This is a genomic window from Roseibium limicola, assembly GCF_017313085.1.
Taxonomy (GTDB): domain Bacteria; phylum Pseudomonadota; class Alphaproteobacteria; order Rhizobiales; family Stappiaceae; genus Roseibium; species Roseibium limicola.
The window spans coordinates 285,775-376,916 of record NZ_JAFLNF010000005.1 but is presented as its reverse complement, the minus strand read 5'-3'; the positions used below and the strand labels follow the sequence as shown (position 1 = coordinate 376,916).

The 91,142-nt window shown below is 59.8% G+C and carries 76 protein-coding genes (1 of these 76 running past the window's edge); 34 read left to right on the top strand and 42 right to left on the bottom strand.

The annotated features are described in order from the left end of the window. Positions 1–191: hypothetical protein (locus J0X15_RS13735; protein WP_206941844.1), on the top strand; the 191-nt coding region annotated here is incomplete at its 5' end. A 17-nt stretch (positions 192–208) separates the two neighbouring features. On the opposite strand, the gene J0X15_RS13730 is transcribed toward J0X15_RS13735, so the two are convergent. Beyond that, positions 209–2,254, bottom strand: coding sequence for a L,D-transpeptidase family protein (locus J0X15_RS13730; protein WP_206941756.1), 2,046 nt, complete (start codon positions 2,252–2,254; stop codon positions 209–211). A 566-nt stretch (positions 2,255–2,820) separates the two neighbouring features. Beyond that, on the bottom strand, positions 2,821–3,363 hold the full coding sequence (locus J0X15_RS13725; protein ID WP_206941754.1) for a single-stranded DNA-binding protein: 543 nt from the start codon (positions 3,361–3,363) through the stop codon (positions 2,821–2,823). A gap of 711 nt (positions 3,364–4,074) precedes the next feature. Here J0X15_RS13725 and uvrA point away from each other — a divergent pair. The 3 genes from uvrA (at position 4,075) to J0X15_RS13710 (ending at position 8,898) form a co-directional block, all read left to right on the top strand. Beyond that, positions 4,075–7,041 carry an excinuclease ABC subunit UvrA gene (uvrA, locus tag J0X15_RS13720; protein ID WP_206941752.1) on the top strand — a complete coding sequence of 989 codons (2,967 nt, stop codon included), beginning with the start codon at positions 4,075–4,077 and terminating at the stop codon, positions 7,039–7,041. 232 nt (positions 7,042–7,273) lie between these two features. Further along, positions 7,274–7,423, top strand: a complete 150-nt coding sequence (locus J0X15_RS13715; RefSeq protein ID WP_206941743.1) for a DUF1127 domain-containing protein — start codon at positions 7,274–7,276, stop codon at positions 7,421–7,423. Between the two features lie 1,325 nt (positions 7,424–8,748). After that, positions 8,749–8,898 (top strand): DUF1127 domain-containing protein, encoded by a 150-nt coding sequence (locus J0X15_RS13710; protein ID WP_206941741.1) that lies wholly within the window; start codon positions 8,749–8,751, stop codon positions 8,896–8,898. 241 nt (positions 8,899–9,139) lie between these two features. On the opposite strand, the gene J0X15_RS13705 is transcribed toward J0X15_RS13710, so the two are convergent. After that, entirely contained in the window at positions 9,140–9,856 is a 717-nt protein-coding gene (locus tag J0X15_RS13705) for a hypothetical protein (RefSeq protein WP_209015331.1), read from the bottom strand. 252 nt (positions 9,857–10,108) lie between these two features. On the opposite strand from J0X15_RS13705, the gene trmFO reads away from it, so the two are divergent. Then, on the top strand, positions 10,109–11,536 hold the full coding sequence (gene trmFO, locus J0X15_RS13700; protein WP_206941739.1) for a methylenetetrahydrofolate--tRNA-(uracil(54)-C(5))-methyltransferase (FADH(2)-oxidizing) TrmFO: 1,428 nt from the start codon (positions 10,109–10,111) through the stop codon (positions 11,534–11,536). A gap of 972 nt (positions 11,537–12,508) precedes the next feature. Here the strand turns inward: trmFO and J0X15_RS13695 are convergent. The 5 genes from J0X15_RS13695 to yajC all read right to left on the bottom strand — a co-directional run bounded on the left by J0X15_RS13695 (position 12,509) and on the right by yajC (position 16,937). Further along, positions 12,509–13,360: a phytoene/squalene synthase family protein gene (locus J0X15_RS13695; protein WP_206941737.1), complete on the bottom strand. Its 852-nt coding sequence runs from the start codon at positions 13,358–13,360 to the stop codon at positions 12,509–12,511. Between the two features lie 33 nt (positions 13,361–13,393). After that, positions 13,394–13,798, bottom strand: a complete 405-nt coding sequence (locus tag J0X15_RS13690) for an Mth938-like domain-containing protein (protein WP_206941735.1) — start codon at positions 13,796–13,798, stop codon at positions 13,394–13,396. Between the two features lie 129 nt (positions 13,799–13,927). After that, positions 13,928–14,890: a protein translocase subunit SecF gene (secF, locus tag J0X15_RS20215; RefSeq protein ID WP_206941733.1), complete on the bottom strand. Its 963-nt coding sequence runs from the start codon at positions 14,888–14,890 to the stop codon at positions 13,928–13,930. A gap of 17 nt (positions 14,891–14,907) precedes the next feature. Beyond that, a complete protein-coding gene (secD, locus tag J0X15_RS20210; RefSeq protein WP_206941731.1) occupies positions 14,908–16,518 on the bottom strand; it encodes a protein translocase subunit SecD in 1,611 nt (536 codons plus the stop codon). 83 nt (positions 16,519–16,601) lie between these two features. After that, a complete protein-coding gene (gene yajC, locus J0X15_RS13675) occupies positions 16,602–16,937 on the bottom strand; it encodes a preprotein translocase subunit YajC (protein ID WP_206941729.1) in 336 nt (111 codons plus the stop codon). Between the two features lie 294 nt (positions 16,938–17,231). On the opposite strand from yajC, the gene J0X15_RS13670 reads away from it, so the two are divergent. Further along, the gene (locus tag J0X15_RS13670; RefSeq protein WP_206941727.1) at positions 17,232–18,104 is read left to right on the top strand and encodes an ATP-binding protein; all 873 of its coding nucleotides are present in this window, start codon (positions 17,232–17,234) and stop codon (positions 18,102–18,104) included. A gap of 977 nt (positions 18,105–19,081) precedes the next feature. Here the strand turns inward: J0X15_RS13670 and J0X15_RS13665 are convergent. The 11 genes from J0X15_RS13665 to nagZ form a co-directional block, all read right to left on the bottom strand. Further along, positions 19,082–20,674, bottom strand: a complete 1,593-nt coding sequence (locus tag J0X15_RS13665; RefSeq protein WP_206941725.1) for a peptidoglycan DD-metalloendopeptidase family protein — start codon at positions 20,672–20,674, stop codon at positions 19,082–19,084. Positions 20,675–21,029: 355 nt separating this feature from the next. Then, positions 21,030–21,782 (bottom strand): protein-L-isoaspartate O-methyltransferase family protein, encoded by a 753-nt coding sequence (locus tag J0X15_RS13660; protein WP_206941723.1) that lies wholly within the window; start codon positions 21,780–21,782, stop codon positions 21,030–21,032. 20 nt (positions 21,783–21,802) lie between these two features. After that, a complete protein-coding gene (gene surE, locus J0X15_RS13655; RefSeq protein ID WP_206941720.1) occupies positions 21,803–22,564 on the bottom strand; it encodes a 5'/3'-nucleotidase SurE in 762 nt (253 codons plus the stop codon). Positions 22,565–22,566: 2 nt separating this feature from the next. Continuing rightward, complete coding sequence (gene serS / locus J0X15_RS13650; RefSeq protein WP_206941718.1) at positions 22,567–23,841, bottom strand: serine--tRNA ligase; 1,275 nt, start codon at positions 23,839–23,841, stop codon at positions 22,567–22,569. 78 nt (positions 23,842–23,919) lie between these two features. Continuing rightward, positions 23,920–24,714 (bottom strand): twin-arginine translocase subunit TatC, encoded by a 795-nt coding sequence (gene tatC, locus J0X15_RS13645; RefSeq protein ID WP_206941717.1) that lies wholly within the window; start codon positions 24,712–24,714, stop codon positions 23,920–23,922. Beyond that, positions 24,711–25,196: a Sec-independent protein translocase protein TatB gene (gene tatB / locus J0X15_RS13640; protein WP_206941715.1), complete on the bottom strand. Its 486-nt coding sequence runs from the start codon at positions 25,194–25,196 to the stop codon at positions 24,711–24,713. The genes tatC and tatB overlap by 4 nt, the downstream gene beginning before the upstream one ends. 227 nt (positions 25,197–25,423) lie before the next feature. Next, a complete protein-coding gene (locus tag J0X15_RS13635) occupies positions 25,424–25,654 on the bottom strand; it encodes a twin-arginine translocase TatA/TatE family subunit (protein ID WP_206941713.1) in 231 nt (76 codons plus the stop codon). A gap of 139 nt (positions 25,655–25,793) precedes the next feature. Beyond that, positions 25,794–26,885, bottom strand: coding sequence for an ABC transporter ATP-binding protein (locus J0X15_RS13630; RefSeq protein ID WP_206941711.1), 1,092 nt, complete (start codon positions 26,883–26,885; stop codon positions 25,794–25,796). A gap of 38 nt (positions 26,886–26,923) precedes the next feature. Then, positions 26,924–27,565, bottom strand: a complete 642-nt coding sequence (gene scpB, locus J0X15_RS13625) for an SMC-Scp complex subunit ScpB (protein ID WP_206941842.1) — start codon at positions 27,563–27,565, stop codon at positions 26,924–26,926. Between the two features lie 125 nt (positions 27,566–27,690). Continuing rightward, positions 27,691–28,488: a segregation and condensation protein A gene (locus J0X15_RS13620; protein ID WP_206941709.1), complete on the bottom strand. Its 798-nt coding sequence runs from the start codon at positions 28,486–28,488 to the stop codon at positions 27,691–27,693. Between the two features lie 75 nt (positions 28,489–28,563). Further along, entirely contained in the window at positions 28,564–29,571 is a 1,008-nt protein-coding gene (gene nagZ, locus J0X15_RS13615) for a beta-N-acetylhexosaminidase (protein ID WP_206941707.1), read from the bottom strand. Positions 29,572–29,722: 151 nt separating this feature from the next. Here nagZ and J0X15_RS13610 point away from each other — a divergent pair, with 151 nt between their 5' ends. Continuing rightward, the gene (locus J0X15_RS13610; RefSeq protein ID WP_206941705.1) at positions 29,723–30,730 is read left to right on the top strand and encodes an alpha/beta hydrolase; all 1,008 of its coding nucleotides are present in this window, start codon (positions 29,723–29,725) and stop codon (positions 30,728–30,730) included. A gap of 89 nt (positions 30,731–30,819) precedes the next feature. Continuing rightward, the gene (locus tag J0X15_RS13605; protein WP_206941703.1) at positions 30,820–31,065 is read left to right on the top strand and encodes a hypothetical protein; all 246 of its coding nucleotides are present in this window, start codon (positions 30,820–30,822) and stop codon (positions 31,063–31,065) included. Between the two features lie 205 nt (positions 31,066–31,270). Here the strand turns inward: J0X15_RS13605 and J0X15_RS13600 are convergent, their stop codons facing one another. The 3 genes from J0X15_RS13600 to J0X15_RS13590 all read right to left on the bottom strand — a co-directional run bounded on the left by J0X15_RS13600 (position 31,271) and on the right by J0X15_RS13590 (position 36,931). Continuing rightward, positions 31,271–33,772 carry an SPOR domain-containing protein gene (locus tag J0X15_RS13600; RefSeq protein WP_206941701.1) on the bottom strand — a complete coding sequence of 834 codons (2,502 nt, stop codon included), beginning with the start codon at positions 33,770–33,772 and terminating at the stop codon, positions 31,271–31,273. A 70-nt stretch (positions 33,773–33,842) separates the two neighbouring features. After that, complete coding sequence (argS, locus tag J0X15_RS13595) at positions 33,843–35,612, bottom strand: arginine--tRNA ligase (protein WP_206941699.1); 1,770 nt, start codon at positions 35,610–35,612, stop codon at positions 33,843–33,845. A 98-nt stretch (positions 35,613–35,710) separates the two neighbouring features. Next, complete coding sequence (locus J0X15_RS13590; RefSeq protein WP_206941836.1) at positions 35,711–36,931, bottom strand: deoxyguanosinetriphosphate triphosphohydrolase; 1,221 nt, start codon at positions 36,929–36,931, stop codon at positions 35,711–35,713. Between the two features lie 273 nt (positions 36,932–37,204). Between J0X15_RS13590 and erpA the strand changes: the two genes are divergently transcribed. Together erpA and xth are read left to right on the top strand one after the other, a co-directional pair. Further along, positions 37,205–37,546, top strand: coding sequence for an iron-sulfur cluster insertion protein ErpA (erpA, locus tag J0X15_RS13585; protein ID WP_206941698.1), 342 nt, complete (start codon positions 37,205–37,207; stop codon positions 37,544–37,546). A gap of 215 nt (positions 37,547–37,761) precedes the next feature. Continuing rightward, entirely contained in the window at positions 37,762–38,544 is a 783-nt protein-coding gene (gene xth / locus J0X15_RS13580; RefSeq protein ID WP_206941696.1) for an exodeoxyribonuclease III, read from the top strand. Between the two features lie 67 nt (positions 38,545–38,611). On the opposite strand, the gene J0X15_RS13575 is transcribed toward xth, so the two are convergent. Next, complete coding sequence (locus tag J0X15_RS13575) at positions 38,612–39,478, bottom strand: tetratricopeptide repeat protein (RefSeq protein WP_206941694.1); 867 nt, start codon at positions 39,476–39,478, stop codon at positions 38,612–38,614. A 1,002-nt stretch (positions 39,479–40,480) separates the two neighbouring features. Between J0X15_RS13575 and parE the strand changes: the two genes are divergently transcribed. The 3 genes from parE (at position 40,481) to J0X15_RS13560 (ending at position 46,114) form a co-directional block, all read left to right on the top strand. After that, a complete protein-coding gene (parE, locus tag J0X15_RS13570; RefSeq protein WP_206941692.1) occupies positions 40,481–42,625 on the top strand; it encodes a DNA topoisomerase IV subunit B in 2,145 nt (714 codons plus the stop codon). Between the two features lie 445 nt (positions 42,626–43,070). After that, positions 43,071–44,663 carry a DEAD/DEAH box helicase gene (locus tag J0X15_RS13565; protein ID WP_206941690.1) on the top strand — a complete coding sequence of 531 codons (1,593 nt, stop codon included), beginning with the start codon at positions 43,071–43,073 and terminating at the stop codon, positions 44,661–44,663. 392 nt (positions 44,664–45,055) lie between these two features. Beyond that, positions 45,056–46,114, top strand: a complete 1,059-nt coding sequence (locus J0X15_RS13560) for a GGDEF domain-containing protein (protein WP_206941688.1) — start codon at positions 45,056–45,058, stop codon at positions 46,112–46,114. A 93-nt stretch (positions 46,115–46,207) separates the two neighbouring features. On the opposite strand, the gene tenA is transcribed toward J0X15_RS13560, so the two are convergent. The 8 genes from tenA to J0X15_RS13520 all read right to left on the bottom strand — a co-directional run bounded on the left by tenA (position 46,208) and on the right by J0X15_RS13520 (position 54,294). After that, on the bottom strand, positions 46,208–46,876 hold the full coding sequence (gene tenA, locus J0X15_RS13555; RefSeq protein ID WP_206941677.1) for a thiaminase II: 669 nt from the start codon (positions 46,874–46,876) through the stop codon (positions 46,208–46,210). Between the two features lie 5 nt (positions 46,877–46,881). Continuing rightward, positions 46,882–47,265: a Fe-S cluster assembly scaffold SufA gene (gene sufA / locus J0X15_RS13550; protein ID WP_206941669.1), complete on the bottom strand. Its 384-nt coding sequence runs from the start codon at positions 47,263–47,265 to the stop codon at positions 46,882–46,884. A 113-nt stretch (positions 47,266–47,378) separates the two neighbouring features. Next, on the bottom strand, positions 47,379–47,777 hold the full coding sequence (locus J0X15_RS13545; RefSeq protein ID WP_206941668.1) for an SUF system Fe-S cluster assembly protein: 399 nt from the start codon (positions 47,775–47,777) through the stop codon (positions 47,379–47,381). Positions 47,778–47,839: 62 nt separating this feature from the next. Continuing rightward, on the bottom strand, positions 47,840–49,087 hold the full coding sequence (locus tag J0X15_RS13540; RefSeq protein WP_209015330.1) for a cysteine desulfurase: 1,248 nt from the start codon (positions 49,085–49,087) through the stop codon (positions 47,840–47,842). Between the two features lie 219 nt (positions 49,088–49,306). After that, positions 49,307–50,626 (bottom strand): Fe-S cluster assembly protein SufD, encoded by a 1,320-nt coding sequence (gene sufD / locus J0X15_RS13535; protein WP_206941665.1) that lies wholly within the window; start codon positions 50,624–50,626, stop codon positions 49,307–49,309. 19 nt (positions 50,627–50,645) lie between these two features. After that, positions 50,646–51,398, bottom strand: a complete 753-nt coding sequence (sufC, locus tag J0X15_RS13530) for a Fe-S cluster assembly ATPase SufC (RefSeq protein ID WP_206941663.1) — start codon at positions 51,396–51,398, stop codon at positions 50,646–50,648. 84 nt (positions 51,399–51,482) lie between these two features. Further along, a complete protein-coding gene (sufB, locus tag J0X15_RS13525) occupies positions 51,483–52,955 on the bottom strand; it encodes a Fe-S cluster assembly protein SufB (protein ID WP_206941661.1) in 1,473 nt (490 codons plus the stop codon). A 172-nt stretch (positions 52,956–53,127) separates the two neighbouring features. Next, positions 53,128–54,294: a cysteine desulfurase family protein gene (locus J0X15_RS13520; RefSeq protein ID WP_209015329.1), complete on the bottom strand. Its 1,167-nt coding sequence runs from the start codon at positions 54,292–54,294 to the stop codon at positions 53,128–53,130. A gap of 287 nt (positions 54,295–54,581) precedes the next feature. On the opposite strand from J0X15_RS13520, the gene J0X15_RS13515 reads away from it, so the two are divergent. Then, entirely contained in the window at positions 54,582–55,250 is a 669-nt protein-coding gene (locus tag J0X15_RS13515) for an alpha/beta hydrolase (protein ID WP_206941659.1), read from the top strand. A gap of 112 nt (positions 55,251–55,362) precedes the next feature. Beyond that, positions 55,363–55,845: a GNAT family N-acetyltransferase gene (locus tag J0X15_RS13510; protein ID WP_206941658.1), complete on the top strand. Its 483-nt coding sequence runs from the start codon at positions 55,363–55,365 to the stop codon at positions 55,843–55,845. Positions 55,846–55,900: 55 nt separating this feature from the next. Here the strand turns inward: J0X15_RS13510 and J0X15_RS13505 are convergent, their stop codons facing one another. Both J0X15_RS13505 and J0X15_RS13500 read right to left on the bottom strand, forming a co-directional pair. Beyond that, a complete protein-coding gene (locus J0X15_RS13505; RefSeq protein WP_206941657.1) occupies positions 55,901–56,287 on the bottom strand; it encodes an NADH:ubiquinone oxidoreductase subunit NDUFA12 in 387 nt (128 codons plus the stop codon). Positions 56,288–56,461: 174 nt separating this feature from the next. Beyond that, positions 56,462–57,157: a response regulator gene (locus J0X15_RS13500; protein WP_206941656.1), complete on the bottom strand. Its 696-nt coding sequence runs from the start codon at positions 57,155–57,157 to the stop codon at positions 56,462–56,464. Positions 57,158–57,953: 796 nt separating this feature from the next. Here J0X15_RS13500 and J0X15_RS13495 point away from each other — a divergent pair. Then, complete coding sequence (locus J0X15_RS13495) at positions 57,954–61,643, top strand: vitamin B12-dependent ribonucleotide reductase (protein WP_206941655.1); 3,690 nt, start codon at positions 57,954–57,956, stop codon at positions 61,641–61,643. 143 nt (positions 61,644–61,786) lie between these two features. After that, complete coding sequence (locus J0X15_RS13490) at positions 61,787–62,680, top strand: sterol desaturase family protein (protein ID WP_206941654.1); 894 nt, start codon at positions 61,787–61,789, stop codon at positions 62,678–62,680. Here the strand turns inward: J0X15_RS13490 and J0X15_RS13485 are convergent. After that, a complete protein-coding gene (locus J0X15_RS13485; RefSeq protein WP_206941652.1) occupies positions 62,643–63,086 on the bottom strand; it encodes a thiol-disulfide oxidoreductase DCC family protein in 444 nt (147 codons plus the stop codon). The genes J0X15_RS13490 and J0X15_RS13485 overlap by 38 nt on opposite strands. Before the next feature lie 221 nt (positions 63,087–63,307). On the opposite strand from J0X15_RS13485, the gene J0X15_RS13480 reads away from it, so the two are divergent. The 4 genes from J0X15_RS13480 (at position 63,308) to J0X15_RS13465 (ending at position 69,800) form a co-directional block, all read left to right on the top strand. Beyond that, a complete protein-coding gene (locus J0X15_RS13480; RefSeq protein ID WP_206941650.1) occupies positions 63,308–64,423 on the top strand; it encodes a metallophosphoesterase family protein in 1,116 nt (371 codons plus the stop codon). Then, positions 64,420–67,101, top strand: a complete 2,682-nt coding sequence (locus J0X15_RS13475; protein ID WP_206941648.1) for an AAA family ATPase — start codon at positions 64,420–64,422, stop codon at positions 67,099–67,101. Before J0X15_RS13480 ends, J0X15_RS13475 begins: the two co-directional genes overlap by 4 nt. 74 nt (positions 67,102–67,175) lie before the next feature. After that, complete coding sequence (gene dgoD, locus J0X15_RS13470; RefSeq protein WP_206941646.1) at positions 67,176–68,324, top strand: galactonate dehydratase; 1,149 nt, start codon at positions 67,176–67,178, stop codon at positions 68,322–68,324. Positions 68,325–68,564: 240 nt separating this feature from the next. After that, positions 68,565–69,800: a GAF domain-containing sensor histidine kinase gene (locus J0X15_RS13465; protein WP_206941645.1), complete on the top strand. Its 1,236-nt coding sequence runs from the start codon at positions 68,565–68,567 to the stop codon at positions 69,798–69,800. Between the two features lie 11 nt (positions 69,801–69,811). On the opposite strand, the gene J0X15_RS13460 is transcribed toward J0X15_RS13465, so the two are convergent. Further along, positions 69,812–70,777 (bottom strand): AraC family transcriptional regulator, encoded by a 966-nt coding sequence (locus J0X15_RS13460; RefSeq protein ID WP_206941643.1) that lies wholly within the window; start codon positions 70,775–70,777, stop codon positions 69,812–69,814. A 95-nt stretch (positions 70,778–70,872) separates the two neighbouring features. Here J0X15_RS13460 and J0X15_RS13455 point away from each other — a divergent pair, with 95 nt between their 5' ends. Further along, complete coding sequence (locus tag J0X15_RS13455; protein ID WP_206941641.1) at positions 70,873–71,625, top strand: SDR family oxidoreductase; 753 nt, start codon at positions 70,873–70,875, stop codon at positions 71,623–71,625. A gap of 83 nt (positions 71,626–71,708) precedes the next feature. Here J0X15_RS13455 and J0X15_RS13450 read toward each other — a convergent pair whose 3' ends face one another. The 3 genes from J0X15_RS13450 to J0X15_RS13440 all read right to left on the bottom strand — a co-directional run bounded on the left by J0X15_RS13450 (position 71,709) and on the right by J0X15_RS13440 (position 74,804). Beyond that, positions 71,709–72,071, bottom strand: a complete 363-nt coding sequence (locus J0X15_RS13450; RefSeq protein ID WP_206941639.1) for a cupin domain-containing protein — start codon at positions 72,069–72,071, stop codon at positions 71,709–71,711. Between the two features lie 126 nt (positions 72,072–72,197). Further along, a complete protein-coding gene (locus tag J0X15_RS13445) occupies positions 72,198–73,691 on the bottom strand; it encodes an aldehyde dehydrogenase family protein (RefSeq protein WP_206941637.1) in 1,494 nt (497 codons plus the stop codon). A 6-nt stretch (positions 73,692–73,697) separates the two neighbouring features. Further along, positions 73,698–74,804, bottom strand: a complete 1,107-nt coding sequence (locus tag J0X15_RS13440; RefSeq protein WP_206941635.1) for a mandelate racemase/muconate lactonizing enzyme family protein — start codon at positions 74,802–74,804, stop codon at positions 73,698–73,700. A 163-nt stretch (positions 74,805–74,967) separates the two neighbouring features. Here J0X15_RS13440 and pdxR point away from each other — a divergent pair, with 163 nt between their 5' ends. From pdxR to J0X15_RS13395, 9 genes are all read left to right on the top strand, one after another. After that, complete coding sequence (pdxR, locus tag J0X15_RS13435; RefSeq protein ID WP_206941633.1) at positions 74,968–76,485, top strand: MocR-like pyridoxine biosynthesis transcription factor PdxR; 1,518 nt, start codon at positions 74,968–74,970, stop codon at positions 76,483–76,485. 221 nt (positions 76,486–76,706) lie between these two features. Then, the gene (locus J0X15_RS13430) at positions 76,707–77,783 is read left to right on the top strand and encodes an extracellular solute-binding protein (RefSeq protein ID WP_206941630.1); all 1,077 of its coding nucleotides are present in this window, start codon (positions 76,707–76,709) and stop codon (positions 77,781–77,783) included. Positions 77,784–77,966: 183 nt separating this feature from the next. Next, complete coding sequence (locus J0X15_RS13425) at positions 77,967–79,088, top strand: ABC transporter ATP-binding protein (RefSeq protein ID WP_206941628.1); 1,122 nt, start codon at positions 77,967–77,969, stop codon at positions 79,086–79,088. Beyond that, positions 79,088–79,957 carry an ABC transporter permease gene (locus J0X15_RS13420; protein WP_206941626.1) on the top strand — a complete coding sequence of 290 codons (870 nt, stop codon included), beginning with the start codon at positions 79,088–79,090 and terminating at the stop codon, positions 79,955–79,957. The genes J0X15_RS13425 and J0X15_RS13420 overlap by 1 nt, the downstream gene beginning before the upstream one ends. Before the next feature lie 11 nt (positions 79,958–79,968). Next, complete coding sequence (locus J0X15_RS13415; protein ID WP_206941624.1) at positions 79,969–80,829, top strand: ABC transporter permease; 861 nt, start codon at positions 79,969–79,971, stop codon at positions 80,827–80,829. A gap of 7 nt (positions 80,830–80,836) precedes the next feature. Continuing rightward, entirely contained in the window at positions 80,837–82,459 is a 1,623-nt protein-coding gene (locus J0X15_RS13410) for a GMC family oxidoreductase (protein WP_206941621.1), read from the top strand. A gap of 14 nt (positions 82,460–82,473) precedes the next feature. Further along, positions 82,474–83,772, top strand: a complete 1,299-nt coding sequence (locus J0X15_RS13405; RefSeq protein WP_206941619.1) for an NAD(P)/FAD-dependent oxidoreductase — start codon at positions 82,474–82,476, stop codon at positions 83,770–83,772. 208 nt (positions 83,773–83,980) lie between these two features. Then, the gene (gene denD, locus J0X15_RS13400; protein ID WP_206941616.1) at positions 83,981–84,967 is read left to right on the top strand and encodes a D-erythronate dehydrogenase; all 987 of its coding nucleotides are present in this window, start codon (positions 83,981–83,983) and stop codon (positions 84,965–84,967) included. Continuing rightward, complete coding sequence (locus tag J0X15_RS13395; protein WP_206941614.1) at positions 84,964–85,740, top strand: SDR family oxidoreductase; 777 nt, start codon at positions 84,964–84,966, stop codon at positions 85,738–85,740. The genes denD and J0X15_RS13395 overlap by 4 nt, the downstream gene beginning before the upstream one ends. A 22-nt stretch (positions 85,741–85,762) precedes the next feature. Here J0X15_RS13395 and J0X15_RS13390 read toward each other — a convergent pair whose 3' ends face one another. Continuing rightward, positions 85,763–86,758: a class 1 fructose-bisphosphatase gene (locus J0X15_RS13390; RefSeq protein WP_206941612.1), complete on the bottom strand. Its 996-nt coding sequence runs from the start codon at positions 86,756–86,758 to the stop codon at positions 85,763–85,765. Between the two features lie 571 nt (positions 86,759–87,329). On the opposite strand from J0X15_RS13390, the gene J0X15_RS13385 reads away from it, so the two are divergent. After that, complete coding sequence (locus J0X15_RS13385; protein WP_206941610.1) at positions 87,330–87,755, top strand: septal ring lytic transglycosylase RlpA family protein; 426 nt, start codon at positions 87,330–87,332, stop codon at positions 87,753–87,755. A 26-nt stretch (positions 87,756–87,781) separates the two neighbouring features. On the opposite strand, the gene J0X15_RS13380 is transcribed toward J0X15_RS13385, so the two are convergent. From J0X15_RS13380 to J0X15_RS13370, 3 genes are read right to left on the bottom strand one after another with little or no spacing between them, the layout of a single operon-like run. After that, positions 87,782–88,204: a DUF6691 family protein gene (locus J0X15_RS13380; protein ID WP_206941608.1), complete on the bottom strand. Its 423-nt coding sequence runs from the start codon at positions 88,202–88,204 to the stop codon at positions 87,782–87,784. A 2-nt stretch (positions 88,205–88,206) separates the two neighbouring features. After that, entirely contained in the window at positions 88,207–88,638 is a 432-nt protein-coding gene (locus tag J0X15_RS13375) for a YeeE/YedE family protein (RefSeq protein WP_206941607.1), read from the bottom strand. Between the two features lies 1 nt (position 88,639). Then, complete coding sequence (locus tag J0X15_RS13370) at positions 88,640–88,963, bottom strand: ArsR/SmtB family transcription factor (RefSeq protein WP_231710408.1); 324 nt, start codon at positions 88,961–88,963, stop codon at positions 88,640–88,642. A 428-nt stretch (positions 88,964–89,391) separates the two neighbouring features. Here J0X15_RS13370 and J0X15_RS13365 point away from each other — a divergent pair, with 428 nt between their 5' ends. Next, positions 89,392–90,684 (top strand): MFS transporter, encoded by a 1,293-nt coding sequence (locus J0X15_RS13365; protein WP_206941606.1) that lies wholly within the window; start codon positions 89,392–89,394, stop codon positions 90,682–90,684. A gap of 152 nt (positions 90,685–90,836) precedes the next feature. Next, positions 90,837–91,142 carry the 5' portion of a BKACE family enzyme gene (locus J0X15_RS13360; protein ID WP_209015327.1) on the top strand. The gene runs 528 nt beyond the window's last position, so only the first 306 of its 834 coding nucleotides appear in the window; the start codon lies at positions 90,837–90,839; its stop codon lies beyond the right edge, outside the window.

Genomic DNA, 91,142 nt, shown 5'->3' with positions numbered 1-91,142 from the left:
ATCACCGCGTCGATCTTGCGCAACAAGTGATCTCTGGGGACAAGCTGATCGAGCGTCACAATCTCGAGCGCTGTCTGGGAAGGGCCGGGCTGCTTCAACATCAAAACAGTGAATCAAAAAAAAACCGGCAAACGCCAGAGGTTTGTCAGCAGTCTGAGGCCGCCCGGGTGGGCGGCCTTGATGTGGTTTGACAGCGATTGCGGACGGATCAGCCGCGGACGTCGTCAGTCGCCTTGATGGCTTCCGACAGTTTCAGATCACGGTCGTAAACGTCGTTGAAGAAGTCGACCTTGCCGTTGTCATCCGGCCATGCGGTGAAATAGGACACGTAAACCGGGATATTGCCGGCAACCTTGTCCTGATGGTTCTGCCCCTGGGCAACCTGACCGGAGACATACTCCCGGCTCTTGCCAAGAACAGCAGCTGCCATGGCGCGCGGATCCTGCAGACGGACACACCCGTGGCTGAGGGCGCGGGCATCGCGCTTGAACAGCGACTTGGACGGCGTATCGTGCATGTAGATGTGGTGCTTGTTGGGGAACAGGATCTTCAGCTCGCCAAGCGCATTTTGCGGACCAGGATACTGCCGTACGTTGATCGACTGCTTCTTGGAAGCCACCGCATACCAGTCAACCGAGGCCGACGAAACCTTGCGACCGCCGACAGTGGAGACTTCATATCCGGCGCGGTCGAGATAGCTCGGGTCGTTGGCCAGCTTGGGCAGCATTTCATTGACGATGATCGAATAGGGAACGCCCCAGTAGGGATTGTATTCCACCACTTCGATGGTGTCGTAAAAGAAGTTGGTCTGATTGGACTTCTTGCCAACAACCACCCGCATGGAGAGCGGCGTGGTGCCCGGCTCGTAATAGGTGGCGGTAAAGGCCGGCTGGTTGATGAAGACCCGGCGATCGCCGAGCGCCTCCGGCAGCCAGCGCAGGCGTTCCATGGCCAGTTCGACCTTGGAAATCTTGGCCGCATTGGTCTCGCCGACCATGGCGCGGATGGTGTTCTTGCCAATCACGCCATCGGCGGAAAGGCTGTTTTCCTTCTGGAAGCCTTTGACCAGAGCCACCAGCTCGGGCGTATAAAGTTCATCCCCCTGATAGGCGAGGATCGCGTCCGCGTGCTTGTCCAGCAGCTCCGGCGAGCCATCCTTGCGCACAGCGGCCAGAATATTCTTCAGCTCCGGGCTCGACATGCCGGGCCTGAGGAAGGTGTTCGGGGCGATGACGATCTGATCTTCTGCGGCATCCTGTGCCCGCAAGCGCGCCAGTTCGGCGGCCAAGGCCTGGAACTGGGCGTTGTCAGGCTGGTGTGACACCAGCTGGGCCAGCACGTTGTCCGCCCCCGCCAGGCCGTTCAGCGCAGCGACCAGGTCAATTTCGTGACGCGGCAGATCGTGGTAGCCGGAGATCCGGTCCGCAGCAACGCGGCCACGCTCGGCATCCAGCACATAGGTCAGGACAGCGGCGCTGAGTGACATTTCAAAGGTCATCAGGGCGTTGGCCCTGGCAGCGTCATCCAATCCGACGAGAAGCGGTTTCTCGACCTGATAATCCTGCGGATCGAGGCCATAGGCGTCAGCCTGGGCCAGACCGCCCATCACCGCATCAGCACGGGAATTGACCGCGCCCTCGTCGATCCAGACGAAGTTCGGATGCTCGCGGTAGAAACCGATGAGGCCTTCACCGACTTCCTTCAGGGCGCGGATCTGCACGCCCTCCAGAGCAGAGCGTGCCTTGTCGAACTCAGACAGCTGAACCGTCACCGGATCGACGGACGGCGCCTGATTGACGGCAGGGGCTGCGCCATCCGCCGCAGCGGAAGGATCCTCGGCGGAAGTGGGGGCAGAATTCGCGGTCGCGTCGGAGATCACCGTCTCGTCAACAGCCGGCTTGTCGATTGCTGCGGTCGTCAGCTTGGACAGGCTGGAAAGATCAATGGCCACCGGACGGTCCGGCTTGTAGGTGAAATATTTCGGTGCGGAGACATGTACGGTGCGCACTTTTTCGCGCAGTTTTGTGGTCTCTTGCTCTCTCAGCTGCTTTTCGCGCAGGCGATTTCCGTCCGGGTTGAACAGGCGCTGGAGAAAGCCCTGGGCATTTGCAGTGTCAGGCATTGCTGTGACGACCGGCAGAGCCAGACTGAGCGCAAGCACGCTGCAGGCCAGGCGCCGGGTCACGTATCGGGCTGAGGGACCACCTGAAAACGGGGTATCCAAATGCGGGAAACCCTTGGGAAGACGTACCATCTTGTCGAACCTGCTTGTCATAATATGTTGTCTATGCGCCCCAAATGTGCGCCGCTTTGCCGGACCATCTGACTTCAAAACGTCTGAAAGCCGAGATCCGTTGCAGCAGAAATTCACCTAGCCCTGGGGCCGATGATACCGTTGATCCGATGCCGACACCAGATGGCTCAACACAACTTCACCAGCAACGCAGCCAGAGCCCCCCAGAGCCAGCCCGCGCCAAGACCTCGGCAGACCATTTGCTCTCCTGATTCGCCCCCGGCTCACAAGCAGAAGCTTCAGAAAAGCCAGCAAATCTGCCGCAAGGTTGTATTGAAGCGACACCTTTGAAGCGTGAGCAGGATCATCGGCGATCCGTCCCAGCGTTTGGTTAACCGACGGAAAGGCCACTCTCACAATCGTGTGACATTGTCTCGCCTGATGCTCTACAGGGTTCTGAAAACGCTAAAGGCCGCCAGCAGGCACTGTGACAACGCAAAGGAATGGCTGAAAATTTCAGTAAAAAGGCCGGGGATGGCATCCCTCCCCGGCCTGTTCATTCTCCATCAAACTGTATCAGCTGTGACCTAGAACGGAATTTCGTCGTCCATCGGGCCTGCGCCGCCGCCGCCGAAGCCGCCACCAGCACCGCCGCCACCGGATCCGCCACCAAAGCCACCAGAACCGCCTGCCCCGCCGTAACCACCACCACCACCGGACCCGCCGCCGAAGTCACCGCCGGCCCCGCCGCCACTTTCGCCGCCAGCACCGCCTTCGCCGCGACCATCCAGCATGGTCAGCGTGGAGTTGAAGCCCTGCAGAACGATCTCGGTGGAATAACGGTCCTGGCCGGACTGATCCTGCCACTTGCGGGTCTGCAGCTGACCTTCAAGATAAACCTTGGAGCCCTTGCGCAGATAGCTTTCGGCGACCTTGCAGAGGCCTTCGTTGAAGATCACCACCCGGTGCCATTCGGTCCGCTCGCGGCGCTCGCCTGACCCGCGGTCGCGCCAGGTTTCCGAGGTGGCGATGCGCAGATTGGCGATCGGGCGCCCGTCCTGCGTGCGGCGAATTTCCGGATCCGCACCGAGGTTGCCCACCAGAATAACCTTGTTGACGCTGCCCGCCATGCCCAAAACTCCTGTTTTTCGATCTACTTTCGCTGCAAGGGCCTTATTTCCCCGCCTCACCCCTGCCTGCCTCCGCCTACCGCGAAACGACCGGGACGACCCGGACAGCAAGACCCCGCCGCATTCGCAGCCAGATCGTTGTCCTTGCCTGTCTTGCCCGCGAGCCTACAGCCTGACGCAAGCTTATGCCGTGCCTTTTTGGTGACGGACGGCAAATTTCCACAAGGCTCTGGCTTTCATAAGGCTCCGGGCATCGGATCACCAGCGGGACAGTCCCGCCATGAAATCGGAAACGCAGAAGCTTTTGCCTTGCCATTGCACTAATGTTCACTTTATGTTCCATAGAAAATCATGTGTCAACAGCCTCCGCTGCCAGTGACATGCATGGCGACATGCGAGCTGAAGGGTGACGGAGAGAGCAGGAGAAGCCCCCGGTGCAAGCGCAAGATTTCAGAGCCCATGAGGCCTTCCTGAAGTTCGTTCCGCACCAGATGAGAAATATTTCCGCTCTCATGTCAGGGCAAAAGCTGGCAGTGGAGGCGGAAATTGCTATATGCGATCAAGATCAATTCGCGCAAGACGCACGCATGCAGACCTGAAATTCCGGCAGCCACCGATGTGCCAGGCCCTTCCGCCTGCACCGCGCCGCCCAAGCGACCACGCAGGCAGAAGGCAGCCCGGCTGTCTTCTTGCTGCCAAGGATGAGACCGAATGACCAAGGATACCGCCCGCACCTCAGGTGCCGCGCTCACGCGCCCAGATGCCACCAAGGTCCTCAGCGTGCGGGGTGCGCGTGAGCATAACCTGAAGAATGTGGATATCGATCTTCCGCGCAACAGCCTGATCGTCATGACCGGTCTGTCGGGGTCGGGCAAATCCTCTCTCGCCTTCGACACGATCTACGCCGAAGGCCAGCGCCGCTATGTGGAGAGCCTGTCCTCCTACGCTCGCCAGTTTCTCGACATGATGCAGAAGCCGGACGTCGACCAGATCGATGGCCTGTCGCCCGCCATTTCCATCGAGCAGAAAACCACCTCGAAGAACCCGCGCTCCACCGTCGGCACGGTGACCGAGATCTACGATTACATGCGTCTGCTGTTTGCTCGCGTCGGGGTTCCGCATTCGCCGGCCACCGGCCTGCCGATCGAGAGCCAGACGATCTCCCAGATGGTCGACCGGATCCTGGAGCAGGAAGAAGGCACCCGGCTCTACCTGATGGCGCCGATCGTACGTGGCCGCAAGGGCGAGTACCGCAAGGAACTGGCCGAGCTGATGAAGAAGGGTTTTCAGCGGGTCAAGATCAATGGCGAGTTCCATGAAATTGCCGAAGCACCGGCGCTGGACAAGAAGTACAAGCACGACATTGACGTGGTCGTGGACAGAATAGTCGTGCGCGATGATATCGCGGGACGTCTGGCGGATTCCCTCGAGACCGCACTGGGGCTGGCTGACGGCATTGCTGTTGCCGAACTGGCCGACAAGCCGCTGCCGGACGCCCGTGACGGCGCCGTTCTGCAGAACCGCAACGAAACTCACGAACGGCTGGTGTTCTCGGAAAAATTCGCCTGCCCGGTGTCCGGATTCACCATTCCGGAAATCGAGCCGCGGCTGTTTTCATTCAACAATCCCTTCGGCGCCTGCCCAACCTGTGACGGACTGGGCAGCACCCTGGCCTTCGAGGCGGATCTCGTCGTGCCCGACACGTCCTTGTCGTTGCGCGAAGGCGCCATTCTGCCGTGGGCGAAGACCGGCTCGACCTCACCTTATTACGCGCAGACGCTGGAAGCACTCGCCGACCACCTCGACATTTCCATGGCAGCTCCCTGGAAGGATCTGCCGGTTGAGGCGCATCAGGCCATTCTGCATGGCACCGGCAAGGAGAAGGTCACCTTCACCTATGACGATGGCGCGCGCAGCTACAAGAGCGAGAAGCCCTTCGAAGGTATCATCGGCAACATCGAACGGCGCTGGCGCGAAACGGAAAGCAACTGGGTACGCGAGGAGCTCTCGCGCTATCAGGCCAACCACCCCTGCCCGGCCTGCAACGGTTTTCGCCTGAAGCCGGAAGCCCTGGCGGTGAAGATCAAGGGGCTGCACATCGGTGAAGTCACCGGTTTCGCCATCCGCGACGCGGGTCAGTGGTTCGAGACGATTGACGACGGCTTCACTGCAAAGCAACGCGAGATCGCGGAGCGAATCCTAAAGGAAATCCGCGAGCGCCTGCGGTTTCTGAATGATGTTGGCCTGGAATATCTTTCCATGTCGCGCGCATCCGGCACCTTGTCGGGCGGCGAAAGCCAGCGCATTCGTCTTGCCTCGCAGATCGGATCGGGCCTCACCGGCGTGCTCTATGTGCTCGACGAGCCATCCATCGGACTGCACCAGCGCGACAACGCCCGGCTTCTCGACACGTTGAAGCATCTGCGTGACCTCGGCAACACCGTCATTGTTGTCGAGCATGACGAAGACGCCGTTCTTTCCGCCGATCATGTGGTGGATGTGGGGCCCGGTGCCGGCATCCACGGCGGCCAGATCATCGCCAGCGGCACGCCAGCGGAAGTAATGGCGCATCCAAACTCGCTGACGGGACAATATCTGACCGGCGCCTTGCAGATCCCCAGCCCGCCAGAGCGCCGCAAGATCAAGAAGACCCGCAAGGTCACGGTCAAGGGTGCGCGCGGCAACAATCTGAAGAACATCGATGTGGATGTGCCCCTCGGCACGTTCACCTGCATCAGCGGCGTTTCCGGCGGCGGCAAGTCGACCTTCATGATCGATACCCTGTTCAAGGCCGCAGCCCGAAAGCTGAACGGTGCGCGCGCCACACCGGCGCCGCATGACAGGATCGAAGGGCTGGAACACCTGGACAAGGTGATCGACATCGACCAGTCGCCGATCGGGCGGACGCCGCGCTCCAATCCGGCCACCTATACGGGCGCCTTCACCTATATTCGCGACTGGTACTCCGGCCTGCCGGAATCGAAAGTCCGCGGTTACGCTCCGGGCCGCTTTTCCTTCAACGTCAAAGGGGGCCGCTGCGAAGCCTGTCAGGGCGACGGCGTCATCAAGATCGAGATGCACTTCCTGCCCGACGTCTACGTCGCTTGTGATGTCTGCAAGGGCAAGCGCTACAACCGGGAAACCCTGGAAGTCTTGTTCAAGGGCAAGTCCATCGCCGACGTGCTGGACATGACAGTGGAAGAAGCCGCCGGATTCTTTTCTGCCGTTCCCTCGATTCGCGACAAGATGGAAACCCTGGCCCGCGTTGGTCTTGGCTACATCAAGGTCGGCCAACAGGCAACGACACTGTCGGGCGGGGAAGCGCAACGGGTGAAGCTTGCCAAGGAGCTGGCACGCCGCTCAACCGGGCGGACGCTCTATATTCTGGATGAACCGACCACCGGCCTGCATTTCCACGATGTTGCGAAGCTGCTGGAGGTGCTGCATGAGTTGGTGGACCAGGGCAACTCGGTGCTGGTGATCGAGCACAATCTGGAAGTCATCAAGACGGCGGATTGGGTCATCGACTTCGGACCAGAGGGCGGCGACGGCGGCGGATCGATTGTTGCCACCGGGCGTCCAGAGGACATCGCCGAGGTCGAATCCAGCTACACAGGGCAGTTTCTGGCGGAGCTTTTGTCGCGCAGACCCATGCGCAAGACCGACGCAGCAGAATAATTGTGCAATGCAACGGAGAGGGTTTTCGTTGAATTCCCCTCCGCTTTCATCAGATTCCGCAGCGTCCGACTGACTTTTCATTCCTCGAAAATGGTGCGTTGCGTTATACGCATGACTGACATGCGGAATTCGCGCTTCTATTATTTCGAACGCCAAATTATATAGTTCTCAACACAGCGATGACGCGGCGCAATAAACAAATGCTGCAGCGCGTCACAGAAGGATTGAGACAATGATTGGCAACGTAGCACGCAAGTACAGCAACTGGGTTCAGTACCGTCGCACGGTAGATGAGCTCTCCCGTCTGTCGCAGCGTGAACTGAGCGATCTGGGCATCAACCGTGGCGACATCCGCTCGGTGGCCCGTCAGGCTCTGGTCTAATCACTAGAAATCGCGTCCCCACGAGCTACCTCCTCCCAGGCTCCAGGGACGTGCGACACGGCGAAGCATCCTCCTCCCAGCTTCGCCTAAGTCAAAAGGTCGCCTGTCACACCCTCCTCCCAGTGACAGGCGACATTTGAAATTCAGATCGCGTCCTCAGGAGCTACCTCCTCCCAGGCTCCAGGGGCGTGCGACACGGTGAGACACCCTCCTCCCAGTCTCACCATCGTCAAAAGAGTCGCCTGCTACTACCTCCTCCCAGTGGCAGGCGACATTTTGAAATTCGGATCGCGTCCTCAGGAGCTACCTCCTCCCAGGCTCCAGGGACGTGCGGCAAGGTGAGACACCTCCTCCCAGTCTCACCATCGTCAAAAACGTCGCCTGCCACTACCTCCTCCCAGTGGCAGGCGTTCGTTTTTTCAGAGCCCGGTTTTGACCCGCTCCGACAAGCCCCGAACACATCCAGCTTCCAGTTCTCCTTCCTCCGGCCGTCTTCGCCTTCCGGATTTTTGTGTTTTCTGTAGCTGAAGAAGATCACTGCCTTCACGCGGCATCCATGCCGTTCCCTCGCCGCCTCGACAGCCCCGCGTCTGCCGAAGCGCAACGGCGTGGCTCCTCGGGACAAGCCCGAGGATGACGGAGAGGTGTTTGGGGGCCGGGATTTCTGGGACTGGCGTCAGATTTCTGACCGTTCGATTCCCAGATCTTCGACGCGCGACCCATCTCCCCGCGTCATGCCATGGCTCGACCATGGCATCCATGCCGTTCCCTTGCCGCCTCGACAGCCCCGCGTTTGCCGAAGCGCAACGGCGTGGATCCTCGGGTCAAGCCCGAGGATGACGGAGAGGTGATTGGGAGCCGGGATTTCTGGGACTGGCGTCAGATTTCTGACCGTTCGCTTCTCAGTTCTTCGACGCGCGACCCATCTCCCCGCGTCATGCCGTGGCTCGACCATGGCATCCATGCCGTTCCCTTGCCGCCCTCGACAGTCCCGCGTCTGCCGAAGCGCAACGGCCTGGATCCTCGGGACAAGCCCGAGGAGGACGGAGAGGTGTTGGGGAGTGGTGTTGGGGTGACCGCCCCCGGGACAATTGACCATCAATTGTGCACCGCAATGTCCTCAATTCGGATTCATCGGACCGTTTCGCTCTTATTGGCTGTTTTGTGTGCGCAAGGCCTGCATTTTATGCAGAGCTGCACTGCAAAAAGCCCTCTTTTAAATCACCGGCCACGGGCCTATTTCAGGTCTATCGAATTTGGCGCTGCCGGCGCGGTTAAGCCCCCCGCAACGCCACAGACACACACACTTTTGGAAAGACAAGATCATGCTCGACACATTCGTGCGCAAGTACCAGACCTGGAAGCGTTACCGGACGACTTACGATGAGCTGTCCCAGCTTTCGAACCGCGAACTGCAGGACCTCGGCATCAACCGTGGCGAACTTTCCTACTTCGCGCGTTCCGCAACCCGCTAAGGCGGCTTGACTTCAGGACCACGGCGGATCCGCTGCCGCGTCCTCACCTGATCCTCTGAGGCAATCAGAGGAAAACAAGACACTCCGGGTCGCAGCAAACGCCCAGGTGTCTTCGGGAAGTACCCGCACCCTCCCACGGGGATCTTCCCATCCGCTTTAAGCGGAACCCTTAAAACGCCTGCCGGCTCCTCCCCCGGCGGGCGTTTTGTTGTTTGAGGCTCATTTTCAAGATAAATTCAGTTCAGGATGACACGGGCTTGCTCGCCATCCACTCTGTCAGAGGCTGAACGACAGGCGGCTTGCCGTTGGATTCAGGCCAGGAATCAATCGCGAAGACTTTTTTGCTCTCGACCTCGCGAATCGTTGCCGTGGCATGGGGATAGCGACCATCGAGGAAGAAGCCACGCGCGACAGGTGACGACACCTTGTGGTGTTTCAGATAGCCGTGCTTCTCAGCCACCAGCAGCAGACTGTTGGTGTTGGTTGATTCGTCGAGGCAATCCATTTGCCCACGTTTTCCGGCGTTCTGCATGTCCAGGCCGCCAATGTCATCAGCCGACCCGACCAACGGCGCCACGCGCTTTTCCTGCCAGGCAACCGCCTTGGCGACAGCCTTCCGCTCGGCTTGCGGCGAGCGGCGGCCCTGGGCGAGAATCGCCTTGAGGCGGTTCAAGTCACGCCGGGAGAAATCCACCGGGGTGCGATAGGCACAGCCGAATCCGTGGCAGACATAGACCCGGTTGCCCTTCGGCGCAGAGCGGTTGTCATTGTACCAGGAGAAGGCATCATTGTCGGCTTGGGCGGCACATCCGGCCAGTGTCCCGAGGAGCGCCACAACGGTTGCCATCTTGCCGAGACGGCGGCTGCCTCCGGTTTCAGACCGATGCCGAGAATTCTCAACGCTCAAACGCAATTGCCCCCCGGCCCCTGACAACGTCAGTCCATCTGAGTTACCCATGCAGCCCCCTGAACACATTCAACTTTTCATTTCCACAAGCTGCCAAGCTTCTCTTAACGCGCTGTCGCTGGCAAGCCCTGCCGTGGGCCAGGCCGCACGGACCATTGCGTGTTTTCACCGGACACGGTATCAGAAGCGCCAATGCATGTGCCCGGCGTGACACGGTAATCGACACGACGCGACAAGGCACGCGAGCCCCGCGACCGGACGATTTGTCCAGGGCGCCGCACCCAAACCCCGGACTGGACCAACATGACTGAGAAACACTCCCCCATCCATGTGATCGGTGGCGGCCTTGCCGGATCTGAAGCCGCCTGGCAGATCGCCCGTCGTGGTATTCCCGTCGTGCTGCATGAAATGCGCCCGGTGCGCAAGACCGACGCGCACCAGAGCGACGGCCTGGCCGAGCTGGTGTGCTCCAATTCGTTCCGCTCCGACGACAGCGAGAACAACGCAGTCGGCCTGTTGCATCATGAATTGCGACAGGCGGGCTCGCTTATCCTGTCCTGTGGTGATGCCAATCAGGTACCGGCGGGCAGCGCGCTTGCGGTGGACCGGGACGGATTCTCCCAGTCGGTCACAAAGGCGTTGGAAGAACATCCGCTGATCACCATCAACCGCGAAGAGATCGCCGGTCTGCCACCTGCAGACTGGGACAGCGTCATCGTCGCAACCGGGCCTCTGACATCGCCGGCGCTGTCTGCTGCCGTGCTGGAAAAATGTGGTGAGGAAGCGCTGGCCTTCTTCGATGCCATCGCGCCGATCGTGCATTTCGACAGTGTCGACCTGGACAAGGCCTGGTTCCAGTCGCGCTACGACAAGGTCGGCCCCGGCGGCGACGGCAAGGACTATCTCAACTGCCCGATGACCAAGGAGCAGTATGACGCCTTTATCGACGCGCTGATTGCCGGTGACACCACCGACTTCAAGGAGTGGGAAGCCAACACACCCTATTTCGATGGCTGTCTGCCGATTGAAGTGATGGCGGCACGCGGTCGCGAAACCCTGCGCCATGGCCCGATGAAGCCGATGGGACTGACCAACGCCCACCAGCCGGACATCAAGGCCTATGCGGTGGTGCAGCTGCGTCAGGACAACGCGCTTGGCACGCTGTACAACATGGTCGGGTTTCAGACGAAGCTGAAGTACGGCGCCCAGGGCGACATCTTCAAGATGATCCCTGGGCTGGAGAACGCCCAGTTCGCGCGCCTCGGCGGCCTGCACCGCAACACCTTCCTGAACTCTCCGAAAGTGCTGGACGGTACGCTGCGGCTGAAGGCTGAACCGCGCCTGCGGTTTGCCGGCCAGATCACCGGCTGCGAGGGCTATGTGGAATCCGCCAGCGTCGGCTGCATGACCGGCATTTTTGCCGCTCAGGAACGTCTCGGTCAGCCGATCACGGTGCCACCGGCGACCACTGCCATGGGCGCGCTGATCGGCCATATCACCGGCGGTCACATCAGCCGTGAGAACGAAGGCGGCGCACGGTCGTTCCAGCCGATGAATGTCAACTTCGGCCTGTTCCCCGACGTGGAGACGCCGAAGGTCGATGCCGAGGGCAATCGCATCAAGGGCAAGGACAAGACTCGCGCCAAGAAGCAGGCCTTCACCAGCCGCGCCAAGGCAGATTTCGCAGGCTGGATCACCGATCTGCAGCCCCAGGACATCGCAGCGGAGTAATTCCGTCGGCGCCAACATCAACTGAACCGAGCTGCTTTCAGCGTCATCCCATGGGCCGACCATGGGATCCATTCCGATCCCGCGCCCCACGGTCAGCCCCTCGGTGTCCCGAGGCGTCACGGCATGGATTACCGGGTCAAGCCCGGTAATGACGGAAGGGGGAGAGGTCCGTCAGCGGGAACCACACCTCCGTCATCCTCGGCCTTGTGCCGAGGATCCAGTCCTTCCCCATCGGCCAGACGGCAACCCAGCAGCGCTGCAAAAGTCTGGATCCCCGCCTGCGCGGGGATGACGGGCATTGAGGTCCTCTCTCCACGTCCCACAACCGGCATCATCCCATAGCTTGACCAATGGGATCCATGCCGATCCCGCGCCCCACGGCCAGCCCTTCGTTGACCCGAGACGTCACGGCATGGATTACCGGATCAAGTCCGGTAATGACGCGGAGGGAGGGGAGATGCCGCGGGAGATACACCTCCGTCATCCTCGGCCTTGTGCCGAGGATCCAGTCCTTCCCCATTGTCCTGACGGCAACCGACCAGCGCCGCAAAAGTCTGGATCCCCGCCTGCGCGGGGATGACGGGCGTTGAGGTCCTCTCTCCACGTCCCACAACCGCCGTCATCCCATGGCGCGACCATGGGATCCATGCCGCACCCGTGCTCCACGGTCAGCCCCTCGGTGTCCCGAGGCGTCACGGCATGGATTGCCGGATCACGTCCGGCAATGACGGGGAGAGAGGGAGAGGCCGCGAGAGACACACTGCCGTCATCCTCGGCCTTGTGCCGAGGATCCAGTCCTTCCCCATTGTCCTGACGACAACCGACCAGCGCCGCAAAAGTCTGGATCCCCGCCTGCGCGAGGATGACGGGCGTTGAGGTCCTCTCTCCACGTCCCACAACCGGCATGGATTACCGGGTCAAGCCCGGTAATGACGCGGAGGGTGAGAGGTCCGTCAGCGGGAAAAAGTAGCATCAAATCCCGGCGCCGGGTTTACGGCTGGCGCGCCAGAGCGTCCATTGGCGATGCAGCCGGGAGAGCTCAATAGGGGTCTGCAGCGGATCGTGGCCGGGCTTTTCCATGCGCTTGAGGAAAGGCTCAACCAGGGCCACCGGCAGGAAGGCGGGCTTCAACCGGGTGGGCAGATCGCTTGCGCCTTCCCGCACCCGCTTGAGATGATGGCGCGTGTGTTCGCGCAACTCAGTCAGGGCCGCCGCCAGTTGGGGCGTCGTCTCACCCTTGAAGACAGGTGCCGTATCGACGCCATGACGCTCAAGAAGATCTTTTGGCAGGAACATCTGGCCGCGTGCCGCGTGCCAGGGCAATGCCCGCATCAAGCCGCACAAGCCATAGGCAACGCCGGCGTGACCGGCGATTTCAGCGGTGTCCGGCTCATCGCCGTTGTTCAGCACCAGACAGGCAAGCTGAATGAGCGCGGAGGCGGTCTCCCCGCAATAGCCTTCCAGATCATTCAGGCTCGGCATCGGATCATTGTAGAGATCGAACACCCTTGCATCGACCATCGCCGTCAGCGCGAACCTGGGAAGTTTGTAGGTCGCAGCCGTCTGCAGCAGCGCATTGGCCACCGGATTGGCCTGAACTTCGCCATGCTCCGTTCCCTCCAGAAGATCGCGCCACCATTGCAGACGCACCTCACCAGGCAAAGGCTCGGAGACAAGCTCGCGAATGCGTCCGATTTCCAGATTGAAGGCATAGAGCGCCATCAGCCCGGCGCGTGGCTCTTCCCTGGCGAAAAGACTTGCGAGAAACCGGTCGCGATCACTGGCGTAGACCAGATCGGCGGCATGGGTAAAATCAGAACTCATGACAGTGCATATGGGGCAAATGGGCCAAAGTTTCTAGCGCTCATAGTCAACCGCCAGCAAGGCCGTGGCGACTGCCCGCTCCTCGGCCAGCATGACGTTGAAGGTGCGGATGGCAGCCCCTGTCGACATGCTGTCGGAAATGATACCCACCTCGCGGAACGCGGCTTTCAGCTCAGCCGGGATGGGACGAAGATCAACCCCGGTGCCGATCAACAGCACTTCGATGTCAGAAAACTCTTCCAGAACCTTTTCAAACGCCGCCAGGGACAAATCCGCATAGGTTTTCGGCTCCCAGCCATAGACACCTGACGGCACACACAAGATCGAGCCCTGGTGAGACATGCCAGCAAAGCGAAACCCGCCATTGCCATAGGCGTCCACTGGTGTGCGGCTGGGAAAATGTGCGTCGCGGATCTGAACCATCGGCGTCTCGGTCATCCTCGGATCAAGGGCTGAGACAAGTGCCCCAGGCAGGGCAGCACTGTCTCTTGATATGGCATGGGGCCAGAGCGGCGCATTACCCCTCCGACCCCATGAAGATTTTAGCAGCGTCAACGACACAAGTCGTCAGGCGGTGGCGCCTTTCGGCGATTTGCCGTTTTCCTTGTCGTCTTCGTCACTGTCAGCGGATTTTCCGTCGCCGCGCAGATTGAAGAGGATCAGGAAAGGTGCTGCCAGGAAGATTGACGAATAGGTACCGATCACCACACCGAAGATCATCGCCAGGGTGAACGACCGGATCACCTCGCCGCCGAAGATCCACAGCGCGATCAGTGCCAGAAGGGTCGTCAAGGAGGTGAGTGTCGTGCGCGACAGGGTCTCGTTGATCGACAGATCGAGCAGATCCGTCAAAGACATCTTCTTGTATTTGCGCAAGTTCTCACGGATGCGGTCATAGACCACCACCGTATCATTGAGCGAATAGCCGATGATCGTCAGCACCGCCGCGATGGAAGACAGCGAGAAGTCGAGCTGCAGGATGACGAAGAGACCAATCGTCACGATCACATCATTGGCGGTGGTCAGGATGGCGCCGAGGGCAAACTGCCACTCGAAGCGGATCCAGATGTAGATCAGGATCGCCAGAAGCGAAGCAGCCACCGCAATGGAGCCGGCACGTGCCAGTTCCTGCGAAACGCTGGGGCCGACCACTTCCACACGCCGGAAGTCGACGTTCTGCTCGGCGAACAGATCCCGCACGTTGGCGACAACAGCCTGCTGGGCGAGTTCACCACCCGGCTGCTCTTCCACCCGCACCAGAACCTCATCGGCATTGCCGAACTGCTGGACCTGGATATCGCCCAGATTGAGCTCTCCCATCGACGAGCGGATACCGGCGATGTCTGCCGGACCGTCGGTCTTCATCTCGATGATTGTCCCACCCTTGAAGTCGATCCCGAGGTTCAGCCCGATGGTCGCAAACAGGGAAATGGAGATGATCGCCACAAGGATGGACAGCGGAAAGCTGAACTTGCGGAACCACATGAAGCGGTACTTGGTGTTATCCGGAACAAGTCGGAGCAATGCCATATTTCTCTTCTCCCGGATCAAATTGGCAGTTTCGACGGCCGACGACGACGCACCCAGAGGGCGATCAGCAGACGACTGAAGGTGAAGGCGGAGAACACGGTGGTGAAGATCCCGATGGCCAGCGTCACGGCAAAGCCCTTGACCGGGCCGGAGCCAAGCTGGAACAGGATCACCGCCGCAATCAGCGTGGTGATGTTGGCATCAAGGATGGTTCCAAGTGCCCGGCTGTAGCCGGCATCGATTGCAGACACAGCAGATCGCCCTGCCCGGTTTTCTTCCCGGATGCGCTCATAGATCAGCACGTTGGCATCCACCGCCATACCGATGGTCAGGACGATACCTGCGACCCCCGGCAATGTCAGTGTGGCCCCGAGCACGGTCAGCGCGCCGAAGATCAGGAAGATATTGGCAAACAACGCGATATTGGCGATGACACCAAAGCGGCCATAAGCAGCAATCATGAAGGTGACAACGGCAGCCAGTGCGATGATTGACGCCAGCTTGCCGGCCTCGATGCTGTCGGCACCAAGTCCCGGACCGATGGACCGTTCCTCGATGACCGTCAACTTGGCCGGAAGCGCACCCGCGCGCAGCAGCACGGCGAGATCATTGGCACCATCGACGGTGAAGCTGCCGGAAATCTGGCCAGAGCCGCCGGTGATCGGTTCACGAATGACCGGAGCGGAAATGACTTCCTCATCCAGAACGATGGCAAACGGCTTGCCGACGTTCTGCTGGGTCACAAGACCGAACTTGCGCGCCCCGGATGTGTTGAAGCGGAAATTGACCACCGGCTCGTTGCTGTTCTGGTCAAAGCTGACCTGCGCATCAACAAGGTCCTCACCCGACAGCAGAGGCCTTTCCTCAACCAGATAGGGAATGGGCGGATCGTCGACCGAGTAGAGCACCATGGTGCCGACGGGCGGACGTGCCTGAAGCGCCTGCTGGCCGGACATGGAGGTATCGACCATATGGAAGGTCAGCTGGGCAGTCTGCCCGACGAGGGCCTTCAGACGCTCGGGATCACTCTCGCCCGGGGCTTCCACCAGAATGCGATCGGTGCCCTGACGCTGGATGTTCGGCTCGGTTGTGCCGATTTCATCAACACGACGGCGGATCACCTCGATGGACTGCTGCACGATAGAGGCCATGCGCTGATCCAGGCCATCGGACGTGTAGCTGAAGCGCACCAGACCATCGTCTGAAACGTTCAGCTCGAATTCATTGACCTGCTGGCCGCCGAAAACGCTGTTGACCAACGGGTTCACCAGATCAGCCAGACGCTCGCGCGCCTCATCAATGCGGTCGGTATCACGGACGCGGACCTGGGCCGCCTGCCCCTGAATGCCAAGACCGGTATAGCCGATGCGAGGCTGCTCACGCAGAGCGCCACGGATATCGCCGACCAGGGTCTTCAACCGCTTCTGGATGTAGTCTTCCCGGTCGACCTCATACAGGAGGTACGCCCCGCCCTGAAGGTCGAGACCCAGGACCATCTGACTTTTTGGCAGAAAGTCCGGCCAGGACTCGAGTGTCTTGGAAGAGAGGAAATTCGGAAGAGTGGTGACGATGCCGGCAAGAACCGTGAGCAGAACCACGGCAATCTTCCAGCGGGCAAAATACAGCATGTTTCGTGCGCCTGTGCTGGGCGGCCGGGCCCCAAACTTGCGTCAGGCCCGGCCAGGAAGCGGTATGCGGAAACGCGAAGGAGTTACGCGCCGTCCTTGGCAGGCTCGGACTTTGCACGAACGTCCTGAACCATGGCGCGAACGATACGGACCTTCACGCCTTCTGCCAGCTCAACCTGGATCTCGCTGTCGTCTACCACCTTGGCAACCTTGCCGATCAGCCCACCGGACGTGACGATCGTGTCGCCGCGACGCAGGTTGGAGACCAATTCCTGGTGCTGCTTCACACGCTGGCGCTGCGGGCGGATGATCAGGAAGTACATGATCGCGAAGATCAGCACGAACGGCAGCAGGGACATCAGGAAGTCTGGGCCCATGGATGGGACGCCGGACTGGGCATATGCCGGTGTGATAAACATTCAAAACTCCTAGAAGTCGCGGGTCTGTCCGTTGCCGAAACTGCCCTACGTCTTAGTGTGATTGGCGAAAATCGCCAGATTCCAAGTGGCCGGACTATACCGACGGCGCACTGGTTTTCAAGGCTCGGCTGCGCATCCAGCGTACCGAAAAGGACATAACCGCCGTTTTCCCGATTTTACGCCCGTGCTAGTGGCTGACCTCAAGAGAAAAGTCCACCGCATCCGGTTGCACCTTAATCCGCGACCGAGCATGACGGTTGACCTTGCAGATAGGTCCAGGGAGCTCGACAAGCAATGTCAAAAAAGACGGAAATCGCCAATCTGAACGCAAAATTCGACCAGTTGCTCGAACTGGTCGCCCGTGCCGTGCCCAAGACGCCATCCCGACCCGATCTTTCAGCCGCCGATGCCTTCGTCTGGCTGCCCAATCCGGGTGAGCTGCAGCCAGTGGCCAAGGTCAATCGCGTCGACATCACATTGCTGTGCGCCGTCTCGCGGGTGCGCGACCTGCTGGTCGACAACACGCTACGCTTTGCCCGCGGTCTGCCGGCCAACAACGCACTTTTGTGGGGCGCTCGCGGCATGGGCAAATCGTCGCTGGTCAAGGCCGCCCATGCCAAGGTCAATGCGGATGAGGCCAACGGCAGTCTGAAGCTGGTCGAGATCCACCGCGAAGACATCGAAAGCCTTCCCGCACTGATGGCTCAGATCCGCGATCAGGATGAGCACTTTATCGTCTTTTGCGACGACCTGAGCTTTGACAATGACGACACATCCTACAAGTCGCTGAAGGCTGTGCTGGAAGGCGGCATTGAAGGTCGGCCGGAGAATGTCATCTTCTACGCCACCTCCAACCGCCGCCATCTTATCCCGCGCGACATGATCGAGAACGAAAGCTCAACTGCGATCAACCCGGCAGAAGCGGTGGAGGAGAAAGTCTCGCTGTCGGACCGCTTCGGCTTGTGGCTCGGCTTCCACAAGTGCAGCCAGGATGATTATCTGGAGATGGTCAACGGCTACGCCACCCATTACGGCATCAAGGTCGAAGAGGAAAAGCTGCGTGCTGACGCCCTGGAGTGGGCCACCACCCGCGGCAGCCGCTCCGGCCGCGTCGCCTATCAGTTCATCCAGGACCTCGCCGGCCGCCTTGGCCAACGCCTGGACTGACGTCCCCCGCCTTACCTCCGAAATTCCTCGGGCCTGACCCGAGGATCCATGCCGTTGCATCCCCGCTCGCTCAAGACTCTCGTGGCGCCAAGGGAACGGCATGGATGCCATGGTCAAGCCATGGCATGACGCAAGTGTCGGCAGCACAAACCACAAAACGCCACGCCTCACCCTGCGGTCCCGGCCTTGAGCCGGGACCTGGGCACCGGATTTGGAGATCCCGGCTCAGGGCCGGGACAGCGGAGTGTGTGGAGCAGTCTGAGCAAGTGCTCTCCTCCCCACAGCCGTCATTCTCAGGCCTGACCCGAGGATCCGTGCCGTTGCGTCCCCGCTCGCTCAACACTCTCGTGGCGCCAAGGGAACGGCATGGATGCCATGGTCAAGCCATGGCATGACGCAAGTGTCGGGAGCACAAACCACAAACCACAAAACGCCACGCCTCCCCCTGCTGTCCCGGCCTTGAGCCGGGACCTGGGCACCGGATTTGGAGATCCCGGCTCAAGGCCGGGACAGCGGAGTGTGTGGAGCAGTCTGAGCAAGTGCTCTCCTCCCCACAGCCGTCATTCTCGGGCCTGACCCGAGGATCCATGCCGTTGCATCCCCGCTCGCTCAAGACTCTCGTGGCGCCAAGGGAACGGCATGGATGCCATGGTCAAGCCTTGGCATGACGCAAGTGTCGGGAGCACAAACCACAAAACGCCACGCCTCACCCTGCTGTCCCGGCCTTGAGCCGGGACCTGGGCACCGGATTTGGAGATCCCGGCTCAGGGCCGGGACAGCGGAGTGTGTGGAGCGATCTGAGCAAGTGCTCTCCTTCCCACAGCCGTCATTCTCGGGCCTGACCCGAGGATCCATGCCGTTGCGTCCCCGCTCGCTCAACACTCTCGTGGTGCCGAGGAAACGGCATGACGCGAGGCAATAAACAAAAAAGGCCCCGGAAACCGGGACCTTTGATGAAACAGCGGTGCGCCAAGGAATTAGCCTTTGGGCAGGTAAAGCGTCGGGTCGACAGGCTTGTTGCCACGGCGCAGCTCGAAGTGGACCTGCGGCTGACTGACAGAGCCGGTGGCTCCGGCTTCGCCGACTGTCTCACCGCGACGGACCTTGTCACCGCGCTTCACCTTAAGCTTGGAATTGTGGGCATAGGCCGAAACCCAACCATTTTCATGACGCAAGAGCACCAGGTTGCCATAGCCCTTCAACTCGTTGCCGGAATAGATCACCGTACCGTCTTCTGCAGCGGTCACCGGCGTTCCTTCAGGAACCGAGAGATTGATGCCATCGTTGCGCGTGCCGCCCGGCTTCATGCCGAATCCGGAAATCACCCGGCCACGAACCGGCCAGCGGAAGCCCTGCCCCCCCGAAGGAGGTGCGGCCTGTGCCGCAGGCTCCGAGCGATCCACGCTGGCGATTTCCTGGCGTTCGACCGGTTGGCTTGGCTGAGCAGCCACAACAGGTTCTGAACGGGACGGCGCAGCAGCCGGTGGCGTCGAGGTCGGACGGTCAGATCCGGAGTGAGCTGTCGAGCCAACGGAGCGGGTTGCCGTGTAGGTGCTTGGCTTGCGCTCAGGCGTGACTGCGACCTGGATTGGCGATGCGTCAGTTGCCGTCACCTGGCCACCGACGGCAGCAGATGAGATTTCGGCAAAGCTCGGTTGATTCCTCGGCTTGCGCCGCGGTGCGGTTGCCATGCCGAAATCGGATCCGGAGCGCGCGCTCGTGCCAGTGCTGGTGGCACGCGACGGATTGATCGAGCCGGTGACGATATCGTCACTGCTGTTGGCGCTCGGGAGAGCCTGCGGGGCAGACGCCACACCATTGGGCGAGCCTCCGTAGACATAAATCGGGATGATCAGGTTCTGACCAGGACGGACCTGGCTCGGATCTTCAATGCCATTGGTTGCGATGATGGCTTGTTCCGGCACGCCGTAACGACGGGAGAGGCCGGCCAAAGTATCGCCATTGCGCAGAGGCACACGGGTTCCGCCAGCCGCAGTCCACCCCTTCCAGTTTTTCCCTTGAGAACGGGCAGAAGGCTGCGAACGGGTCGGGGCCGGCATCTCGATGCGGCCTGGTTCTGGCGCAGGAGAGGTGTTGACGCGGGCCGTCCGCACTGGAGGCGTCCGCACCGAAGCATCCGGAACGCGCGCGGCAGGAACACGCGATGGCGCGGCGAGCGGCCTGGAAGTCACTTGCTGGAAGGAAGGCTGGCGAACCTGCTGAGCACCGACATTGGCACCCGGGCCATTGTTGGGGATCGAGGCAGTCGTCAGCGGAGCCGGCGAGCGCGTGACCGGAGACCGGGAAACGGTAGACCGAGGCGCAGACGACTGAGGCGGAAGTCCCGCCACGGTGCCGCCGGAGCCATTGATAATATCATTGTAGGAGGGCTGGCTTCCCCCGCCAGAAAGAATCTGGCGCTGGTTGTTGGTGCTGCCGGTATAAATCGGCTGCGCCTCACCAAAACGCTCCACGGCACCGCTGCAGCCTGCAAGGGCTCCTGCTGCCAAAGAAATCAGAGCGACCCGAGAAATCAGGTCACTGCGGAGTACCCGCAACCGCTTGCTCATCGCTCTACTCGAACCAATATACTGTTGATCATTATGGTTAAGAATAGGGGCAGCAAGGTTTATAAAAGGCTAAGAGAACTGAGGTTCCCCCGATCGCGGCCCGTGAACCGAACAAGTTGTGCGACAGATGAGTTTTGGCGTTGTGAACGCTAATGAGGTTGAAGCATCGCCCTTTCCGGATTGAAACGCCGAAAATGCAAGCATCCACAAGGCTTGATAAAAAATCACCACAGGTGAAATCCGGGATTGCTGTGGGCTCGGAAAGTTGTTGCCTTGCGTATTCATACGGAGGCTGAGAGCGGCTTGCAGATACTGCCCACCCCGGTCAGTCCGAACCGTCGCAGCGCTGATCCTCTTAGAGAAACTCCGCGCGCCCCCTGATCAGGGAAATGCTGCGGATCCGGTCAAGAACTTCAATCAGATCTGATTCGGACTGGTCCACCGGGGCGCGGAAACGCGTCAGCTCCTGCAGACTGGAGGTTTGCCCCACGGGCATCAACAAGATGCCCCCAGGCTTGAGCAGAGCTCGCAAGGTCTTCGGGATTTCCGGCCAGGCGCCGTTGACGATGATGCGGTCGTATTTGACGCCGGCGCCAACAGGGACCGGACGGTCCCCCTCGCCCACCTTCGGCCAGCCTTCATCATCCGGCGCGGCAAGACCATCGCCATGATACAGCGTGAGGTTGGTCAGCTTGAGGGCTGCGAGGCGTTGCCCCGCCAGATCCATCAGACCGCTGAAGCGCTCGATGGAGTGAACTTCGCCAGCCAGATGCGACAGAACGGCCGTCTGATAGCCGGAGCCCGTGCCGATTTCGAGCACCCGATGACCGGACTGCACATCAAGCGCCTGAGCCCGCCGTGCAACATCGGATGGAGCAATGGCGCTCTGACCGCATTCGATGGGAACGGCAGCATCCTGATAGGCGAGACGGTGGTAGATGGCCGCGAGAAACAGCCGACGCGGAACCCGCTCAATGGCGCCAAGCACCTGCCGGTCACCAATGCCTCGACTGCGCAATCCCAGAACAAAGGAGGCCCGTGTTTCCCTCTCTTCCAGGACGATGGCCTGCGTTTTGTCGGAATAACTGTCCGAGCCATCTTCGTTCATGCGAGCCCTGCCAATCCTCGTCAGACCGTCAGCGCTCCATTCAGCTTGCCGACAAGGTCATGCGCCGTCAGGTCAATTCTAAGCGGTGTGACCGATACATAGCCATCGTAAACCGCATGCAGATCGGAATTGTCCAACACAGATGGGGCACGATCCTGGAAACCGAGCCAGAAATACGGATAGCCGCGTCCATCCTTGCGCTCGTCGATCTTCAGACCACTCTGCTCATGGTGCCCCTGAACGGTCACGCGTACGCCCTTCACCTTTTCGGCCGGACACGCCGGGAAGTTGATGTTCAGCAGGGCATGACGCGGCAGATCGAATGACAAAAGCTGCTTGAACAGATCCGGCCCGAGCGTCTCCGCAGTGGAATAGTCCGGCTCGCGGCTGATGTCCCAGTCATAGGCCTGGGAAACGGCGAAGGAGCGAATACCGAGAATCGCCCCCTCCATCGCTCCTGCGACAGTGCCGGAATAGGTCACGTCTTCGCCGAGGTTCTGCCCCCGATTGATGCCCGAAAGCACCAGATCCGGCAATCCAGGCAGAACCTTGCGCACGCCCATGATCACGCAATCCGTCGGCGTTCCGCGCAGGGCAAAACGCTGCTCGGCGACCTGCCGCAGACGCAAGGGATCGGACAGGGTGAGCGAATGCGCCACACCGCTCTGGTCCGTCTCCGGCGCCACCACCCACACATCATCGGACAGAGTGCGGGCGATCCGCTCCAGAACATCAAGGCCCTCGGAGTGGATGCCGTCGTCGTTGGTGATCAGGATACGCATGGTCAGCCGATGACCTCCAGGCCGTTCATGTAGGGACGCAGAACATCTGGCACGGTGATGGTGCCATCGGCGTTCTGATAGGTTTCCAGAACCGCGATCAGCGCCCGGCCAACCGCAACGCCGGAGCCGTTCAACGTGTGAACATGGCCGAGCTGTTTCTCGCCAGCGATCCGATAGCGGGCATTCATCCGGCGCGCCTGGAAGTCGCCACAGACCGAGCAGGAGGAAATCTCACGGTACATGTTCTGACCCGGCAACCAGACCTCGATGTCGTATGTCTTGCGTGCGCCAAAGCCCATATCGCCGGTGCACAGCGTGACCACACGGTAATGCAGACCGAGCTTCTTCAGGACAGCTTCCGCACAGCCGAGCATCCGCTCCAGCTCGTCCAGCGACGTTTCCGGCGTCGTCACGGAGACCATTTCGCATTTGCCGAACTGGTGCTGACGCAGCATGCCACGCGTATCACGCCCGGCAGACCCGGCTTCCGAGCGGAAGCAATAGGTGAGCGCAGAGACGCGCAATGGCAGGTCTTCTTCTGCAAGGATCTCACCGGCCACCAGATTGGTCAGAGGCACTTCTGCCGTCGGGATCAGATAATGCCCGCTGTCGGCCTTGAAGAGGTCTTCCTCGAACTTCGGCAGCTGACTGGTGCCGTAAAGCGCCGTGTTGTTCACCAGCAGCGGCGGCGACACTTCCATGTAGCCGTGTTCCTGGGTGTGGGTATCGATCATGAACTGACCGATGGCACGCTCCAGACGGGCAAGCTGACCTTTCAGGATGACAAAACGCGACCCGGACATTTTGGCCGCCGTACCGAAGTCCATGCCGCCCTGGGCTTCTCCCAGCTCGAAATGCTCTTTCGGCTCGAAATCCAGAACCGGCTTTTCGCCGACAACCCGAAGCTCGACGTTGTCAGCTTCGTCCTCGCCATCCGGCACATCATCGTACGGAAGATTGGGGATGACCGAAAGTGCAGCCTCGACGGCCAGGGTGAGCTCGCGCTCCTTTTCCTCGCCGGTCTGGATGAAGGACTTGATGCCGGCGACTTCCTGCATCAGCGCCTGGGCCTTGTCTTCATCCTTGGCGGCCTTGGCCTTGCCAATTTCCTTGGACGCGGCGTTGCGGCGTTCCTGGGCTTCCTGAAGCTTGGTGATATGGGAGCGGCGGGCCTCGTCCAGCTCAATCAACCTGGCGGACGACGCCTCATACCCACGCCGTTTCAGGCCTGCGTCAAAGGCCTCTGCGTTTTCCCTGATCCATTTGATATCGAACATGACGCTTCCCGAGCAACGCTTGAAGTGATGGCTGGTCAAGCGTTGCGTATACGGGCGAACATTCTGGATACTAGGCGGTCAGTCCTCTTCGGCTTCCCGCTTGGCGTCCCGTTCGGCCCGCTGACGCTCGATCAGCCGGACAGAAATGATGGAGACTTCGTAGAGAAGGAGGGTCGGCAGCGCAAGACCGATCTGAGAGATCGGATCCGGCGGCGTCAGAATCGCCGCAGCTGCAAAGGCTGCAACGATCGCATATTTGCGTTTTTCCTTCAGGCCCTTGCTGTCCACCAGCCCGGCGCGACCCAACAGGGTCAGCACCACCGGCAACTGGAAAACCAGACCGAAGGCGAAGATCAACACCATGATCAGGCCGAGATATTCGCTGACCTTGGCCAGATGCTCAATCGCGACCTTACCGGAGCCACCGCTCTGCTCCATCGACAGGAAGAAGCCCATGGCCATCGGCATGATCAGGAAATAGACCAGACACGCCCCAATGGCGAACAGCACCGGTGTTGCGATCAGGAACGGCATGAAGGCCGAGCGTTCGTTCTTGTAGAGACCGGGCGCCACGAACATGTAGATCTGTCCGGCGACCACCGGGAATGCCAGGAACAATGCGCCGAACAGCGCCAGCTTCAACTGAGTGAAGAACCACTCCTGCGGCGCGGTGAAGATCATCTTCACGGCTTCAGGATGCGGTGCCGCCCGCAGATAGGGCACAGTCAGAATGTTGTAGATATCGGATGCGAAATAGAAGCAGACGATGAACATGAGGCCGACGGCGATGACCGATTTCAACAATCGGGAGCGCAGCTCGATCAAATGCTCGATCAGCGGCGCCTTTGAGCCGTCGATATCTTCCTGACTCATGACTTTTTGTCTTCCACTGCGGGCTCAGATGTCTTGGGAGAGGTCGCCGACGCAGATGGGGCCGGAGACGAGATCTTTTCGGCGGGTTTCGCTGGAGATGCACCGGATGTCGGCGCATTGGGATCGGGCACCGGCGCCGTGCTGTCGGCGGATTTGGCAGCTGGTGGCGGCGTGGATGCAGCCGCAGCCTTGTTACCAACCGTTGCCACCGCCTTGTCGTCCTCGATGGACTTCTTCAGGTCTTTCAACGGATTGAAGTTTGCCGCAGCCTCGACCTCAGCCTTCATGTCGGAGATATCGGCCTGCTTTTCAGCTTCACGAATCGCGTCATTGAAAGTGGATTGGAACTCGCGCGACAGCCGACGTGCCTTGCCCAGGGTCTGGCCAATGGTACGCAGCATGCGGGGGAGATCCTTGGGGCCGACGACAATGATCATCACACAGACGATGACCATGATTTCGGTCCAACCGATATCGAACATCTAGGGGGTCCAGACTGCTAAGCACACGCGCAGCGGGGGGTGGTGGTTCCTCCGCCCGGCGCAATCCCGATCCTGATCCGTTCCAGACACTGCCCTCGCGGCCTCCCTTGCCGGGAGACCCAAGCCGGGCGCTGTGCCCGACAAACGAGATGCGGCGATGACCGAACGGCGCTTGCCTGGGAGACCGGGTTCAACCACCCGGACCTCCCGAACTCACCAAGGAAGCCTCAGCTTGCCTTGGACTTGTCTTCTGCCTTTTCGGCAGCGACCGGTTCACCGGCTTGATGATCGATGGTCTTCGGGGACTCCGAGGTATCGGCGTCGTCTTCCGCCATTCCCTTCTTGAAGCTCTTGATTCCCTTGGCCACGTCTCCCATCAACTCAGAGATCTTGCCGCGACCAAACAGCAGAACAACGACCACCGCGATGATCAGGATCTGCCAAATACTAATTCCCATTACGCCAAACTCCTACTCCGGAAGGCTTTTCGAGCCCTTGACTGGCACTATTACAAAAAAGGACCTCCAGTCGCAACAAGAAGGCCGACAATTGGCATAAATGATGAATGCCGGATCCGAACGGGCTCCCGGCCCCGTGTTATTCGACAAACACCAGCGTTTCTCTTGGGTGGGCCTGCAGGCAAACACGCTGGCCGAGCTCCAGTCCGCTGCCCGGTTCCAGCCGCGCCTGTAACAATTCGTCTATGCCGTCCACGGAAACCGTGACGATATCCATCTCGCCAACGAATCGCTTGGCAACAACGTGGGCTGCGGCACCTTCCTCGCCAGTTCCGGCCAGAAGCCGAAGGCCGAGTGGCCGAACCGCTACCCTGACATGGGTTCCGGCGGGCACGGATGAAAGACCTGCGCCAAAGAATTCCGGAACCGGCAGAAAGCCGACAGGCGTTTCGACGCCATTTTCACGCACGATACCCGGCACTTCGTTCAGCTCCGAGAAGAAGCGTGCCGTGGCCAGATCGACGGGCGCGCGATAGAGATCAGACGGCGCGCCATATTGGACCAGCCGACCTTCACGCATCAGCGCGATCTTGTCGCCCATGCGCATGGCTTCTTCCGGATCATGGGTAACGACGATGCAGGAAGCCTGACTGTCGCGCAGAATCGCCAGGGTTTCCTCACGGACCGTGTCGCGCAAGCGCTTGTCGAGCCCGGAAAACGGCTCATCCATCAGCAGGATACCAGGTCGCGGTGCCAAGGCCCGCGCCAGTGCGACCCGCTGCTGCTCGCCCCCGGACAAGGCGTGCGGATAATCGCCGGCGTGAGACATCAGTCCGACGCGTTGCAGCGCTGCATGGGCCCGTTCCAGAGCTTCCAGCTTGGCCAGATGCTTCAGACCGAAGAGGACGTTCTTCAGGATGGTCATGTGTGGGAACAGCGCGTAATCCTGGAACATCAGTCCGACGCCACGCTTTTCCGGCGGAACAAACAGTCCCTCGCCGGCCATCAGCTCACCGTTGATGCGCACTTCGCCCTTGGACTGGCGCTCCACCCCGGCCGCGACACGCATCAGCGTGGTCTTGCCACAGCCCGAATGGCCCAGAAGACACAGCACCTCGCCCGGCGCAACCGACAGGGAGACGCTCTGCAGCGAAGCCGTTTCGCCGTATTGATGGCATATGTCGAGGAGTTCCAGCCCGACCCTGTCGGTTTGCCCGGTCTTGCTGGCCATGACGACCGTCTCACGCGATTGCGCAGTCACTGATACATTCACCCTTCACTCTCCGGGTCAAAACCGGAGTGGTCATCATAGTCGGCCGGATCGAACAGCATGCCCTCCTCCAGAGGATCTTCTTCCTCCCTGAGGTCGGCGCTGTCCTCCGGCATCGGCACAAAGAAGTCGGCCGGAATGGCGCTGTCCAGCAGACCGGCCCCCTTGAGCTCTTCCAGACCGGGAAGGTCCTTGACGGTTTCCAGGCCGAACTGCTCCAGAAACGCCCCAGTCGTGCCATAGGTCACCGGGCGGCCCGGTGTTCGCCGCCGGCCGCGCATACGCACCCAACCAGTTTCCAGCAGTACATCCAATGTGCCTTTGGAGGTTGAAACGCCGCGAATTTCCTCGATCTCTGCTCGTGTCACCGGCTGGTGATACGCAATGATCGCCAGCGTTTCCAGCGCCGCGCGGGAGAGCTTGCGCTGTTCTGAACGGTTTCTGTGCATGAGGAAGCTCAGATCTTCCGCTGTTCTGAACGCCCATTTGTCTGCGACCCTGAGCAGATTGACGCCACGGGTACGGTAAAACCTTTGAAGTTCCGACAAGGCGCCGGGTACATCGGCGCGCGATGGCAGGCGCTCGCGCAGCTCTTCGACTGAAAGCGGCTCGGCCGAGGCAAACAGCAGCGCCTCAACCATGCGGATCAGATCAAGATCGGGCGCAGCCGACGACTTGTGACCCGCATGCTCATCCGGACCGGAGCCTGTCTGTCCAGTATCTGTTTGTCTGGGATCGGGCCCCAGGAGATCGCCTTCCATCGGGCTCATGCTCCACTCGGGCGGGATCGAATGTAAACCGGGGCGAATGGCGCGCTCTGGCGCAGCTCGATCTGCCCTTCACGAACCATCTCCAGGCTGGCCGTAAAGGTGCTGGCGATCACCGTGGCCCGATCCTCATCGTCGTAGAGATAATCCGTCAGAAAATCGTTGATCGGCGCCCACTCGGCGATCCGCCCGACAAGCCGGGTGAGAATTTCGCGTGCCTCGGCCAGAGACCAGACGTTGCGCCGCAGAACCCGCACGGAGGTGACTGAGCGGCGCTGACGTTGTGTGGCATAGCTCGACAGCAGTTCATAGACCGAGGCCGACCAGATGCTCTTGTGCTCGACAGAGGCGTTTTCCGGTGCGCCGCGTGCAAAGACATCGCGGCCCAGCAGCGTTCCCTCAAACAGATCCGCCGCCGCCTTACGCATGGCTTCCAGACGGCGCAGGCGGAAGGCCAGCGCTGCGGCCAGTTCCTCTCCAGTCGGCTCGTCCTCGTCCTTTTGTTCGGGCAGCAGCAGACGCGACTTCAGATAGGCAAGCCAGGCGGCCATCACCAGATAATCGGCGGCCAGCTCCAGCCGCATCCGGCGAGCTTCGGTGACGAATTCCAGATATTGCTCGACCAGCGCCAGAATTGAAATCCGGGCCAGATCGACCTTCTGATTGCGCGCCAGAGTGAGCAGCAGATCGAGCGGACCTTCAAAGCCGTCCACATCGACGTGAAGTTGCGGATCGCTGGTGGCCCGGTCCTCTTCAAAGGCCGTGCTGAGCAGGTCTTGCCCATCCTGTTTCGCCATTTGCTATCCCCTCGCGACGCCCCGCTTGCGTTTCGACGCCCGCGAACCAACCGCATTTGCCCCTCAAGCCGACACTCAGTCGCCCATCAACTGGCGGAACCGCGCCTGTGTCGCCTCAAGATCGACCTCTTGTGCATCCGGCAAGCGGCCCAAAGCTTCGCGGCAGCGGCGGTCGGATATGCCGCTCAGTTCCGGCGCGGCGTCGGCCACCATCCGCATCTGATCCATTTCTCCGTTGCAGTGAAGCACAATATCGCAGCCAGCCGCAAAGGAATGCGAGGCTCTTTCCCGCATATCCCCACCCAGGGCTTCCATGGAAATATCATCGGTCATCAGGCATCCGGAGAAACCGAAGCGGCCGCGAATGACATTTTCGATGATCTCCCGGCTCTGGGTGGCCGGGTTGTGGGGATCCAGCTTGGGGAACCGAATGTGGGCGGTCATCGCCAGCGGATAGGAACTCAGAGCCTCGAACGGGGCAAAATCCACGCCGATCAACTCGTCCAGCTCGGCCTCGACACAGGGCAGCTCCAGATGACTGTCCACAGTTGCCCGACCGTGGCCGGGCAGATGCTTGAGCACCGGCAACACACCGCCTGCCAGCAGCCCTTCGCAGGTTTCCTTGCCCAGAACCGCGACCATCTCCGGCTCGACGCCATAGGCCCGATCGCCGATCGCATCCACAGTCTTGTCGGTCAGCACATCGAGAAGCGGCAGGCAATTGACGGTGATGCCCATACTGCGCAGCTGGTGGCCGATCAGACTGGCGCCAAGATAGGCCGCCTCACGCCCGCGCTGCGGATCGACCTTGTAGAGATCACCATAGCGCTTCTGAGGCGGAAACGACGCCCAATGCGGCGGACGCAGGCGCTGCACCCGCCCCCCTTCCTGATCGATCAGAACCGGAGCATCCGCGCGGCCGACGGCCTCGCGAAAGCTTGCCACCAGGGCAGTCAGCTGCTCCGGGTCGCCGCAATTCCGGCGAAACAGGATCAGCCCCCAGGGCTGCTGCTCTGAATAGAAGGAGATTTCCTCTCCACTCAACGCCTGGCCGGCGCATCCGCTAATAAAGGCTTTGATCATGGATTTGGCATATCCGCCAAGCCCTTTGCGGTCAAGCAGTCCGGCAATCCTGCGGCACAAGATCGCCAGCCTCTTGCGCTTGCCCCCTCGCCTGGGCCATTCAAGAGGTTCATGATTTTACCGCGCGCTGTTCCCACCTCAGGAGATTTTCTTGCTCGCCCGTCACGACATTCCCCAAGGCACCCTGCACCGGCTGACCGTCGAATCCGCAATCCTGCACGACAACATGCTGGGCGACCCGGCCAACCGCACCGTCATGGTCTATGTGCCGCATGGCCATTCCGGACAGGACCTGCCGCTTATCGTCGACCTGGTGGGCTATACCGCTGGTGGTCCGGCACACACCAACTGGAAGAACTTCGGTGAGAACGTACCCGAGCGGGTGGACCGGCTCATACACGACGGCGAGATGCTGCCTGCCGTCGTCGCGTTTCCCGACTGCTTCACCCGACTGGGCGGCAACCAGTATATCGACAGCAAGGCAATGGGCCCCTGGGCAACGTTCCTGACGACTGAAATGCTGGCGACGGTGGAAGGCAAGTTCGGCTGTGGCGGCTTCGGCAAACGCGGCCTCTTCGGCAAGTCCTCCGGCGGCTATGGCTCCATCGTCCATGCCATGCTGCATGCGAATGTGTGGTCGGCGGCCGCCTGCCTTTCCGGCGACATGGCCTTTGAACTTTGCTACCTGCCAGAGATGCCGAGCGCCCTCAGGGCGGTCCAGCGCAAGGGTTCCATCGAAGCCTTCGTCACGGATTTCGAGACCGGCCCCAAATTTTCCGGCGCGGCCTTCCATGACCTGATGACCTTCGCCATGGCCGCCACCTATGATCCGGCACCCGAGGCTTTCTGCGGCATCCGCCTGCCGGTCGATCCGGAAACCTGCGAAGTCAACGCGGAACTGTGGGCCAATTGGCTGAAGTGGGATCCGGTGGTGATGGCGGATGATCACACAGATGCATTGAAAAGCCTGAAAGGCCTGTGGCTGGAGTGCGGCAACGTCGATCAGTACAACCTCGTCTACGGCGCCCGCCGCCTGCACCGCAAGCTGGAAGCCGCCGGTGTCGCCCATGTCTACGAAGAGTTCGACGACAATCACTCCTCCGTCGACTACCGCATGGACCTCAGCCTGCCCTATCTGGCAAAAGTCCTGAGCGTGTAACGCTGACCTCTCCGCCGTCATCCTCGGCCGCGTGCCGAGGATCCAATCACGTCAGGTGCAAAGTCTGGATGCTCGGGACAGGCCCGAGCATGACGAAGGTCGGTGTGGGGAGAGAAGCCGAAGGGCACCGCGCAACAGACGCCATCCCGGCCAAATACCTCTCCCCTTCCACCGCCAAAACGACCAAGCACCACCCCATCCACCGTCATCCCGGCCAAGCACAGCGCAGAGCCGGGATCAGTGAGCCTAGAGGCTTGCGAAGGTATGCCGGTCGGGCACGTGGCTCACCGGTCCCGGATCTGCGCGTACCGCTTGTCCGAGATGACGATCAGTGAACTGATGGGGTTCCAAAGCATCCGCCCCCATTCTCCAGTCATCCTCGGCCGCGTGCCGAGGATCCAATCACGTCAGGCGCAAACTCTGGATGCTCGGGACAGGTCCGAGCATGACGAAGGTCGGTGTGGAGAAAACAAAAAACTCCGGCCCACGAGAGACCGGAGTTTTTTTGATCTAGGCCCTTAAGTCAGAAGACGAATGGCCTCAGTTGCGGCGCACGAAGCAGTCGCCACCGGCGGCCTGCAGGCTTTCGCAGAGCGAAATTGCCTCGGCACGTGAAGCGGATGGAATGCGCGCCCGGTAGAAGGTGCCACGGCCGTCGATTTCGGCTGGAACAATCGCAGCCTGTCGGTTGCCAAGGACCTGCGGATAGCGACGTTGAAGATCCGCATAGGTCTGAAGAGCTGCTTCCGACGAGCGTTGCGACGTGACCTGAACCACGTAGGTGCCTGCCGGGATTGATCCGGATGCCGACACCTGAGGTGTGCTGGCAACAGGTGTTGCCGGAGCTGCAGGTGCTGAAGGCTGATCGCCGCCCAGAACCAGAGGACCGGAAACGGGTGATGCGGATTGTTGCGGGGTTGCCCGAGCCACCCGCACCGGCACCGCCGGCTTCGGAGTAGGAACCATACGCGGCGCATTTGCCGCATCTTCAGCTGAAACCGGCGTTTCACTGGCCGCAGTTTCACCAGGGACGCCATCGCCGGTCTGGGTATCGGTTTCCGAAGCCGCTGCTGTTTCAGGCGCAGGATTTACAGGCTGGAAGGTCGGCGGTGTGCCGACTGTCGCTGCAGGCTGGGTGGTCGCATCCGGGGTCTGTGTCTGATTAGACCCGGGAGATGGCGCGATTACCCGCGTTGCCTGACCATTGCCTGCCTCGGAGACGATTGTGCCATCCGGGCGAACCACCAACGTGCGGACCCTTTTCGGACCACCGGGAACCAGCGGATCCGTGGTCACCACAGTATCAGGCGCAGGCCGCAGATCAGCCGGCTCCGTCTTCTCCGGAAGGATCAAACGTTCACGGCTTGTATCCGTATTGCCTTCAACTCGGTCGTAAATCAGTTTTGAGCCGGAATTGTCATCGCCTTCGGCAGCAGGCTCTGGCATCACTTTCAGTGGGCCCTGAAGCCCTGCAATCACCGGCGGCGGGCCGCTGGGGGCCTGAATGCCACTGTTGCCTGCCAGCAGCGCATAGCCGACACCACCGACAAAAACCACACCCAGAACGGCAGCGGCTGTCATCAACCCCTTGTTGCGGCCTTTTTTGGGCGCACGGGGCTCGACGTCCGCTTCAGCCTGCGAGTGCGGCGGCAGAACGCCAGAACGCCCGATTGTCGGGTCACTTTCCTGCATGGCCTGAGCCACGGCTTCCAGATCATAGCCACCGGCGGGCGGAGGCGCTTCTTCCTCTTCGCCACGGGCCGGAATGCGCGAGGCGGCCGCCGGCCAAGCCATGTCGTCTATATCGTCAGACCTGGCTGCATCATGGCTCTGTACGGAACCATCAGAAATCAACGGATCATAATCGTCGGACGGCACAGGACCCGCACGGGTCAGCGTGTCGGCGTCGCCACCCTCATAGTCTGTGTCTGCAACAGGCTGCTCATCCGGCAGCGGTTGGCGATCAAAAGCCGAACGCTTCTCGCGCGACAGATTCGTCTGCAATTGTCCCAGCTCGGCGAAAAGATCATCGAAGCCATTGCCAATGCCTTCCGGGGTCTGATCGGTTGCAGCTGTCTGCGCCGGTGCATCACTGCGCATCTGCCCGCCCAGTTGACCGGAATTCGTCGGCTGTTGCCATTCGGGTGTTGGTCTCGGCTCAGGCGCGCGCTCCGAGACAGGCTCGGGGCTGATCTCAGAACCTGTCTCCGGGGCGAAAATATCATCGACCTCGTCGGTCTGCCCCTCGTCCGTGCCGTAATCATACTCGGCAGCTGCTTCAGGCGCTGTGGCAGCCGCAAGTTCCCCAGCATAGAGGCCGCGACGGTATTCCTGTTCGGATTCGCCTGGCGTTTCCAGGCTGGAGGAAACCGTCTGGTCTGAATAGAAATCGTCAGTGGCAGCCGGGGGCTGAACCGGAATGAAGCTTTCACGCGGTTCAAGATCGGAATTGTAGCGGTCGCCGGGCTCCTGACGCCGATTGGCATCGAACGACGTGCGGAAAGCCCCGATCAACTCGTCTTCAAGGTCGGCCTCGGGCAACGCCTCGACTGAGCCATTGCCCGGCGCACCGGACAGCAGATCGTCCTCAGTCAATTTGAGATCCAGATAACCTGGCGCTTCATCCCGCAGCTCAGGCTGCTCTGCCGGAGCCTCTGCAAAACCGGTCACCTCAGGCTGCGGTGCGCGACCATGGTCAGCGGGTTCAACAGGCGCGCCACGACTTGGCACCACGCCGCCGAGATCGCCATGGCCATAAGAATCGGAGCTGGCTCCTGCAGTTGACACAGGTGCCCCCGCCTCCGGCGCAGGCCGGTCGACGTGCGGCGCAGGTCTGCCACCGATGTCCGAAAAATCATCCAGGCCAGCAAAATAGTCGGTCGAGCCAACGCGATCGCTCGCAGTAGACCCTGCCGGCTTGTTGCGGTTGACGATCCGCGCCAGTTCTACAAGCGGATCATCTCCAGCGGAGGTATCTTCGCGATTTGATGCCGTCTGTTCCGATGTGGCATCAGACGAAGTGTAGTCATTATCTCGTGCCATAGGCTTTTTGCTATCCGGCCATAGTCATCGCCCACCAAATCCTTATCAGACGTGGCGGACGCTTGCGTGCTTAGCGCATCTCTTCTGGCGCATCGACGCCAAGAATCGTCAATCCCGATGCAATCACCTTTGATACTGCACGTATCAAAGCAAGCCGCGCCAGAGTTAATTTTGGATTGTCAGCGTGAATAAAGCGTAAATGCGGCATTTCCTTGCCACGGTTCCAGTGTCCGTGCAGAGAGCTGGCCAGATCATGCAGGTAAAACGCCACCCGGTGAGGCTCATGTGTCTCGGCCGCAGCTTCGACAATCTTGGGCCAGACGGCCATCTTCGCCATCAACTCAAGTTCACCACTGTCATCGAGCAAGGATAGATCGGCGCTTCTCAAGGCTTCATCCGACAAGTCGAGATCTGGCAACTCTTCAGCCGCCTGACGCATGACCGAATGGCAGCGGGCATTGCCGTACTGCACATAAAACACCGGATTGTCCTTGGACTGCTCGGTGACTTTCTGGAAGTCGAAGTCGAGCGGCGCGTCGTTCTTGCGGAACAACATCATAAAGCGCACCGGATCCCGGCCAACCTCATCGACAACTTCGCGCAGGGTGATGAAATCACCGGAACGCTTCGACATTTTCACCGGTTCGCCTGCCCGGTACAGCTTCACCAGCTGACACAGGCGCACGATGACTTCCGACTTGCCGCCGGAAACCGCCTTGCCCACGGCCTGCAGACGCTTGACGTAGCCGCCATGATCGGCGCCCAGCACGTAAATCATCTCATCAAAGCCGCGCAGGAACTTGTCGCGGAAATAGGCCACATCAGCGGCGAAATAGGTGTAGGAGCCGTCGGACTTCTTCAGCGCCCGGTCGGTGTCGTCCCCATAGTCGGACGCGCGGAACAGTGTCTGCTCACGATCCTCCCAATCGTCCGGCAGCTGACCCTTTGGCGGCGGCAGCGTTCCTTCATAGATCAGGCCATCGCCGCGCAGGGCGTCCAGCATTTCATCGATCTTCGATGCCTGGTTATCCGTATGATCATGCAGCGTCTTTTCGGAGAAAAAGACGTCGTGCTTGACGTTGAGCTGTGCCAGATCCTCGCGGATCATATCCATCATGGCAGCGATGGTGGCGGGCTTGACGACGGCGATCCAGGCGGCCTCGTCCATTGCCTTCAGCGCGTCACCGTGCTCAGCAGCTAGCTTCTTGCCGATCGGCACAAGATAGTCGCCCGGATACAGTCCGGCCGGGATCTCGCCAATATCATCGCCCAGTGCCTCGCGGTAGCGCAGGAAAGCCGACTGGGCCAGCGTGTCGATCTGCGAGCCGGCATCGTTGATATAATACTCGCGCACCACCTCATAACCGGCATAGGCCAAAAGGTTCGCCAACGCATCGCCGACTACCGCACCACGGGTATGGCCAACGTGCATCGGGCCCGTCGGGTTGGCGGAAACATATTCCACATTGACCTTCTTGCCAGCACCCAGATTGGCGCGACCGAAGTCAGCCCCCTTAGCGACAACGTCAGCCAGAATGGCCTGCCAAACAGATGGTGCCAAACGCAGGTTGATGAAGCCGGGACCTGCGATGGAGACGTCGATGATGTCCGCATCCTGCGACAGCTTTGCTGAAAGCTGCTCGGCCAGATCACGCGGCTTCATGCCCACCTGCTTGGACAGAACCATGGCAGCATTGGTGGCCAGATCGCCATGCGCGGGATCGCGCGGGCTTTCAACGGTCACGCGGGACAGATCCGGGGCGGAGCCATCGGATGTTTTCAAGGCTAGCTGACCAAGGGCGACACGCACCCGCTCAGAGAATTCGGCGAAGATATTCATATCCATCCAACCGGCTGAAAGTCGTTTATCTTAAGGAAACTCCGTGGATGGCAGCACAGGCCGCCAGTCTCGAACACAGAGTAAAATCGAGGTGGGGCCTAACCCAATTCCGGGGTGTCGTCAAACAGTCGTCGGTGTTCGTCAATGGCGAAACGGTCTGTCATCCCGGCGATATAGTCACAGACCCGGCGTGCCAGGGCCGCTTCGCTGCATCCCTCCAGTCCCTTGTCCCACGGCTTGGGCATGTCTTGCGGACGCTGCATGAAGCCGGCAAACAGGTCCCGCACGACCCGGGCTACCTGACGGCGCACCGCCAGCACATCTTCATGACGGTAGACCCGGGCAAACAGGAATTTCTTCACCTGGCGCTCTGCAACGGCCATTTCCGGGGAAAAGTCCACCAGACAGCGGTCGGCGCGACGCACGTCGTCAATCGACTGCGGATCGACCTCCTTCAGACGCTTGAGCGCTTCGGTGATTACATCTTCGACCATGCGGGTGATCGAGCGGCGAACGATCTCGTGAATACGCCGGCTTTCCTCGAGCCCCGGATACCTGGCATCGACCTCTGCCAAGATATCGGCCAGATACGGAACTTCGCGCATGTCCTCGATAGCAAACAGTCCGGCGCGCAGGCCGTCATCAAGATCATGAGCATCATAGGCAATGTCGTCGGCAATTGCCGCTGCCTGCGCCTCGGCACTGGGCCAGGTGGCAAGCTCCAGATCGTGGCTTTCCTGATATCTGCGGATCGCATAGGGCAGCTTGGACCCGGCGAACTTGCCCAGCGGATTGCCCTGCGCATCCACCAAAGGGCCGTTGTGCTTGACCAGGCCCTCGAGGGTTTCCCAGGCCAGGTTCAACCCGTCGAACTCGGCGTAGCGCTGTTCCAGCGAGGTGACGACGCGCAGCGACTGGGCATTGTGGTCAAAGCCCTCGAAGGCTGCCATGCACTCATGCAGGACATCCTCTCCCTCGTGCCCGAAGGGCGTGTGACCAAGATCATGAGCCAGCGCCAGACATTCGGCCAGATCCTCATCCAGACGCAGGGCGCGCGCCAGAGAGCGGGCAATCTGGGAGACCTCGATCGTGTGGGTCAGACGGGTGCGGAAATGATCGCCTTCATGATAGACGAAAACCTGGGTCTTGTGCTTCAGGCGACGAAACGCCGATGAGTGGATGATGCGGTCGCGGTCGCGCTGAAACGGCGTACGAGTCGGGCTGGACGCTTCGGGATAAAGGCGTCCCCGGCTTTCAAAGGGTTTCTGCGCGAATGGTGCCCGTTCCTGAGCGCCATATCCAACGTCCTTCAAAGTCATAGTCAAACCACTCAATTCCTGATGTCGAAATCCCGGAGAGGATCTCGTTGTTCCGGGCAGCCCCACGCCAGAAAAGTGGAGTTCCCCCTTCCCCGTTGCGGGAAAATCTCGCCTCACGCAGTCCCGCCACATTGACGAGCGCGTCAACAGTTCATACCTACTATCAAGACGACCTTGCGCAGGCAGGTCCCTGACCGGACCGCTCGGTTCCCTTGAGAGCCGCTTTTTAACAAAAGTAGCGCAAGTCCTGATCTCAAGCAGAACGGCTGCACCATGAGCGAAATACTTGAACATCCGGTAACAGTCACAGATCGTGCTGCCAAGCGGATTGCGAAAATTCTGACAACCGAAGCGCAGGGAACCATGCTGCGGGTCTCCGTCGAAGGCGGCGGCTGTTCCGGTCTGCAGTATAAATATGATCTCGTGACCACGCGCGAATCCGACGATCTCGCGCTGGAGAAAAACGGCGTGACTGTGCTGGTTGACGCGGTTTCACTTCAGTATATGGGCGGATCGGAGATCGATTTCACCGATGACCTGATGGGCCAGTCGTTTCAGATCAACAATCCGCACGCGGTCGCCGGCTGCGGCTGCGGCACCAGCTTCACCATCTGATTTAACTGTTGGTCTCAGCTCTCTGATCGGCGCCAAGCCTCCTCCTTGCGCCCGTTGGCAAGCCGCGACCTGAGACGACCGGCTGCACTTGCTGTCCCCAAAGAATCGCTCCGGGCTGTCCCGCCAAAAAGGACAGGCCCGTATGAGGCTGGTATGACTGGGGACCGCTTGCCACTGGCAAGTGCAGTCTTAACCGTACTTCGGAAAGTCATCAGATGAAGATCGCGACCTGGAACATCAACGGCGTAAAAGCCCGAATCGACACGGTTCTGGCATGGCTGGACGAAGCCAAGCCTGACGTCGCCTGTTTCCAGGAGATCAAATCTGTCGACGAAAATTTCCCGCGCCAGCCCTTCGAGGACCTGGGCTACAATCTCGAAACCCACGGCCAGAAGGGTTTCAACGGCGTCGCGCTGCTTTCCAAAACACCGATGGAAGACGTGATGCGCGGCTTGCCGGGCGACGAAACCGACGAGCAGGCGCGCTATATCGAGGCGCTGGTTTCGACCGGCACCGGGGTTGTGCGTATCGGCAACCTCTATCTGCCCAACGGCAATCCGCTTGGAACCGAAAAATTTCCCTACAAGCTGGCGTGGATGGAGCGGTTGATTGCTCATGCCCGGAAGCGGCTTGAAGAGGAAATCCCGTTTCTACTTCTCGGCGACTACAACGTCATCCCCGACAGGATCGACGCGGCCAAACCGGACGCCTGGGTGGATGATGCGCTGTTTCAACCAGAAAGCCGCCAGAACTTCCGCACCCTGCTGAACCTGGGAATGACCGAGGCCCTGCGCTCTTGCAATGAAGCTCCGGAAACCTACACCTTCTGGGACTATCAGGCCGGCGCCTGGCAGAAGAACAACGGCATTCGCATTGATCACATCCTGATGTCGCCGCAGGCCACCGACAAGTTCAACGGATGTGGCATCGACAAGCATGTACGCGGTTGGGAAAAACCTTCTGATCACGTGCCGGTGTGGATCGACTTCGCAGCCTGAGGGTGCGTCACGTCTCATATTCAGATTGAATCTGATCGAGCAGCCAAGCTTGAGCGCCGGCTGCAGCTTACTCGTTGGCGGCTGTCGTGGCAGCTTGCGCGCTGATCGGCGCTTCCAGATCCGGGCGGTTACGCCGGATCCATGTGTCGGTGAGTGATTTTGCCTGACGACGAATGTCTTCGCTGGCACGGGCAAAATAAGCCTCATGCAAGGCATCGATCCAGCCATCCGGGCCGCCATGGGTCTGGCGTTGCGCAATTGACATCCACATCAGCCCGCGCGCTCTGCGGCGATCCGACTGGGCCATCTCGTAAAGTGTCTCACCGAGCCGGGCCTGGGCACCAATGTGGCCCTTGATGGCGGCCAGATTGAACCAGCGCACCGCGTCGAGATTGCGGTGATTCTGATACATCAGCCCCAGCTCATATTGAGCCTGGGAATCACCGAAGTTGAAGGCGGCGTAGCGGAAGGATTTCTCTGCACTCTGAGCATTCTTCGGCAGCACGCCATCAATGCCGCGCATGAAGAACTTGCCGAGCGCGACATAGGCACTGGACACGTAAGGCACCGAAGGCGAATCCATCCGATCGACATCGTGCTGGCGGATCACCTGAGAATAATACTGGAACGCCTTGCTGTCGTCTTCCTGAACGCCGTCGCCGGTCTCATACATCTTGCCGAGCTTCCAGGCCGCACGGGGCTCACCGTTCTCGGCTGCATACTGCAGAGAGCTCAGAGCCCCGGCCTTGTCGCCGGAGTAATATTGACGCGCGCCATTGCGCAGCGCCTGCAACGGACTGACATCGGTTTTACCGGCCTGGTGTTCAGGAATAATAGGCACAGTTGGCCGCGGCTCGCCATCGAAGGCGTAGGCCGGGGAAAGCAGGGCGAGAAGAACCCCTGAAACTGATACCGCATTCCGCATGGCGGACATGATGTCCAACTCTCTCACTCGTTCCGAAAGACCGAAGCCGGCCTCCGCACAATCTGTCGCCTGGCATCAAGGTTTTCGCCTGATCAAACGCCCAGCCTGCCGATCGAAGGCAAACCCCTTCGACACCAGCTGCTTCAGCGCGTTCCACCCTTGGCATATCCTTACCAATACAGAAGCATTGGGACAGGAATTGGGCTCAACCTTGCCGTTTTCACGTTCCCGCGAGATCTCTTAACAAGTTCTCAGATGGGACCTATGTCTTGCGACAGTCCACAAGTGATGATCAAACATGGCCGAAGCGCGGCAGCAATTGGGAATGATCAGGCGCACCCAATCTCAGCAGACCAGTGTTGCTCTTGCGCCACATTTTACCCCCTCCCCCTTGCAACGACCGCACGGCAGATCATGTGCGAGCTCTTCGCGCGCGCCGTTACTCCCTTCGACCGATGCCAAGACCCTGATTGGATTTGGCAGGGGATCCGTCCCATGGAAGCACAAGACACTTGAAATTCCGTTGCTTGGTCATCTCCCACGCAACAGCGCAAAGGACTGACGCCTGTGGACGCCTGTGTCGGAAAAGCCGGAATTTTGGGGACTTGCCTGGGGATATGTCGATATGTTCTACTTTTGTTCCAAGACAGAGGCATGAGATTCGGTAAATCCTTCTTGGCCGGTAAGTTGATCGCTGCTGTCCTCGGGTTTTCAGTCTTCATCGCGGGCTTGCATCGCATGGCAGACCTCGCCTCTTTCGGAATGCGCCGGAAGGTCACTGGTAGAGACAGCTTGCGACCTGTATGAAATGTGCCTGTCAGCCGGGCGCGTCGCGACTGAACGATGTGACGCTTGGATCCGAGCTTTGGGAGGCCACGTTTTTTTGGCGCCCAGCTTGGACGCCGTGATGAATTGGGTCGGACCCAAGGCCCCGAATACGTGACTGACCTCTTATATGTGTTGTAGCCGCTTGAGCCGTTGCAGTGCCCACCTCGTGGACGTGAGTTGAGAATGAGCGCCAAGAACGACCTTTTTGCAGGAAATGCCGCCAAGGCGGACACAGACGAGCCCCAAGCCGCGGCGCCGAAGACATCGGCTGCCCCAAAGGCCGTCCCGTCTCCTGACAAGAGTCCGTCTGCAACGGCAGCTCCTGCAGCGGCTGAGGCTGAGGCTGCCGCAACGCCTCGCGCTGCAACGACTACACCAGAGCCCCCCGCGTCCGATTCCGGTGATTATTCCGCCGCTGACATTGAGGTTCTGGAAGGGCTGGAGCCCGTCCGGCGGCGCCCGGGCATGTACATCGGTGGCACGGATTCCAAAGCGTTGCACCATCTGTTTGCCGAAGTCATCGACAACTGTATGGATGAAGCGGTGGCCGGCCACGCCACCTGGATCGACGTGGCGGTGGAAGCCGACGGCTATCTGAGCGTGACCGATAACGGCCGTGGCATTCCGGTCGATCCGCACCCGAAGTTCAAGGACAGGTCGGCCCTCGAAGTGATCATGACAACGCTTCATGCGGGCGGAAAGTTCGACAGCAAGGTCTATGAAACCTCCGGCGGTCTGCATGGTGTCGGCATTTCCGTGGTCAATGCCCTGTCGGAAGATCTGGTCGTCGAGGTTGCCCGGTCGCGTAAACTCTATCGTCAGCGTTTCCAGCGCGGCTTGCCTGACGGAGGGCTGGAGCTGGTCGGAGACACCCAGAACCGGCGCGGCACCCAAGTTCGCTTCAAGCCGGATCATCAGATTTTCGGAAAGGCATCGCGGTTCGAGCCGGCACGCCTCATGAAAATGGCCCGGTCCAAGGCCTATCTTTTCGGCGGCGTGGAGATCCGCTGGCATTGCGCTCCTGAGCTGATCGTCGACAAGGACGAGACACCGCCTGAAGCCGTGTTCCATTTTCCCGGAGGGCTGAAGGACTTTCTGGAAGAAAGCCTGAAGTCAGAGCGCCGGGTGGTGCCGGATCTGTTTGCCGGTCGCACAACCAAGACCGGCGGCCACGGCGCGGTGGAATGGGCCGTCAGCTGGTTCGCCGGAGACGGTTTCGTCAATTCCTATTGTAATACGGTTCCCACCCCGGAGGGCGGAACCCATGAGGCCGGACTGCGCTATGCACTGCTGCGCGGGCTGAAGGCCTATGGCGAACTGACCAGCAACAAGAAGGCCAGCCTGATCACCGGTGACGACGTGATGACCTCCGCCGGGGGCATGTTGTCGGTGTTCATTCGCGAGCCCGAGTTCGTCGGCCAGACCAAGGACCGGCTCGCCAGCAATGAGGCGACACGCATAGCCGAAAATGCGGTCCGAGATGCCTTCGACCATTGGCTGACCGCCTCGCCCAACCAGGCCAACAAGCTGCTGGAATGGGTTATAGACCGGGCCGAGGACCGCCTGCGCCGCCGTCAGGAAAAGGACGTGATGCGCAAGACGGCCGTGCGCAAGCTGCGTCTGCCGGGCAAGCTGGCGGATTGTTCGGCCAATCAGGCGGAGGGCACCGAGCTGTTCATCGTGGAGGGTGATTCGGCTGGTGGCTCTGCAAAGCAGGCGCGCAACCGTAAAAATCAGGCCATTCTTCCTCTGCGCGGCAAGATCCTCAATGTCGCCAACGCGGGCCGGGACAAGCTGGTGGCAAACCAGCAGCTTACGGATCTTGTGCAGGCGCTCGGCTGTGCCAGCCGCTCCGCCTACAAGGACGAGGAGTTGCGGTACGAGAAAGTCATCATCATGACCGATGCGGACGTCGACGGCGCCCACATCGCCTCCCTGCTAATCACTTTTTTCTACCGCGAGATGCCGAATCTCATTCGCAACGGTCACCTGTATTTGGCCGTACCGCCACTCTACCGCATCAGCCAGGGCGGCACGACCGTCTACGCGCGCACCGATGCCCACAAAGACGAGTTGCTGAAGACTGTCTTCAAGTCGAAAGGCAAGATCGACATCGGCCGCTTCAAAGGCCTGGGTGAGATGATGCCGGCCCAGCTGAAGGAAACCACCATGGATCCTTCCAAGCGCACGCTCCTGCAGGTGTCCATCGACGAAACACCGGAAGCCGGAACAAGCAGCGCGGTGGAACAGCTGATGGGCAACAAGCCCGAAGCCCGTTTCCGCTTCATACAGAAAAGCGCAGAGTTCGCGGAAGACCTGGACATCTGACACACAGTCTTCGTGGCCGATCATGCCCCTGCTTGCGGCTGCTCTGCGGGGCCTGACTCGCTCCCTCATTGAAGATGCAGGGTGAGGTTTCAGTCAAAGAGACAGCTTGCCGGTACGGGCTATCTATTTCAGGAGCAGATCGACATCTGGTACGGCCAGACCGAAGGGCAACACAGCTTCAGCAGCAGCAGTCGCAACGTTGTTTGCAAGTGGTCACGACCAAAACGTCTTGCGCTGACCAAGAGAATTGCATGTCACTCGCATAAGCTATTAACTCAATTCGGTTTCTTTCCTGCTGCCAGACAGAATTTCCCTGTTTTTCTGGAAGCTTGTGATTGACACTAGGCCGCATCGCTGTAGGGTGTGCGCCAAATCGCCAAGGTTATTTATACCTCTCGCGACCTCACCCTTTTCATAAACAGAGAAAATCTGGTCCCCACGCTCCATGTCATTTAATACGCTCGGCCTTAGCGAGAAAGTACTCACCGCAGTAGAGTCTGCCGGTTACACGGAACCGACTGCCATTCAGGCAGGTGCAATTCCCTACGTACTGGAACGTCGAGACGTCTTGGGCATCGCACAAACCGGGACCGGCAAGACGGCCAGCTTTACGCTGCCGATGCTCACTCTGCTGGAAAAGGGGCGCGCCCGTTCGCGGATGCCGCGCACGCTGATCCTTGAGCCAACCCGCGAACTCGCGGCACAGGTGCAGGAAAACTTCGAGAAGTACGGCATCAACCACAAGCTCAACGTTGCTCTGCTGATCGGTGGCGTCTCCTTCGGTGAGCAGGACAAGAAAATCGACCGCGGCGCGGACGTGCTGATCGCAACGCCGGGGCGTCTTCTCGACCACGTTGAGCGCGGCAAGCTGCTGCTCCAGGGCGTCGAAGTTCTGGTTATCGATGAAGCCGACCGTATGCTGGACATGGGCTTCATCCCGGACATCGAACGGATCTGCAAACTGATCCCCTTCACCCGCCAGACCCTGTTCTTCTCGGCGACCATGCCGCCGGAGATCCAGCGCCTGACGGAAACCTTCCTGCAAAACCCGGCGAAGGTCGAAGTGGCACGCACCTCTTCCACGGCGGAAAACGTCTCGCAGCGCCTCAAGGGCACCGAACGCGAGGACGCTGACAAGCGCGCCGCGCTGCGCGATCTTTTGGAAGATGCAACCGACCTGAAGAACGCCATCGTCTTCTGCAACCGCAAGCGCGATATCGCCGTGGTTTTCCGCTCACTGGAAAAGCATGGCTACAATGTCGGCGCCCTGCACGGCGACATGGACCAGCGCACCCGCATGACGATGCTGGACAGCTTCCGCAAGGGGAATATCACCCTGCTGGTTGCCAGTGACGTCGCCGCGCGCGGACTGGACATTCCGGATGTGAGCCACGTCTTCAACTACGACGTCCCGAGCCACGCTGAAGATTACGTCCACCGCATTGGCCGGACAGGTCGTGCCGGACGCTCTGGTGCCGCCTTCACGCTGGTCACCGACAACGACGAGAAGTACCTGAAAGCCATCGAAGACCTGATTGAGCAATCAATCGAATGGCTTGGTGATCCGGTCGACTTCTCCGCAGCAGCCGAAGAACGCAAGGCGCGCCGTCGCCGTGGCGGAAAGCCATCGACACGGTCCGCAAGGACCAAGGATACGTCGGATGCGAAAGCGGCCCCTCAGGATGCCGCAACGGAGCCCCCTGCTGATCCCGCCGAGCAGCAGGCGCCGCTGCCTGCCATTACTGAAGCCAAGGAGGCTCCTGTGGCTGCGGCCACTTCTGAGCCTGCCGAAACACCTGCAACACCGGATGTTGCAGCAGTTCAGGAAGAGGCGCCGCGTCGCAACTCACGTCGCCGCAACTCACCGCGGTCGGCAGCAGCCAACTCAAATGGGGCAACGCCGGCTCCCGCCTCTGCCAAACCTGAGCAGAAGCAGTCCCGCCGCGGCAAGAACCAGACACAGGAACCGGCGTTTGGCCATGGCGGTCATATCCCAGCCTTCCTGCTTCGCGAGCCCCGCCCCAAAAAGGCCTCCTGACAGTCAGGTGACTTGACCAACTGCGACAGACTCGACTTTCAAAGCCCCGCCCTCGAGCGGGGCTTTTTTGTTCGTGAGCATCAGGCAATTACTATGCAAACTCTTCCGTTAAGCGCATTATCATGCATAATTTCCCATATCACAAATTTCACGGCATACCTTCCCTAGAGGCAATTACACAGTCTTGAGATAGTTCAACAGAGCCCGAAACAACCATTTCTTGCAGTTCGTATATCGTTGCTACCCTGCAGGGTTGTCATCTAATCAAATATCACGAGGTTTCTGCTTCAGCTGGCCAATATTTAACGACACCTTAAGGCTTGCTGGCGCATTTTTTGACTTGAGATTCCTGAATAGGCTGATGATATTTTTAAGCGATTGGGTGGGGACCTATGACCGATTTGGATGCGCATAAGCGCACAGTGATTTACGGAGACAGCGCGCTTTCGTATATTAAGCGATACACGCTGCCTGCCTTACCTCGTGCCTATGAGTTTTGGTACACATACTCCGCTGGCTACAATTACGGCCTGAACAGAGCCATCAATCAGACTCTGAAGGAAAACGGCAAACTGACCAACGACGACATGGAAGGCCTCTACGGGAAATTTCTCTCTCCGTCGCGCCTCGATGATCGGTTGAACGATGTCGGTGGCCAGGTATCCAATGAGGTCGAAACTCTGGTCGACTCCATCCGCCACAACGTGGATGCCACGACCGACTACGGCGCGTCGCTGAAAGAAGGCGCCATCGAGCTGCAGTCTCTGAAGGATGCAGACAAGCTGAAGACTTTCGTCTCTCGCATGATGGATTCCACTCAGACTGCGCTGAAATCCAATCAAGCGCTTGAAGCCCAATTGCTGGAATCCAAGCGCCAGATCGAAACTCTGCAGGCGAACCTGGAAGCAATTCGTTATGAATCACTGACCGATGAGCTGACCACCCTCGGCAACCGCAAGCATTTCGACGGAACCCTGGAAAAGGCTGTCACGTCGGCCAAAGAAAGCGGAATGGATTTCACCCTTCTGCTGACCGACATCGATCACTTCAAGAAATTCAACGATACCTTCGGCCATCAGACTGGCGATCAGGTGCTGCGGCTTGTTGCCCTGGCCGTGAAGCAGAACTGCAAAGGCCAGGACACGGCCTGCCGTTATGGCGGCGAGGAGTTCGCTGTCATTCTGCCGCATGCCAAATTGCCGGAAGCCATGCAGGTTGGCGAGAAGATCTGTAACGCAGTGCGCTCCAAGGAGCTCGTCAAGCGCTCAACAGGCGAGAACCTGGGCCGCGTGACCATCTCCATCGGCATTGCCACCTTCCAGGCTGGCGATACCAGTGAGACGATCATTTCACGTGCCGACAAGGCGCTCTATGCGGCGAAGGGTGCCGGCCGGAACCGTGTCTGTACGGAAGATGATCTGAAAAACGGGCCGCGTGAAGCTGTCGCGTAGGAATGTCTTGCGTCACATCATCCAAATAAACAAAAGGCGCCTCAAACCGGGCGCCTTTTGTTTGCCATCTCTATCCCTGAGACCCAAAGATTTCTAATCCGCAGCGTTAAGGCCCATCTGCCAGAAATCCGCCTCCAGCCGGGTGGCTTGGCTGAAGATCCGGCGGACGTTGGAATAGCGGGCTTCTGTCAGATAGACGTCTGCCGTGCGGTTCATCCAGTCGGCAAAATCCGACGCTGCTTCCGCATACTCATCGCTGGCGTACTCACCAAACCAGCGTTGATAGGCAGCCGCCATCGGACCGTGTGGCGTGGCTGCCCGGTTCTGCTGGCCGATCTCGCCATAGCCCAGGATACAAGGCGCCAGCGCGACCTGAAGATCGAGCAAATCACCCCGCAGTCCGCTTTCCAGAACGAACCGCGTGTAGGCCAACGTTTCGGAGGCCTCAGGCATATGCTCCAGCTCATCTTTTGTGATGCCCCAGGTGGCACAGAGCTCGACGTGGAGGTCCATTTCCACATCCATGATGGTCTTCAGTCCTGCCAGCGCCTGACGCATGTCAGCAAGGCCCGGTGCCTTGTAGACCGCGAGCGCATAGGCACGGGAAAAATGAATGAGAAACAGGTAATCCTGTTGCAGGTAGGTACGGAACGCTGGCTGCGGCAGAGTGCCATCCGCCATTGAAGTGACGAAGGCGTGGCGGGTATAGGCATTCCATTCAGAGGAACAGTCCGTCTTCAGACGGTCAAACAGCCCTGCCATGCGTTTCAGGATCCGGGCGCAAAATTGGCCAAGTCGGCCGCCTGCAGCGAAACGGATTCACCGCAGCCACAAGCAGAGACCTCATTCGGGTTCTTGAAGATGAAGCCGGAGCGGAACTTGGTCACCTCAAAGTCCATTTCGGTGCCGAGCAGAAACAGAACTGCTGATGGATCGATAAAAAGCTTGGCGCCCTTGTCTTCGATCACATCGTCGCCGGACTGGGCTTCAGACACCATATCCATGGTGTATTCCATGCCGGCACAGCCGCCTTTTTTAATGCCGACGCGCAGGCCAACAGCGTTCTTGTCGGAATTCTCGATAAGCTCCTGAACCCGCTCAGCTGCGGCGTCTGTCAGGGACATGACCTGAAATTTGCGTGCTGCTGCCATAACTTCCTCAATCCGACGTTGCGGGACTCAGACGTCCCTTGTCTGTCTTCAATATAAGGATCCGTCAGGGGAGTTAAAACCCCTGCCCGGTCAAACCTACGGTGCGTCGGAACTCAATACCAGTTGAGCGCGACCTTGGCCTCGTCCGACATGCGCTCCGGCGTCCACGGCGGATCGAAGACCATGTCGACATTCACCGACAGGATTCCTCCGACGGTTTCAACAGCGGTTTGAACCCAGCCTGGCATTTCTCCGGCCACCGGACAGCCCGGTGCGGTCAGGGTCATGTCGATGTTGATCGAGCGGTCATCCTCGATGTCGACCTTGTAGATCAAGCCGAGCTCGTAGATGTCGCAGGGGATTTCCGGATCGTAGACCGTCTTGAGCGCGGTAATGATGTCCGTCGTCAGACGTTCCAGCTCATCCATCGGAATGGCAGAGGGAGCGGCCACTTCGGCCCGCAATTCTTCGCCAGCCGCATTATGGTCGATGGTGGTGATCTCGTCGCTCATAGTCTTACTGTGTCCCGCAGGCGGCCTGAGGCCGTCCGATGATTTCTATCTGCATCAGCAGTTCAGGCAAAGAATGCCTGGGCTTTGACCAGCGCTGTGTAGAGGGCGTCGACCTCCGCGCGGGTGTTGTACATGCCGAAGCTTGCCCGACATGTAGAGGTTACACCGTATTTTGCCAAGAGCGGCTGCGCACAATGGGTTCCTGCGCGCACAGCAACCCCGGACCGATCGATGATGGTCGACACGTCGTGGGCATGGGCGCCCTTGATTTCAAAGGACACGATGGCTCCTTTGCCTGGCGCATTGCCAAAGATCCGCAGGGAGCTGATTTCCGACAGACGCTCGTGCGCATAGGATAGCAGATCCGCCTCATGAGCGGCGATCTTATCGCGGCCGATGCTCTCCATGTAGTCAAGAGCGGCCCCTAGGCCGATGGCCTGAACGATTGGCGGGGTGCCGGCCTCGAAGCGATGTGGCGGCTCGGCGTAAGTGATGACGTCTTCGGTCACTTCGCCGATCATTTCGCCACCACCCATGAACGGACGCATGGCTTTCAGCCGCTCGGGCTTGCCCCAGAGAACGCCGATGCCTGAAGGTCCGTAGACCTTGTGCCCGGTGAAGCAGTAGAAGTCGCAGCCGATGTCCTGGACGTCGACCGGCATGTGAACGGCCGCCTGGCTGCCGTCAACCAGAACCGGAATGCCGCGCTCATGAGCAATGCGGCAGACTTCCTTGACCGGCACCACTGTGCCCAGAACGTTCGACATCTGGGTGATCGCAACAAGCTTGGTGCGCTCTGTCAGGGTTTCTGTAAAGGCATCAAGATCAAACGATCCATCTTCCTTGACATAAAGCCACTTCAAGACGGCGCCCTTGCGCTCGCGGTGGAAGTGCCAGGGAACGATGTTGGAATGGTGCTCCATAATGGAGAGGACAATCTCATCCCCCTCCTGGAAGTAATCCTCGCCCAGACCGTAGGAGACGAGGTTGATCGCCTCGGTGGTGGATCGGGTGAAGATCACTTCGTCTACGGATCCGGCGTTGAGGAAGTTGCGAACCTTTTCTCGTGCGCCCTCATAGGCATCGGTCGCGGCATTGGAGAGAAAGTGCAGCCCGCGGTGAACGTTGGCATACTCATGCGAATAGGAGTGGGTGATGGCATCAATCACCGCCTGCGGCTTCTGAGCCGATGCGCCATTGTCGAGATAGACAAGCGGCTTGCCATAGACCTCGCGCGACAGGATCGGAAAATCCTTGCGGATCGCCTCAACATCATAAGGCTTGTCGAGTTCTGACATTGCGAGCGTCATGCCGCCGGCTCCCATTCAAATATAACGAATATTATAGGTTGCGCTCCCAGCCTGGGAGCGCAAGGCCATTCTGGCATTCTGGTCCCGGCGCAAGGCCGGGGCAGCAATCATCCTTCTCCCGCAGTCATCCTCGGGCTTGCCCCGAGGATCCAGCAGCTTCCGAGGCAGAGACTGGATGCCCGGGACGCGCCCGGGCATGACGGCGGAGCAAAGAGTGTCTTACTTGCCGGCGAGCCAGTCGCGAACGCGCTGTTCCAGGAAGTCCGTCACATACTCTTCCTCAAACTCCTCGATCGCCTCGGAGAGGAATGCAAGGACGAGAAGCGTACGGGCTTCAGCTTCCGGAATGCCGCGGGCACGCAGGTAGAACAGCAGGTCTTCATCAATCTGACCGCTTGTCGCGCCATGGGCACACAGAACGTCATCGGCGAAGATCTCCAGCTCCGGCTTGTTCGCCATCTCTGGGCCTTCGGAAAGGAGCAGAGCCTGGGTCATCATTTCGCCGTCGGACTTCTGGGCATGCTGAGCAACGTTGATCCGGCCCTGATACACGCCACGCGCCTCGTCATCGAGCACCGTCTTGAAGTACTCGCGAGAGTTACAATGCGGGACCGCGTGATCGATGATCAGCGTCTGATCGGCGAGGCAACGATCACGGGCCATGGACACGCCATAGAGCTTGGCTTCGGAGTTCTCGCCTTCAAAGGCAACGAACTGCTGGTTCCGGGCAAAAGCCGGACCGGCCATGAAACCGAGGATCTTGAAGATCGCATCGGCACCGATGGTGGCCAGCGTGGTCAGCAGGCGCGCGCCTTCGGTTGCACCAACCACCAGACGGGTGGTGGCGAACTCGGCGTTGTCGGCGATCTTGTAGTCGAAGACCACGTTGGTTTCGCCCGTGCCCGTTGTGCCGGCAAAGCTTTCAAGCATTTTCAGCTTGGCGCCCTTGGCCACATTGATCCGGTTGCGGGTGACGATAGCCCCCTCAGCCGTCGACACATGAACCAGCTCAACCGGACGCGAGACGTCCGCGCCTTCCTTGACGGTGATCACGACACCGCCCTGAACGAAGGCCGTGTTAAGCGCCAGAACGCCGTCGGTGCCGGCGCTCGGCGGTGTCGCCAGGAGGTCCGCCGCCGTATCCTGATCCAGTGCCGCGGCGAAATCGGTGACGGTGACGCCTTCAGCTGCCAAAGCCTCCAAATCAGAGACCTCAGCGAGGTACGTGCCATTGGCCACGACAATCCGGAAGCGTTCGAGTTCGCCATAAGCGTTCTCGGCATCTGCAAGAGCCTTGGCCTCTGCAGCTGACGCCTTGGGAGCGAGCGGCGCGGCCGACTTCATGTAGGCGCGCAAGTCGGTGTATTTGTATTCTTCCACACGGCGGTGCGGCAGACCCTTGGTCTTGATCTGCTCGGCAGCGGCCACGCGCAGGTCGGAGACCGCGGTGGAGCCGGAGAGATCACCCTTGGCCGTATCAAAACGGGCCAGAAGGTCGCTTTCCGCCTGGGTGTGGCTGATCTGTGTTGGGGCAGTCATGGTGTGATCCACCTCCTGATCAAGCAGCTTCAATGTAGTCGGCGTAGCCGTTCTTTTCCAGCTCGAGAGCCAGTTCCTTGCCGCCGGTCTTGACGATACGGCCCTTGGAGAGAACGTGAACGACGTCCGGAATGATGTGGTCGAGAAGACGCTGGTAGTGGGTGATCACCACCATGGCGCGCTCTGGTGAGCGCAACTTGTTGACGCCCTCCGAAACAATGCGCAGGGCATCAATGTCGAGACCGGAGTCTGTTTCATCGAGAACGCAAAGGCTCGGTTCCAGTAGGGACATCTGCAGGATTTCCGCGCGCTTCTTTTCGCCACCGGAGAAACCGACGTTGAGCGGACGCTTCAGCATGTCCATGGAGACGTTCAGGTCCTTGGACTTTTCCTTGACCAGCTTCATGAAGTCCGGAATGGACAGCTGAGCCTGGCCCTTGGCCTTGCGCTGAGCGTTCATGGCCGTCTTCAGGAATTCCATCGTCGCAACACCCGGAATTTCGATCGGATACTGGAACGCCAGGAAAACGCCAGCGGCGGCACGCTCATCCGGCTCCAGCTCGAGAAGGTTCTCGCCGTGGAAGATGATCTCGCCTTCGGTGACTTCATAGTCGGACTTGCCTGCCAGAATGTAGGACAGGGTCGACTTGCCGGAGCCGTTCGGGCCCATAATGGCGTGCACTTCGCCAGCGTTCACCTTCAGGTCAACGCCACGCAGGATTTCAGTGCCGTCTTCGGCGATACGGGCATGCAGGTTCTTGATCTCAAGCATTGAGATATTCCTCGTGTCAGTCGGGCGCACAGCTGTAAAAGCCTGCGGACCCCAATCAATTCAAAACTTGGTCCAACGCGGGGCTTAGCCCACAGAGCCTTCGAGCGAGATGGAGATCAGCTTTTGGGCTTCGACGGCGAATTCCATCGGCAGCTGCTGAATCACGTCCTTGACGAAGCCGTTGACAATCAGCGCAACCGCGCCTTCCTCGTCGAGACCGCGCTGCAGGCAGTAGAACATCTGGTCATCGGAGATCTTCGAGGTGGTGGCCTCGTGTTCAAACACCGCCGAGGCGTTCTTGCTCTCGATGTAAGGTACCGTATGCGCGCCGCAATCCTGACCAATCAGCAACGAGTCACACTGGGTGAAGTTGCGGGCATTGGACGCCTTGCGGTGAGCGGAGACCAGACCACGGTAGGTGTTGGACGACTTGCCGGCGGAAATGCCCTTGGAGATGATGCGGCTGGACGTGTTCTTGCCCAGGTGGATCATCTTGGTGCCGCTGTCGATCTGCTGGTAGCCGTTGGAAACGGCGATGGAGTAGAACTCACCGACCGAGTTGTCGCCACGCAGGATGCAGGAGGGGTACTTCCAGGTGATCGCGGACCCGGTCTCGACCTGGGTCCAGGAGATCTTGGAGTTCTTGCCGCGACAGTCGCCACGCTTGGTGACGAAGTTGTAGATCCCACCCTTGCCTTCGGAGTCACCCGGGAACCAGTTCTGAACGGTGGAGTACTTGATCTCCGCGTCATCCAGAGCCACCAGCTCCACGACAGCCGCATGCAGCTGGTTCTCATCGCGCTGGGGAGCGGTACAGCCCTCCAGATAGGACACGTAAGAGCCCTTCTCGGCGATGATCAGCGTGCGTTCGAACTGCCCGGTGTTCTGCTCGTTGATGCGGAAGTAGGTCGACAGTTCCATCGGGCAGCGAACGCCTTCGGGAATGTAGACAAACGACCCATCGGAGAAGACTGCGGAGTTCAGCGTGGCATAATAGTTGTCGGTGACCGGAACGACAGAGCCGAGGTACTTCTTGACCAGCTCCGGATGTTCCTTGATGGCTTCGGAAATCGAGCAGAAGATCACACCTGCGGCCGCCAGTTCCTTCTTGAAGGTCGTGACCACGGAGACGCTGTCGAACACTGCATCGACGGCAATCCGATTCTTCGGCTCGACGCCGGCCAGGATTTCCTGCTCGCGCAGTGGAATACCGAGCTTTTCGTAGGTCGCAAGCAGCTCGGGATCGACTTCATCCAGACTCTTGGGGCCTTCTACGGACTTCGGTGAGGCCCAGTAGTAGAGTTCGTCGAAATCAATCTTCGGGTAGCTCACACGAGCCCAATCCGGCTCTTCCATCGTGTTGAAGCGGCGCAGCGCATCAAGGCGCCATTCCGTCATCCACTCCGGCTCGCCCTTTTTGGCAGAGAGAAAACGTACTGTCTCCTCACTCAGCCCTTTCGCGCCTCGTTCCGACTCGATGTCGGTGACGAAGCCATACTTATACTGGTCAACATCGATCGCTTTGACCTGATCGATCGTCTCCTGCACAGCTGGCATTTTACTACTCCGTCCTGCAGGGCAATGACACCCTGCCCTTGGTCAAACTTCGCGGAGATTTCTCTGCCGCATAAGATTTGGCGAGGTCTCCCTAGGAGAACACCCTGCCGCGTACATCTGGCGGAGCCCCATTCCGCCGAATTTCAGATCCGGTCCCTACGAACCGGTTGTGTCATGCCGCCTTGCGGCGCGCCTCCGGGTTCAGCCGGTCGACAATACCGGGCCAGACATCGAGAAAGCGCTCGATATCCGACTCAGACGTCGACCACCCCATGGAAACACGCAGTGCACAGCGTGCCAGATCTTCCTCGACCCCCATGGCCGTCAGCACATGCGAGACGGATACCTTGCCCGAGGAACAGGCCGATCCCGATGACAGGCAGAGATTGGCCAGATCAAAAGCGATCAGCGCGGTCTCCGCCTTGACGCCGGAAACGGCGAAACAGCTTGTGTTGGCCAGACGCGGCGCATTTTCGGAAAACAACACCACGCCCGGACATGCAGCCCGGACACCGGCCTCCAGCCGGTCACGCAAGCCCTGAAGCCGTACCACGTCCGCAGTTTCGGCAAGCGCCTCTTCGGCTGCAACGCCAAACCCGACCGCACCAGCGACATTCTCCGTGCCGGCACGTCGCCAGTTTTCCTGGCCTCCGCCCGTCATCAGAGCCGATGGCACGCGCGCCGTGGAGCGTACGACCACTGCGCCCATGCCCTGCGGGCCGCCGAATTTATGCGCAGACAGGGTCACCACATCCGCCTGCCATGCGTCCATATCAATCGGCATGCGGCCAGCAGCCTGGACAGCGTCCACATGCAAGAAGGCACCAGATTCGCGAACGAGTGCACCGATTTCGGCCAATGGCTGGATCACACCCGTCTCATTGTTGGCTGCCATCACAGACACCAGCGTCGGCGTGGTGTCTTTCAGCTTGTCAGCCAGTACCGACAGATCGACGATTCCATCGCCATCCACCGGCAAAACGTCCTGGGCAGAGGCCCGGAAGCGCCCGCCGGCGATAACGGACGGATGCTCTGTTGCGCCCCGCAGCAGCCGATCAAGATACTTTGGCTCGCCCTGATCGACCCACACAGGGCTCAAGGCTGTCATATTGGCTTCCGTGCCGCCCGAGACAAGGGTAACAGCGCGGGTTTTGGCGCCGCACAGACGAGCAATGGATTCGCGCGCCTGTTCAAGGCGGCCGCGAGCCTTGCGACCGGCGCTGTGAACGGAAGATGCATTGCCGACATCAGCCCAAACCGCGCCCATAGCCTCTCTGGCGCTGGCACGCAGGGGCGCGCCGGCATTATGATCCAGATAGACAAGGGGGTTCTTTGCCATCATGCGATGCCCATATAAGTCATTCTAGGTCCATGAAAGTCGCTAATCACGGGTCGCCTTCACGGAATGCTTGAATTTTTCCGTAAGGATGACGTAAACGTGCCGCAACTCGGATCGGTTATACGACCCTTGTGTTGGACACGCCGACTTTCGAATAATTCTAAACAAGGCTTTTAGAAACTCGGAACCTATGAGTCAAGTTTGGACTACACAGGTTCTGATATCGAAATCCCCAGAAAGATGGTCCCCGACGGGACCCCACAACGACAAGAAGGACTGAGCGCCAAATGCCTGAGGTGATCTTTAACGGCCCGGCCGGCCGCCTGGAAGGCCGTTTTCATCCCGCCAAGAAGCGCAACGCCCCGATCGCATTGGTGCTGCATCTGCATCCGCAGTTCGGCGGCACCATGAACAACCAGATCGTCTACCAGACATATTACATGTTTGCGCAGCGCGGTTTTGCGGTCCTGCGCTTCAATTTCCGCGGTGTCGGTCGCTCCCAGGGCACCTTCGATCACGGCCAGGGTGAACTGTCCGATGCAGCCGCAGCGCTTGACTGGGTGCAGACTGTCCATCCGGACGCGCGCGCCTGCTGGATCGCCGGCTTTTCTTTCGGCGCCTGGATCGGCATGCAGCTGCTTATGCGGCGCCCGGAAGTGGAAGGCTTCATTTCCGTCGCCCCACCAGCCAACCTGAATGATTTCTCCTTCCTTGCTCCCTGCCCGTCTTCCGGCCTGATCATTCACGGCGAAGACGACAAGGTTGTGCCACAGAAAGACGTCCAGACGCTGGTCGACAAGCTGAAGACCCAGAAGGGCATCGTGATCAACCATCAGGAGATCCCGGGTGCCAACCACTTCTTCGAGAAGCACGTCGACGACCTGATGGGTCGTTGCGGTGATTATCTCGACGAACGTCTCGGCATCACCCCGGCGGATTACATTCCGATCGATTGATTTGCTGAGATAATCCAAGACACCCAAAAGCCCGCCCTCACCCGGCGGGCTTTTATTTTGTCCAGCAGGATGTCAAACCAGACTGAAAGCGACAAAAAACCTGGAAACCGCAATGGCCACTGCTTTCGATCAGCTTACCCTCTCGCTTGCCGGTCCCGAGGATGGCCCAGCCCTACAGCAACTCTATCGCCATCTGATCGCCAACGATCTCGAGATCGACGGCGCGGCAGCCGAGGCCGCGTATCTGCGGATGATCGGTCATCCGGGCCTGTCGGTCTTTCTCGGATCTTTGCATGGCACGCCGGTGACCACCTGTACGTTGGTGATCATTCCCAACCTGTCCCGTGCGGCAGCGCCTTATGCATTAATTGAAAACGTCGTCACTGACGCGGCCCACCGCAGCCGGGGTTATGGCGCGCAGCTGGTGCAGGCAGCAATTGCGCTGGCCTGGAAAACCGGTTGCTACAAGATCATGTTACTGTCGGGAAACGGAAATGCCGCTGGCCACAGGTTTTATGAACGCCTGGGGTTTCGGACGACCAAGGTGGGCTTCGAGCTACGCGCAGAGGGCGTTCCCTCCCGCCACCCTGGCTAAAACACAAAAAAGCCCGCAACTTGCGGACTTTTATTCATTTGATTTATTAAATCAGTTACTGACCCGGCGTCCAGGCGTCATAGTCGCCTGTCACTTCCGGGCGTCTTTCTGGCGTCAGAATCGAGCCATGCGGACGATAGGCGCCCGGTGTCCCGGTCTGGTTGGCGATGTGGGCCTTCTGCCAATGTTTCGGATAGTAGGTCTCGTCAACCGGCGGTGTGTCCACCCGGCGGTGCATCCATCCATGCCAACCGGGAGGGATCGCAGAGGCTTCAGCGGGACCATTGTAGATCACCCACCGCTTCTTGCCGTTGCGCTCACGGTAATAGGCGTTGCCAAACTCGTCTTCGCCAACAAACTCACCCTTGCGCCAGGTGAAGAAGCGCGTGCCGATGGTGCGGCCATGCCACCAGGTGAAAATTTCGAGCAGAAACTTTTTCATCGTCCCGACACGTCCTTCGAGAAAATCCAGTCTTGATGCAAGCATTTCGCACTCTGTGGTGAGCGCGTCAAGCCGATGAGCGGATTTAGCCCGGTCGTGACACGGGTCTCATTCGGCAATCGACACGCGCCTCACACGGCGTTGGCAGGAACCTGACCTGCCGACCCTCATATGCTATCCGAGACCGCCTTCGGCGCGTAACGGCGCGGCAAAGCCGCGGCCGCCGCCTCCAGCCCCGGCAACCTTCTTTTGCTCAAGACCAGCTGGTGCGGAAGCCGGTACGCCAGGCAGCGAGAATTCTTTTTCCACCGCACCACGGACCTTGACCAACTTCTGCACTGTCCGGTCATGAACCATCTGGGCCTGGTCGAGGGAACGGCTGCGCTCCTTCTGCTCGTCCAGAACGCGGTTGATACCGCGGATGTTGTAGAAGCCGGAATGCTCCAGAATCATCGGACGCTCATCCGCCATCAGCCAGCGCAACCGGTTGAAGAGCGTTGACGGCGCCACCGGCTTGACCAGAAGATGATGTGCGCCTGCGCGCAGGGCCCGGTCGACCAGAGCCCGCGTTCCATGGGCGGTGACAAACAGCAGCGGGACGTAGCACAAGGGCTCCATATGCCGGTGCCTGATGAGCCGTAGCAGCTGGTAGCCGGAGGTCGGTGCCATGCGCCAGTCGGTGAGAATCAGATTGGGCGGCTCCGCCAGCATACCGCTGAGGGCTTCATCGACCGAATCGAACACCCTGACGCGTGCAACCCTGAAGCTCATGAGAATCGAGCGAAGGATCGACTGCATCGGTTTGCTGTCGTCAACGACGACGACATCCAAGTCTTCCATGGCCAGACCGTAGGCAGCGTGATTTTTCATCTTTGGCGGCTTCCTTAGCTCAACTTGAGCCAAACCCTTGCACGGGCACTTTAAAACCGGTTGAAACGACTTCCCGAGATTAGCTTCAAATTTTAACGATCCCCGTGCGCTGCGCATTTCAGCGCCTACTTTTTCGGCGTGAACTTCTTTTCACACACAAAATATAGTCGTCAGGTCCAATCGGATTCTTGAGAAACTGAGCCGGGAAACTCCGGGAAAGGCATGATCTTGCGGAATTTCCGGTTCGTAACGCCCAAAGCACCCGCTACTGGCAGCCACAATATTTAGCGTTCTGCCCATAGTTTGGACACTAGAACTGGCGGCAGAATGCTTGACGTTAAGATCTTGTTTACCCTATTTTCCCAACATATCGATGTAGCCAGTATCGGAAGCCGGCAAGCTGCGGACTTCCCCCTTCAGTACAAGTTCCTTGCGTAGCGGACCCTGATTGCCGGAGCGGCACCGGGAGAGTGATCCCACGCGCAGAGTGTGTTTGTATCGTGCTGAAGACCCCCATCACCAAGGACGACAGCAAAGCAGGGACCCGGGACTTAACGGGTCGAAAACTTGTTGATGGAAACTATATATAGTAGCCAGACACCGTCGGCATACTAGATAAAGAAATTCAGAACTCCGCGGCGGAACCGCTGCGAAGTGACACAGACCAGCGAGCGGAAGCGATTGGCAGCCGGACGGGCCCGCAGCCCACGTGCCAGACTTCAGATATTCGAGACGGCCATCTTACAACGCATTCTACCATGCGAGCGGCCAGGACGAGCACTTAAGGGGATTTGGAATGCGTATTGAGCGGCGCTACACGAAAGAGGGACAGTCTCCCTACGCTGGTGTGGACTTCCGGACCGCGACAAGCGAGATCCGCAATCCGGATGGATCGATCGTTTTCCGGTTGGAGAACATTCAGGTTCCCACTCAGTTTTCGCAGGTTGCCGCCGACATTCTGGCGCAGAAATATTTCCGCAAGGCCGGTGTTCCTGCCAAGCTGAAGCCCGTTGAAGAGAACACCGTTCCCTCCTGGCTGTGGCGGCATGAGCCCGATGATGCAGCCCTTGCCGAGGTGGCTGAAGATGCACGCTTCGGCTCCGAGATCGATGGGCGCCAGGTCTTTGATCGTCTGGCCGGGACCTGGACGTACTGGGGCTGGAAAGGCGGTTATTTCGACCGTGAGGAAGACGCGCAGGCGTTCTACGATGAGCTGCGTTTCATGCTGGCGACCCAGAAGGTGGCGCCGAACTCTCCGCAGTGGTTCAACACCGGCCTGCATTGGGCCTATGGCATCGACGGCCCGAGCCAGGGTCACCATTATGTCGACTTCCAGACAGGCGAACTGACCAAATCCGCTACCGCTTATGAGCACCCGCAGCCACATGCCTGCTTCATTCAGTCTGTTCAGGACGACCTCGTCAATGATGGCGGCATCATGGACCTCTGGGTGCGTGAGGCACGCCTGTTCAAATACGGGTCGGGAACCGGCTCCAACTTCTCCCGCGTTCGCGGCGAAGGTGAACGCCTGTCGGGCGGCGGCAAGTCCTCCGGTCTGATGAGCTTCCTGAAGATCGGCGACCGGGCAGCAGGCGCGATCAAGTCCGGCGGCACCACCCGGCGTGCAGCCAAGATGGTTGTGGTCGACGTCGACCACCCGGACATCGAGGGTTACATCAACTGGAAGGTCAAGGAGGAGCAGAAAGTCGCTGCCCTGGTGACCGGCTCGAAGATCTGCCAGAAGCACCTGAACGCCATCATGAAGGCCTGCGTCAACTGCGAGGCAGACAATGGCGAGTGCTTTGATGCGACAAAGAACCCTGTACTGAAGCGCGAAATCCGCGCTGCCAAGAAGATGATGGTGCCGGAGAACTACATCCAGCGCGTCATCCAGTTTGCGCGGCAGGGATTCACCAAGATCGAATTCCCGACCTACAACACCGACTGGGACTCTGAGGCCTACCTGACCGTCTCCGGCCAGAACTCCAACAACTCGGTGCGTGTCACCGATGGCTTCTTGCAGTCGGTTCAAAGCGACGGCGACTGGGATCTGATCGGCCGCCGCACCGGCGATGTGATCAAGACCGTCAAGGCCAAGGAGTTGTGGGAGCAGATCGGCTATGCCGCCTGGGCCTCCGCCGATCCGGGACTGCAGTATCACACCACCATCAACGACTGGCACACCTGCCCGGCGTCCGGTGAGATCCGCGCCTCCAACCCGTGCTCTGAGTACATGTTCCTGGACGACACCGCCTGTAACCTGGCGTCGATGAACCTGATGCAGTTCCGCCGTGAGGACCGCTCCTTCGACGTCGAGGCTTACGAGCATGCGGTGCGGCTGTGGACCATGGTGCTGGAAATCTCCGTGCTGATGGCGCAGTTCCCATCGAAGGAGATCGCCGAGCTTTCCTACAAGTTCCGCACGCTGGGCTTGGGCTATGCCAACATCGGCGGCCTGCTGATGACCTCCGGTATCTCCTATGACAGCGACGAGGGCCGTGCCCTGTGTGGTGCCCTGAGTGCCGTCATGACCGGCGTTTCCTATGCCACATCGGCCGAGATGGCCGGTGAACTGGGCGCTTTCCCCGGCTACGAGGAGAACGCCGAGCACATGCTGCGGGTAATCCGCAACCACCGTCGCGCCGCACATGGCGAGGCCGGAGGATATGAGGCGCTGAGCACCACGCCAGTGCCGCTCGACCACGCGTCGTGTCCCGACAAGACGCTGGTTGAGCATGCCAAGCAGGCCTGGGACAAGGCGCTGGAGCTGGGTAAAACCCACGGATTCCGCAACGCTCAGGTTTCCGTGATCGCGCCGACCGGCACCATTGGCTTGGTGATGGATTGCGACACCACCGGGATTGAACCGGACTTTGCCCTGGTGAAGTTCAAGAAGCTGGCCGGCGGCGGTTACTTCAAGATCATCAACCGCGCCGTGCCGGAAGCCCTGCGGGGGATTGGCTATTCTGAAAGCCAGATCGCCGAGATCGAAGCCTACGCGGTTGGTCACGGTTCCATCGATCAGGCACCGGCCATCAACACCGGCGCCCTGAAGGCCAAAGGCTTCAGCGATGAAAGCCTGACGAAGCTGAAGGACGGCATGAAATCGGCCTTCGACATCAAGTTTGTCTTCAATCGCTGGACGTTGGGCGATGCCCAGATGAAGGCACTCGGCGTTTCCGACGAGCAGATGGAAAACGTTGATTTCGAACTGCTGTCGTTCCTCGGCTTTTCCAAATCCGAGATCGAAGCAGCCAACACCCATGTCTGTGGCGCCATGACCCTTGAAGGTGCGCCGTTCCTGAAGCAGGAACATTATTCGATCTTCGATTGCGCCAACCCGTGCGGTCGCATCGGCAAGCGTTATCTCTCGGTGGAAAGCCATATCCGCATGATGGCAGCGGCCCAGCCGTTCATCTCCGGCGCGATCTCCAAGACGATCAACATGCCAAATGATGCCACGGTGGAAGACTGCGAGGCTGCCTACATGCTGTCGTGGAAGCTGGCGCTGAAGGCAAACGCGCTGTACCGCGATGGCTCGAAGCTGTCCCAGCCGCTTAACTCTCAACTCCTCGCCGATGAGGACGAGGATGAAGAGGATGCGGTCGAGGCACTGGTTGCCAAGCCAATGGCCGCACGCGCCGAGGTGGTGGCCGAACGCATTGTTGAGCGGATTGTCGAGCGCGCCGTGCGCTCCCAGGAAAAGCTGCCGACCCGCCGCAAGGGCTACACCCAGAAGGCCAAGATCGGCGGTCACACCATCTTTCTGCGCACCGGCGAATATGATGACGGACGCCTTGGCGAGATCTTCCTCGACATGAACAAGGAAGGCTCTGCCCTGCGTGCCTTCATCAACAACTTCGCCATCTCCGTCTCGCTTGGCCTGCAATACGGCGTGCCGCTGGAGGAATATGTCGACGCCTTCACCTTCACCAAGTTCGAGCCGGCTGGCATGGTTCAGGGCAATGACGCAATCAAGAATGCCACGTCGATCCTCGACTATGTGTTCCGGGAGCTGGCGGTGTCCTACCTCGGCCGGCACGAGCTGGCGCATGTTCCGCCGGAACGTTTCGGTTCCAGTGGTCCGGCCTCGGCGGCAGGCTCCGACAATGGCGGCAAGGACAGCGGTGTTGTCTCCCACGGGTTGGTTCGCGGCCAGACCGAGCGTTTTCGTCTGGTTTCCGATGCCCAACCTGCAGGTCACGTAAGCGAGGCTATCGCAGGCCAGACGTCGGCCAGCCCGGCAGCTCAGGTCTCTGCGGTTGCAACGGCCTTTGCCCGCGGGGCAGAAGTGCCGGCGCAGCAGATGGAAACAGCCCCTGCCCCCAGCACCCAGCCGTCGACCTCCACCGGTCAGCAAATCGCCCAGGCCCGGATGAAGGGCTATGAAGGTGAAAGCTGCCCGGAATGCGCCAACTTCACCATGGTGCGCAACGGCACCTGCCTGAAATGCGACACCTGCGGCTCCACCAGCGGCTGCAGCTAAGGCAGCTGTGAATTTGTCCATCGCAACCCCAGGCACGCATATGCGTGATCTGGGACCGGTGGAGCAGAAGCACCGTTTGTGTCGTGTTGCAGGGTCAGGGGCCAAAGTTACCGCTGATGGACGCAAACCAGGTTGTGACCACCATGCCCTCTCTCGTCCCCCTTGGTCTGTTGGACCATGAACCGGCAATCCGTCTCAGCACCTTTGTCAGCGTGTTGCTGGTGATGGCACTTTGGGAAGTCGTTGCACCACGGCGGCGGCAGGAGATCCCGCGGCTGGTTCGGTGGTCGAACAATCTGGCTCTGGTGGCGCTGGATACGCTGCTGGTGCGGTTGATCTTTCCGCTGGCTGCCGTCGGACTGGCGTTGATGGCCAAGGATGGCGGCTGGGGACTGTTCAATCTCTTGCAGGCGCCGGGATGGCTTGCAGTTGTCATCAGCCTGGCTGTGCTGGATTTCGCCATCTACCTGCAGCATGTGCTGTTTCACTCAGTGCCAGTTCTCTGGCGCTTGCACCGGGTGCATCACGCGGATCTTGAGCTCGACGTGACGACCGGCCTGCGGTTTCATCCCGCAGAGATATTGCTGTCCATGGGGATCAAGTTCGCGGTGGTGGCAGTGCTTGGGCCTCCGGCGGTCGCCGTGATGTTTTTTGAAGTGCTGCTGAATGCCAGCGCGATGTTCAACCATTCCAACATCAAGATCCCGAAGCGGATTGACGAGGTTTTGCGCTGGATTATGGTCACACCGGACATGCACCGGGTGCATCACTCGATCGACCGGCGTGAGACCGACAGCAATTACGGCTTCAACCTGCCGTGGTGGGACTGGCTCCTGGGGACTTATGTGGCTCAGCCCGCGAAAGGCCATGAGGGCATGACCCTCGGCTTTGAACAGTTCCGCACGCGGGGCGACCTGCGGCTCGACCGGATGCTGATGCAGCCTTTTCGCGGCCCTGCCTGCGGTGCAGATAGGCAAGAGGAAAGCGCGCCCTCACATTTCAGAGATCAAGAAAACGAGCCCGCTGATCCGGCGTAGGGATGAAACATTCTGACTTGTGGCCGAACCAGCGATAGCGGTTGCGCGCGACCAAATCGTAGACGGCATTTCGCAGTACGCTCGGGATCCCCATTAGAAGTCTCAGCCAGCTGACAGGCGCTTTCAGATGGGCCGCCACAGCCAGCGCTGCCTCAGACCTGGTGAAAGCCTGATTGTTCTCGATGAGCAGAAACGTTCTCTCCAGATCTTCGCAAGTAAAGCCAAACCGCCCGGCCAACTGCCGCCCACCAACCGAGCAACTGGAGGCGAAACGGATCTCGTGATGCCGCTCATGGCGCAGGATAAAGCCCACCCAAGCACCGCACAGAACACATTCCGCATCGAAAATCAGAACCGGATTTCGGCTTGCCGGTATTTCAGTTTTTGTCGCTTGGGTTTGTGGCATATGAGTTTCCGACACGGGGATCCTTCAGTCTTGCGATTTTTCTACGTCACGCTTCAAGGCCTTGCCCTAAAGCTCGTGCCTTCATCAGAACTTTCAAGTGCATCCCCGTCGAGAGCAGCGTGATGAGGAGACGCGGCTGGGGAGAGCGGGACCGCTGCTGTTTACAAGGCGGCTTTGCGAAGGCACCGTAAGGTCTTAGAATTTCAGGAAAGACTTTTAAAATGCGCTTCGTGCATGCGGCAGATTTTCACCTCGGCAAACCCTTTGGCAGATTTGACGAGGACACCCGTGCCGATCTGAGGGCGGCCCGGTTGGAGGCTCTGCGTGCAACGGGCGAGTTTGCCGTCGCCCAACAGGCGGAGTTCATTGTGATTGCCGGCGACACCTTCGACGCCGAAGCTCCTCCTCCCAAACTGGTGAAACGGGCACTGGATGCCATGGCCGCCGTCCCAGACATGCGCTGGGTCCTGATGCCGGGCAATCACGACAACCTGGGCGCTGTCGACCTGTGGGAACGCATCGCGCGCGACAAGCCGGACAACGTCATCCTTGCGACCTCAGCCGAAGTGATCGAGATCGGCAACGCAGTGGCGATCCTCCCTGCCCCGCCGGCGGTCAGAAGTCCGGGGTTTGATCTGACGGAATGGATGGAAACGGCCGAGACCGGCGACCGCATCCGAATTGGCCTGGCCCATGGCGGTGTCACCGATTTCGGATCAGAAGACGGCGGTCTGGCGACCATCCCCCCGAACCGAGCGGAAGTTTCGAATCTCGACTATCTGGCGCTGGGAGACTGGCACGGCCAGATGTCCATCGGCCCGCGTGCCTGGTATGCAGGCGCACCGGAGGCCGACGGCTTCAAGGCACATGCCGCCGCTGGTGTTCTGCTGGTGGAGATCGATGCCCGCGGCGGCGCACCGCGCATCACCCAGGTGCCGCTTGGCAAATACCAGTGGCATATCATCGAGACCAATTTCTTCGCCGGCAATGATCCTGTCGCGATCCTCGAGGAGGTTCTACCAAAAACGGCCAGAGAAACAGCCCTGGTACGGTTCACGGCGACCGGGCGACTGGGCCTTTCGGAACGCGCAGACCTGCAAAACGCCTGCGAGAAAATCGCGGACGATTTTCATTTTTTCAACGCCGATCTGATGCCGCTGGGGATCGAGCAGAATATCGATGATCTGGATTTGATTGCCGAAAGTGGGGCGCTGCGGGTCGCGGCAGAGAGCCTTTTTGCCGAAACCTCGATTGAAGGCCGCACGCAAGACGATGCCCGCACCGCACAGAAAGCTCTGGCGCATCTCTTCCACCTGGCCCGTGAGGTCGCGTCATGAAGCTGCGTAAGCTGACACTGCACAATGTCCGCAGGTTTACCGGACGCACTGCCGCTCTCGGGCCTTTCGGCGACGGCCTGACGACCATCACGGCCGAGAATGAAAGCGGCAAAAGCACGTTTTTTGACGCTCTCCACGCCCTGTTCTTTCATGATTATGGCTCGGGCAAAAAAGAACTGAAGGACCTGCAGCCCTATGCGGGGGGCGCGATGCGGATCGCGGCGGAGGTCGAGATCGAAGGTGAAGCCTATCGGATCGAAAAGGTGTTCAACCTGAAGAAAGCCGGTTCCTCGGCGACGATCACGTCTCTGGCTACCGGCACGATCCTGAAACAGGCAGATGATGCGGAACAGTGGATCCAGCAGACGATCCTGAACACCAACAAGGGACCAGCCGGACTGCTCTGGGTACGTCAGGGAACAACCGGCCTCGACAACGACCCGAAGGCCGGAGCGAAAGCCGAAGCCGAGGGCATCGAGGCACGCCGCGATATCATGTCGAGCATTCGCGGCCAGATCGATGCGGTGACCGGTGGCCGCCGAATGGACAAGATCGTTCAGCACTGCAAGCAGGAACTCGATCTCATCAGCACCAAACAGGACAAGCCGAAGGCCGGCAGCCAGTGGAAGGCTGCGGAGGACCATGCCGAGAGCCTGCGAGACCTCCAGCAAGTCCTGACAACCACTGTCGCCACTTTGCGCCGACACCTGGACGACAAGAAACGTGCTTCGAGGCGGCTGCGCGAGCTGAATGATCCTGAGCTGAGACAGGAGCGGGCTGACGCAGTGACGCAGACCGAGGCCAAACGTTCAGAAGCGCGCGAACATGACAAACATGTCCAAAGCGCCAAGAAGGACCTGCAGATCCTGACGATCGAGCAGGCCGAGTTTGAGCGTGAGATCGAGCAGATCCACCAGGCGCAAAAACAGCGCGCCAACCTGGCTGACGCCATTAAAGCCAAGCATGCGCAGGTCGAGATCGCCACCCAGGAAAAGGCAAAGGCGGGCGAAGCCCTGAAGTCCGCTCAGGCAAAAATCGCTCAGATGGAGGTGGAGCGGCGCGATCTGAAAGGCGCCCGCGAGCTTGCCAAACGCGCAGAAGGGGAAGCAGCGGGGCGCCTGCAACTATTCGCCCACTGGGAACGCAAACAGCAACTCCGGGAACCAACGGAGCAGCTGGACGCGGCTTCAAGCGTCCTGAAGGGCATCGCGATCACGCCAGAAGATGTTGAGCGTCTCGCCAAGCTGGAGACCCGCCGTGATATCGCCATCGAAAAGCGCAAGTTTCATTTTTCGAGCTTTGTGTTGCACGCCGATCAATCGAAAGCGCTGATTGACGGCAAGGAGGTTCCCAACGGCGAGCAGCAGACCCTGGACCGAGCCATGGATGTGGCGTTGCCTGGGTTTGGCTCGATCTCTCTGCGCCCGGCGGAAGGGGCAGGCCTTGCCCTTGAGAGCCCCGCAGAGCTGCAGGAGGAGCTCAATGACAGCCTCAAAGCACTTGGGGTTTCCAGCATGGAAGCCGCCAGGCAGGTGCATGAGGCCCGCAAGAGAGCCCTGCAAGCACAGCAGATCGCCCAGGCACAAGTGCGGGCCCTGGCGCCAGATGGGCTGCAGGCCCTGGAGAACCAGTGGCAATCGCTGTGCAAAGAGTTGAACCACGCTGCAGAGGAGCCCGCCCCTGCGGTGCCCAACAACCGGCAGGCGGACACTCAAGACGGCGCAGGGCCTTCCTCCGAGGCCATCGAGGCGGCCATTTCGGAGTTGGAAGACGACATCGAGCGGCAACGCCTGACCTTGCCGGCCCTGGAGACGGCGCTCGCCAAGGCAGCCGACGTGCTGACCGAGGCAGAGGTTCTGCTGAGACGGCTGAGGGATGAGGCAGCCGAACTCGCTGTACCGGCCGATGAGGCTGAGCGGCTGAGCCAGTTGCAAGCAGCCCGGCAAGAGCAGACAATCAAGGTCACCGAAGCCCAGGCCGTGCTGCAAGCTCTTCAGGCAGGCGCGCCCGACATTGCGGCATCCGAGGCCGCCTACGACAGAGCCCAAAGCGCCGTCTCAGAAGACACCCGCGAGATCCACAGCCTCGAGAAGGTCCTTGCCGTGTCGAATGCCTTCATCCAGACCCATTCGGAAGAGGCTGTCGAGGAAAGGCTGGCCGAAGTCACCGGCGAGCTCTCACGCGCTGAAGAAAGAGCGGCACAATTCGCCGATCACGCCAAGGCGCTGAAGCTGCTGATCCAGCATCTGGAGGCCGCCAGAGCCGATGCGCAGGACACCTATTTCGAACCCATCCGCAAAGAATTGATTCCACTGCTGAGCCAATTGCATGCCGGGGCAGACTTCGAGATCGACCCGGAGAAGCTGGCCGTCGGAGGCATCACCCGCAATGGGGTGTCAGACAGCGTAGACGCACTGTCCGGTGGCGCCTCCGAGCAGATCGCCCTCCTGACGCGACTGGCCTTCGCCCGTCTGTTTGCCAAGCAGGGCAATCATGTTCCAATCATTCTGGATGACGCGATGGTCCACACCGATGACGAACGGATTTCCAAAATGTTCGACGTCTTGACGCACGTCGCCAAGGACCAGCAGATTATCGTCCTCAGCTGCCGCACCCGTGCCTTCTCGGCTCTCGGCGGCGCGCGTGCCTCGATTGAAGAGGCACCCGAGGCGGGGTGAGACTATAAATCCAGTTGGCGAGGCGATCGCCTCTCCTCGAACAATTGCCACATCGCTGCCGGAAACAGACCTCCATGAAAATCACCAAACTCACCACCTATATCGTTCCACCGCGCTGGCTTTTCCTGAAGATCGAAACGGACGAAGGCGTCATCGGTTGGGGCGAGCCGGTGGTGGAAGGTCGGGCGCTGACGACGGAAGCGGCCGTCCATGAGCTTGGCGACTACCTCATCGGCAAGGATCCGTTTCTGATCGAGGACCACTGGACCGTTCTTTACCGCGGCGGCTTTTACCGGGGCGGCGCCATTCACATGAGCGCCTTGGCCGGCATCGATCAGGCGTTGTGGGACATCAAGGGAAAGACCCTGGGACAACCAGTTCATTCTCTGCTCGGCGGGCAGGTGCGCGACAAGATCAAGGTCTATTCATGGATCGGCGGCGACCGATCCTCGGATCTTGCCAAGAATGCGCGACAAGTGGTCGCCGACGGCTTTCAGGCCCTGAAGATGAACGGCTGCGAGGAGCTGCAATTTATCGACAGCAATGCCAAGCTGGACAAGGCAGTGGAAGCGATTGCGACCGTGCGCGAGGCGGTCGGTCCTGATATCGGCATCGGCGTGGATTTTCATGGTCGGGTTCACAAGCCAATGGCCAAAGTGCTGGCCAAGGAACTGGATCCCTACAAACTGATGTTCATCGAAGAACCGGTTCTGTCGGAAAACCGCGAGGCGCTGCGCGAGATTGCCCATCATACGACGACGCCGATTGCCCTTGGCGAGCGGCTTTATTCACGCTGGGATTACAAGGCGATCCTGGCTGATGGCTATGTTGACGTGATCCAGCCGGACCTTTCCCATGCGGGCGGCATCACCGAATGCCGCAAGATCGCCGCCATGGCCGAGGCCTATGATATCGGTCTCGCTCCCCACTGTCCGCTGGGCCCCATCGCCTTGGCCGCCTGTCTGCAAATCGACGCCGTGTCCTACAATGCCTTCATTCAGGAACAGAGCCTCGGCATTCACTACAATCAGTCAAACGACCTGCTGGACTACATCACAAATCCCGAGGCTTTTACCTATTCGGGCGGCTTTGTCGCCATCCCCCAGGGGCCGGGCCTCGGCATCGCGGTCAACGAGGCCTATGTCATCGAGCGCGCCAAGGAAGGGCATCGCTGGCGCAACCCGATCTGGCGCCACGAGGATGGCAGCTTCGCCGAGTGGTGAAGCGATCTTCGCTGCGCAATTCAATGCCCTGTCAGGCTGTGAACCTATAGACGCACAGTCGACTTGATCGCGAGCGATTAATCCACCTGCGATCAACCTCACGTCCCCGCCACCCCTTTTGAAGGGGCGGTGCTGCGAACATTAATTCTGACGACGGCCCTCTCCGCCGGAGCGATTTGCATTGCTTCATGACAGCAGATTGTAGAAACTGCCAGTCACATTGAACGAAATACTGAGGCCATGAACGACGCACCCCACCCGGCCAAGATCCTGCAGGATCACACGGCCTATCTGGCCGGAAACCATGATTTCCAGGCGGACATCAACACTCTCGCCAGCAGCGACACCATCCGGGTTATCCTGGAGACGGTCATGTTGGCCACAGGCATGCGCTTTGCCGCAGTGGCCCGGGTGACAGCAAAGCGCTGGGTCGCCTGCCGCACGGTCGACGAAATCAACTTTGGGCTACAGTCAGGCGACGAGATCGAAATTCGCTCGACCTTCTGCCAAAGCGTGCGCGACACCGGCCAGAACGTTCTGTTTGATGATGCCAAAACCGACGAAACTTACGGCAACCACCCGATTGCAACGAAGTTCGGCATCGGCAGCTACGCCTCGATCCCGATCTATCGCAATGACCGCAGCTTCTTTGGAACCCTGTGTGCCATCGATACGGAACCGCGCGAGGTCAAACACCCGCGTGTGCTAGCCATGCTGCATATGTTCGCCGACATCATTGGCCGGAACCTTGAGACCGAGGAACGGCTGATGGCACAGGAAGAGCTGGTGGAACACGAGCGCAAGATGGCCAAGGTGCAAGAAGAGTTCGTTGCCGTGCTTGGTCATGACCTGCGCAACCCGGTGGCGGCTTTGGCAGCCGGAACCCGGCAATTGCAAAAAGAGCCTCACTCCAGTCGGGGCGAATTGACCCTGTCGCTCATGCGCGCCTCTCTGCTGCGGATGCAGGATCTGATTGAAAACATGATGCTGCATGCCAAGTCACGTCTCGGCGGCGGAATCCGCATTGAGGCGACCACGGAAGCCCCGCTGTCCGAAGCGCTTGAGCAGATCGTGAGTGAAATTCGCGCAGCCGAACCCGAGCAGACCATCAACCTGAACCTGGCCCTGCAAGACGCAGTAAAATGCGATGCCCCCCGTGTGGCCCAGGCTGTCTCCAACCTGGTGTCCAATGCGGTGCGTCACGGCACACCGGGCGATCCGATCCAGGTCGACGCGGGCCGGCAAGGATCAGACATTGTGATCCGCGTGACCAACCGGGGCGAGGAAATCCCGGACACGCTGAAAGGCAATCTGTTCGAGCCATTCCGACGCGGCCAGCACGCCAGAGGCGAAGGTCTCGGGTTGGGACTGTATATTGCCTCGTCGATTGCCGTCGCGCACGGCGGGCGCCTGGACGTCACCTGCGCCGATGGTTTCACCACCTTCTCTTTCAGCTTGCCCGGTGGCGCCGCTTAGACAATCCCGCCTCATCCGGCTATCGCAGACTTTGCAAACCGTGCTGGAGAGGCGCCGACGTGGCGGGTAAAAGCCGTGCTGAAGGCGCTGGCAGAGCCGTAGCCAATGCGGAAGGACACGTCCGCAATGCCGTGGGAGCCCGAGCGCAGCATGTGCTTTGCCAGGGTCATGCGCCAATTCAGCAGATAGGCCATGGGAGCCAGACCGACGACCCGGTTAAATCGGGTGAAGAAGGCCGAGCGGGACAACCCTGCTCTGGCAGCCAGCTCCGGCACACTCCAGGCAGCACTCGGTGTTTCATGCATGGCCCGCAAGCTCGGGCCGACCCTTGCATCTGCCAGACCTCGCAACAGCCCGGACGTCGCATCCGGTCGTGTATTGGAGCGAAACGCCTCGATCAGCAGAACCTGCAGTAGATGTTCAACCACCACATCTCTCGCTGGTCTGTCGGCGCGGGCCTCGTCCCGAACGAGCCCGGCAAGGGTCGCCAGCCGGCCCTCCCCCTTGACGACAACCATGTCTGGCAACAGCGACACCAGAAGCTCCGCATCCGGGCTGCCAAAACTGCAATGACCGATAAGCTGCTGTACGTCAGCTGGCGGGCATGCGCCCTTCTCGTCCGGCTCCCGCTTCCGACCTATCCTGACAATACCGTCCTCTCCGGGCTCAGGACGACTGACAAGACCGGCAGGGGCTGGTGGATCGAGGCTGGAGACGGTGAAGCCAGAAACCGCAGGAATGAGCACAAAATCACCTGCGCGCACTTCCAGCGGCGGTTTTCCGTCGACCTCCAGAAGCAAACAACCGGCGAGAACCATGCAGTAGAAGACTTCATGAATATCGTCGCGGCGCACCCGGAAGGGACCGGTGGCCTCTGCCAGCTTAGAAGAGACAGCCTGCGGGCGCAGCAGAGAGATCACATCGGAGAGCGGATCAGAGTGCGCGCCAGAGCGTGGCCCAGAGAGTGATTTGGGCATTTCGGACTTTCGATAATGAAAAGCGGACTTCAGAGGATAGTTCGTCTGAGCGTTCATGTCGATATGTAGGAGGTCCAACACAAGGAGACCTTGTCATGAAAACCGTAATGATCACTGGATGTTCCTCCGGCTTCGGGCTGGAAAGCGCCCGCCACTTCCTTGCCCAGGGCTGGTCGGTTGTCGCAACCATGCGCAAACCGGACTCGTCGCTTCTGCCGACCTCCGACCGCTTACGGATCATTCAGCTGGATATTGCCAATGCCGACAGCAGGGCACGCGCCGTCAAGGAAGCCGGGCATCTCGACGCACTGGTCAACAACGCTGGCGTCGGTTTTCTCTCGGCATTTGAAGGCACGAGCGAAGAAACCGTACGCCGGATATTCGAGACCAACACCTTCGGCACGTTCGAAATGGTTCGCGCCGTTCTGCCGCAGATGAGGGCAAAGCGTGCCGGCATCATCGTCAATGTGTCCTCCAGTGTGACACTGAAGCCGTTACCTCTGCTGCCTGTCTATACCGCCAGTAAGGCCGCGCTGAATGCCTTTACGGAATGTCTGGCGCTGGAATTGGCGCCGCTGGGTATTCAGGCGCGGCTGGTGCTGCCCGGACAGGCTCCTTCGACGCGGTTCGGGGCCAATGCGATGGCGCAGATGGCGGGGGCGGAAGCGCCGCCGGAGGATTACGTGCCGTTTATCGAAGAGACCATGATTGGCTTCCGCGAACAGATCACACAGGAACCGACCAAGAGTGAGGACGTGGTGAAAGCCATCTGGCGCGCTGTCACCGATCCGTCCTGCCCGATGACCCAGGCAGCAGGAAGTGATGCCGAGGCGCTGTTCACCGCCTAAAACACAACTGGGCAGCGGAGAGGTCCGCTGCCCGGACTTCAGAGAACGAGCTGGTCGTATGGCTCGGGAAGACTATTGCCGTCTTACTGCGGCGTTGCACTGATGACGAACAGCTTGCGCATGTGTTCGTGAATCACCCACTCACCCTGCCAGCCCTGCGGCAGAACCAGGAGATCGCCCGCGCCGATATCGCGGGTCCCGCTGCCGTCCACATTGGTCACGGAGGCCTGCCCTGACAGGATGTGGCAATACTCGCCTGCCTTGGTCCGGTCGGCGGTGAAATGCCCTGGGGTGCACTCCCAAACGCCGATCATTGTGCCACCGTCGTCAGAGGTCCATAGCACGTTGGAGGCTTCCTGCTGGCCTTCGGTCAGCGTCGTTGGCTTGGCGGCGAAATCACCGAGTGGTGTTGTCGCCAGATCGGCGAAGACCTTCAGGTCGATCATGAGTTTACTCCAAGCTATTTGAATTTGGTTATCAGCCGACAAAGCGGCTGAAAAAGCAGAAGCCGATCCAGCACGTTCCATCAGATGAAACTCTGGCCAGCCTCACACAGTGACAGCAGACGACGATCAGGAAATCTTGGCAGCGATGCTCTTGGTCTTGCAATAGCTCTTCAGGCCTTCAATCCCCTTTTCGCGACCGAAGCCGGACTTCTTGTTGCCACCAAACGGAACCTCGATCCCGCCTGCAAAATACTCGTTGATGTAGATCTGGCCCGCATCGATTGTTCGCGCCAGACGATGCGCGGTCTTGAAGTCGCTGGTGTAGATCCCGGCAACCAGGCCGTACTGGCAGTCATTTGCGAGAACGGCTGCATGTTCGGCGTCCTCTGCCACCTGAACGGTCAGAACCGGCCCGAAGACTTCTTCTTGCGCCAGCTCATCATCGGCAGCGACTGCATCAACAATTGTCGGCTCAAAGAACCAGCCCGCAGCTGTCTCGGGATCCGTGGTGACATTGCCGCCGGCAACGATCGACGCCCCACGATCTTTGGCGCGGGACACGAATCCGTCGATCTTGGCGAGGTGTTCGGCAGAGTTGACGGGACCGACATTCGGGTCGCGCAGTCCGTGGCCAAGTGTGAGGGCCTTGGTACGGGCAACGAGATCCTGCAGGAAACTGTCGTGCAATCCGCGCTCGATGATCAGACGTGATCCGGCAGAACAGATCTGACCGGCATTCTCGAAGATCGCTCCCAGAACACCATCGAGAGCCGCGGCGCGGTCGCAATCCTCCAGAACAATCACCGGCGATTTGCCACCAAGTTCCAGCACCACACGGGTGATGTCTTCGGCAGCCGCCTGCATCACCTTCCGACCCGTCTGGACGGAGCCGGTGAAGGTGATGTGGTCAATGCCTGTGCTTCGGGTCAGAGGATCGCCGATCTCCAGACCGGTGCCGGTGACGACGTTGAAAACACCATTCGGCAGGCCTGCGCGCGACAGCAGTTCCGCTAGCATCAAGCAGGTGTAGGGCGTCTGCTCGGCTGGCTTGGCAACCACGGCACAGCCGGCAGCGAGCGCCGGTGCAATGCCACGCGCAGCCGTCGAAAGCGGAAAATTCCAGGGAATGATCTGGGCGGCAACCCCGACCGGCTCATGGATCGAATAGCAGATATAGTCCGGCCCGAGCGGGAAACTCGCGCCTTCCAGCTTGTCACAGGCACCGGCGTAATAGGCGAACGCACGCGCAGCGCCCTTGGTGTCGCCCATGGCCTCGTTCAGCGGCTTGCCACTGTCCAGGCTTTCAACGATTGCAAACCGCTCAAGCTCCGCCATGAGCAACTCGCTGGCCTGCTGTAAAATGCGCGCCCGCTCAACTGGAGCTGTGTCGCGCCAACTTTTCTCGAACGCCGACCGGGCGCTATCAACAGCGGCAGCTGCATCGTCAGCCGTGCCTGCCGTGAATGTCCCGAAGGCTTCACCCCTGCCCGGATCCAGGCTCTCCATGGTGCGGTTGTGGCTCGGCCTCTGAAACGCTCCGTCAATGAAGTGACCTTCCGGCAGGAAATCGAGTGTTCCGGTCTTGAAATAGGTGTCGATGAACGGATTGGCGGTGGTCATCGTGGATCAAGCCTCCAGGGTGCTGATCTTATAGGTGGATTTGGCAAGCCATTCAGGATCGATCTCGACGCCCCAGCCCGGAGCGTCAGTCACTTCGGCATGACCATCGACGATCTTGAACGGGTCGGAAGTGAACAGACCGTACTGCCAAGGGTAGTAGTCTTCTTCCTCGATCGAGAACTCCAGATACTTTCCGGCGTTGGGGATGGCCCGCAGAAGGTGCATGGTGAACAGGGTCACGAGCGAGAGGTTGGCCGCATGCGGTGTGCAAGGCAAACCGGCTTTCGCTGCCATATCAGCCACTTTCATGGTACGAAGCATGCCGCCCAAATAGCAGATATCGGGCTGTATCACGTCAACGACCCTGGTGTCGATCATCCGCTGCCAGTCCACCAGCGAGCAATCCTGCTCACCGCCAGTCACATCGATTTCGAGTGCATCGGTCACCTGCTTGGTCTGATCATAGTGCCAATAAGGACAGGGTTCCTCATAGTGAGAGATGCCATTGTCCTGCAGAAATTTTCCGACCTCAATCGCCTTGGCCGGCGAGTAGCAGGAATTCGCATCGACAAGCAACGCCGTGTCATCGGCAAAGCGCTGACGCATCATCGGCACAATCTTCTCGCTACGGCCCGGCCATTCGTCCTGATCACGACCACATTCGGCGCCGATCCGAAACTTGAAGGCGGTGAAGCCACTGGCCTCCTGATGGCGCTTCAGCCGGTCGGCCTCGTCTTCCGGCGTGATGTCGCGTTTCATTGAAGAGCCGTAGGCGCGGACTTTGCCCGGCGTGCCGCCGATCAATTCGCAGACGGGCTTTCCCTCAAGCTTGCCGCGCAGATCAAACAGGGCTGTGTCCAGACCGCCCATTGCGCGCCGCAGATATGCACCGGGAAACTTGTGCTCCCGATCCGGAATGATATCCATCAGATGAGCGATATCGAAAGCCTCTTCCCCCAGCGCATAGGGTGCAACCTGGCGATGAAGAACCTCCGCCGTGATATCCGCACAATACGGCGCAACCTGTCCCCAGCCCTGTGCTCCAGTCTCGGATGTGACCCGCACGAAGCAGACGAACTCATTGGTAAATGTCTCTATAGATTGGATTTTCATCGATATCTCAGGTTCTTGTCGCCGAGCGGTCCGATGGCCGCCAGTTTGGATCGTTTCCTCAAGTTACTGATAATTGGACTTGAGATAAGGTCCGTTTTGGGCAAACCTTCATACCAATCTCCAGCGCAACCTGCGCCGGATGGACCTGTAAGGGCTGAAGGTATTGAAACGTCACGCCGGCATGCTGCTGTCCTCGATCCGCATCGACAAGGGATCAGATCGACGGATTTCGGTTCAACTCTACATGGCCCTGCGCGAACTCATGCTGACGGGCGGTCTGGCACCGGGAGACCGACTGCCGGCCACCCGCACCCTGGCCAGCGAGATCGGTGTATCACGCACGACCGTGATTGACGCCGTGGACCGGCTTATCTCGGAAGGACTGCTGATTTCGCGGGTCGGTGCCGGAACCTATGTCAGCGAGGCCTTGCACGCGCAAAGGCCGCTGGCTCCGGCACACAAGGAGCCGGATGCCACAACGCTGGCGCCACGTCTGTCCCATGCAGCCACCCACGCGGCGGCTGACTTTGCCGTGCGCAAGCGATTGCCACACCAGTCGAAGGCCTTCACCACCGCCCTGCCCGCCCTGGACGCCTTTCCGATGGCCCAATGGGCCCGGCTGTCAGCACGACACTGGCGCGGCGGGCGGGATGAAGTGACCGGCTACGGCGAAGCCTGCGGTCACCCGAGATTGCGTGCTGCGATTGCCCGACAAATCAACGCCTCGCGCGGCATCAAATGCGAGCCTGAGCAGGTGTTCATCGTCAACGGAGCGCAGCAGGGCTTCAACCTGATTTCGTCGCTTCTGGTCAATCCGGGTGAAACCGTCTGGTTTGAAAATCCCGGCGCCATCGGGGCCAGAAACGCCTTCATCGCGACCGGCGCGATGCTCGCCCCCATCCCGATTGATCAGGAAGGCCTTTGCGTGGCCGAGGGATTGGCACGTGCCCCGCATTTCCGCCTTGCCTTTGTCACACCCTCGCATCAACAACCACTTGGGCACACCATGAGTCTGGCGCGTCGACTAGCGCTGCTAAAGGCGGCGAAAGATGCCGACGCGATGATTGTCGAGGACGATTATGACGGCGAGTTCTACTATGGCGACCAACCGCCGCCGACCCTCAAGAGCATCGATACCCAGGAACGGGTGATTTACGTCGGGACGTTTTCCAAGTCGCTTTTTCCAGCACTCCGGCTTGGCTTCGTGCTGGCACCGTCTGGACTGGTGGAAGCCTTCAACCGGATTTATCGCACCTGGCTTAGCGGCGCGCCAACCGCGTCTCAGGCAATGGTGGCCGATTTTATGGATGAGGGTCTCTTTGCCACCCACATCCGCACCATGCGGCAGCTGTACCGAAAGCGTCACGACATGCTGATGAGTGCGACCGAGCGGCTGAAAGGCCGCATCGACCTGCAGCCAACCAGCAGTGGTTTTCATGCCGTTGGCCTGCTCGCACCGGAGCTGGACGAGGAAAAAATCGTTGCGGCCGCCTTGGCCGAGGGCATCGTCACTGCCCCGCTTGGCCGATATGGCCTGACGAAGCTTCGCCAAAAAGGCCTGGTGCTGGGCTACGGCAGCTGCGGCCAGGATGAAATTGAAAAAGGCGTCGAGGTGCTTGAGAAAATCGTTTCAAATCCTCGTCTTATCTGCTCAGATAAGGCGCTTTGGGAGGAGCAGTGAGGGCCGAGACGGCATGTGCTCGGTGAGAAAACCGCGGCAGCCTGCGGAAGCCAGCTTCCGTAAGGGGCAAAATCCGGAGCGGACTGGTTTCGGTCAGATCGCGGCACCGAATTGGTCTGCTAGATTATCTGCAATGGATATATTTCGCAGTCCAATCGAGACCTAGTCTTTTTCGACTGCTCACAACGCCTTTTTCCGATTGTATTGAAAGGGAGGACGTAATGCATATGAAGACGACTGTAGCCAGCCTTTTAGCTGCGACCATGCTGATGGGGGCCGGATCCGCTCAGGCGGAAACGCTCCGGCTTCTGACCTGGGGCTCTTATGCGCCGGAAGAGCTTGTTCAGAAATTTGAAGAAGAATATCCGGACATCGACGTCGAAGTGACCTTTTCCAACAACGAGGAAATGATTGCCAAGCTGCGGGCCACTGGTGGTGCCGGCTTCGACCTGGCTCAGCCGAGCCATGACCGTATCCACGCAGCTCAGCTGGAATATGACATCTACAAGCCGATGGATCTGAGCAAGATCGACACGGATGTGATGTCACCTTCGCTGCTGGAAGGCGTCAAAGCCAATACCACCATCGACGGCGAGGTTTACGCCGTTCCACACCAGTGGGGCACCTCCGGCCTGATGGCCGACAAGAGCGTGGCGCCCGACTTTGCTGGCTGGGACGATCTGTGCGACCCGCAGTACAAGGGCAAGACATCGATGCGCCTGAAGCGCACGATCCTGCTCGGCACGGCGTTTGCCATGGGCGAAGACCCGTTCGCAGCCTACGCCGACCTCGACAAGTACCAGGAGATTCTGGACAAGGTCGCCGACAAGCTGATCGAGTGCAAAGCCAACATCAAGGCTTACTGGAAGGGCGGCGACGACCTTTCTGCCATGATGCTTTCCGGCGAGATCGTTGCGTCCGAGACTTGGGACTCCACTGCTTACAAGCTGTTCAACCAGAACGAAAATATCGTTTTCGTACCGCCGAAAACCGGTGCTCTGGCCTGGATCGACACCTTCGCGCTGCCGCGCAAGGCTAAGGCAGATGATGCCGCCTACAAGTGGATCAACTTCGTCCTGCGTCCTGAAAACGTGACGATCATGTCTGCCAGCACCGGCGCCATCGCCTCGGTCAAGGGCGCCAAGGATCTGTTGCCCGATGACAAGAAGGCTGCCGTCAATGCTGCCTTCACCGATGCGGATATCGACAACCTGAAGTTCTTTGCCAACATCCCTCCGGGAGTAGAAGACATGGAAGGCAAGACGCTGGAAAAGATCAAGGCGGCCACAGGCGGCTGATCGACCTGAATTCCTGATGTCGGACCGGACACAACCGGCTGATCGGCAGGGCGCCCCGGTGCCCTGCCTCCCAAGAAGGCGCGGACAACACGCTCTCTCAGCCCGGGTCAATTCAATCGCAGTCAATCGACATGCGTCTGATCACCCGTGAAACTTCAAAAACCTTCCAGTTGGCTTCCACTCATGACGATTACCCCTGCTTACGATCTTGAATGCATCGACATCGCCAAGAGCTTTGGCGACTTCCGCGCAGTGAAGGATGTCTCCTTCACCATTCCCAGCGGATCCTTCTTCTCCATCCTCGGCCCCTCAGGCTGTGGCAAGACGACGTTGATGCGCATGATTGCCGGCTTCGAGACCCCCTCAGGCGGCGATATCAAGATCAAGGGGGCCTCCGTTCTCGGAACGCCGCCGAACAAGCGCAACGTCAAAATGGTGTTTCAGCACCTTGCGCTGTTTCCGATGATGAATGTCTACGAAAACATTGCCTATGGCCTGCGATGCAAAGGCGTCAGCAACGACGAGATCAAGCTGAAGGTTCAGGATGTGCTTGAGCGAATCGCGCTGCCGGATGTCGGCCACCGCGAGATTCACCAGCTCTCCGGCGGCCAGAAGCAGCGCATCGCCATTGCCCGGTGCATGGTTCTGGACCCGGATGTACTGCTGCTCGACGAGCCCCTCGGCGCGCTCGACCTGAAGCTGCGCGAGGCGATGAAGATCGAGCTGAAACTGCTGCAGCACCAGTTCAACACCACCTTCATCTACATCACCCACGACCAGTCGGAAGCGCTGGTGATGTCGGACCACGTGGCGATCATGAACGAGGGGCGCTTCGAGCAGATCGGGACACCTCAGGAACTCTATCACCGCCCCAACACATCGTTCGTCGCCAGCTTTGTCGGCGACAGCAACCGCTGGAGCGGCAAGGTCGCCGACAGCGATGGCACTGGCGGCAAGGTACGGACCGAACAGGGGCTCGACATGGCCTTCTCAGCTGCTGCCGGTCAGACGATTTCAACCGGTTCCGAGGTCGACATCTTTGTCCGCCCGGAATTCATCAGGACCATCCGGGAGAACGACCCGGCAGCCGCGATATCCGATGGCGACAACCGCATGTCGGGCATTGTCGACAGCCTGCTTTTCAACGGGGCAAACAGTCGTGTTCTGGTGCGGGGCTGGTCGGGAGAGCTGATTGAGGCAGACGTCATCCTGACCGGCACTGATGACCTCGCCCCAGGGGAGAAGGTCGACCTGGTCTGGTCTCCTGCACAAGCCATGTGCTTTGAAAAAACCGGGGCGGCCTGATGCAACAAAAAGACATCAAGCGTCTGACGCTCTACCTGCTGTTTGCGCCGTTCGTGTTGTGGATCTTTCTTTTGATCCTGCTGCCGCACATCGGCATGGTGATCCTGTCCCTGCGCGAGAAGATCGCGCCCCGGGTCTATGAGTTCGGGCTGGGCAACTACATCGACTTCATCAATGAACCGATCTACTGGAACACCTTGCTGCGCACCGGGAGCATGTCGCTTCTGGTCACCGCGCTGGCGCTGATCATCGGCTTTCCGATTGCCTATTACATCGCGAAGATCGCCGGCAACAGATCACGCGGCGGGCTGTTTCTGCTCTGCCTCATTCCGCTCTGGGTCAGCGACCTGATCCGCGCCTTCGGCTGGATCCTGCTGCTGCGCGAAACCGGGGTGATTTCAACATTTCTCCTCAGCTACGGCATTATCGAGACACCCATCGAGTTTCTCTACAATGATGCCGCTGTGGTGGTCGGGCTCGTCTATACGGTGATCCTCTTCATGATCGTGCCCCTCGTCTCGACGCTGGACGGCATGGACAATTCGATGATCGAGGCGGGCTACAATCTCGGCGGCAACAGCTTCACCGTGATGCGCCGGATCATCATTCCCTATGCCATGCCCGGCATCGTCTCCGGCTGCATTGTCGTCTTCATGCTGACGGCCGGTTCCTACCTGACGCCGATCCTTCTGGGCGGCAAGAACTCCAGCTGGTTTACAGAGCAGATCTACGACCAGTTTATTACGCGCTTCAATTGGGAATCGGGTGCAGCCTTCGGCTTCCTGCTTCTCGCCTTCACTTCGATCGTCATCTGGCTCGGCTTGAAGCTCAGCGGCCAGACGCTCGCCAACACCGTCGCCAAGAGCTGAGGAGGACGCGGATGCTTATTTCCAGAAAACCCTCCCCCTTCCTGTGGGCCTATCGCGCCTATGTGTTGGCCTTTTTCATCTTTCTTGCAGCTCCGCTGGTGGCAGCGGGAACGTTTGCCTTCAACGACAGCCTGTTTCCCGCACTGCCGTGGCAGGGCTTCACGCTGGACTGGTTCTTCAACGATACAGAGCCGAAGCTCGGCATGTTTCATGACCGCCGCCTGCTGCGCGGGCTTTACTACTCCTTTGTGATCGCGGGATTTGTCGCAGCCCTTTCGGTGTTTGTCGGCACGACCAACGCGTTTCTCTTCGTACGAGGAGATTTTCCGGCCAAGAATGCGCTCTACATCCTGATGATCGTGCCGCTGGTGATTCCGGGCGTTATTCTCGGCATCTCCATTCTGGTTCTGGCGTCCGATACGGCCAACTATCTGGAGCGGACGATTGATCTGGAGCTTGAGTTCCTCCGACCAGGCATCTTCCTGGTGGTGCTTGGGCAGTTCTCTTTCGTCACCACGATCACCTCCTTGGTGATTACCGCAAGACTGAAAAAATTCGACGCTTCGATGGAAGAGGCAGCGCTCAACCTTGGTGCCACGCGGGCCCGGGTGCTGCGCACGATCACCCTGCCCTTTTTGAGGCCGGCGATGATCGCTGCAGGCATCGTTGCCTTCCTGGTGTCGTTCGAGAACTTCAACACAACGTTGTTTCTCGTCGGATCGGAAGCGCCGTTGACCATCACCATGTATGACCGAATGGCAAAAGTCGGATCCACACCGGTGCTCAATGCCGTGTCCTTCTTCCTGATTATCGGCTCGGGGGCGCTCGCCCTGATCTCCATACTCGTGCAACGCGACAAGACAGACCGGTAGCCCTGCCATGACAGAGTTTGATTTCGTAGTTGTCGGCGCGGGGTCTGCCGGCGCGGTTGTTGCCGACCGATTGTCGGAAAACGGCAAGTATACTGTGTGCCTGCTGGAAGCCGGCGGGTCTGATCGCAATTTCTGGATCTGGATGCCGATCGGCTACGGCAAGGCGTTCTACAGCGCCCCGATCAACTGGATGTATCGCACCGAGCCCGACCCGGAGCTGGACAACCGCAGCGGATATTGGCCGCGCGGCAAGGTTCTGGGCGGCTCCAGCTCGATCAATGCGATGGTCTATATCCGTGGCCAGCACGCCGACTTCGATGACTGGCGGGAGTTGGGAAATCCGGGCTGGGGCTTTTCCGAAGTGCTCCCGTTTTTCAAGAAGATGGAGACCAACGATCTGGGTGCCGATGACTATCGTGGCGGCAGCGGCCCGCAATATGTCTCGACCATGCGACGTGACCTGCATCCCTTGTGCGATGTGTTTCTCGATGGCGCCCAGGAGGTCGGCTACAAGTTCAACGCCGACTTCAACGGCGCCGATCAGGAAGGCGTCGGATTATACCAGAACACTTCGAAGAACGGCTTTCGCATGTCCACCGCCCGCGCTTATCTCGGGCGCGCACGCAAACGCAAAAACCTGCGGGTGGAAACCCGCGCTCTGGCCCAACGCATTCTTCTGAAAGACCAGAAAGCCGTAGGCGTCGCCTATATGCAGAACGGTATTGCCAAGACGGTGAAGGCGCGCAAGGAAGTGATCCTCAGTGCGGGGGCGGTCAACTCGCCACAGCTTCTGATGTTGTCGGGAATTGGCAGCGGCGACGCTCTGAAGCAACACGGTCTTGATGTCGCAGTGCATTCACCCGCTGTCGGCCAAAACCTGCAGGATCATCTGGGTCTGGATCACCTCTACCGCTCGAAAGTGCCGACCCTCAACACCCAGCTTCACCCCTGGTGGGGCAAGGCGCTGCAGGGGCTACGCTATGTTCTGACGCGGCGTGGCCCGCTGTCACTCAGCGTCAATCAGGCCGGCGGTTTCGTCAGAACCTCAGAGAAATGTCTGCGCCCCAACATGCAGTTGTATTTCTCGCCCGTCAGTTATACGCGCGCTCCTGCGGGACAGCGTCCTCTGATGAACCCGGACCCCTTCCCCGGCTTTCTGCTTGGTATCCAGCCGACACGTCCGACCAGTCGCGGCGATATCGGCTTGCGATCCGCCGATCCGGAAGATGCGCCGCTGATCCGGCCGAACTCGCTCAGTACCGAGGAAGACCGGCGCGAGATGATCGAGGGCAGCAAAGTGATGCGCATGATCGCCCAAAGCCCTGCCATGCAAGCCGTGATCGACGAAGAGATCGTCCCCGGCCCGACTGTGCAAAGCGATGAAGAAATGCTGGCAGACGTGCGCGCCCGCAGTTCGACCGTGTTCCACCCGGTCAGCACCTGCCGCATGGGACCAGATCCGCAGACCAATGTGGTCGACGCAAGGTTGCGGGTCTACGGTGTCGCCGGACTGCGTGTTGTCGATGCCTCGATCTTCCCGACCGTGACATCCGGCAACACCAATGCCCCGACAATCATGGTGGGTGAAAAAGCGTCTGAGATGATTTTGCAAGACCACAGTGCCGGCTGAAGGAGCCTCAGGTGATGACTGCCGATCTGTTCACACAGGACTTCAAGCCGGAGCCGTACTGGTGGCATGCCGCACCGCGCGGTGAAACTCCGGAGATCGGTCTGCCGAGTGAGGCCGACGTCGTCATCGTCGGCAGCGGATATACGGGCCTCAATGCCGCTTTGCAGACTGCCCGTGAAGGTCTGTCAACGCTGGTGATCGATGCGGAAGCCGCCGGCTGGGGCTGTAGCACTCGCAACGGAGGCCAGGTTTCCACCAGCTTGAAGCCGGGGTTCAGCGCCTTGTCGCGACGGCATGGCAAGGCGCTCGCGACCGAAATCCTGCGCGAGGGGCAAGCGTCGCTCGACTATATGCACCAGCTGGTGCGTGACGAGGAGCTGGACTGCGACTTCCGCCAAGTCGGTCGGTTCCATGGGGCCCACAAAGCGCATCTCTACGACACGCTGGCCAGAGACTGCGCCGACGGTCACCCGGTCTGGAAAACCGATGCCTTCATGGTGCCCAAATCTGAAATGAGCAGCGAACTCAACACCGACGCCTATCACGGCGGCATGGTGTTTCCGCGCCACTGCAGCATTGATGTGAGCAAGTACCACCCCGCCTTGCTGCAACGGGTATTGAATTCCGGAGCGCTGGTCAAAGCGCATTGCAAGGTAACTGCTCTGGAACGCTCCCCCGCTGGTTTCACCGTAAAGACTGAGAGCGGCCCCGTGCGTGCGGGCAAGGTCATTCTGGCGACCAACGGATACAGCGGGCCGCTCAGCCGACATCACCAACGCCGTATCATTCCCATCGGTTCTTATGTGATCGCCACGGAAGAGCTGCCGAGCGAGCTGGTCGACCGTCTGTTTCCGACCGACCGGGTGCTCTCCGACACGCGAAAGCTGGTCTATTACTACCGCCTGTCCCCCGACCGGAAACGAGTGCTTTTCGGCGGTCGCGTTTCGCTGAATGAAACCGATCCGAAGAAGAGCGCCGTCCGGCTGCATCAGGACATGGTGGCGCTGTTCCCTGAGTTGGCCACCTCCCGCGTCAGCTACTCGTGGATGGGGTATGTGGGCTATACGTTCGACACGCTAATGCACTGTGGTGAGGACAACGGCCTGTTCCACTCCATGGGCTATTGCGGCAGCGGCGTCGGTATGGCGAGCTATCTCGGCATGCGCATAGGACGCAAGGCAGCAGGACTGGAGAAGACGCCCTCGGCGATGGAACAGATCTCGTTTCCCACGCGCCCGCTTTACACCGGAAATCCATGGTTCCTGGCCCCCTCTGTTCTGGCCTATCGCCTGCGCGACAAGCTGGGCGTCTGAGCCGAGATTTCACCGTGAGTGGCGCGGTGTGTCTCATTGGCAAAATCATCAAGACAGACTGCATTGTGCCTGCACGTTTAATCTGTTGAACTCGTTCCCAGACAAAAAGGAACTTGTCGGCAATGGGTTGGAGGCCCGCCGGTCAAGACCTCAAAACAAGATGCCCGGCCAGGCCGGCGCGTAAATATCCCGGGAGGATAACCGCAATATGCATGTACTCGTGATTGGTGCTGCCGGAATGGTCGGCCGCAAGCTGGTTGAAAGGCTGGCGGCGGAGCCGACTGCTCTCGGCTTCGAGATCAGCAAACTGACACTCACCGATGCGCTGGAACCGCCTGTTCCGCCGTCGCTTGCCAGCATCTCCTCGGCGCTGACGGCAGATCTTGCTCAGCCTGGAGAACCGGAAAAGCTAATTACCGGACGCCCTGATGTGATCTTTCATCTTGCGGCCATTGTTTCAGGCGAAGCGGAAACGGATTTTGACAAGGGCTATGCAGTCAATCTGGATGGCAGTCGCCATCTGTTCGACGCCATCTACCGCGAAGGACGGCGCGAGGCTTACTTTCCCAAGGTCATCTTCGCCTCGTCGATCGCCGTCTTCGGTCAGCCGTTCCCGGACAAGATCGGCGATGATTTCTTCCTGACGCCGCTGACAAGCTACGGCACACAGAAGGCCATCACCGAGCTGCTTCTGGCGGACTACACCCGCAAAGGCATTTTCGACGGCGTCGGCATTCGCCTGCCGACCGTCTGTGTGCGTCCGGGCAAGCCGAACAAGGCCGCTTCCGGCTTTTTCTCCAACATCCTGCGCGAGCCGATGGCAGGTCAGGAAGCTGTCCTGCCAGTGGATGAAAACGTTCGGCACTGGTTTGCCAGCCCGCGCGCTGCGGTCGGCTTTTTCATCCATACCGCCGGAATGGACACATCAACCATCGGGCCACGCCGCAACCTCACCATGCCGGGACTCTCCGCTACTGTCGGCGAGGAAATCGAAGCCTTGCGACGTGTCGCCGGAGACAAAGCCGTGAAGCTCATTCGCAAGGTACCTGATCCGGCCATTCAGAAGATCGTCGCCGGATGGGCGCCGGATTTTGATGCCCAACGCGCGGCTTCTCTGGGGTTTGTCGCAGAGACGAGTTTCGACGAAATCATCCGCATCCATCTGGAAGACGAACTGGAAGGCAAACTGCCATGAGTGATAAAACATTCGACGTAAACGGCAGAATTGCGCTGGTCACCGGTGGCGGCACCGGGGTTGGCAAGGCAGTTTCCAGAGATCTGAGTGCAGCCGGGTGGCGCGTCATCATCACCGGCCGTCGCGAAGCCGTTCTGGAAAAGACTGCGGCCGAGCTTTCGTCTGAGACCGGCAATGAGGTCAGCTGGATTGCGGCAGATGTCGGTGATCCGAAGTCCGTTGAGGCGCTATTCAATCAGCTTGAAGAACGGTTTTCACGGCTTGATCTTCTGGTGAATAACGCCGGCATTTCAAACTCACCGGTTCCACTGGAAGAGATCACCTACGCTGAGTGGAGCGCCGTTGTTGCCGCCAATTTGAGTGGCGTCTTCCTCTGCACCCAGGGCGCATTCCGCCTGATGAAGGCGCAGTCTCCGCAAGGTGGCCGGATCGTCAACAACGGCTCGATCTCGGCAACAACACCGCGCCCGTTCTCCGCGCCCTATACGGCAACCAAGCATGCGGTCGCCGGTCTGACAAAGTCTTCGGCCCTTGATGGACGCCCGTTCAACATTGCCTGCGGTCAGATCGACATCGGCAATGCTGCCAGCGAGATGACTGCGAAGATGAGCGGTGGTGTTCCTCAGGCCAACGGTGAGTTGATGAGCGAGCCGACCATCGACCCGGGTCACATTGCCCAGGCCGTCGTCTATATGGCCAGCCTGCCGCTGGACGCCAACGTGCTGACCATGACCGTCATGGCGACAGCCATGCCATTCGTCGGACGCGGCTAAGAAAACGAAACCTCGTTGAGGCTCAGGCGCGAAACGCCAAATACGCGCCCAGGGTCTCGACGAGTGAAGATGAGCCGAAAATCAGCGGAACATTCTGATGCAGGGAGGTCGGCGTCATGTCGAGGATTGGCACTCGTCCACTCGTCGCCTGACCGCCGGCCTGCTCCATCAGGAACGCCATCGGAATGGCCTCATAGATCAGCCGCAGCTTGCCGTCCTCATAGCCCGGACGGCTGTCGCCGGGATACAGAAACAACCCGCCCTGCAGCACGATCCGGTGCATGTCGCCAACGGCCGCCGCCAGCCAGCGCATGTTGTAATCTGCATTCAGCGGCCCGCGCTTTCCCTCCAGCGCATCCTCAACAAACTGCCGGATACCCGGCTCCCAATGGCGATGGTTCGATGCGTTGTAGGCAAGCACCCGCGAGGTGTTGGGAACCTCGTGGCCTTCCTTCCACATGCGGAACTCTTCGATGCGCCAGTCGAAGACAGCCAGATGCAAGCCGTTGCCCAGGCTGAAACCGAAATCTGCAGAATGGCCGAAAGACGCATACCCGGCGGCCGCAATCTTGCGCCCGGGCTGGTAGAAACCCTCGGGGCCGGTCGGCCCTGCCGGAATGACCGTAAACAACGTGCCCAGCGGAGCGCCGGTGCCAATGCTTCCCGATCCGTCGATGGGGTCGATCGCTACATCGAATGCACCATCGGAATTGAGGGCAATGACATTTTCGGCTTCCTCCGACAGCACCTGGCGCACGCCTGCCTTGCGCAGCACCTCGACCATATAGTCGTGAGTGGCGACATCGAGCGCCTTCTGCTTGTCGCCGCTTTCGTTGACGCCGACGATGGCCGCCGGATCTCCCGGCAAGCCGCCTGCGGCGAGACGTTCGGCAATTTCAGCACAGGCTTCGGAAATCGCCCTGACAACGGCAGCAGCCGGATAGCTCGTTTCCTCGCGCCGCAAATGGTCGCTCAGGGTTTCAGCTACGATCTCGGTGTCGTTCGGCAATTTCAACAAGGCATTACTCTCCCAGGCGCGGACCGGCCACGGGCTTCATCCGCTCTCACTTGACCCGGTCGCTTGGAAACCGGCGACCTTCGGGCGCGACTTTGCCAGTTTCCGATGCCCGAGACGAGCGCTCCAGGAGATTTTCAAAAAATTTCGGGAACAAAATTTAAGCAAACGACCAACCCGCTGCGGATCCTTGTTAGGCGCTCCTCTCCAGCCCGCATCTCCTGCCTAAGGTATTCGCAACACGATGCTTTCACTCAGAAACCGTTAACCTCTGTCGCCACGTGGGTTAACACTTGAGGCAAACGGTACAGCTCCATGAACGCCAGAAGCGAGCTTTGGTTCCGTGTCGCCGACTTTTTTTGACCCTATTTCGTCTTTAGGGCTCCCATCAACCCAGCGTCCTTCCGCCCCAAAGCGCTTGCTCAAGATGGCTCACATCGAGGCAGCGGACGTCTGGAACCGGTCTCGCCTCAGGATATTCAGGCGGGGGCCATCGAAACTCATTGAGAACTCCCACGTGAGGGTGTGTCCGGCAGAAGCCGATACGCCCGTCCGGCTCAGTCCAGGAAATCGAATGCGCCTCAATACTGTCAAATGTGCCGGACTGCTGGCCACTATCATCATCGCTCTGCCGCTTGCTGCCCAGGCCAGCGCCATTGGTGATTGCGGCAAGGCCTCCTGGTATGCGCTGACCTCACGCACCGCCTCTGGCGAGATGATGGATGCCTCGAAGCTGACGGCCGCTCACCCGAACCTGCCGTTCGGCACACGCGTTCAAGTCACCAACGTCACCAACGGCCGCTCTGTCGTGGTGCGGATCAATGATCGCGGGCCTTTCGTTGGCAACCGGGTGATCGACCTGTCGAAGGCTGCAGCCAAGCATCTGAGTTTCGTCTCCAAGGGCGTCACCAAGGTCTGCTTCTCGACAGCTCTGGCAGCTCCGGTTCCGGAGCCTCGCCCAGCCGCTGCTGCCTGGACCGCCCGCAATCAGCTATATTAAGGCCGGTCACGCCGTTCATGCGGGGTTCAGGACCTTGAAAGCCTGGTTTTGACGCTGCGAGCGACCAAAATTCCACCAATCATCGCCGTGACAAACAGCACCGCGTCTCCCTGCCCCAGCCCAAGTGCGGGAAGCGAGCCGCCCGGGCAGAAGCCGGCGATGCCCCAGCCGATGCCGAAGATGGCCGACCCCGCCAGCAGCTGGCAATCAATTGAATTTTCTGCCGGCAACTGAAAGCCATCTGCCAAGAACGGTGTCTTGCGACGCCATGCCAGCCTGTAACCAATGAAGGTGACGATCACTGCACCGCCCATGACGAAGGCGAGTGATGGATCCCAGCTACCGGCAACGTCGAAGAAGTTCAGGACCTTGGCCGGATTGATCATGCCAGACAGGGCAATGCCGCTGCCGAACAACAGCCCGGCGAGAAGTGCGAAGAACAAGCGCATGATCAAAACCCTCCGAAGATGTGACGGACGACAAACACGGTGATGGCCGTGGTCAGCATGAAGGTGCCGGTCGCCGCAAAGGAGCGCAGCGAAAGCCGCGACATGCCACACACGCCGTGGCCGGATGTGCAGCCTGAGCCGAGATAGACACCGACGCCAACCAGAAGACCGCCGATGACCAGCCATAGCGGCGGAACGGTGCTGTCAAAGCCAATCGCCTGCTCGCCCGATGTCGCGATGATCAGCGCGGGGGCAAGAATGGCCCCGACGAGAAACGCTGCGCGCCACGGCCAGTCGGCATTCACGGGCGGCAAAACGCCGGTCAGGATGCCAGTCATTCCGGCAATGCGACCGTGGACGGCCATCAGCAGCACAGCGGCAAGGCCGATCAAGGCGCCGCCAGCGAATGACCAGAGAGGCGTAAATTCCGTCATGTCAGGGTCTCTCTAAAGTGTTGAATGTTTCCGGGGCGCAAAAAAGCCCATGCAAGGTCAGGATGAAGGTTTCGACGCGGGCATCGGCCAGAGAATAGAACACCTGCTTGCCGTCCTTACGGCCCTTGACCAAACCGGCCTTGCGCAGCTCTGCAAGTTGTTGCGACAGACCCGGCTGGCGGATCTTCAACAGGTCTTCAAGTTCGCGCACGGAGCGTTCGCCCTCCACCAGGGCACAACAGACCAGCAGCCGGTCCGGGTTGGCCAGCTTCTTCAAGAAGGCACTGGCGTCGGCCACATTGGCCTGCATCTCAGCCGTTTCCATTGTTTTTCCGTTTTGTTCGGGCTCACAGCGCAGCTGTCGGGAGCGCGCTGGCTTATTCGTCCACTGACCACGTGTCTGCTTCTTCACATATTATAATTACAAAAAAACGCAATCAATAAAATGAAATCGCTTAGCCGCAAACCTCCGTTCAGATCGCCTTGACCTTGCCCAAGTCGCTGCCTAAAAAAGACCGCAGTCCCTGCCGGGGTAAAGGCCGAGGGTGGCTGAAGGCCTGCCTTCACTGCCTTGACGTCGATCAGCTTCACACCATTGTCTGAAACCGATCGCAGCCTCGCCCTGACGGCCTGCGTGCACTCCCGACGCCCGTCGGACCGCCCCGCGACCAACGATAAAAAAGACAGCAGCGGCGATGCCTTTGCTGCGTGAGTACTCGGCTGGAGGCCGCAAGCAGTTCGATGCCCCTGCGCATGTTCAAGTCTCTTTCCAATCCGAACTACCGCCTGTGGGCCATGGGCTCACTGGTGTCCAACGTCGGCACGTGGATGCAGCGCACGGCGCAGGACTGGCTGGTGCTGACACAGCTGACCGATCACAACGCGTCTGCCGTTGGCTTCGTCATGGCGCTGCAGTTCGGGCCACAGCTCTTGTGCCTGCCGTGGACGGGCGTCGTCGCTGATAGCGTCGACAAGCGCAAGCTGATGCTGTTCACCCAATCGTTCATGGGGCTGTTGGCGCTGATCCTCGCCGCCCTCACCCTGTCGGGAACAGTGGAACTCTGGCACGTCTATGTTCTGGCCTTTCTGCAAGGCTGCACGGCCTCTTTCGACATTCCAGCGCGCCAGACCTATGTCGCCGAGCTTGTCAGCAAGGAAGATCTGCCCAACGCCATTTCCCTGAATTCCGCCTCGTTCAATGGCGCGCGGATGATCGGCCCGGCGACCGCCGGCATCGTCATTGCGCTGGCCGGAACCGGCTGGGGCTTTCTGATCAATGCGCTTTCATTTGCCGCTGTTCTCGCCTCCCTGTTGCTTCTGAAGCCGCCGAAAGACGCCGCGCAGGCACCGGCCAAGCAAAAGATAAAAGGCAGCTTTACCAAGGGGCTGGCTTATGTGCGCACCCGCGACGACCTGAAGGCCTATCTGGTGATGCTGTTTTTCATCGGCACTTTCGGGCTGAATTTCCCGATTTTCATCGCCACGATGGCAACGCGTGAATTCAATCTCGGCGCCTCCGACTATGGCTTCCTGTCCTCCTGTCTGGCGGTTGGCACGGTGGCCGGTGCGCTGCTGGCGGCGAACCGGCGCGAGGCCCGTGCCGAGGTGCTGGTCGGCGGCTCCTTCGCCTTTGCCTTGGCCAGCCTGGCGGCGGCGGTGATGCCCTCGTCCTGGCTGTTCGGGCTGATGCTGGTGTTCATCGGCGTCGGCGCGATCACCATCATGACCACCTCCATGGCGTTGATGCAGATGGACACCGAACCTGCCATGCGCGGGCGGGTGATGGCGATCCGTATTGCCGTCACCATGGGCGGAACACCGCTGGGCGCGCCGATCGCCGGGTTCGTCGTCGATCACTTCGGCCCGCGCTGGAGCATGGGGCTGGCGGTTGGCGCAGGTCTCGCCGCCGGTGTTGTCGGTCTGCGGCATCTGATGCGCCGACGCAGCGCGGCAGTCGCTGCTCCTGCAAGTCCTTCTGCCAGCGCTTCTGGCGGAATAGTCGATCCGCATGGCCTGACCCAGGTTGATATGCCGGGACAAAAATAAGCATATCCGCCGCAAAGCGCCCTTGATCAAGGCAGCAGCCCCTGCCCATGATCCGACACAAAGACGACCCAGAGATTCTTCTTGCGCGCGGCCAGCCTTTGCCAAGAACAAATATGACGTGGCCACTGGCCAACACTTGAGGAGTTCCCGGTTTGACCACCCTGTCCGAAAAACCCTGCATCATCTGCGTGGCCATCACGGGAAGCCTGCCGACAAAGGCCAACAACCCGGCGGTGCCGATCACCGTTGCGGAACAGGTGGAAAGCACTCAGGAAGCGTTTGAGGCAGGCGCCTCCATCGTCCATGCCCATGTGCGTAATGACGATCAAACCCCAAGCTCGGACCCGGAAAAATTCGGTCGTCTGCTGGAAGGCCTGCGCAAGCACTGCCCCGGCATGATCATCCAGTTTTCAACCGGTGGACGCTCGGGCGCGGGCCAGACGCGGGGCGGCATGCTG

Excerpts from the sequence above, each read along its gene's own strand:
- J0X15_RS13730 (WP_206941756.1), bottom strand. The coding sequence starts at position 2,254 with ATGGTACGTCTTCCCAAGGGTTTCCCGCATTTGGATACCCCGTTTTCA.
- J0X15_RS13725 (WP_206941754.1), bottom strand. The coding sequence starts at position 3,363 with ATGGCGGGCAGCGTCAACAAGGTTATTCTGGTGGGCAACCTCGGTGCG.
- uvrA (WP_206941752.1), top strand. The coding sequence starts at position 4,075 with ATGACCAAGGATACCGCCCGCACCTCAGGTGCCGCGCTCACGCGCCCA.
- J0X15_RS13715 (WP_206941743.1), top strand. The coding sequence starts at position 7,274 with ATGATTGGCAACGTAGCACGCAAGTACAGCAACTGGGTTCAGTACCGT.
- J0X15_RS13710 (WP_206941741.1), top strand. The coding sequence starts at position 8,749 with ATGCTCGACACATTCGTGCGCAAGTACCAGACCTGGAAGCGTTACCGG.
- J0X15_RS13705 (WP_209015331.1), bottom strand. The coding sequence starts at position 9,856 with ATGGGTAACTCAGATGGACTGACGTTGTCAGGGGCCGGGGGGCAATTG.
- trmFO (WP_206941739.1), top strand. The coding sequence starts at position 10,109 with ATGACTGAGAAACACTCCCCCATCCATGTGATCGGTGGCGGCCTTGCC.
- J0X15_RS13695 (WP_206941737.1), bottom strand. The coding sequence starts at position 13,360 with ATGAGTTCTGATTTTACCCATGCCGCCGATCTGGTCTACGCCAGTGAT.
- J0X15_RS13690 (WP_206941735.1), bottom strand. The coding sequence starts at position 13,798 with ATGACCGAGACGCCGATGGTTCAGATCCGCGACGCACATTTTCCCAGC.
- secF (WP_206941733.1), bottom strand. The coding sequence starts at position 14,890 with ATGGCATTGCTCCGACTTGTTCCGGATAACACCAAGTACCGCTTCATG.
- secD (WP_206941731.1), bottom strand. The coding sequence starts at position 16,518 with ATGCTGTATTTTGCCCGCTGGAAGATTGCCGTGGTTCTGCTCACGGTT.
- yajC (WP_206941729.1), bottom strand. The coding sequence starts at position 16,937 with ATGTTTATCACACCGGCATATGCCCAGTCCGGCGTCCCATCCATGGGC.
- J0X15_RS13670 (WP_206941727.1), top strand. The coding sequence starts at position 17,232 with ATGTCAAAAAAGACGGAAATCGCCAATCTGAACGCAAAATTCGACCAG.
- J0X15_RS13665 (WP_206941725.1), bottom strand. The coding sequence starts at position 20,674 with ATGAGCAAGCGGTTGCGGGTACTCCGCAGTGACCTGATTTCTCGGGTC.
- J0X15_RS13660 (WP_206941723.1), bottom strand. The coding sequence starts at position 21,782 with ATGAACGAAGATGGCTCGGACAGTTATTCCGACAAAACGCAGGCCATC.
- surE (WP_206941720.1), bottom strand. The coding sequence starts at position 22,564 with ATGCGTATCCTGATCACCAACGACGACGGCATCCACTCCGAGGGCCTT.
- serS (WP_206941718.1), bottom strand. The coding sequence starts at position 23,841 with ATGTTCGATATCAAATGGATCAGGGAAAACGCAGAGGCCTTTGACGCA.
- tatC (WP_206941717.1), bottom strand. The coding sequence starts at position 24,714 with ATGAGTCAGGAAGATATCGACGGCTCAAAGGCGCCGCTGATCGAGCAT.
- tatB (WP_206941715.1), bottom strand. The coding sequence starts at position 25,196 with ATGTTCGATATCGGTTGGACCGAAATCATGGTCATCGTCTGTGTGATG.
- J0X15_RS13635 (WP_206941713.1), bottom strand. The coding sequence starts at position 25,654 with ATGGGAATTAGTATTTGGCAGATCCTGATCATCGCGGTGGTCGTTGTT.
- J0X15_RS13630 (WP_206941711.1), bottom strand. The coding sequence starts at position 26,885 with ATGGCCAGCAAGACCGGGCAAACCGACAGGGTCGGGCTGGAACTCCTC.
- scpB (WP_206941842.1), bottom strand. The coding sequence starts at position 27,565 with ATGGTTGAGGCGCTGCTGTTTGCCTCGGCCGAGCCGCTTTCAGTCGAA.
- J0X15_RS13620 (WP_206941709.1), bottom strand. The coding sequence starts at position 28,488 with ATGGCGAAACAGGATGGGCAAGACCTGCTCAGCACGGCCTTTGAAGAG.
- nagZ (WP_206941707.1), bottom strand. The coding sequence starts at position 29,571 with ATGATCAAAGCCTTTATTAGCGGATGCGCCGGCCAGGCGTTGAGTGGA.
- J0X15_RS13605 (WP_206941703.1), top strand. The coding sequence starts at position 30,820 with ATGACGAAGGTCGGTGTGGGGAGAGAAGCCGAAGGGCACCGCGCAACA.
- J0X15_RS13600 (WP_206941701.1), bottom strand. The coding sequence starts at position 33,772 with ATGGCACGAGATAATGACTACACTTCGTCTGATGCCACATCGGAACAG.
- argS (WP_206941699.1), bottom strand. The coding sequence starts at position 35,612 with ATGAATATCTTCGCCGAATTCTCTGAGCGGGTGCGTGTCGCCCTTGGT.
- J0X15_RS13590 (WP_206941836.1), bottom strand. The coding sequence starts at position 36,931 with ATGACTTTGAAGGACGTTGGATATGGCGCTCAGGAACGGGCACCATTC.
- erpA (WP_206941698.1), top strand. The coding sequence starts at position 37,205 with ATGAGCGAAATACTTGAACATCCGGTAACAGTCACAGATCGTGCTGCC.
- xth (WP_206941696.1), top strand. The coding sequence starts at position 37,762 with ATGAAGATCGCGACCTGGAACATCAACGGCGTAAAAGCCCGAATCGAC.
- J0X15_RS13575 (WP_206941694.1), bottom strand. The coding sequence starts at position 39,478 with ATGTCCGCCATGCGGAATGCGGTATCAGTTTCAGGGGTTCTTCTCGCC.
- parE (WP_206941692.1), top strand. The coding sequence starts at position 40,481 with ATGAGCGCCAAGAACGACCTTTTTGCAGGAAATGCCGCCAAGGCGGAC.
- J0X15_RS13565 (WP_206941690.1), top strand. The coding sequence starts at position 43,071 with ATGTCATTTAATACGCTCGGCCTTAGCGAGAAAGTACTCACCGCAGTA.
- J0X15_RS13560 (WP_206941688.1), top strand. The coding sequence starts at position 45,056 with ATGACCGATTTGGATGCGCATAAGCGCACAGTGATTTACGGAGACAGC.
- tenA (WP_206941677.1), bottom strand. The coding sequence starts at position 46,876 with ATGGCAGGGCTGTTTGACCGTCTGAAGACGGACTGTTCCTCTGAATGG.
- sufA (WP_206941669.1), bottom strand. The coding sequence starts at position 47,265 with ATGGCAGCAGCACGCAAATTTCAGGTCATGTCCCTGACAGACGCCGCA.
- J0X15_RS13545 (WP_206941668.1), bottom strand. The coding sequence starts at position 47,777 with ATGAGCGACGAGATCACCACCATCGACCATAATGCGGCTGGCGAAGAA.
- J0X15_RS13540 (WP_209015330.1), bottom strand. The coding sequence starts at position 49,087 with ATGACGCTCGCAATGTCAGAACTCGACAAGCCTTATGATGTTGAGGCG.
- sufD (WP_206941665.1), bottom strand. The coding sequence starts at position 50,626 with ATGACTGCCCCAACACAGATCAGCCACACCCAGGCGGAAAGCGACCTT.
- sufC (WP_206941663.1), bottom strand. The coding sequence starts at position 51,398 with ATGCTTGAGATCAAGAACCTGCATGCCCGTATCGCCGAAGACGGCACT.
- sufB (WP_206941661.1), bottom strand. The coding sequence starts at position 52,955 with ATGCCAGCTGTGCAGGAGACGATCGATCAGGTCAAAGCGATCGATGTT.
- J0X15_RS13520 (WP_209015329.1), bottom strand. The coding sequence starts at position 54,294 with ATGGCAAAGAACCCCCTTGTCTATCTGGATCATAATGCCGGCGCGCCC.
- J0X15_RS13515 (WP_206941659.1), top strand. The coding sequence starts at position 54,582 with ATGCCTGAGGTGATCTTTAACGGCCCGGCCGGCCGCCTGGAAGGCCGT.
- J0X15_RS13510 (WP_206941658.1), top strand. The coding sequence starts at position 55,363 with ATGGCCACTGCTTTCGATCAGCTTACCCTCTCGCTTGCCGGTCCCGAG.
- J0X15_RS13505 (WP_206941657.1), bottom strand. The coding sequence starts at position 56,287 with ATGAAAAAGTTTCTGCTCGAAATTTTCACCTGGTGGCATGGCCGCACC.
- J0X15_RS13500 (WP_206941656.1), bottom strand. The coding sequence starts at position 57,157 with ATGAAAAATCACGCTGCCTACGGTCTGGCCATGGAAGACTTGGATGTC.
- J0X15_RS13495 (WP_206941655.1), top strand. The coding sequence starts at position 57,954 with ATGCGTATTGAGCGGCGCTACACGAAAGAGGGACAGTCTCCCTACGCT.
- J0X15_RS13490 (WP_206941654.1), top strand. The coding sequence starts at position 61,787 with ATGCCCTCTCTCGTCCCCCTTGGTCTGTTGGACCATGAACCGGCAATC.
- J0X15_RS13485 (WP_206941652.1), bottom strand. The coding sequence starts at position 63,086 with ATGCCACAAACCCAAGCGACAAAAACTGAAATACCGGCAAGCCGAAAT.
- J0X15_RS13480 (WP_206941650.1), top strand. The coding sequence starts at position 63,308 with ATGCGCTTCGTGCATGCGGCAGATTTTCACCTCGGCAAACCCTTTGGC.
- J0X15_RS13475 (WP_206941648.1), top strand. The coding sequence starts at position 64,420 with ATGAAGCTGCGTAAGCTGACACTGCACAATGTCCGCAGGTTTACCGGA.
- dgoD (WP_206941646.1), top strand. The coding sequence starts at position 67,176 with ATGAAAATCACCAAACTCACCACCTATATCGTTCCACCGCGCTGGCTT.
- J0X15_RS13465 (WP_206941645.1), top strand. The coding sequence starts at position 68,565 with ATGAACGACGCACCCCACCCGGCCAAGATCCTGCAGGATCACACGGCC.
- J0X15_RS13460 (WP_206941643.1), bottom strand. The coding sequence starts at position 70,777 with ATGCCCAAATCACTCTCTGGGCCACGCTCTGGCGCGCACTCTGATCCG.
- J0X15_RS13455 (WP_206941641.1), top strand. The coding sequence starts at position 70,873 with ATGAAAACCGTAATGATCACTGGATGTTCCTCCGGCTTCGGGCTGGAA.
- J0X15_RS13450 (WP_206941639.1), bottom strand. The coding sequence starts at position 72,071 with ATGATCGACCTGAAGGTCTTCGCCGATCTGGCGACAACACCACTCGGT.
- J0X15_RS13445 (WP_206941637.1), bottom strand. The coding sequence starts at position 73,691 with ATGACCACCGCCAATCCGTTCATCGACACCTATTTCAAGACCGGAACA.
- J0X15_RS13440 (WP_206941635.1), bottom strand. The coding sequence starts at position 74,804 with ATGAAAATCCAATCTATAGAGACATTTACCAATGAGTTCGTCTGCTTC.
- J0X15_RS13430 (WP_206941630.1), top strand. The coding sequence starts at position 76,707 with ATGCATATGAAGACGACTGTAGCCAGCCTTTTAGCTGCGACCATGCTG.
- J0X15_RS13425 (WP_206941628.1), top strand. The coding sequence starts at position 77,967 with ATGACGATTACCCCTGCTTACGATCTTGAATGCATCGACATCGCCAAG.
- J0X15_RS13420 (WP_206941626.1), top strand. The coding sequence starts at position 79,088 with ATGCAACAAAAAGACATCAAGCGTCTGACGCTCTACCTGCTGTTTGCG.
- J0X15_RS13415 (WP_206941624.1), top strand. The coding sequence starts at position 79,969 with ATGCTTATTTCCAGAAAACCCTCCCCCTTCCTGTGGGCCTATCGCGCC.
- J0X15_RS13410 (WP_206941621.1), top strand. The coding sequence starts at position 80,837 with ATGACAGAGTTTGATTTCGTAGTTGTCGGCGCGGGGTCTGCCGGCGCG.
- J0X15_RS13405 (WP_206941619.1), top strand. The coding sequence starts at position 82,474 with ATGACTGCCGATCTGTTCACACAGGACTTCAAGCCGGAGCCGTACTGG.
- denD (WP_206941616.1), top strand. The coding sequence starts at position 83,981 with ATGCATGTACTCGTGATTGGTGCTGCCGGAATGGTCGGCCGCAAGCTG.
- J0X15_RS13395 (WP_206941614.1), top strand. The coding sequence starts at position 84,964 with ATGAGTGATAAAACATTCGACGTAAACGGCAGAATTGCGCTGGTCACC.
- J0X15_RS13385 (WP_206941610.1), top strand. The coding sequence starts at position 87,330 with ATGCGCCTCAATACTGTCAAATGTGCCGGACTGCTGGCCACTATCATC.
- J0X15_RS13380 (WP_206941608.1), bottom strand. The coding sequence starts at position 88,204 with ATGCGCTTGTTCTTCGCACTTCTCGCCGGGCTGTTGTTCGGCAGCGGC.
- J0X15_RS13375 (WP_206941607.1), bottom strand. The coding sequence starts at position 88,638 with ATGACGGAATTTACGCCTCTCTGGTCATTCGCTGGCGGCGCCTTGATC.
- J0X15_RS13370 (WP_231710408.1), bottom strand. The coding sequence starts at position 88,963 with ATGGAAACGGCTGAGATGCAGGCCAATGTGGCCGACGCCAGTGCCTTC.
- J0X15_RS13365 (WP_206941606.1), top strand. The coding sequence starts at position 89,392 with ATGTTCAAGTCTCTTTCCAATCCGAACTACCGCCTGTGGGCCATGGGC.